This window comes from Variovorax sp. GW821-FHT09B01, assembly GCF_059418345.1.
In genome coordinates this window covers 1-110,628 of sequence record NZ_JBWKPQ010000003.1, presented here as the reverse complement: position 1 = coordinate 110,628, position 110,628 = coordinate 1, and the positions used below count along the sequence as shown (strand labels likewise).

Sequence of the window (110,628 nt, the reverse complement as noted above, 5' to 3'; positions counted from 1 at the left end):
CATAGCTGCTTACGCAATAAGGACGCCCGATGCGCCCAGTTCCATTCATTAAAAGCAAAAAGGCCGCCCCTTGCGGGGACGGCCTTCGGCGGAAGCTGGCTCTGGGGTCGTCCTGGGCGCTGATCGCTCAGGCGACGCCGTTGGCTTTGAACCAGGCGGTGGCTCGCTGCCATCCGTCGTCGGCCGCGCTCTTGACGTAGCTGGGACGGTAGTCGGCATGGAACGCATGGCCTGCTTCGGGATACACGACGAAGCTCGATGCCTTGGCAGCCGGAGAGCCATTTGCCAGGGCCGATTTCATCTTATCAACGGTGTCAAGGGGGATGCCCTGGTCTTTTCCGCCGTACAGGCCGAGCACCGGCGCCTGCAGGTTGGCGGCGATGTCGACCGGGTGCTTCGGGTTCAGGTCGCTGGCCTGGCCGACCAGCCGGCCGTACCAGGCGACGCCGGCCTTGACCTTGCCGGTGGCGGCGTAGAGCCAGGTGATGCGGCCGCCCCAGCAGAAGCCGGTGATGCCGGCCTTGGAGGTGTCGCCGCCGTTGGCCGCGGCGTACTGCAGCGCGCCGTCGAGGTCGGCCAGCACCTGCGCGTCGGGCACCTTGCTCACGATGTCGGCCTGCAGCTTGGGAATGTCGGTGTAGCCGCGCGGATCGCCCTGGCGCGCATAGAGCTCGGGCGCGATGGCGAGGTAGCCGAGCTTGGCGAAGCGGCGGCAGGTGTCGGCGATGTATTCGTGCACGCCGAAGATCTCCTGCACCACCAGGATCACCGGCAGGCCGGTCTTGTTGGCCGGCGCGGCGGCGTAGGCCGGCACCTCGAAGCCGTTGACCGTGTACTTGATCGGGCCGGCCTTGAGGCCGTCGGCCGGGGTGCTGATGGCAGTCTGCGCCATCACCGGCATCACGGCGGCGGCATAGCCCACGCCGATGGCGGCCTTGAGCGCGGTGCGCCGCGTCGCGCCCTGTTCGGTGCTGTCGCCGGGGCGCAGCGAATCGAAGTCGGATTGCAGGTCGGAACGGCGGTCGTCGAGTTGGGGCATGAGGAGGGCTCCAGGTGAGGGATCGTCGGACAAGGGGCAGATGCGGAAAAACGCACGCCGCAATGTAGGCGATAACGGCCCGTCCTCCCTGTTCGCGGGGTTGATGACCCCGCGCGGACGCCCTTTTGCCGCTCAGCGCGGTTCGTAGGCCCGGCGCGCCAGCGCCGCCGCCAGCACCTGCGCCGGATCGACCAGCCGCAGCCCCGCCACCGCGCTCGAGCCCGCGAGCCCCAGCGGCACCTCGGTGCAGCCCATGATGATCGTGACCGGCCCGTGGCGCTCGGCCAGCCGCAGCGCGACCTCGGAGAAGCAGCGCTCGGCCAGCGCCATGTCGCCGGCCTTCACGCCCTCGAAGATGCCGCGCGCGATGGTGCGGCGCTCGACCTCGCTCGGCACGTGGCAGCCCAGGCCGGCCTCGGCCAGCGCCTGCTCGTAGAGGCCGATGCGATAGGTGCCCTCGGTGGCCATCAGCGCCACCTCGCCCGCGCCCTGCGCCGCCAGGTGCTGCGCGGTCTCGCGCGCCATGTGCAGCAGCTCGACCTGCGGGAAGCGTTCCTGCAGCCGCGCATGCCAGGCATGGGCGGTGTTGCAGGCGATCGCCACCGTGCGGCTGCCGAGCGCCGCCAGCCGGCCCAGCGCCTGCAGCATCGGCTCGAGCGGCTGGTGCGCGCCGTTCTCGGCGCTCGACAGCAGCGCGCCGGTGCGGTCGGGCACCGGCACCTGCGCGAGCCAGTGCTCGGGAAAGGACTGGTCGCGCACCGGCTCGCCGCGCGCGCGCATCTGCTGCGCGCAGGCCTGCACGAACAGCCGCACGAAGTCGGCGCCCGCGGCCGGGCCCATGCCGCCCAGGATGCCTACGACCTGCGTGGAGACCATGTCCTCGTTTCCGCTCGAAGTCCGGCTCAGGTCGCCGGCTTGTCGCTGAATTCCTTGAGGTTGTCCTTGAGCTGCGGGCTCATCGGCAGGTTCAGCGGCAGGTTCTTCGGCGGGATCGGCGACATGAACCACTTGGTGTAGAGCTTCTCGAACTCGCCGCTCTTCATCATGCCGATGAAGGTGTCGTCGACCAGCTTCTTGAAGGCCGGATCGTCCTTGGGCAGCATGCAGGCATAGGGCTCGACCTGCAGCGACTCGCCCACCACCTCGTAGTCGGCCGGGCTCTTCGAGTTGGCGATCAGGCCGAACAGCAGGATGTCGTCCATCGCGAAGGCGACGGCACGGTCGCTCTCCACCAGCAGGAAGGCGTCGGCGTGGTCCTTGCCGAGCACGATGTTCATGTCGAGGTTCTTCTCGGTGTTGTACTTGCGCATGACCAGCGCGTTGGTGGTGCCGGTGGTGCTGGCCACGGTCTTCTTCGCGAGGTCGGCGTAGTCCTTGATCTTCGAGGACTTCTTCACCAGCAGGCGCGTGCCCGTGTAGAAGTGGTTGACCGCGAAGGACACGTCCTTGCCGCGCGCGGTGTTGTTGGTGGTGGAGCCGCACTCGAGGTCGATGGTGCCGTTGGTGATCAGCGGGATGCGGTTCTGCGAGGTCACGGCCATCAGCTGCACCTGCAGGTTCGGCTTGTTGAGCTTCTTCTTCACCGCCTCGACCACCGCGTTCGACATCTCGACCGCGAAGCCGATCGGCTTGTTGGGGCCGTCGAGGTAGCTGAACGGCACCGACGACTCGCGGTAGGCCAGCGTGATCTTGCCGGACTCGGCGATCTTGGCCAGCGTGTCGGCGGCCTGGGCGCCGGTGGCAGCGAGCAGGACCGTGGCGGCGGCGGCCATCAATGCGGAGAGTTTCATGCGAGCCTTCTTCGAGGGAGGTTGAACAGGAGGACCAGTGTAAGAAAGAGTGACTCAGGACGGCAATTCCAATAGCGGGCTGGGCCATACCCAAAGGTTATGGGCAGGGAAAACCCGGGCGCCCCCCGATTTCGAAGCGCCGCGGCGGGGCATGCCCTTTGGCTATGGGCCACGCCTCTTTTTGCATTTCCGCGCCGGCGGCGGCACGCCTACAGTCGAGGCTCACCCCTTCTCTCTTCGTTCCCGAAAGTTGCCTCTCATGCATGTGTGCGTGCTCGGCGCCGGCATCGTGGGCCTGGCCACCGCCTGGCAACTCGAACGCCAGGGCCACCAGGTCAGCGTCGTCGATCGCGCGGCGCCCGGCGCGGGCGCGAGCGGCGGCAATGGCGCGCAGCTCAGCTACTCGTACGTGCAGCCGCTGGCCGATCCCGCGATCTGGCGGCAGCTGCCGAAGCTGCTGCTCTCGCCCAACTCGCCGCTCAAGCTGCGCCCGCAGCTCGATCCACTGCAATGGCGCTGGGGCCTGGCCTTCCTCGCGGCCTGCAATGCGCGCACCTCGCGCGACACCACCGAAAAACTGCTGGCGCTCGCGGCCGAGAGCCGCGCCGGCTTCGAGGCCATGCAGGCCGATGCCGCGCCCGACTGCGACTTCTCGGCCACCGGCAAGCTGGTGCTGTATGCGAGCGAGGCCGCGCTGGCCGGCGCGCGCGCCCAGCTCGAGCTGCAGCGCACCATGGGCAGCGAACAGCGCATCGTGCGCCCCGACGAATGCGTGGCGATCGAGCCCGCGCTCGCCGACTACGCGCGCGGCATCGCGGGCGCGGTCTACACGCCCAGCGAATGCGCGGCCGACTGCCTCAAGGTCTGCGCCGAGCTGATGCGGGTGCTGCGCGCGCGCGGCGTGCGCTTCGAACTCGGCACCGAGGCGCGCGGCTTCGCGCAGGCCGGAGGTCGCATCGCCGCGGTACGTACGGCCGCGGGCGACATCGAGGCCGATGCCTTCGTGATGGCACTCGGCACCGCTTCGCACAAGCTCGGTCGCGCGCTCGGCGCCTACCTGCCGGTCTATCCGCTCAAGGGCTACAGCATCACGCTCGACGTCGATCCGGCGCCCGGTGCGGCGCCCACAGTGAACGTGACCGACAGCGCGCGCAAGGTGGTGTTCGCGCGCATCGGCTCGCGCCTGCGCGTGGCAGGCATGGCCGAGCTCGTGGGGCACGACGCGAGCATTCCCGCGACCCGCATCCAGACCCTGGCCGAGGCCACGCGCGCCGTGTTCCCGCACGCGAGCCGGCTGGCCGAGCTGCATCCCTGGACCGGCATGCGCCCGGCCACGCCCACGGGCCTGCCGATCGTCGGTCGGCTCGAGGGCGCGCCTTCGAACATGCTGTTCAACACCGGCCACGGTGCGCTGGGCTTCACGCTGGCCTTCGGGTCGGCGCGGCGCGTCGCGGCCGCGCTGGCTGCCTGAGAGCTAAACCCCCGCCTCCACGATCGCCTGCTGCATGCAGCGCGTGATGCCGCGCACCGCGACCGAATCGGGCCGGCCCGTGAAGCGCAGCGCGCGGATCGGCACCGGGATGTGCGGCTCGAGCGTGAGCACGTCGACCTTGGAGGTGTCGGCCGAGCGCGCGGTGCAGCCGTCGACCAGCGCCACGCCCAGGCCGTGGTGCGCCATCGCCAGCGCCGCGTGGTAGGTCTGCACCGTGACCACCGCCTGGTGGAAGCCCACGCCGGCCTGGCGGCAGGCCTGGCTCAGGCTGGTGCCCACCGGGTCGCGGCTGTCGAGGCCGATCACCGGCCGCTCGGCCAGGTCGTGCAGCGCCACCGAGCCGTTGCGCACCAGCAGGCGCGGCAGCATGCCCTTGGGCGCGATGCAGACCATGCGGCTGTCGGCCACCGTTTCCTGCGTGAGCGAGGGATGCACGGCCGGGCTGAACGCGAAGCCGACGTCGGCCTCCTGCAGCAGCAGCGCCGACATGATCTGCGGCGAATGCAGCGACTCCACGCTGATCGCGTAGCCCGGGTGCTTCTCGCGGAAGGCCTTGAGCGCGCGCGGCAGGATCTCGTAGCTCAGCGCCAGCACGCTGAGGATGCGCAGCTCGCCGGTGTCGGCGCCCGCGCGCAGGTTGGCCGCGAGCCGCTGCACCTCGTCGAGTTGCGCGAACAGCCGCTCGATGTGCGGGTACAGCGTGAGCGCCTCGGTAGTGGGCGCGAGCCGCCCCTTGGCGCGCTGGAACAGCGGGAAGCCCAGCTGCAGCTCGGCATGCTGCAGCGTGCGGCTGACGGCCGGCTGCGTGATGTTGATGAGCCGCGCCGCCGCGCTCACGCTGCCCGTGAGCATGATGGCGTTGAAGACCTCGATGTGGCGCAGCCGCATGGCAGCGTCAGCGCACGTTGGTCTTGCCGCGCGCGATGTCCATCACCATGCGCGTGGCCAGGTACAGCCGCGGCTCGATGGAATCGATCAGCACGTACTCGGCATCGGCCGAGTGCGCGCCGAAGCCCTGCAGGCCGAAGCGCTCGATCACCGGCGCCTTGGTCTTGAGCGAGGCGAAGGCCGCGTCGGTGCCGCCGCCGGCGGCCTTGTCGTCGGCGCCCAGCGGGCGGCCCAGTTCGTCCTTGTAGATTGCCTGCGCATGCTGGGCGAGCGCGCGCGAGGCATCGGTGGCCTCGAGCGGCGGACGGCGGCGCTCGAACTTGAGCTCGACCTTGGCCTCCGGGATCAGTTGCTTCTTCACGCGCTCGTTGACCTGCTGCTCGATGCGGTCGTAGTCGGCGACCTTGAGCACGCGCACGTCGGCGCCCGCGGTGGCCGAGGCCGGGATCACGTTGCGGTTGCTGCCCGACTTCGAGATGGTCCAGTTCATCTTGAGGCCGGTGGCCGGATCGGACAGGTCGCGCATCTGCAGGATCTGGTGCGACAGCTCGTAGAGCGCGTTCACGCCGAGTTCGGGCGCCGAACCGGCGTGCGAGGCCTTCCCGCTCACGTTGAGCGTGACCGAGGCGATGCCGGCGGTGGCCAGCGAGAGCTTGTCGTCCTTGACCGAGGCGCCCTCGAAGGACAGCACCGCGTCGTGCTCGCCGCCCAGGCGCGTGAGCAGCGCGCGCGAGCCGGGCGAGCTGATCTCCTCGTCGCCGTTGATCAGCACCGTGAGCGTGCCGTACTCCTTGAACTTGAGCGCCTGCAGCATCGCCACCGCATGGAGGATGACGGCCACGCCCTGCTTGTCGTCGGCGATGCCCAGGCCGTAGGCCTTGTCGCCCTCGACGCGGAACGGCTGCCTGTTGAGCATGCCGATGGTGTAGACCGTGTCCATGTGGGCGATCAGCATGATCTTCTTCGTGCCCGTGCCCTTGAAGGTGGCGCGCACCACGCGGCCGATCTTCTCGGGCGTGTCCTCCATGCGGTAGGCCTCGGCGCTCGGGTCGATCAGCTCGACCTCGCCGCCGAGCGCCTTGAGCTTCGACGCGATCAGGTCGGAGATCTTTTCCAGGCCCTCGAGGTCGCGGCTGCCGGACTCGATGGCCACCAGTTGCGAGAGCGAATCGAGCAGCGGCTGCTTCTGCGCGGCGGCCAGTTCGGCGATGCGCGCGTCGGGCGCTGCGGCGGCCGTGGCGGCGGCACCGGCCAACAGCATCGGCAGCAGTGCGCGCGCGAAGAAGCGGGAGGGGTGGAAGTGCATGTTCTGGTCTCCTGACGATGATGGCGTTCGAATGGCGGATTCAAGCACGGGCGCCGTCGCGATGCGACCCTCTCATTCGCGCACGAGCCGGACGCCGAGATGCATGATGCGTGCCTCGCAGTAGATGGCGCCCTCGCGGCTCAGCACCCAGGCACTGATCGATGCGCGGGCCGTCGATGTCTCCGGGCTGGAGTTGCAGACGGTGGAAGACCACTGGCCCGCGCGCGACGCCTCCTTGCCCTGCGCTGGAAAGTCCGACGGCGGCATCTCGAAGCGATCGGTCTCTCGCCGCGCGAGGCTGTTGACTTCCTTGATGGTGGGCAGGCGCCAGCCGGCCTGCTCGCTGGCGCGCTGCAGGGCCTGCACGTAGTCGTAGCGCTTCGCGCTCCAGGTGCAGCGCTTGCCGTTCCAGGTCTGCGGCTCCTCGCAGCGGCGCCACACCAGGCCGGTGTGGCGATCCTCGACCGCACCGCCGGGCACACCGCGCTCGTCGGGCAGTTCGCGCCAGCGCCCGGCCTTCGGCGCCTCGGGGCCGCGCACCAGGCGCACGAAGAGCGGCGGCTCGCGCGACATGTCGGGATCGCAGTCGTAGACGAAGCCGTTCGCGAAGTTCACGCACCACGGGCTCGTGGGATCGCGCATGTCGGACGTCAGGTAGAGGGCCGGCACGGTGTTCGGAAACCAGCGCGCATCGATGACCGACTGCTCGGCCAGCGGCCGGTCGGGGCGCACTTCGGGCACGCGTTCCTTGCCCAGGTCGACCAGGCCATGCAGCTCGGCCACGGTGGGCAGGCGCCAGTCGGCGTAGCCGCACAGCCGGCTCGCATTGACCTGCGCCACGTAGGCCACGGCATCGGCGGGCCGGCCGTTGTCGCGCTTGCCCTCCCAGACCAGGCCCGACACGCGGTCGCGCACGCAGGCTGTTCTCGGCTGGCCCGGCACGGCCTCGTAGGCCAGCGGACCCGCGCCCTGCCGGCCGTCCTGCTTGGGAACCAGGGCCAGCGGCCCCGCATCGGTGCAGGCCTGGGGCGTGGGCCAGCCCTCCTTCGTCAAGCCCAGGCAGATGCGCACGCCGGTGGGCGGCACCTTGGACGGCACGGGCTGCGCGGCCGCGGGCGACGCGATGCACCCGATGAGAACGGCCGCCGCGACGAGGGCCCGCGCCAGGCTCAATGCGCCTTGTCCCAGTTCGGTCCCACGCCGATCTCGGCCAGCAGCGGCACCTTGAGATCGGCCACGCTGGCCATGATGCGCGGAATCTCGGTGCGCACCCATTCGACCTCGGCCTCGGGCACCTCGAACACCAGTTCGTCGTGCACCTGCATGATCATCTTCGTGCCGCGCTTCTCGGCATCGAGCACGTCCTGCACCTTGACCATGCTGAGCTTGATCAGGTCGGCCGCCGTGCCCTGCATCGGCGCGTTGATGGCCGCGCGCTCGGCGCCGCCGCGGCGCGGGCCGTTGGGCGAGTTGATCTCGGGCAGGTACAGGCGCCGGCCGAACACGGTCTCGACGTAGCCCTGCTCCTTGGCCGAGGCCTTGGTCTCGTCCATGTAGGCCTTCACGCCCGGATAGCGCGCGAAGTAGCGCTCGATGTAGGAGGCCGCGGCCTTGGTCTCGATGCCGAGGTTCTTCGCCAGGCCGAAGCTGCTCATGCCGTAGATCAGGCCGAAGTTGATGACCTTGGCATAGCGGCGCTGCTCGCTCGACACCTGGTCGGGCGTGGAGCCGAAGACCTCGGCCGCGGTGGCGCGGTGCACGTCGATGCCTTCGGTGAAGGCGCGCAGTAGCGATGCGTCGCCGCTGATGTGGGCCATGATGCGCAGCTCGATCTGCGAGTAGTCGGCGCTCGCGATCACTCTACCCGCGGGCGCCACGAAGGCCTCGCGCACGCGCCGGCCTTCGGGCGTGCGGATCGGGATGTTCTGCAGATTGGGGTCGTTGCTCGACAGGCGCCCGGTGACGGCCACGGCCTGCGCGTAGTGCGTGTGCACGCGGCCGGTGCGCGGATTGGCGAGCTGGCCGAGCTTGTCGGTGTAGGTGCCCTTGAGCTTCGACAGGCCGCGGTGCTCGAGGATCTTGGCGGGCAGCGGATAGTCCTCGGCCAGCTTCTCGAGCACTTCCTCGTCGGTGCTCGGCGCGCCGCTCGGCGTCTTCTTGACCACCGGCAGGCCGAGCTTGGTGAAGAAGATCTCGCCGATCTGCTTGGGCGAACCGAGGTTGAAGGGCTGGCCCGCGATGTCGTAGGCCTCCTGCTCGAGCGCCATGATGCGCGTGCCGAGTTCGTGGCTCTGCGCGGCCAGCGTGGCGCTGTCGATCAGCACGCCGTTGCGCTCGATGCGGTAGAGCGCCTCGCTCGAATCCATCTCGAGCTGGTAGATGAAGCGCAGCTTCTCGTTCGTTTCGAGCTGCGGCCACAGCGTGGCGTGCACGTCGAGCGTCTGGTCGCTGTCCTCGCACGAATACTCTGCCGCCTTGGCGATGTCGACCTGGCTGAACGAAATCTGGTGCACGCCCTTGCCGCAGAGGTCCTCGTACGAAATGCCGCTGCGGCCCAGGTGGCGCTCGGCCAGGCTGGCCAGGCCGTGCGGCCGGTGCACCTCGAGCACGTAGCTCTGCAGCATGGTGTCGTGCGCGTAGCCCTGCACCTCGATGCCGTGGTTGGCGAAGACGTGGCGGTCGTACTTGATGTGCTGGCCGAGCTTCTTCTTCGCGCCGTTCTCGAGCCAGGGCTTGAGCTTCGCGAGCACCTCGTCGATCGGCAATTGCGCGGGTGCGTCGGGGTAGTTGTGCGTGAGCGGGATGTAGGCCGCCTCGCCGGGCTTCACGCTGAAGCTGATGCCGACGATCTGCGCCACCATCTCGTCGAGCGAGGTGGTCTCGGTATCGATGGCCGCGAGCTCGGCGGCCTCGAGGCGCGCGAGCCAGCTGTCGAACTGCTCCCAGGTGAAGATGGTGTCGTATTGCAGGTTGCTCGCGGGCGCGGCGGCCTCCATGGCGGCGCCCTCCTCCGACGGCTCGTCGAACAGGCCGCTCTGGTCGTCGTTGGCCTTGGCCGCCTTCGAGGCCTTCTTCTTGATGTTCTCCTCGATCAGCTCGGGCGGCACTTCCTGCGCCTCGAGCGACTTCACCAGGCTCTTGAAGCCGAACTTCTCGTAGAAGGGCTTGAGCTCGCCGGTCTGCGGCGCGCCCACGGGCAGGCCTTCGAGCGAGGGCAGGCCATCGACGTGGCCGGCCAGGTCGCAGTCGGTGCGGATCGTCACGAGCCTGCGGCTCAGCGGCAGCTTGTCGAGCGCCTTGCGCAGGTTCTCGCCGGCCGCGCCCTTGACCTCGGCCGCGCGCTCGACCAGGGCGTCGAGCGAGCCGTATTCGAGCAGCCACTTGGCAGCAGTCTTCGGGCCGACCTTCTCGACGCCGGGCACGTTATCGACCGAGTCGCCCACCAGCGTCTGGTAGTCCACCATGAGGTTCGGCGGCACGCCGAATTCGGCCGTGACGCCGGCCACGTCGCGCTTCTTGCCGTTCATCGTGTCGATGATGGTGATGTGCTCGTCGACCAGCTGGCTCAGGTCCTTGTCGCCGCTGGAGACGATCACCTCGATGCCCTGCGCGGCCGCCACCTTGGCGAGGGTGCCGATCACGTCGTCGGCCTCCACGTCGGGCACGCTGAGCACCGGCCAGCCCAGCAGCTTGACCACCTCGTGGATGGGGTCGATCTGGCTGCGCAGGTCGTCGGGCATCGGCGAGCGGTTGGCCTTGTACTCGGGATACCAGTCGTCGCGGAAGGTCTTGCCGGGGGCATCGAAGATGCAGGCCGCGTAGTCGGCGCGCACCTCGCGCCGCAGCGCCGTCATCATGTTGATCATTCCCCGGATCGCGCCCGTGGCCGGGCTCTTCGGATCGCCGGGCACGGCCCGCAGGTCGGGCATGGCGTGGAAGGCGCGATAGAGGTAGCTCGATCCATCGACGAGCAGCAGCGTTTTCTTGTCGGTCATCGGGGCATTTTGCCTGCCTCCACGACCGCCCGAATGTCCTTGCGGACCACGCCGCCACGGGCCCTGCGACGACAACCCCGATACGGCGCGCCGCCTACAATCCGTGCATGCCCGACTCCACACTCCTGGTTGCCCGCCGCCTCCTGCTGGCGCTGGCCCTCGCCACCCCCTTTGCCGCCGTGCAAGCGCAGAACGCGCCTGCGGCGGCACCGGCTGCAGCGGATCCCTCGCTACAGAATCAGGAGCAGCAGGCCGACGGTCGGCGCAACCAGAAGATCGAGCACCTGCACACCGAGGACAGCGGCGCCTCGGTCGACGAGGTCCGCTACGGCGGCCGCACCCAGAGCATCAACGTGACGCCCAAGGCCAACATGCCCGGCTACCAGGTGCTGCCGAACGATCCGTCCGGCGCGCGTCCCAACGCGGCCGACGGCCCCGCGGGCACCTCGCCCCGGGTCTGGAACGTCATGAAGTTCTGACCGTGCGACGCATCGCAGCGGCAGCCGCATCCCAACCGCGCTGAGGGCGCTTTCCATGGCAGTCTTTACCGAAGTCGAATTCGGCGAGGCCGACGCGCTCGTGCAGCGCCTCGGCCTGGGCCCCCTGCGCGAGCTGCGCGGCATCGAGGGCGGCATCGAGAACACCAACTACTTCGCCACCACCGAGTCGGGCGAGTACGTTCTCACGCTGTTCGAGCGCCTGAGCGCCGAGCAGCTCCCCTACTACCTTTGCCTGATGAAGCACCTGGCCGCGCGCGGCCTGCCGGTGCCCGAGCCGGTGGCCGACCCGGCCGTGCAGGCGATCGACGCCCAGAACACGCATCCGCTGTCGGTGCCGGCCAACGCGCCCTGCGAGCTGCTGCTCAAGGTGGCGGGCAAGCCGGCCGCGGTGGTGCGCAAGCTGGCGGGCCGCAGCGAGCTCGCGCCGGGTGCCGCGCACTGCGCCGAACTCGGCGCGCTGCTGGCGCGTATGCACCTGGCGGGTCGCGACTTTCCGCGCATCCAGCCCAACCTGCGCGGCCTGCCGTGGTGGAACGACACCGTGCCGGTGGTGCTGCCCCACATCGACGAGGCCCAGTCGGCGCTGCTGCGCGGCGAGCTCGCCTACCAGAACCACGTGGCCGAGTCCTCGGCCTATGCCGCCCTGCCGCGCGGGCCGGTGCATGCCGACCTGTTCCGCGACAATGCGATGTTCGAGACCGGCCACGAAGAAGGCGCCGCGCCGCGCCTGACCGGCGTGTTCGACTTCTACTTCGCCGGCACCGACACCTGGCTGTTCGACCTGGCCGTGTGCCTGAACGACTGGGCCATCGACCTGCCGACCGGCCGCCACGACGAGGAGCGCGCCGACGCGCTGCTCGCCGCCTACGAGAGCGTGCGCGCGCTCAACGCCTCGGAGCGCGCCCTGCTGCCCGCCATGCTGCGCGCCGCGGCGCTGCGCTTCTGGATCTCCCGCCTCTGGGACTTCCACCTGCCGCGCGAGGCCAGCATGCTCAAGCCCCACGATCCGACGCACTTCGAGCGCGTGCTGCGCGAGCGCGTGCGGCACCCGCACGTCATGGCCCGCGCCCTCGAGCCCGTGGCCGCCTGACCCGTACCCCATGAAACTCCACCTCGTGCCGGCCAAGACCGGCGCCCAATGGGTCCGCCTCGGACTCAAGACCTTCTGGCGACAGCCGCTGGCCTTCGTGTCGCTGTTCTTCCTGCTGATGGCGCTGATCTCGACCTTGTCGGTGGTGCCGCTGCTGGGCAGCGTGCTGGCGCCGGTGCTGCTGCCGTTCATGACGCTGGGGCTGATGGTCGCCACCTCGGTGGCCTACGCCGACGAGCAGGCCGGCGGCAACGGGCAGGCCGGCGCGCGCCGGCCCACGGGCTCGGCGATGTTCGTCGAGGTCTTCGCCGCGCTGCGCGCCGAATGGCGTCCGCTGGTGGTGCTGGGCCTGATCTCGGCCGTGTACTTCGTGCTCGCGGTGCTGGCCACCGCGCTGGTCGACGGCGGCCAGCTCGCGCGCGCCTACCTGCTCGACGAGGCGCTGTCGCCCGAGGTGCTGGCCAGCAGCGAGTTCCAGGTCGCGCGCATGGTCCACCTGTGCCTGAACCTGCCGCTGTCGCTCGCGATGTGGCATGCGCCCGCGCTGGTGCACTGGCACCGCGTGGAGCCCGTGAAGAGCATCTTCTTCAGCATCGTGGCGCTGTTCCGCAACTTCGGCGCCTATGCGCTGTTCGGGATCGCCTGGTTCGGCGTGTTCCTGCTGGCCGGCATCGCGGTCGGCCTGATCGCCACCGTGCTGGTGGGCGTCGGCGCCGTGGGCGCGGGCTCGGGCGCCACCGCGATCGGCACCGTGCTGATCGTGGGCACGGCGCTGGTTCTGGCGGCGATGTCGCTGGCCTCGACCTGGTTCACCTTCCGCGACAGCTTCGACCCGAACTGAGCCGGGCGGCCCCGCGGGCCGCGCCCCGGCTCAGACCGGCGTGAGCTTGGCGACCGACAGCGCCAGCCACTTCACGCCGTGGCGCGTGAACTTGACCTGCGCGCGCGCATCGTCGCCGGTGCCCTCGAGCGCGGTCACCGTGCCTTCGCCGAACTTGTTGTGGAACACCTGCATGCCCGAGCGCAGGCCATGCGAGGGCGCGCTCTTTTGCGGCGGCACCGGCGGGCTCGCGAAGGTTTCCTTGGCGGCACCGCCGCCATAGGCCTTGCCGCCGCCATAGCCACCACCGCCACCCGCACCGCGCGTGCTGCCGTAGCCGTTGCCATAGCCGAAGGCGGAGTTGCCGAAGGCCTGGTTCTTGGGCGTGAGCCACTTGAGCGCGCCTTCGGGCAGCTCGTCGAAGAAGCGGCTCTTGACGTTGTAGCGGGTCTGGCCGTGCAGCATGCGGGTCTGCGAGTGGCTCAGGTACAACCGCTTGCGCGCGCGCGTGATCGCGACATACATCAGGCGGCGCTCTTCCTCGAGGCTCTCGTAGTCGCTCATCGAGTTCTCGTGCGGGAACAGGCCCTCCTCCATGCCGGTGATGAACACGCAGTCGAACTCGAGGCCCTTGGCAGCGTGGACAGTCATCAGTTGCACCGCGTCCTGGCCGGCCTGGGCCTGGTTGTCGCCCGACTCGAGCGCCGCGTGCGTGAGGAAGGCCGCGAGCGGGCTCAGCGTTTCGCCGGTCTCGGCGTCGGGTGCCAGTGGCTCGTCGAGCAGCGGGCGGCCCGGGTCGATGCCCTGGCTCGCGGGCGACTGGCGCAGCTCGTCGACCGGCAGTGCCACCGCGTCGCGGCCGAAGCCTTCCTGCGTGACGAAGCTCTCGGCCGCATTCACCAGTTCCTCCAGATTCTCGATGCGGTCGGCGCCTTCGCGGTCGGCACGGTAGTGCTCGACCAGGCCGCTGTGGTCGAGCACCAGCTCGATGATCTCGCGCAGGCTCGCGCCTTGCGTCTGTTCGCGCAGCACGTCGATCTTGGCGACGAAGGCCGTGAGGTTGGAGCCGGCCTTGCCGCCGACCGCGTGCACCGCGTCGTGCAGCGAACGGCCCGCGGCGCGCGCGGCGTCCTGCAGCTGCTCGAGCGTGCGCGCGCCGATGCCGCGCGGCGGAAAGTTGACGACGCGCAGGAAGCTGGTGTCGTCGTCCTTGTTCTCGAGCAGGCGCAGGTAGGCCAGCGCATGCTTGATTTCGGCGCGCTCGAAGAAGCGCAGGCCGCCGTACACGCGGTACGGCACCGAGGCATTGAACAGCGCGGTTTCGATCACCCGGCTCTGCGCGTTGCTGCGGTAGAGCACGGCCATCTCCTTGCGGTCGATGCCGTCGCGCACCAGCTGGCGCATCTCCTCGACCATCCACTGCGCCTCGGCGAGGTCGCTCGAGGACTCGTAGACGCGCACCGGCTCGCCGGGACCCTGGTCGGTGCGCAGGTTCTTGCCCAGGCGCTTCTTGTTGTGGCTGATGAGCTCGTTGGCCGAGTCGAGGATGTTGCTGTAGCTGCGGTAGTTCTGCTCGAGCTTGATCTGGTGCGTGACGTCGAACTCGCGCACGAAGTCGGCCATGTTGCCCACGCGCGCGCCGCGGAAGGCATAGATGCTCTGGTCGTCGTCGCCCACGGCCACGACGCTGTTCTCGCCCGGCACGAACTGGCCCGCGACGGTGTTGCCCGAGAGCATCTTGATCCAGGCGTACTGCAGCCGATTGGTGTCCTGGAACTCGTCGATCAGGATGTGGCGGAAGCGTCGCTGATAGTGCTCGCGCACCGGTTCGTTGTCGCGCAGCAGTTCGTAGCTGCGCAGCATCAGCTCGCCGAAGTCGACCACGCCCTCGCGCTGGCACTGCTCCTCGTAGAGACGGTAGAGCTCGACCTTCTTGCGGTCGTCCTCGCTGCGGATCTCGACCGCGTCGGGGCGCAGGCCATCTTCCTTGGCGCCGGCGATGAACCACTGCGTCTGCTTGGCCGGAAAGCGCTCGTCGTCGACGTTGAACTGCTTCATCAGCCGCTTGATGGCCGAGAGCTGGTCCTGCGTGTCGAGGATCTGGAAGGTCGACGGCAGGTTGGCCAGCTTCCAGTGCGCGCGCAGGAAGCGGTTGCACAGGCCGTGGAAGGTGCCGATCCACATGCCGCGCACGTTGACCGGCAGCATCGCCGTGAGCCGCGTCATCATCTCCTTGGCGGCCTTGTTGGTGAAGGTCACGGCGAGGATGCCGCCGGCGGACACCTGGCGCGTCTGCAGCAGCCAGGCGATGCGGGTGGTGAGCACGCGGGTCTTGCCCGAGCCGGCGCCCGCGAGGATCAGCGCGTTGCCGGCCGGCAGCGTGACCGCTGCGAGCTGCTCGGCGTTGAGGTTGTGCAGCAGCGGCAGGTCGACCGGCGGCGGGGTGCGGTCATCGGCCGCGAATTCTTCAAACATCCGTCGATTGTAGAAACCACGGCGTATGCGGGTTATATGAAGTTCCGGAAGACCTCCCCACGGGAGGCTGCGTAGAATCAATCACCGGGCCCAAGTTTTTGTGCCCGGTTTTTTGTGCGCGTCGCCCGCCCCCGCAGGGGCTTTCGCAGCGACGCCGCCGAAGCCGGCCAGACCAAGCGCTCACTCGTTTTCAACGACTTCCTCCAGGAGCTTGGTTTCATGCAAATCTTCGATTACGACAACATCCTGCTGCTGCCGCGCAAGTGCCGCGTGGAGAGCCGCTCCGAGTGCGACACCAGCGTCACGCTCGGCGGCCGCAGCTTCCGCCTGCCGGTGGTACCCGCCAACATGAAGACGGTGGTGGACGAGTCCATCTGCCTGTGGCTGGCGCAGAACGGCTACTTCTACGTCATGCACCGCTTCGACCTCGACAACGTCGCGCTCGTCAAGCGCATGCAGGGCCATGGCGTGTTCGCCTCGATCTCGCTGGGCGTGAAGAAGGCCGACTACGACACGGTCGACCAGCTCGTCGCGCAGGGCCTGGTGCCAGAGTACGTGACGATCGACATCGCGCACGGCCACGCCGACAGCGTGAAGAACATGATCGGCTACCTCAAGCAGAAGCTGCCCGCGACCTTCGTGATCGCCGGCAACGTCGGCACGCCCGAGGCGGTGATCGATCTCGAGAACTGGGGCGCGGACGCGACCAAGGTCGGCATCGGCCCGGGCAAGGTCTGCATCACCAAGCTCAAGACCGGCTTCGGCACCGGCGGCTGGCAGCTCAGCGCGCTCAAGTGGTGCTCGCGCGTGGCGACCAAGCCGATCATTGCCGACGGCGGCATCCGCGACCACGGCGACATCGCCAAGAGCGTGCGCTTCGGCGCCTCGATGGTGATGATCGGCTCGCTGTTCGCGGGCCACGAGGAATCGCCGGGCCAGACGGTCGAGGTCGACGGCGCGCTGTTCAAGGAGTACTACGGCTCGGCCAGCGACTTCAACAAGGGCGAGTACAAGCACGTCGAAGGCAAGCGCATCCTCGAGCCCATCAAGGGCAAGCTGGCCGACACGCTGGTCGAGATGGAGCAGGACGTGCAGAGCTCGATCAGCTACGCGGGCGGCCGCACGCTGATGGACATTCGCAAGGTCAACTACGTCACGCTGGGCGGCGACAACGCAGGCGAACACCTGCTGATGTAGGTCTTCAAGCCTCGAGCAGTTGCACCGCGAGCCGGTGCAATCGGTGCGAGGAATCGGCCAGGGCATCGACCACGCCGAAGTGATCGAGGCCCGCGAGCACCTCGCAGACCGGCACGGTGTGCGGGCCCCAGGCCTCGCGGATCATCGCGTTGTGGCGGATGAATTCCTCGCTCTCGTTGCCGCCCGCCACCGCATAGAGCTGCCCACGCCTCGGCGCCGGCCAGTGCGCGGGGCTCGCGCGGCGCACGTCGTCGTCGCTCAGCCGCAGCACCTGCTCGAGGAAGGGCGTGCGCTGCAGCGGTGCGAGGTCGTACAGGCCCGAGATCGACAGCGCATTGCGCACGAGGTGGTCGGGCAGGTCCGGCGCCACGGCCTTCCAGTCGCAGGCCAGCAGCGCCGCCGCCATGTGGCCGCCGGCCGAATGCCCCGCCACCGTGATCCGCGCGGGATCGCCGCCATGCGCCGCCACGTTGCGCCAGGTCCAGGCGAGCGCACGAACCATCTGCAGCAGGATGCCCGGCACCGTCACGGGTTGCTCGGGCGTGCCCGGGCACAGCGCGTAGTTCGGCTGCACCACGCAGATGCCGCGGTCGTTGAAGGCGGGCGCGATGAAGGAATGGTCCTTCTTGTCCATCGCGCGCCAGTAGCCGCCGTGGATGAAGACCAGCACGGGCGCGTCGGGCACCGGCGCCGGGAACACGTCGAGCGTCTCGTTGACGCCCTCGCCGTAGCGCAGGTCGATCCGGCTCGGCAGCGTGTCGCGCGCCGCGGCGGATTCGCGCGCCCAGCGCGCGAAGTACGCCGGGTGTTCCTTCACCCGCGCGAGGTTGTTGTACATGCCTTCGAGCCAGGCGGGATCGCGTGTGGGGGCCATGGTGGTGCCGGGAGCCGGTGCTGTTCCTGAAAGGCGCGCATCTTGGCATGCGGCGAGCACGCCATCACGGGTTCCGGCTAAAATTCGCGTCGCGTTGGGGGGGTAGCTCAGCTGGGAGAGCGCCGCGTTCGCAATGCGGAGGTCGTGAGTTCGATCCTCATCCTCTCCACCAACCGACAAAAAAGGGCCTTGGCATCCGCCAAGGCCCTTTTGCTTGGGGCGCTGTGCCTCGCTGTGCGTCAGTCGAGCGCCAGGTGCTGGCCGTGCAGCGCCGCCGCGCCGGGCGACGCGAGAAAGCCGATGGTCTGCGCGGCGACCGCGGTCGACACCCATTCGGCCGGGTTCGCATCGGGCATCGCCTGCCGGTTGGCCGGCGTGTCGAGCACGCTGGGCGCCACGCTGTTGATGTTGACGCCATGCGGCGCCGCCTCGGCCGCCATCGCCTCCACCAGCCGCTGCAGAGCGCTCTTCGACGCGATGTACGACGCCATGGCGGGCAGGCCGCGCGCCGCGACCTTCGCGGTCACCGCGACGATGCGGCCGGCGCGGCGTTCGATCATCGAGGGCAGCAATGCCTGCGTCACGGCCACGAAGGACCATGCGTTGAGGTTCATCATCCGGTCCCAGCTCTCGCGCGTGAGCGCGTGCGTCGCCTCGCCCATCTCGAAGCCGCCGGCGATGTGCACCAGCGCGTCGACGCGACCGAAGGCCTTGAGGATCTGCTCGGACAGGCCGGCCATGGACGAGGCCGAGGTCACGTCGCCGGCCAGCAGCAGGTGCTGCGAGTTGTCGAGGCCCGGGAACACCTCGGCCAGGCGCCCGGCGTGGTGGTCGATCAGCGCGGCGCGCGCGCCCTGCGCGAGGAAGTGTTGTGCAACGGCGCGTCCGAGTGCGCCCGCGGCGCCCGTGATCACGACATGCGGCGCGGTGTTTGCATCGCTCATGGAAGTTCTCCTGAATGGGAAAGAGAGGGGGCGAACCCCTTCGTCGGTGCCGAATGCTAATCCGCCACACACGTTCCACTCAAAAATTTTGAGAAACCTGAATTTCTACGCTATACTCGCAGACTTGCCTGAAAACGAATATGTTTTCAACGCAAGGGCTCTTAGCTCAGTTGGTAGAGCAGCGGACTCTTAATCCGTAGGTCGAGTGTTCGAGTCACTCAGGGCCCACCACCAACACTGAAAACGGTCGAAATCCTTCTGGGTTTCGGCCGTTTTTCTTTGTGCGTCCGTACTGCTTGCCTTGGCGCGGGTGGCAGGCCCGCCGGACCTGCCACGATCGATGCTCAATCCACCGGCGTTACTTGGGCGAGTACGTCATCTTGGTCGCGACCATCGGCGACTTCGGATCGACACCCTTGAGCAACTGGCCGCGATAAGGTCCTTCGGCGGCCAGCCAGAACTCCTTGGTGGCCGATGGGCCGACCAGCGAACCCAGCGTCAGCTTCAGCGTGAACTTGCAGGTGCTGAACGTGCCCAGCGGCGTCTCCAGCTTTTCTCGGCCGCTGTAGCTGAGCTCGCCCTTCGCGGGCAGCGTACGCGTCGAGACCACGCTGCCATTGGAAGTCTCGGTCTTGGTCACGGAAGACTCCTTGCTCACGACCTGCCCGGGCTTCATGTCGATCGGGAACGAGAACGGGGGCTCGAACACCTGCGACGCGTAGCCTGTGTACTCCCGGGGCACGATGGCGGGAAGCTTCATGTCGTCGGCGAACTTGTCATCGATCTTGCTGTGGTACGAAGTCGACTTTCCATAGAGGAAGAGATTGCCGCCGACCAGGTCCTTGTATTCCTTCTTGACGATGCGCTGCTCGAAGGCTGGAGAGGCACTGACCTCCGTGCCGACGTTGAAGGCCACAGGCGTGGCACCGGCAAAGGCCTCGCGCCCTTCGGTCACGCTCTTCCGGCGGAAGGAATCGGCCGCGGGGTCCTTGCCGGGCGCGACCGCCTCGAACTCGAGCAGCGTGCCTTCGCGGAAATCGGCTTCGTTGAAGCAAGGCGCGGAACTCTCGGCCTGCGGGTCCGGTGCGGGCGCTGGTGCCGGCGCGGGTGCCGACGCGATGGGCAGCAACGGAAAGCCTCCGCCCCCTCCCCCGCCGCCCCCACAGGCCGACATTGCCGCAGCCGCGGCTGCGATGGAAAGCAGGCGCGCACCCGACATCCTGCTGAAATCTGCGCTTCTCATGACTTCTCCCTTGTGTGACAACAACCGACAAAGAAACTTGCAGTTGTCACGGAAGAATACGTTTGACTCTCGCGGGCGCACACCTCCTTACGGAGGAATAAGTCACGTGGCCCAAATCAAGGTGCTGAACGATCGTGAACCACGTCGCAGCGATTCGGCGTCGTCACACAGCACGCGCATTCGCGCGAAGGCCTCAACCCGCAGACCGCCGCGCCAGCCAGTCGGAGGCATAGGCCGCCAGCAACGCCTGCCTGTCGACCACCTCCGCCTCGAGGTACTGCCGCGCATGCGCCTGCGCGACCTCGCTCGCGAGGAACCAGCGCTCGCGCTCGCCGCTGCCCAGCGGCGGCGGCGTGCCCCACGTGGCGCCGTCCTCGCCGCGGAAGGCTTCGGTGATGGGCAGCCGGCCGCCCGTCATGCCGATCTCCGACAACATGCTGCGCGGGCCATCGAGCTCGATGCGCACCCGCAGGTCGTCGCCGTCGACCTCGATGACCGCTCCGAGTCCACCCACCTGATGCACCCGCCACAGCTGCGCCGGCGAGGCACTGCGGATCCAGTTCTGCAGCGCGGCCTTCAGCGCCTTCAGGATGATTTCCTTGTTCATTTCCGCACTATTTCACATTTTTGGATGACAGCTGCATTGCCGATCCTGCCCCTGCAGTGGCGGCTCCCGTGCCGCATGGCATCTTGCTGTTGCTGTCACACAGCGCCCTACAACAATGACCACAGGGACCAGAAACCGAAGCCAGAAAGCTCGTTGCCACACCCGCCTCGGCGGGTATTTTTTTTGTCCGCGCACGAGCCGGCGGACCCCCCTCCGATGAGCCGCCACCCGGGTGGCTTTTCGGGCCTACGCTATATTTCCGCCCCATGGAAAAGGCTCCCGACATCGGCAAACCCACCGTGCCCATCGACCTGATCGGGCCGGAGCACTGGCAGCGCTCCAGGCGCAGCAACGGGCGCACCGCCAAGGTCCTCTTCGCGATCGTCGGCGGCCTCGCGGCAGCCGGTGCGATCGCCTACCGTTATTTCGGACTCGGCCGCTGAACGGCGCGCATGAAAAAGGCCCGCTGTCCGCGAGGACAGCGGGCCTTTGCATTGGCGCCGGTTCATTGCAGCCGCGACCCCTTCGGCAACCGCCTGGCCAGCCATTCGTGCACGTCGGCGCGGATGTTGCGGCCCTCGAGCAGGAAGTTCTCGAAACGGCTCGGCACGTACGGCAGGTACACGAGCGGCATGCCGGCCTCCTCGGGCGTGCGCGCGGCCTTGCGGCCGTTGCACACGGCACAGGCTGTCACGAGATTGGTCCAGCTCCAGGCACCGCCGCGCGATGCCGGCAGCACGTGCTCGCACTGCAGCACCTGTTCCGGGAACACGCCCGCGCAGTAGGCGCAGGTATGGCGATCGCGGCGCAGCAGCTTGCGCTTGGTGAGGCCGGGAATGACGTCGAAGAGGTTGATCTTCGAGGCACCGCGCAGCGCGATGATCGGCGCCACCTCGATGCGCGACTGCACGCCGCGCGCCACGTTGAAGCCGCCGCGCATGGTGGCCAGCGGCGCGTCGCCGTCTTCCCAGGCCACGTCGTCGCAGGCGTAGTGCAGCACCGCCTGCTCCAGCGAGACCCAGGCTTGCGGCGTGCCCTGGATGTCGAGTTGCAGGACGTGTGAATGCATGGCTCGCCTCCTTTCGCGGCGATGTCGAACGATGGTCGAAAAGTCTGGGGTACACGAACGGAATCGAACCGTCGTCAGCGGGATCACAACCCGCGGCTCTGCCATTGAGCTACGCGCACCATGGAAAAACGAAAGAAAGATCCGCTACCACTCACCGACTTCGCGCACGCGCTGGTCGAGGTCGAGCTGATCGAGCCGCAGCTCGCGCAGCGAACCCGACTCGCGCAGGACATCGGTCTTGCGACCGAAGCCCAGGCGCCGCGCCAGCGCGGACACGAAGGGCTTGCGCGCCGGCGCGGGATGCACGGCGATCATGCGGATGGGGCTGTTGCGCTTGCGCATGCGATGACTCCTTGTTGTATGGGTTGAGCGATGTGGTGACAGCATTGGCGTTCCGCAGGGGAGTCGAACCCCTGACTTCCTCCTAGACAGGGAGGCACTCTGGCCGCTGAGTTAGCGGAACGTGATCGAGGAAAAGGCGCTTTCCATTTCGGTTGTGTCCTCACGCGACAGGCCTCGCGCTCTCGCTCGAGGCCCCGTGCGACATCGCTGCACAGGAGTGGTCCACGCTCCTGCACATCCCGCCAGACCGTCCACGCGGCTGATCCTGGCGGTGTGGTGAAGGCACACCCGAAATGGCGAAGCTGCGCGCCGATCCAGTGACGGCTGCGCCTCGCGGCAAGTTGTGGAAGAACATCGACGGCATCCGGAGACACCACCGCCACGGCACGATCGCCGCGAACGCGAACCGCATCGGGATGCGGCGACGAAAAACAAAAAGGCCCGGAACCTTTCGGTGTCCGGGCCTCTGGTGAGAGAGCTGAGGAGGGCAAGCGCCTAAGCGCAACCTCCACCCGGTGGCAGTCGATCCTCGAATGCATCAACGCGCGCTTTCGCGTGGTTCGGCGAATGCATGGCGTACGAGCGACCCAGGTTCGTGGCGGGCGACGGCAGGTCGAATCCTTTGCTGAAACCCGCGCGCACGAGCGCCCGGCCCGAGACGGGTCGAATGCTGGAGAGTTGGCGTGCGGTGTTCACGATGGGACCTTGGTTGAAGCTGTCGCGCTTTGAAAAAGGGTGGAGGGATCGGGCCTCTCGCGGCCTGGGCCTGCGATTGCCTTGCACTGTAAATAGTCTTTACGAGGGCGTCAACAACCGGGACAATCTTTTTTTGTCTTGTTGTTGTTTTTGAACAGTGCCCAATCTCACCGTCGCACGCCGCCGCAATGTGCTCGCGCTGCATCGCCGCTTTCTCGAAGCGTCCGTGGCCGCCGGCCTGCCCGCCAAGGGGCTCGACCAGGCCTTCGCCCGGAAGATCGAGGTGTCGCCGAGCATGTGGAGCCAGATCAAGAGCGCGCGGCCGATCGGCGACAACCTCGCGCGGCAGATCGAGCGGCACTGCGAGGTCGAGGCCGGCTGGCTCGACCGGGAAGACCGCCCTTCGGAAGTGCCCGACGAGGCCGAGGAGCGCTTCGTCGCGCTGGCGCGCGAGGCCTGGCGCGCCGCCAATGCCAAGGGCAAGCGCGAACTCGCGGGCTGGCTCAAGAAGAAGATCGCCGAAGCTGCTGCACCCGTCGCTGCGGACAAGAAGTAACCCCGGAAGCTCAGGCCGCAAGCGCCGTCTCCATCGACTCCGCGTCGCCGTACTCCGCGGGGTACATCCCCCGCAACCACCACTCGACCCCGCTCAGCTGAGCCTCGAGCGACAGGCCATCGAGCGCCAGGGCCCGCAGCGCCCGCATCGAGCGGAAGCCGATCAGGCCATCGATGCCGCCGATGTCGTGCCCCAGGCGGATCAGGCCGCTCTGCAGGCGCGCCTCGTCGGCGTTGTGGATGAACAGGTCGTGCGGCAGGCCGGCCGCGAGGGTCGCGCTGGCGGCCATCGCGAGGTACGGCGTCCTGAACAGGCCCGCGGGCTTCGACGCATGCTGGTCGTACACGCGCTGATGGCTGCCGCGGCATTCGAAATGCCAGGCCTCGCTGAGCGCCGGGTCGGGCGTGCGATGGATCGGCACCACGCCGAAGCCGCGCGCCAGCGCCCAGAACTCGGCCAGCGGCAGGCGCAGCGCGCCGAGGTCCACGTCGAACGCGCGACCGGCCTCGTGCATGCCGTCGCCCGTGCAGGCACCGAAGGACGATGGCCGGCCGGACTCGGCGGTCCGGTCATGGAACAGGTCGGACAGCAGCAGGCGGCCGCCGCGGCGCTCGACCTCCTTGCGGATGCCGGCGAGCGCACGCCGCGTGTCGGGCGTGCACCAGGCCATGGGCCGCGGCAGCGCGAGCCACTGGCCTGCCACCTTGTAGATCGAGGGCACATCGATCGAAACCAACCGTCCCGGCATGAGCGCTTTCTTTTTGGAAGACTGCAACGCGCCGTACGCGGGCCCCACGAGTCCTGCTGAACGGCATGCGGGGATTGGAGTTCATCGCCGCGCCGCGCGCATGCCCCAATTGGGGGAGAACGCCGCGCGGCGCTACCGGAGGTCGACGCTCGGCCAGTCGAAGCGCTGCCGGGTCGTGCCCTCCTCGAGCACCAGCAGGTCGGTCGACAGCGCGGTCGTCCATCCCCCGGCGTGCCGCTCGAAGCGCAGCAGGCCGTAGCCCGATCCGCGCTGCGGCAGTTCGCCATCGATCGCCTCGAGGCGCAACGTGCGGCCGCCCGGCAATGGCAGGGCCTCGTCGAGCCAGAGATCGCCGGGCGAGCAGTTGGCATAGGGCAAGGGCGCGTAGAAGGCCGGCGCGAGCATCACCGCGCCGACGCGCTTGCCATCCACCGTGACCGCGCCCGAGAAGCTCAGGTGGTAGTCGCCCGAGATGCAGGCGAAGCGCCCCGGCACCGCATCGGCCAGTTGGCCCAGCAGGTCGGCGCGTTCGGCCGGCGCGGCCTGCATCGAGTCGGGCGGGCCGGGGTTCGCGGGATCGCAGCCCGGCACCAGCCCGGGCAGCAACACGCTGCCCGTGAGCAGGCAATGGAAGGCGTCGCTGTGACGGCCCTCCTCCACCCAGGCATGGAAGGCCGCGCGCGCTTCGTCCGACACCGTGCGCGCCGCGACCGGCTTGCCCGGCTCGCTGTGCTCCGCCGCCTTGCGCCAGCGCCGCGTGTCGGCCACGAAGAAGCGCACGCCGCCGCGCTCGTAGCGCGCGAAACCGAAGCGACGCATGCTCTCGGTGCCGTGCATCAGCTGGTAGGCGGTCAGCGCGCTCTTCGCGGCCCGCAGTGCATGTTCCTCGCGCAACTGGCTGTAGCCGCAACGCGAGAGATGCGGCTTGAACAGCGAGCGGGCCAGCGGGTAGTTGTCGGTGAACTCGTGGTCGTCCACCGTGCACACCGACGGCACCCGCGCCAGCAGCTTCTGCAGCGCGGGCCGCGCGAAGGCCCGCTGGTGGCGGTCGGTGTAGCGCTCGACCGGGTTGGTCGAATCGATGATGCCGCCGGTCGCATCGGCATAGATCTGGTCGCCCAGCATGAACAGCATCTCGGGGCCGCCCGGTCCCAGCCTGCGCACCGTCTTCAACAGCCGCTCGAACGAGGCCGAGGCCGGCTCGCTGTCGAAGGAGAAGCCCGGGTAGCTGCAGCTCCCGATGGCGATGCAGAGCGCGCCGTCGCGCTCGGCCAGCATGCGTTGCCTGAGGCGGATCCAGCGATGCTCCGCCAGCGGCGCATTGCGGCGCTGGTGCGACAGCGAGACGGGAAAGGGCCCGCGACCCACCTCGCGTTCGCGCAGCGCCGCTTCGGCCGCGAAGCGGATCGAGCCCTGCAGCGCCATCAGCTCCGCCGCCTCCGCGGCGGCCGAGAACGCCACCGGCGGCCCCTCCGCGACCTCGTCGGGCAATCGCTGCAGCGGCCGGCTGGCGGTCCGTGCATCGAGCGCGGGTGCGTGCGAGACGCACTCGATGCGCGCCCGCTCCCACGCCCCGCCCTCGGGTAGCGGAATGCTGCCGCAGGCCACGCGGATCGCGCTGCTGCCGTCGGTGCGGCCCTGGGCGCTGCCGAGCACCCAGGGGCGCCGCGACGGCGGCAGCAGGAAGCCGTCGCGCGCCACCATCGGCGCGGGAAAGTCGACGATCTCCAGCGGCACCCGGTAGACGCGCTGCGCCAGGTGCACGATGGCGCTGGCCGCCAGCCCGCGGCTCAGCAGCGCATCGGCGGCGGTGTCGTCGACCACGAAGGCCACGCGCACGCTGCGCGCCGGGCCCGGCGGCATGGCGCAATACAGGGCCAGTTGCGGATCGACCTCCATCGGCTCGATCGGCCCGACCCAGGGGCCGGCGCGCGGAAAGCGCACCTCGTGGTTCGGATGTGGGCTCGCCGGCGGGAGCGCCTCATCGCTCTCCGACGGAGAGAGGGCCGGGCCGTGCGCCTGCGCCTCCCAGGCCTGGTTCAGCAAGGCGGCCAGCCGCTCGTAGGGACTGGCCTCGCCGCCGACGCGATCCATCGCCGCCTGGCCGATCAGCGGATCGAGGTGGCCATAGCCCACGAGCAGGTCGCACATGTGCGGCGGCTGCCCGTCGGCCGCCTTGCCGAACAGCGGCACCCATTCGGGATGGATCTGCGCGAACTGCAGCGACGAGCGCAGCGCCCCTTCCTTGTCGAACAGCTCGTTCTCGCAGCCGTGCACGAAGCGCACCGGCAGCGCCATGTGGCGCGCGATCGCGCTGTCGTTGGCGTAGACGTTGAAACCGTCCTCGCTGACCAGCCGCTCGTACTCCACGAAGCGCGCCGCATGGGCGAACACGCGCACCGAGGCATTGCCGAACAGCTTGGGCAGTTCGCGGTGGGTCTTGGCGTTGAGGTTGCGGTGCTTGAACAGCTCGGCGTCGAGGAAGCGCACGCGCCTGCAGGTCGCGCAGTCGTCGTCGTGCGGCCGGCCCAGCGTGCCTTCGCCCGGGCAGTGCTCGCCGGGCGGCACCGGCAACGCCGCGAACAGGCGATCGACCAGCGATTCGACCAGCGACTCGACCGGCCCGCGCACCGCCAGCGGCACCGTGGTGCGGCCCGCCAGGTTGCGGATGAAGGCCGGCAGCCAGGTCTTGCCCTGCGAGGAGCGCGAGCCCACCGTGAACAGGTGCGTCTGCGCGCTCACCAGGCCCGCGAGTTTCGGCAGCAGCGGGCGCACGCCCGTGGCCGACACGTAGCCGGCGCTCTCGATGGGATAGGACAGCCGCCCCGCCAGCAGCGCCATCTGGAAGGCCGCCGCGCCGAGGCACTGGCCGAAGGCATGGATCTGCAGCGGCAGCCCGGCCTCGGGTCCGACGACCCGGTCGCGCTCGCTGCGCAGCAGGTCGAGCACGAAATCGACCGCCTGCGGAATGTCGATCATCGCGACCTGGTCCGCGGTGCCCGGCTCCTGCGAGGCCCGCGAGCGCGGGCTCAGCCGGGTGTCGAGCACCCAGACCTCCCAGCCGAGGCTGTAGAGATACTCGGCGAAGTTCTGCGTCGTGCCCTTGAAGGTGAAGGTGTGGCCCGACATGCCGAAGGCATGGGTCAGCAGCACCGAACGCGCGCGCCGCACGGGCACGCCGCACCACGTTCCGCCCACGAATTCCGGCAGCCCGTCGGCGGCCGGCCGCCGGTAGCGCCACAGCCGGAGCTGCACGTTCTCCACTGCCTCGGTGCCGTCGTCGCTCGACGAGCGGCCGCGCCGCACCCACAGCGAATGCGCCTGCGGATGGACGTCGCCCTGCGTGCTGCCGCAGGCCTCGCCGCGCAGCTTCAGGTCCTCGGGGCTGGCGATGTCGACCAGCGGGCTGTCGCTGTAGTCGGGCAGCCGGAAGTCGAGCATGCGCGTCTGCAGCGCGAAGCGCGCGAGCAGCGCTGGATAGGCCACCAGCGTGCCCATCGCCGAGCTGGCGTCGGCGCCGCCGAGCAGCTCGATCGGCGTGTCGCGCACCGCGCGCGCCACGTCGAAGGCGAAGTGCGCTTTCGCAGCGCGGTTGCGCCGCGGCGACCACCAAGGCGCGGGTCGGTCGTCGGCATCGAGCGTGATGACCGGGCAGGTGAGCTGGGTGAACAGGTCGGGCCGCAGGTCGGCCGGCGTGACCTTGCCCGGCCGGTCGGCCGCCCACCCCCACTGCCACAGCCGCTGCGCGCCATGCACCACGAGCTGCCCCCAGCTCGCGGCATAGACAACCTCCTTGGTGCCGCGCAGCCGCAGGCGCCGGACCGGATCGGGCCGGGGCATGCCGCCCGGGCGCAGCGTCAGCTTGAGGTCGTATTCCACGTGCCGGATCTCGGTGGCGGCCCACCAGGCCCAGAACATGTTGCGGCTGCGCTCGAGCGTGATCTCGGTGTCGCCGCGCCGCCAGTCGAGGTAGCCGCGCAAGGTGAACCAGGTCAGCACCGTGCGCGGCAGGCTGGCGATGCGCCGCAGGGTCGCGAGCGGACCGCCAGGCTCCACCGCGAGGATGGAGACCGCGCCGCCGCGGATCTTGTAGTTGACGAAGCGCTCGCTGGCGGGCCTGGCATCGAGGGCCGCGCCCTCGACCAGGGGTTCGAAGCGCAGCAGCCCGCGCACGCCCGTGAAGCGGTGCCGCGCGTCGTTCCACAGCTGCTGCCAGTCGAAGGTGTGCATGCTGACCACCATGTCGCAGTCGGCCGTCGGCGTGCCCAGCATGCGGCGCAGCGGCCCCTGCAGCGGCAGCGCGCGGCACTCCAGCCGCTCGCGCGCGCGGGCCTCGACGCGCATCGGCCCGGGCCGCGACCAGCCCGCGGTGGAGCGCGGCAGGCCGCGCTGCGGCACGGGCGTCGGCGTGGCGGTCGGGCCCGCGACCCGCAGTCCGGGTGCCAGGTGCGCCATCGCGCGTTCCGCCAGCGCGGTGATGGTCCACAGCGGATTGCAGCCCAGCGAGGTCGGAACGATCGAGCCGTCGAGCACGTGGAGGCCGTGCCAAAGCTCGTTGTCGCCGCGCCAGACCCGCCCCAGGTGGTCGACCACGCCCGAGTCGTGGTTGTCGCCCATCGGGCAGCCGCCGAGCGGATGCACCGTCATCGCGAACGGGTCGGGCTTCGGCCCCGACAGCAAGGTGGCGGCACCCGGCGGCAGCGCCTGCCAGGTCGGCAGGTGCATGTGCACGCCATCGCGCTTCGTGCCCGCGTCGAAGAAGCGCTGTTGCGCGGCGTAGGTGCGCGCCTCCTGCGGCCGCGGCCAGTAGGGCGCGATGCCGTCCATCTCGGGCACCCAGACCGCCCGCCCCTGTGAGCTGTCGTGGCCCATCGCCAGCAGCAGCTGGCTGTGGGCGGCGAGCTCGGGCGAGGCGGCCAGCGGATCGATGCCGTTGCCATGCGCGCGCGGCGCCGGTGCCCGCGCGCCGATGTGGCGCAGGGTCCAGGCGATGGCCAGCATCTCCTCGTACAGGCGCGACAGCGGGCCGGGCACCGCGCCGTCCTGCAGCATCACGCGGTCCTGCAGCGGCGGCCGGTCGTCGCCGCTGCCGCGCAGGTCGAGCAGCGTGGTGATCGTCGGCCCCACGGGCGGGCCGGCCTTGGCCTCGGGGATCGCGCCGCGGCCCACGTTGTTCACCGGCGTCTCGAGGTCGGCGATCACGCTCACGCTGTCGCCGTTCGCGCTCACCCGCGTGCCCAGCGTGGGCGACAGCGTGAAGTGCTCGTGCACCTTCTGCGAACGCATCAGCAGCTCGGTGCTGCCGAAGGTGCCGGCCGCGACCACCACCAGCGCGGCCTCGAAGGTACGGCCGTGCTGCTCCACCAGGTCGCCCATGTTGCGCAGGTCGCGGCTGCGTTCGGTCTCCACCGCGGTGAAGCGCCAGCGGCCGGTGTTGCGCTGCGGCTCGAGCGCGTAGACCGTGCAGCGGCTGACGAACTGCACGCCCCGCTCGCCCGCCTGCTTCAGGTAGGTGGTGGGCAGGGTGTGCTTGGCGCCGGGCGTGTTGCAGCCGGTGAAGCAGTCGCCGCAGTGGCTGCAATGTGCCGGATCGATGGTCAGTTCCGCCGTGTGCACCCGTGGCGCGTGCTTGCGCAGCGTCTTGTCGCGCTGCAGCGTCTCGCAGAGCTTCACCAGGGCCTGCGACTTGGGCAGCGGCTCGGCCTCGGCGCCGCTCGCGCTGCGGATCGAGAAGCGCGTGCCCTGCAGCTGCTCCTTGGCGCGCGCGAAGGCCGACGGCAGGCGCAGGCCGGGCTTGTCGTCGTCGAGCGCATGGCGGATCTGAGCCGGCCAGGCGGGCTGGGCGAAGACGTCGTCGTCGGGCTGCACCAGCACGCCGGCATTGATCAGGCTGCCGCCGCCGAAGCCGTTGGCCACCAGCGAGACCATGCCCGGTCCGGCGCGCCATTCGAACAGGCCGCAGGGGCTGCCCATCGGCCCTTGCGGGCCCTGGAAGCGCAGGTACTTGGGCAGCTGGCCCACGTCGTTGGCGAATTCGCCCGGCAGGAACTCCGAGCCGCGCTCGAGCAGCACCACGCGCCGCCCGGCCTGCGCGAGCCGCAGCGCGGCCACGCTGCCGCCATAGCCCGAGCCGATCACGACGGCATCGAGCTGCAGCGGCTCGGGAGGCTTCCATTCGTCGAAGGGAATGGACAGCGGCTGCGCGGTGGGCGAGAACATGGGACGGCGGGAGCGAGAGAAAGGAAATCGTGGCCCGCCGACGGTGAGCCTGGGCGGTCGGGCTCAGAGCAAGGCGCGCACCTGTCTTGCCAGCTGGAGTTCGTCCACCGGTTTGTGCATCAGCGGCCGGCCGGTGCGGGTCGCCTGCTCGATGCGCCCGGGGGCCGTGTCGCCCGTGATGAAGACGATCGGCAGGTCGGGGGCATCGCGGCTGAGCCGCGCCGCCGTGGAGATGCCGTCCTCGCCGCCGCGCAGGCGCAGGTCGCACAGGCACAGCTGCCAGTTGCCGGGCGGCCCAAGGGCGAGCGCGGCATGCAGGCCGTCGGCGGTGTCGACGTCGGCACCCCAGGTCTGGAGCAGCGCGCTCAGGCTGTTGCTCACCATCTGTTCGTCGTCGATCACCAGCACGCGCCGGCCGCGCAGGTCGGGCATCGGCACCGAGGGGCGCGGCCGCAGGTCGGACTCGTCGGGCGCGCGCGTGAACAGCGCGGGAATGGTCAGCGTGAACTTCGAGCCCTTGCCGGCCGCCGACTCCACCTTCACCTCGCCGCCGAGCATGTGGATCAGCCGGCGCACGATCGACAGCCCGAGCCCGAGGCCGCGGGCCCGGTCGCGCTCCTTGTTGTCGACCTGGAAGAACTCCTCGAAGATCAGCGTCTGGTGCTCGCTCGCGATGCCCTGGCCCGTGTCTTCGACCTCGAAGCGGATCACCGGGCCGACGATGTGGGCACGGATGGCGATCAGTCCCGAGGCGGTGAACTTCACCGCGTTGCCGACGATGTTGCGCAGCGCGCGCTCGAGCAGCACCGGGTCGGTCTGGGCCACGAAGGCACCGCCCTCGACCTCCACCCGCACGTTGCGCCCGGCCAGCATGGCGCGTGCCTCGGTGCCCTGGCGCGCCAGCATCTGGCCGATGTCAACCGCCTGCGCGCGCGGCTGCACCGCGCCGGCGTCGAGGCGCGACATGTCGAGCAGGTTGTCGAGCAGGTCGCCCAGCACGCGGCTGGCCTCGGCGATGCTGCGCGCGATCTGGCGCTGCTCGTCGGTCTCGGCGTTGTGCGTCAGCACCGCCGTGTAGAGCGCGAGCGCCTGCGCCGGCTGGCGCAGGTCGTGGCTGGCATTGGCCAGGAAACGCGACTTCGACAGGCTCGCCTCCTCGGCCGCGTGGCGCGCCTCCACCGCCTTGCCGCGCTCCTCCTCGGCGATCACGCGCATCCGCTCGGCCTGCTCGCGCTGCGCGTCGGCCTCGAAGCGGATCAGCACCGAGCGCTCGAACACGCTCGCGAGGTAGGTCGAGAAGCGCGCCATCACCACCGCGTACATCAGCAGCGACAGCACCACCGCCCAGGCGCGCGGGCCGCCGTGCAGCCCCCAGCCCAGCGCCACCAGCGGCACCCCGACCAGCAGGAAGCACAGGTAGCCGCGCGCGAACGAGGCATAGGTGGCGGCGCCGCCGGCCGCCGCGAGCAGCACGATCACGGTCAGCGCGAGCCGCGACTCGTCGGGCAGCACGCCGAAGAACATCACGGGCAGCAGGCCGATCCAGATGCCATTGATCAGCGCGATGTAGAAGAACTTGCTCAGCGCCGCGGCATCGCGCGGCTCGCGGTCGCTCAGCAGGCGCGCGCCCAGCCGCATGCGGTAGGCATTGGCGCCGATGAACAGCGCCAGCCAGGCGCCGATCAGCACCCACGAGACGTGCCGCGCCAGGATCGCGGAAACGAAGGAGCAGCCGACCAGCAAGCCGAGGACGGCGTTGCGCGACTGGGTCGCGAGCAACCCGACCTGCTCGGCGACCAGCGCCGCGGCCCGGTTCCTCATCCGGCTTCCATCGCGCGCCAGCCGAGGCGGGAGAGCTCGTACATGGCCTGGGTACGGCTGTGGACGTCGAGGATCTCGAACACCACCTTCAGGTGCGACTTCACGGTGGTGTCGGAGATGTTGAGCTCGCGCGCGATCGCCTTGTTCGACTTGCCGTGGGCCAGGCGCAGCAGCACTTCCTCCTGGCGCGGCGACAGCCGCAGGCTCGCGAGCCGGTCGGCCGGCGAGGGCTCGTCGGTGCGCGGCGGCTCGAGGCAGACCGGCGGCACGTAGATGCCGTCGTCGAGCACCACGCGCAGCGCCTGCATCATGGTCGCCGGGTCGAGCGACTTCTTGACGTAGCCCATGGCGCCGTCGTCGATCGCGCGGCGCACCGTGTTGGGGTCTTCGTTGGCCGACAGCACGACCACCGCCTGCTCGGGGAACTGGCCGCGGAACAGGTGCAGCGAGTCGAGCTCGCGCATGCCGGGCATCTCGAGGTCGAGCAGCACGATGTCGAACGGGCCGTGCGTGCGCATGGCCGCGATCGCATCGTGGATGTCGGCGGTCTGGTGCACGCCGATCTTGGGATCGAGCGAGCGCAAAAGAAGTGCCACGCCCTCGCGCACGAGGCCGTGATCGTCAACCAGCAGAATTCTCATCAACCGTTCCCATTCATCTCCGCCTTATTTTCCCAGGCCCGGAATTGTGGGAGCAGTACGCTGGTAGTACAAGCAGGGGGAACTCCTCCTTTAGAGGGATCGACATTCCCCGGGGCTTAAGAAGGCAGCGCGCCCTTCAGGATCGCAGCGCGCAGGTCGGGCGGAATCTCGATCGCCTTGTGGGTTTCCAGCGAAGTGGTCACCAGCACCTGGCTGACCTGCATACGCACTTCGCCCGACACCGGCTCGAAGCAGCGCAACCGCAGCGTCAGGGAGCGCGAACCGAGCCGCTCGACCGAAAGCCCCAGCGCCACCCGGTCGCCCATGCGGCTCACGGCGCGGAAATCGGCCTCCAGCTTGACGGTCGGCAGCCCGACGCGGCGGCCGGTGACCAGCGCGTCGTAGCCGATGCCCAGTTCCTCGTTGACCCAGTCCTCGACCAGCCCGTTGAGCATCACGAAGTACTGCGGGTAGAAGACGATGCCGGCCGGATCGCAGTCCGAGAAGCGGATCAGCCGCGGCCGGCTGAATTCGGCGAAGCCCGCGGGCGTCTCGGCCATGGCTCAGCCCTCCTCGCCCGCGGGCTCGCTGCGCATCACGTGCACGCGCAGCTCGCCGAGCTGGGCATGCATCTGCTTGATGGTCTTCATATCCAGGCCCGAGAACATCTCGAGGATCCACTGCTCGTGCTCGCTGGCCATCGCCTCGAAGCTGGTCCGGCCCTTGGGCGTGAGGCTCACGATCCAGGCCCGGCGGTCCTCGGGGCTGGGCGCGCGTGCCACCACGCCCTCGCGCTCCAGCTCGTCGGTGAGGCCGGTGACGTTGCCGCCGGTCACCATCAGGTAGCGCGAGAGCACGCGCATCTTCAGCCCTTCCTTGTGGCGGTAGAGCTGCGCCATGTAGTCGAAGCGCGCCAGCGAGATGCCGAAGCGCTCGCGCAGCCGGCGCCGGATCTCGGCCTCGATCTGGGTGGTGCTGGCCAGCATGCGCAGCCACAGCTTGAGGGCCGCATGGTCCTCGGTGCGCGCGCGCGCCTCGTGGCCCAGTTCCTCGGCGTCGCTCAGCGCGGCATGCGAGGCATCGTTGTGCTTCATGTGACCTCCCCGCCCGAGACCGAGATCGACTGCCCGTTGACCGAGGCGGCGCCCTCGCCGCACAGCCAGCGCACCGCGTCGGCCACCTCCGAGGGCTGCACGATGCGGCGCTGCGGATTCACGCTCGAGAACTCCGCCAGCGCATCGGCCTCGCTGCGGCCGGTCTTGCCGACCACGTTGGCGACGCTGTTGCGCAGGATGTCGGTGTCGGTGTAGCCCGGGCAGACCGCGTTCACCGTCACGCCCTTGCGCGCCATCTCGAGCGCCAGCGAGCGCGTCAGCCCGATCACGCCGTGCTTGGCCGCGGTGTAGGCGGCGACGTAGGCATAGCCCTTCTGCCCCGCGGTGCTCGCGATGTTGACGATGCGGCCCCAGCCGGCCTCGAGCATGTCGGGCAGCGCCGCCTGGGTGCACAGGAAGCTGCCCGTGAGGTTGACCGACAGCATGCGCTGCCAGAGCTCGACCGAGGTCTTGAGGAAGGGCGCGCTCTCGGCCGCGCCGGCGTTGTTGACCAGGATCGCGAGCGGCCCGAGCGCGGCGCGCGCCTGCGCGAAGGCCTGCTGCACCGCCGCCGGGTCGGCCACGTCGGCCGCCACCACGCGGTGCGAGGCGGCGGCGGGCAGCGCGTCGGCCACGCGCTGCAGCGCCTCGCGGTCGCGCCCCAGCAGCGTGAGCACCGCGCCCTCGGCCGCGAGGGTGCGTGCGATCTCGGCGCCGATGCCGCGCGCGGCACCGGTGACCAGGGCGTGGCGGCCGGAAAGAGAATTTGCTTGCATGGCAATAATATTTAGTCCTAAACCATTCTAGCGTTTTGCGGCCCTGGAGCGCGCCCGCCGACTCAGGTGCGCCGCGCCGGCTGCCGATCCCAGGTGCCGGGCGTCACGCCGCGCTCGCGCAGCTTGTACTTCTGGACCTTGCCGTTCTCGGTGCGCGGCAGGTCCTCGAGGATGTCGATGTAGCGCGGCACCGCGAAGTACGGCAACCGCGCTTCGCAGAAGGCCGCGAGCTCAGCGGGTTCCACCGCCGTGCCGGGTCGCGCGATCAGCGCCGCCATCACCTCGTCCTCGGCCAGCTCCGAGCGCACCGGGTAGACCGCCACCGCCGCCACGCCCGGATGGCTCAGCAGCACCTGCTCGACCTCGAAGGAGGAGATGTTCTCGCCGCGCCGGCGGATCGCGTCCTTGAGCCGGTCGACGAAACGGAAGGCGCCGTCGGCATCGCGGACCACGCGGTCGCCGGTGTGGAACCACAGGTTGCGCCAGGCCTCGACGGTCTTGGCCGGCATGTTGAAGTAGCCGCTCGCGAAGGCATGGGGCTCGCTCGCGCGCAGCAGCAGCTCGCCGGCCTCGCCATCTGGCAGCTCGACGTCGTGCGCGTCGGCCACGCGCGCCTCGAAGCCCGGGCGCACCCAGCCCATCACGCCGCCGCGCGGCGAATCGGGCGCGGTGCTGATGACGAAGTTGGTCTCGGTCGAGCCGTAGCCCTCGAGCAGCCGCACGCCCGTGCGCTCCAGGAAGCTCTGCATCGCATGCGCCGGCACGCCCGGCCCCAGGCCCACGCGCACCCGGTGCGCGCGCTCGCCCGGCCCCTCGGGCTGGGCCAGCAAGATCGGCACCATCGCGCCCAGCAGGTAGACCACCGTGGCCTCGTGCGCGCGCATCGCCTCCCAGAAGCCCGAGGCCGAGAAGCGCGCCTCGAACACCACGCGGCAGCCGGTGATCGCGGCCTGCGCGAAGGTGTTGAGCGCATTGATGTGGAACAGCGGCAAGGTGGTGCACAGCACGTCGTCGGCGCCCACGCCGAGCACGGCCGCGCTGTTCACGCCCCACCAGTAGTACTGCGCATGCGGGCAGGTCACGCCCTTGGCCGGGCCGGTGGTGCCCGAGGTGTAGAGGATCGCGAGCGTGTCGCCCGGCTGCACCTCGGCCGCGGCGATCGCCTCGCCATCGGTCGGCCAGGCCTGCACCGCCACGCCCTCGAGCGCGATCTCGCCCTCGCCGATCACCCACACCATGCGCAGCGCGGTGCGCGCGAGGTCGACGCCGGCCAGCCGGTCGAGGAAGGCGCTCTCGATCACCAGCAGCCGCGCCGCGCTGTCGGCCAGGAAGTACTCGATCTGCGGCGCCATCGAGGCGGTGTTGATCGGCACCATCGCCGCGCCGAGCCAGCCGCAGCCGCCGAGCGTCTCGAGCACCTCGAGCCGGTTGCCGCTCATCAGCGCGACGCGGTCGCCACGTTCCACGCCCGCCGCGGCCAGCGCGCCGGCGCGCGATGCGGCGGCCGCGCGCGCATCGGCATGCGCCCATTGCCGTCCCGCGATCGCGAGCAGCGGCTTGTCGCCGAACAGCGCCGCCTGCCGCTCGAGCATCGCCGGCAGCGTGCGTCGCGCGGGCGGCAGCGCGTGCGGCTCAGTCTTCATCGTGCGTGCCCCCGCCGAGGTAGGTGGCCTGCACGCGCGGATCGCAGGCCAGGTCCTGCGAGGCGCCATCGAGCGCGATCTCGCCCGTTTCCAGCACGTAGCCGTGGTCGGAGGATTCGAGCGCGGCGCGCGCGTTCTGCTCCACCAGCAGGATCGACACGCCGTCCTCGCGCAGCTTGCGCACGATCGCGAGGATGTCGCGCACGATCAGCGGCGCCAGCCCGAGGCTGGGCTCGTCGAGCATCAGCAGGCGCGGCGAGGACATCAGCGCGCGCCCCACGGCCAGCATCTGGCGCTCGCCGCCCGACAGCGTGTCGGCGCGCTGCGCGCGGCGCTCGGCCAGCCGCGGGAAGCGGTCGTACACGCCCTGCAGCCGGCTCTTGAGCACGCTGCCGCGCAGCCGGCGCGAGAACGCGCCGAGCTGCAGGTTGTCGAGCACCGAGAGTTCGCCGAACAGCTCGCGCTTCTCGGGCACCAGGCACAGACCGCGCTCCACGCGCGCCTCCACGTCGAGGCCGTGCAGGTCCTCGCCCTCGAAGCGCAGCACGCCCTTCGACGGCAGCAGGCCCATCGCGGCCGCGAGCAGCGTGGTCTTGCCGGCGCCGTTGGGGCCGATCACAGAGACGATCTGCCCCGGCCGCATCGCGAGCGACACGCCGCGCACCGCGTCGACCTGCCCATAGGAAACGTGCAGGTCGCCGATCTCCAGCATCGGGGTCGTCGTACTCATGCCACGCTCCCCAGGTAGGCCGCCTGCACCCGCTCGTCGGCACGCACCGCGGCCGGCGCGCCCTCCACCAGCTTGGCGCCGAAGTTCATCACCACCAGACGGTCCACGAGTTTCATCACGAAGTCCATGTCGTGTTCGACGATCAGAATGGTCACGCCCTCGTCGCGCAGCTTGCGCAGCAACTCGCCCAGGGCCATCTTCTCCTTGCGGCGCAGGCCGGCCGCGGGCTCGTCGAGCACCAGCAGCACCGGGTCGGCCGCGAGCGCACGCGCGATCTCGAGGATGCGCTGCGTGCCCAGCGGCAGGCTGCCCGCGAGCTCGTGCGCGCGGTCGCCCAGGCCGATGCGCTCGAGCTGGCGCTGCGCCTCCTGCAGGATCTGCCGCTCCTCCGCGCGATCGAGCCGCAGCCCCGCGCGCAGCACGCCCGAGCGCGTGCGCGAATGCGCGCCCAGCGCCACGTTGTCGAGCAGGCTCATCTGCGGGCGCAGCTTCACGTGCTGGAAGGTGCGCGCCAGTCCGAGCCGCGCCACCTCGCGCTGCGGCATGCCGGCGATGTCTTGGCCCAGGAAGCGCACGCTGCCCGAGGTCATCGGCAGGGTGCAGGTCAGCAGGTTGAACATGGTCGACTTGCCGGCACCGTTGGGCCCGATCAGGCCCACGATCTCGCCGGCGGCCACGTCGAAGCTCACCTCGTTGACCGCCACCAGCCCGCCGAAGCGCTTGACCGCGCCCTGCACCGAGAGGATCGGCGTGCCGCGTGCCGGCAGCGCGCGATGCGGCAGCGGTTCGACCGCCGCCAGCGGCGCCGCGGGTGGGCGCGCCGCGCCCGAGCCCTTGCGCCCGCGCAGCCGCCGCACGAAGCCCATCAACCCGCCGCGCGCGAAGTGCAGCAGCGCGATGAACAAGACCGCGAAGGCCACCGCCTCGAGCTGGCCGGCGCGCTGGGTGATCAGCGGCAGCACGTCCTGCAGCCCGTTCTTGAGCACCAGCACCAGGCCCGCGCCCACCAGCGCGCCGACCAGGCTGCCGAGCCCGCCGGCCACCGCCATCAGCAGGTACTCGATGCTCGCGCGCACGTCGAAGGGCGAGGGGCTCACGAAGCGGTTCATGTGCGCATAGAGCCAGCCCGCGAGCCCGGCGAACAGCGCCGCCGTCACGAACAGCGACAGCCGCACGCGGTAGGCATCGGCACCCACGCTCGCCAGCAGGGTCGCGCCGCCGCGCAGGCTGCGGATCGCGCGGCCGGGGCGCGAGCGCAGCAGGTTGTGGCTGAACAGGAAGGCCAGCCCGACGATCGCCCAGATCAGGTAGTACATGGCGCGCGGATCGGCCAGCGACCAGCCGCCGATGAACAGCGGCGGGATGTTCGACAGCCCGGTGTGGCGGCCCAGCGCATCGACGTTGCCGAACAGCATAGCGATCGACAGGCCCCAGGCGATGGTCGACAGCGGCAGGAAGTGCCCGCCCAGGCGCAGCGTGAGCAGCCCGATGGCCAGCGCCGAGAGGCCGGTCAGCAGCAGCGCGAACAAGAGGCCGATCCAGGGCGAATAGCCCTGGGTGGTGCTGAGCCAGGCCGTGGCGTAGGCCGCGATGCCGACGAAGGCCGCCTGCCCGAAGGAGGTGGCGCCGCCCACGCCCGTGAGCAGCACCAGCCCCAGCGCGACCAGCGCGCCGATGCCGATGTCGTTGAGCAGCGAGACCGTGAAGCTGCCGAACAGCGCCGGCACCACGGCCAGCGCGGCGATCACCACCGCGCAGAGGATCAGGGGGCGGCGGTTCATTGGTCCACCTCCTCTTCTTCCTCTTCCACGTGCCGCGCCATGAACGAGCGCAGCATCAGCACCGGGATCAGCAGGCTGAACACGATCACGTCCTTGAGCGCGCCGCTCCAGAACGAGGCGAAGCTCTCGACCACGCCGACGGCCAGCGCGCCGATGGCGGTCATCGGGTAGCTCACGAGCCCGCCGATGATGGCCGCCACGAAGGCCTTGAGGCCGATGATGAAGCCCGAGTCGTAGTACATGGTGGTCACCGGCGCGATCAGCACGCCGATCAGCCCCGCCAGCAGCGAGGCGCAGCCGTAGGCCAAGAGCGCGGTGCGCGCGGGCCGGATGCCGACCAGCCGCGCGCCGACGCGATTGACCGCGGTGGCGCGCAGCGCCTTGCCCATCACGGTGCGTTCGAACACCAGGAAGAACAGGCCGCTGAGCACGATCGCCGAGCTCACCATCAGGATCACTTGGCCGCTGACGGTGAAGCCGTCGCCCAGCGTGAGCGTGCCCGAGGCCAGCGGGCTGGTGCGCGAGCCTTCCGGCCCGAAGAACAGCAGGCCCAGGCCCGACAGCAGGAAGTGCAGCGCCAGCGAGACGATCAGCAGCACCAGCACCGAGGCATCGGCGATCGGCTGGAACACCACGCGCGCCAGCAGCGGTGCCACCGGCACCACCAGCAGCACCGACACCGCGAGCTGCACCGGCGCCGGCACGCCCGCGCTCGCCGCGGCCCAGGCGATGGCGCAGGGCACCAGCGGCAGCACGCCCCAGGCCAGCACGGCCTTCGGAATGCGCCGCGCCTCGCCGCGCCGCACCAGGCTGCCGACCTCGGTCAGCACGGCCAGCGCCGCGAGCACGGCCACCAGGCCGATGGTCGGCGGCAGCTTGCCGGTCTCGAAGGCCGCCAGCGTCAGCGCGGCGAAGGCCGCGATGTCGCCGAAGGGCACGAAGACCACCCGGGTCACCGAGAAGATCAACACCAGGCCGAGCCCGGCCAGCAGGTAGATGGCCCCGTTGGCCAGCCCGTCGATGCCCAGGATGAGGGCCACGTCCCAGGTCATTGCACAGTCCTTCGCTTCGTCATCGCTCTCGCTTCTTGCTTGCTTTGGGTGGATGGAGGATGGAGGACGCCGCGCTCAAGGCGCCAGCTTCCATTGACCCTTGTCGAGCTTCACGATCACGCGCGCGCGCTGGTCCACGCCGTAGAGATCGCCGGGCTTGAAGTTGTAGACGCCGTGCGTACCCACGACCTCCCTGGTGCTGAAGATCGCGTCGCGCAGCGCGACCCGGAACTCGGGCGTGCCGGCCTCGGCCTTCGTGAGCGCGCGCGCCGCCGCATCGGCGAACACCAGGTAGCCGTCGAAGGAATAGGCCGAGAAGGCGTCGCTGGTGGGCGCGTTGTTGACCTTCTGGAAGATGCTGCGGAACTCGAGGCCGATCTTGCGCGTGGGATGGTCGGCCGGCAGCTGCTCGGCGACGATGATCGGGCCCGTGGGCATCAGCGCGTCCTGGCCGGCGGCCCCGACCACGCGCACGAAGTCGGGGTTGATCAGCCCGTGCTGGCCGTACACCTTGCCCTTGAAGCCGCGCTCCTGCAGCGCAAGGAAGGGCAGCGCGCCCGGCGTGCCGGCGCCGCCGGTCATCACGGCCTCGGGCTTCATCGCGAGCAGCTTCAGCACCTGGCCCGTGACCGAGGCGTCGGCGCGCGCATAGCGCTCGTTGCCCAGCACCTGGATGCCGGCGGCCGGCGCGGCCTTCATCAGCGCGGTGTAGACCAGGTCGCCCCAGGCGTCGGAGAAGCCGATGTAGCCGACCGACTTCACGCCGTCCTTCTTCATGCGCTCGACCACCGCGTCGATCATCAGCTGCGTGGGCTGCGCCACCGTCATCACCCAGCCGTTCTCGGCCGGGTCGAGCAGGATCGGCGTGAGCCCGATCATCGGCACCTTGGCATCGCGCCCGACCTGCGCCATCGCGATCGCGGCCGGCACGCCCGAGGTGCCCATCAGCACGTCGACCTTCTCCTCGTCCACCAGCTTGCGCGCATTGCGGCCCGCGGTGGTGGGGTCGGAGCCGTCGTCGAGCACGATCAGCTGCACCTTGCGGCCGCTGATCTCGCCCTTGTAGGCCAGCGCGGCCTGCATGCCCTTGGCATAGGGCACGCCCAGCGAGGAGTTCGGACCCGACAGCGACACGCTCAGGCCGACCTTGAGGTCGGCCGCGAAGGCGGCGGCGCCGAGGCCGGCGGCCAGCGCGAGCACGGCGGCGTGACGAAGGGACTGCATCAAGCGGGTCATGTCGAAGCTCCTGGAGGAAAGGGGGGGAGTGGAACGAGGGAGGGAACTAGATGAAAAGCTGGATGGCCGGCAGGGCCTGGCCCGGGTTGAGCAGGTCGACGCGCTTCTCGCGGATGCGCCAGCCGTCTTCGATGCGAACCAGTCGATGGCGGTAGCTGCCCGCGAGCAGCACCTGCGACTCGCCACGCGCCTCGATGTAGATGAACGGAGTTCGCAGCACGGCCTCGCCGCCTTCGTCGGCCTCCGGCACCGAGCGCTGCAGCACATGCTGGCAATGGCTCGCGGGATGCTGCGAATGCGCGCGCGGGTTCTTCAGCCGGTCGACGCGCAGCTGCAGCAGCAGCCGGTCCTCGCAGGCGATCGCGTTGTGGCTGCTCGCATCGGCCTGCGCCGCACCGAGCAGCGGCACCCAGTAGAGGCATTCGGCGTCGTACAGCGCGAGCCAGTCGTCGAAGCGGCGCGCGTCGAGCAGCGCGGCCTCCCGCACCACGAGGTCGATGGCATCGTTCATGCCCCCTCCCCCTGCTCGCCCATGAACTTCGCCCAGGCGCGGAACTGGTTGCGCATCAGCAGCTCGTTGGTGCCGTTGGTCTCGGCCGTTCCCTGCGCCAGTTCGGCCGGATCGAAGTCGCGGTGCAGGCTCACCCATTCGTTGCCCTCGCCGCGCAGGCCCTTCTGCATGCTCTCGAACAGGTGCACGTCGTCGTGCGCCACCACCGACATCGGCGAGAACACGAGCCGGTTGTAGTTCATCGAGCGCTCCAGCAGCAGCTCGGGCGCGCCCTCGGCGCGGAAGCTCCAGGCCTCGATCAGCGTGCGGTCGGCCGCGAGCGGGCGGATCACGCGGATCGCCTGCGGCGAGCCCTTGACCGAGAGGCTCGGGAACAGCACCGAGTTCTGCGGCGAGCGCTGCAGGATCTCGGTGGCGCGCTCCTCGCCGTGCGCGGCGCGCATCGCGGCCTCGTAGCCCGGCAGCTGCGCATAGTTCGAATGGATGCTGAAGTGGATGCCCAGCACGCTGTGGCCGTTGGGATAGACGCGCCCGCCCATGCGGTCGAAGAAGTCGTAACCCGCGCCGAAGGGCAGGATCTGCTCCATCGCCATCGGCTTGGCCGCCTCGGGCTCGGCCGCCGTGATGCCGGCCCACAGGCCCTCGGCCGCGGCGGTGGCCGACTCGTGCGTCGACATCGGATGCACCGTGTCGTTGATGTTCTCGAGGTACATCTTCCAGTTGCAGTGGACGATGTTGCACAACACGCCGCCGGCCACCGTGAGCCGGCCCTCGGGCGAGCGGTCGACCATGTTGTCGATGGCATGCAGCACGCCGCCGAAGTAGTCCTCGAAGCTCGGTCCCTGCGGCGACAGGCGCACGAACACGAAGTCGCGGTAGACCGCGAGGCCCGCCACGGGCGAGAGCCCGCGCCCCGACTCGCACTGCGCGAGCCCGGTGTTCTCGTAGCCCGACTTCAGCGGCAGTGCGAGCGGCGCGCCGTCGAGCTTGTAGGTCCAGGCGTGGTAGGGGCAGCGAAAGAACTTGCCCGCGTTGCCGCGCTCGTCGCTCACCAGCTGGCTGCCCTTGTGGGCGCAGCGGTTGTAGAACACCCGCAGCGCGCCGTCGGCCTGCCGCACCATCACCAGCGGCCGGCCCGCGAGCTCGAGCGTGCGGTAGTCGCCGGCCTTGGGCACCTCGCTCGCATGGCCCGCGAACAGCCAGGTGCGCGCGAAGAAGCGCTCCTGCTCGAGCGCGAACAGCTCCTCGCTCAGGTAGACGTCGCGGTGCACGCGCCGGTCCTCGACCAGCGCGCGGATCGCCTCGGGGTGTTCTCGGTAGCGGCTCATGGCGGTGCGGTGTGGCGGGTGCCGGCGCTCAGGGCACCAGCTTCCACTGGCCCTTTTCCATGCGCACGATCACCACCGCGCGCTCGTCCGAGCCGTAGCGGTTGTCGGGCTTGAAGTTGTAGATGCCGTGCGTGCCGACCAGCTCCTTGGTGCTGTTGATCGCATCGCGCAACGAGCTGCGATAGGCCGGCGTGCCCGGCTCGCCCTTGGCGCGCGCCGCGGCGTTGGCCAGCAGCAGGTAGGCGTCGTAGGTGTACGACGAGAAGGCATCGACCGGCGCCGCGCCGTGTGCCTTCTGGTAGGCCGCGCGGAAGTCCATCGACACCTTGCGGATCGGGTTCGCCGCATCGAGCTGCTCGGCCACCAGCACCGGGCCGCTGGGCACCTGCAGGCCTTCGATGGACTTGCCGCCCACGCGCACGAAGTCGGCATTGATCAGGCCGTGCGTGCCGTAGATCTGGCCCTTGTAGCCGCGCTCGGCCAGCGCCAGGTAGGGCAACGCGCCGGGCGTGCCCGAGTTGCCCGCGAACACCGCATCGGGCTTGGCCGCCACGATCTTCAGGACCTGCCCGGCCACCGAGGAGTCGCTGCGCGCATAGCGCTCGTTCGCCACCACCTTGATGCCGGCCGCGGCCGCGCTCTTCATCAGCGAGTCGTAGGCGAGGTCGCCGAGCGCGTCGGAGAAGCCGATGAAGGCCACCGACTTCACGCCGGCCTGCTGCATGCGCTTGACCACCGCCGCCACCATCAGCTCGAAGGGCTGCGAGACCGAGACGGTCCACACGTTCTCCGGCCCCGGCAGCGACACCGGCGTGGGCGAGATCAGCGGCGTGCCGAGCTCGCGCGCCACCGCCGCGATCGCCATCGCGCCAGGCACGCCCGAAGTGCCGATCAGCACGTCGACCTTGTCCTCGGTCACCAGCTTGCGCGCGTTGCGCCCGGCGGTGGTGGGATCGGATGCGTCGTCGAGCACGATCAGCTCGACCTTGTGGCCGGCGATGGTCGGCTGCTGCGCGAGCGCGGCACGGATGCCCTTCTCGTAGGGAATGCCGAGCGCCGAGACCGGGCCCGAGAGCGAGCTGATGACGCCGACCTTGAGGTCGGCGGCGAAAGCCTGGGCCGCGGCGAGCGAGACGGCCGCGAGCGCGGCGATGCGAGCGAATTTCATGGGTGGGTGGTGTCTTGGGAAGAAAGGAAGGAATGCGCCGCGCGAAGGTCCGTGCTCAGGGCACCAGCTTCCACTGGCCCTTGTCGAGCCGCACCACCACGCGCGAGCGGTCGTCGGAGCCGTAGCGGTTGTCGGGCTTGAAGTTGTAGACCGAGTGCGTGCCCACCAGCTCCTTGGTGCTCACGATGGCGTCGCGCAGCGCGAGGCGGAACTGCGGCGTGCCGGGCTCGGCCTTGGTGGCGAGCGCGCGCTGCGCGGCGTCGAGGTAGATCAGCCAGGCATCGAAGCTGTAGGCCGAGAAGGTGTCGGTGGGCGGCGCGCCGTTGGCCTTCTGGAAGGCGGCGCGGAAGTCGAGCGCGATCTTCTTCATCGGGTTGGTGTCGGGCAGCTGCTCGGCCACCACCACCGGGCCCGTGGGCGCGAGCAGGCCATCGACCGAGGGGCCGCCGACGCGGATGAAGTCGGGGTTGATCAGCGAGTGCATGCCGTAGATCTTTCCCTTGTAGCCGCGCTCGGTCAGCGCGAGATAGGGCAGCGCGCCGGGCGTGCCCGAGGCGCCGGTGATGACGGCGTCGGGGCGCAGCGCGACGATCTTCAGCACCTGGCCGGCGACCGAGGAGTCGCTGCGCGCATAGCGCTCGTTGCTCACCACCTTGATGCCGGCCGCGGGCGCGGCCTTGCTGAGCGCGTCGTAGACCAGGTCGCCCCAGGCGTCGGAATAGCCGATGTAGGCCACGCTCTTCACGCCCGCCTGCTTCATCTTCTCGACCATCGCGCCCATCATCAGCGGCGCGGGCTGCGGCAGCGTCACCATCCACGCGCCCTCCTCGCCCGGCAGGTCGGCATTGGCGATCGAGATCAGCGGGGTCCTGGTCTCGCGCGCCACGCCGGCGATGGCCAGCGAGCCCGGCGCGCCGGCGGTGCCGATGATGACGTCGACCTTGTCTTCCTCGATCAGCTTGCGCGCGTTGCGCGCGGCGGTCGAGGGATCGGAGGCATCGTCGAGCGCGATCAGCTGCACCTTGCGCCCGCCGACCTCGGACTTGTAGGCCTGCGCGGCCTTGATGCCCTTGTCGTAGGGAATGCCGAGCGAGGACACCGGTCCCGACAGCGAGGTGATGAAACCGACCTTGAGGTCTGCCGCCCAGGCGTTCGATACCGCGAGCGCACCCGCGGCCACGGCGAGGCCCGCGAGGGCACGGATTCGGGTCATGACTGTCATGCTTCTTCTCCTGGAGTGAGGGGGGTGGGTGACGGGAACTCGGTGGTGGGGATTCAGAGCGCCAGGCTGCCGACGCTGGTGCCGCCGCAGACGTAGAGCACCTGGCCGGTGACGAAGCTGTTGGCGGGGTCGGCGAAGAAGCGCACGGCGCGCGCCACGTCGGCCGATTCGCCGAGGCGGCGCACCGGCACGCTGGCGGCCAGCGCGCGTTCCTTCTCGCTGCCGGCCTCGACCACGTCGTAGAACATGTCGGTGCGGATCGGCCCGGGCGCGACCACGTTGACGGTGATGCCCTCGGGCGCGAGCTCGAGTGCCCAGGTGCGCGCCATGCCCAGCATGCCGGCCTTGGTGGCCGAATAGCTGGTGCGCGTGGCCAGGCCCAGCGCGGCGCGCGACGAGAGCAGCACCACGCGGCCGAAGCGGCGCGCGCGCATCGCGGGCAGCGCGGCCTGCACGAGCTGGATCGCGCAGCCCAGGTGCAGGTCGACCAGCACGTCGAGGTCGGACAGCTGGACCTCGGGCAGCAGCGCGGCGCGGATCACGCCGGCGTTGTGGACCACGGTGGTCACCTCGAAGCGCGACACCAGCTCCTTCGCGGCCTCGGCCGTGGCCGCGCGGTCGGCTAGGTCGACCTCGATGCTGTGCAGCTTCGGATGATCGATCTCGGCCTTGCGGCGCGCGAGCGAGACGACCTCGTAGCCCTGTTCGAGCAGATCGAGGCAGATGGCCTTGCCGATGCCGGCGCTGCCGCCGGTGACGACGGCGGTCTTCGGTGCGTCGCTCATGGGTTCGCTCCCACTAGCGCGAGCACCCGCAGCGGACTGCCGCTGCCCTTCTCGATCTTCAGCGGCGGGCAGATCAGCATCGCGCCCGCGGGCGGCAGCAGGTCGAGGTTGCTCAGGCACTGCAGGCCGTAGCGGCCCGCGCCGTGCATGTAGTAGTGGCAGGGGTACGGCGGGCGCAGGTGGTAGCCCTGGCCGGCATCGGTGCCGATGGCCTCGGAGCCGAAGCCCAGCACGTCGCGCTGCTCGACCAGGAAGCGCACGGCCTCGGTGCTCGGGCCCGGGGTGTGCTGGCCGGTCTCGTCGAAGTTCTGGTAGGCCTCGGGGTCGTGGCGCTTCGACCAGTCGGTGCGCATCAGCACCCAGGCGCCGGCCGGGATGCGGCCGTGCTTCGCCTCGTAGTCCTCGATGTCCGCGGGCGTGAGCAGGTAGTCGGGATCGTCCTTGACCTGCGGCGAACAGTCGATGACGCAGGCCGGCGCCACGAAGTGCTGCACGGGGATGGTGTCGACCGAGTTGTTCGGCAGGTCGCGGCCCGAGATCCAGTGGATCGGCGCATCGAAGTGAGTGCCGGTGTGTTCGCCGCAGGAGAAGTTGTTCCAGTACCAGCCGGGCCCGCGCTCGTCGTACTTCGAGACCTCCTCGATGCGGAACGGCCAGCACTGGCCCATCTCGGGCGGCAGCGCGATCTGCGGGAACTCGGGCGTCAGGGTCTGGGTGAGGTCGATCACGCGGATGCCGCCGCCGGCCAGGGCGCCGGCCAGGCCCGCGAGGATCTGCGCCGGGGTGAGCGTGGGGTTGCTGGTGGTCATCGAGGAGCGCTCCTGTCTCTGTCTGTCTGTCTTCAGCTGCCGCCGGCCGCGAGTTCGCGTTCCAGCACCTTGGGGTTGTCGCGCCAGCGCTCGAGCCATTCCTGCGCCACGTCGCCGGGGTAGACGTCTTCCACGCCGTCGCGCAGCGCCTTCACGATCGCGCTCGCGAGCGCCGGGGCGCCGAGCTTGGGCGGCGGCATGTGCTGGTTCCACTCGTCGTCGATCGGGCCCGGGAACACGTTGACGACCCGGATGCCGGCCGGCCGCATCTCGGCGCGCAGGCACTGGGCGAGCGAATAGGCCGCGGCCTTCGAGGCGCTGAAGGTGCCGTGCGCCGGGTAGTTGCTCAGCGCATAGATCGACAGCAGGTTGACCCAGGCGGTGGCACCGGTGGCGCCATCGGCCGAGCGGCCCTTGAGCGCGGGACCGAACTCCTGCGCCAGCCGCAGCGCGCCGAAGTAGTTGATGTCCATCTCGGCCTTGGCGACGTCGGTGCCGCGCCGCGAGGCGATGCCGAAGGTGCGGTGCACCTCGGCGTTGTTGATGACGATGTCGACCTTGCCGCCGATGGAGCCCGCGAGCTCGGTCACCTGCCGGCCGTTGGTGAGGTCGAGCGGCACCAGCGTGACCTGCGGCAGCGCGCCGATGTCGTCGAGGCCGTCGCCGAGCTTCTTCCAGGGTTCGGCATGGCCGACCCAGACGATGTCGGCACCGGCCTTCACCAGCGCGCGCACGATCGCCTGCCCGACCTCGGTCTTGCCGTCGGTCACCAGCACCTTGCGGAACTTGGGGTCGCTGGTCATTTCTCTGAGCATCCTGTCGTCGGCCATGTGTGCACTTCCTTCCTTCGGGAATCCGATCAGTACCGCCTGTCCCGCGCGGTCGAGCCGCGCGCCCACCTTGACGCGCGAGGGCGCCTCGCCGACCTCGCCGTGCAGGTGCACCATCAGCGTCGGGCCGGCATCGAGGTGCACCAGGCCCAGCCGCCAGGGCAGGCGTTCGCGGAAGAACAGGTCGTTGCTGTGATGCAGCGTGGTGCTGCTCAGCAGTTCGCCCTCGCCGTCCTGCTCGCGCCAGGCGAGGTGCGGCGACAGGCACTTGTGGCAGGCCGCGCGCGGCGGGTACTGCACAGTGCCGCAGTCCTCGCAGGTCTGCAGCTCGAAGCGGCCCTCGGCCGCGGCGGCGGTGATGCCCAGCGCGATGCGGCCGCGCTGCCAGGGCGGCAGGTTCATCTGCCGCGTGCGCAGCACGGGGTTCTTGCGCGGGGGACGCATGAGGGGCATGGTCATTGGCTTCTCCCCAGGAGGACGGCGCCGGTGCACAGGCAGCGGTCGTAGGTGACCATGCCGAAGCCGGCCACGAGGCCCAGCTTGGCGTCGGGCACGCGGCGCGCGCCCGCGGTGTCGGTGAGCTGGCGGATGGTCTCGGTCATGCCGAGGAAGCCGCCCGCGGCACCGGCCTGGCCCGCGGACAGCTGGCCACCGCTGGTGTTGTTGGGAAAGCTGCCTTCGCAGGTCATGGTGTGCGAGCGCACGAAGGCCGGGCCCTCGCCCTTCTCGCAGAAGCCCAGGTCCTCGAACTGCATCATGGCGATCACGGGGTAGTCGTCGTAGGTCTGGATGAAGTCGACCTGCGCGGGCGCGGCGCCGGCCTGGGCATAGAGGTCGTCGCGGTCGCGGCGCCAGCCGCCCTGCACCATCACCGGGTCTTCCGAATAGGCGTTGTGGCGCTCGATGGCGCCACGGATCGCGACGTGGGCCAGCCCGAGATCGCGCGCACGCTCCTCGCTCATCACGAGGAAGGCCTCGGCTCCCGCGCAGGGCATGACGCAGTCGAACAGGTGCAAGGGCTCGGCGATGGGCCGCGCGTCCATGTATTCGTCGAGCGTGAGCGGCTTCTTGAACATGGCGTTGGGATTGCGCAGCGCATTGGCGCGCTGGTCCACCGCGATGCGGCCGAAGTCCTCGCGCCTCGCACCGAAGCGGCGCATGTAGTGCGCGGTGATCATCGCGAAGATCGAATTGGGCCCGCCCGATCCATAGGGATAGGTGGCATCGCGCGCGAAGTTGCTGAAGCTGCCGAGGGTCTGGCGGAAGGAGTCGACATGGTTGGTGTCGGCCGCCACGCAGGCCACGACATCGGCATCGCCGCTCTGCACCGCGCGCGCGGCACGGCGCAGGCACATCACGCCCGAGGCGCCACCCGTCGGTACGTGGTCGAGCCAGCGTGGCGAGAGGCCTAGGTGCTGGGTGACGCCTACTGCGGTGTCTGGGGCGAGCGAGAAGCTGCTGATGCAGAGGCCGTCGATTGCTTCCTTATCTATCCCGCTGTCTTTCACCAACGCCTCGATCGCCTGGCCGAGGAACCAATGGGCGGTGAGCGTCGAGTAGCGTTGGTAGGGCACCGTGACGGGGACCGCTACGGCTACGCCTTCGTAGGATTGGCGGCGGGTCATTGGTTGGACTCCACTTTGTTCGGACTGGGGTGCGTGCGGAGGACACCGGGTACTCCCCTCCGCGAATGTCCCCCGCCTTCGGCTCCTCCTTTATTTCGCTGCGGGGAGCACCCGATGCCCTCCGCACGAGAAGCGCAGTCGTTGTGCGGCCGGTTCGACCGGCGCGTCCCAGGCTCACGCCGATGGGGTACTCCCCGCAGCGAAATAAAGGAGGAGGCCGCAGGCCGGGGGACATTCGCGGAGGGGAGTACCCCGTCGGCGTGAACCCGTCGCGAACGAACAACGCAAAGGATTTCCATAGTCACCCCTGCCTCTTCTTCAGCCCACGCGTATCGATGCAATGCACCTGCCCAGGCAACCCCTGGGCCAGCACACGCAACTCCCCGCGTTGAATTTTTTGAGAAGCCGTGAGCGGCAGTGCATCGACGAACGCCACATAGCCAGGCGCCTTGTAATAGGCGAGCTGGTCGAGCGCATGCGCCACGATGCTCAGCGCCATGGCGGAACGGGCATCCTCATTCACCGCCTCGTGCAGCACGATGCAGGCCAGCACCTCGTCGCCACGCACCGCATCGGGTGTCGCGGCCACGGCCGAGCTCTTCACCGCCGGGTGCTGGTTCAGCACGCTCTCGACCTCCACCGCCGAGATGTTCTCGCCGCTGCGGCGGATCACGTTCTTCTTGCGGTCGACGAAGCACAGGCTGCCGTCGGCTTCGCGGCGCACCATGTCGCCCGTGTGGAACCAGCCATCGGCCCAGGCCTCCTGGGTCGCAGCTTCGTCCTTGAGATAGCCCGAGAAGAAATAGCGGCGCGGATCGGGGCCCGCGCTGCGCACCAGCAGTTCGCCCGGCGTGCCCACCGGCACATCGGCACCGGCCTCGTCGACCAGCCGCAGCTCGACGAAATCCTCGGGCCGGCCGAAGCAGCTCGTGCCGATGTGGCGCGGCTCGTGGTTCGCCATCACGCAGGCGGCGGCACCGGTCTCGGTCATGGCCCAGGCCTCGACCAGCGGGAAGCCGAAGCGCTCCTCGAACACGCCATGGTTGCGCCGGTCCACGCCGGCACCAAAGGCCCAGCGCACCGCATGCTCGCGGTCGGAGGGCGACGCGGGCGCGGCCAGCAGCATCGCGGGCATCACGCCGAGGTAGTGGACGATGGTCGCGCCGGTCTCGCGCACGCTGTGCAGCCAGCTCTTCGGATGGAAGCGGTCGAGCTGGATCAGGCAGCCGCCGGCCACCAGGATCACCATGGTCGAGAAGGCCATCGCGTTCACGTGGTTGAGCGGCAGCGGCGTGATGATCCGATCGCGGTCGCGCCGCACCTCGCACACGCCGTCGAGCCCCGCATACCACTCGCCCGCGCGGATGAAGTACTCGTTGCCCAGCATGCAGCCCTTGGGACGCCCGGTGGTGCCCGAGGTGTAGAGCAGTGCGCATTCGGTTTGGGGGCCGACGGGTTCGTCCGCGCGCGGTGCGCGGCCGCGGGCCGGCGGCACTTCGGGGTCCGAGGCCTGCATCACGTCGAGCGTGGCACCTTCGCGCTGCGCCGCTGCGCGCAGGTCGTCGGCGCGCTGCGGCAGGCTCACCGCGAGCTCGATCCCGCTGTGGCCGATCAGGTAGGCCAGCTCGGCCGCGCGCATCTCGGCATTGATCGGCACCACGCTCACGCCGAGCGCATTGAGCGCGAACCAGTGGTACAGGAAGGCCGGCCGGTTCTCGAGCAGCAGCCCGACGCGGTGGCCATGGCCGTAGCCCGCGCGTGCATAGGCCTCGCGCAGCCGGTCGACCTCGGCCACGGCCTCGCGCCAGCGGATGCTGCCGGCCTCGATGCCATAGCTCGCGGCCGTGACCGGCTCGACGCACAGGAATTCGGCCTCGGGCGTGCGCGCCGCCGAGGCGGCGAAGGCGGCGTGGACGGTGGGATGCGTCATCGCGGTCGTCCGTTCAGATGAAGAGCTGCACCGCGGGCAGCGCCGCGTCGCAGTTCAGCAGGTTCACGCGCTTGAGCGTCATGCGCAGCGCGCCGTCCTGCCACAGCAGGTGGTGGAAGAAGGTACCGACGTAGAACTGCAGCTCGTCGCCCTGGCATTCGGTGTAGTGGAACTCCGTGCGCACCACGTAGCGGTTGGCGGCCTCGTCGAATTCCTCGACCGTGGGCGCCTGCAGCAGGTGGTGGCAGCGGCTCGGCGGCTGCTGCGAGAAGGCGCGCGGGCTCTTCAGGCGCTCGATGCGCAGCTCGCGCAGCAGCTTGTCCTCGTACATGTGCGAGGTGTGGTTGATGCCGTCCTCCTGGTCGGGAATCAGCGGCACCCAGTAGAAAGCCTCGTCGGTGAAGAGCGCATTCCACTCCTCGTAGCGCTTGGCGTCGAGCAGGCGGCACTCGCGCACCACGAAGTCGGCCAATTGCTGGTGCGTGACGGCGGCGCTCATCACATCGTCTCCGTCATGTAGCGTGCCCAGCTGCGGTACTGGTTGCGCATCGGCAGCTCGCTGGTGCCGACGGTGGTGGCCTCGCCGCTGCGACCTTCCTCGCCGTCCTCGAAGTTGCGGTGCAGGCTCACCCACTCGTTGCCGCTGGCATGCAACCCGGCCTGCATGCCGCGGTAGGCCTGCAGGTCGTCGTGCCCCACCACCGAGAACGGCGAGTTGATGAGCCGGCTGTACATGGTGGTGCGCTGCAGCAGCTCGGGCGGCGCGCCCTTGAGGCGGAAGGTCCAGCTCTCGACGATCGACATGCCGGCCGAGACCGGCTTGACCACGCGGATCGCCTGGATCGCGCCCTTGATCGTGAGGTTCGGGTAGTAGACCGTGTTGTGGCGCGCCATGCCGAGGATCTGCGCGGTGCGCTCCTCGCCGTAGCGGGCCTTCATCGCATCGTCGTACGCGGGGATCGCCTTGTACTTGCTGTGGATGCTGAAGTTGACGCCCGTGAAGCTGTGACCATTGTCGTAGGTGCGAACGCCCATGTCCTCGAAGAACTTGTAGTCCGACATGAAGGGCACGAACTGCTCGATCGCCATCGGCTTGGGCTCGTCGGCGGGCTTGCCGGCCCACATGGTCTTGGCGGTGCCGGCCGAGGACTCGTGCGCCACCATCGGATGCATGGTGTCGTTGAGGTTCTCGACGAACATCTTCCAGTTGCACTGGTGCGTGAAGCGCAGGCAGCCGCCGGCGATCTCGAGCTCGCCCTCGGGCGAGCGGTCGGCCATGTTGTCGATCGAGCTCAGCGAGTCGCCGAAGTACTCCTCGAACGAGGGGCCGACATCGTTGATCTTCACGAAGACGAAGCCGCGGTAGCTGCGCACGCCGGCCACCGGCACCAGCCCCTTCGAGGCCTCGCAGTCGTGCAGCTGCGTGCCCTCGTAGCCGTTCTTCAGCGGGATCGACAGCAGCGAGCCGTCGGTCTTGAAGGTCCAGGCGTGGTAGGGGCAGCGGAAGAACTTGCCGGTGTTGCCGCAGGGCGCGCTCACCAGCCGCGAACCCTTGTGGGCGCAGCGGTTCATCAGCACGCGCACGCTGCCGTCGGCATGGCGCACCACGATCAACGGCCGGCCCGCGATCTCGTTGGTGATGTAGTCGCCGGGCTTGGGCAACTGGCTCTCGTGGCCGACGTAGTTCCAGGTGTTGGCGAAGAAGTGCTCCTGCTCGAGCGCGAAGATCTCCTCGCTGATGTAGAGGTCGCGGTGCACGCGGTCGGGCCGCACCAGCGCGCGGACCGCGTCGGGATTGCCTCGGTAGCTGGTCATGCGTGGACTCCTTCAGAGGTCGAGCACCAGCCGCTGGCCCTTGGCGCGGGAGATGCAGATCTGGATCACGTTGCCCGCGGCCTTCTCGCGTGCCGTGAGCACGTAGTCGCGGTGGTCGATCTCGCCGTCGATCACGGGCACGGCGCACACGCCGCATTCGCCGCGCTTGCAGTCGAACATCGGGTCGCAGCCGTGCTCGATCAGGCAGTCGAGGATGCTCTGGTCGGCCGGCACTGTGAAGCGCTGGCCCGACATGGCGAGCTCGACCTCGAAGGCATGGTCGCCTTCCTCCACCACCGGCGCGGTGAAGAGCTCGAAGTGCACGCGGTCGCTGTTCCAGCCGCGCGCCTGGGTCTGGGCCAACACGGCGTCGAGCATGGGCTTGGGGCCGCAGACATAGAGCTGGTCGGCCGGGTCGCAACGCGCGAGCAGCGCGCCCACGTCGAAGGGTGCGCCCTTGGCTTCGTCGTCGTGCAGCAGCAGGTCGGTGCCCAGCAGCTCGCCGAGCTCGGGCAGGAAGGCCATCAGCGCGCGGCTGCGGCCCGCGTAGTGCAGCTCCACCGGCAGGCCCTGCGTGCGGCGGTGCGCGGCCATGCTCGCGAGCGGCGTGATGCCGATGCCGCCGGCCAGCAGCACCGCGCGGCCCGCGCCGACGTGCAGCAGAAAGTCGTTCTTCGGCGGCTCGGCCTCGATGGTGTCGCCCTCGCGCAGCCGTTCGTGCATGAAGCGCGAGCCGCCACGGCCCGCGGCCTCCTTGCGCACCGCGATCAAGTACTCGGCCGGTGCCGGCTGGCCGCCCGCGGCGAAGTCGATCAGCGAATAGTGGCGCCAGTCCGACTGGCCATTGCCCAGGTCGACGCGCACGCGGATGTGGGCGCCGGCCTCGAAGCCCGGCAGCGCGGCGCCATCGTCGGCGCGCAGGCGGAACAGCCGGACCAGCGGATTGAGTTCGCGCGCCTCGGCGACGCGCAGGCGAAGGGTCGTGGGATCGGAGGCCATGGTGTCGTCTCTTCTTCGTCGTTCAGGCCAGCGCGTGGCGCACCAGCGCCGCCTGCAGCTGGTGGCCGTGCTCGTCGGCCAGCGCGGCATTGCGCAGCTCGCGCAAGGTGGCCGGCGCGAGCGCATCGCCGGCGCGGTGCAGGGCCGCCATCACGGTGTCGTAGTTGCGCAGGCCGCGTTCGTGCGTGTCGCTGTAGCCCTTGACCAGCCGCTGGCACTGCGCCACTTCGATCGCGAGCTCGGTGTTGCGCGCGGCGGTGGCGGCGATCTCCGCCAGCCAGGCTTCGATGCGCCGGTTCTCGTCCGCATAGCGCAGCGTGGAACGGCGCCAGCGGCCCATGCCGGCCACGGTGGACAGCAGCAGGTAGCCATGCAGCGAACTGGTCTGCACCACGCGGCCCTTGCGCGTGAAGCGCTCGACCAGGCCGCGCGCCCAGCCGGTGCGCATCAACCAGCGGCCCAGGCCCGCGGGCAGGGTCTCGCAGATCTCCTGCAGCCGCGGATGCATGTACTCGTGGATCGCGAGCAGCTGGTCGGCCTGGACGCGCGACTCGTCGCGCACGCGGTCGAAGCGGGTCGCGCGGATCTTGAGCGAGGCCACGCGCGCCGTGTCTTCGTAGGACATCCACAGCGCCAGGTGGCGCGCCGCGACCTCGAGCAGCGCCGGGCTGCCGAGCGACCGCAGCGCGGCGGCGCGGTCGAGGTAGAGACCCGCATAGGCCGGGTCCTGGTAGTCGATGAGGCGGCGCACGCCCTCGAGCAGCAGCGCATGCTGCGCGGGCGCGAAATCCTTCTGCACCCGCTCGACCAGCGCGCACACCGCGGGATGGCGCGGCCGCGGCGGCGCGGCCGGCGGCAGGGCCGGCGCGGGCGCTTCGCCCTCCTCGGCCTGGGCGCGCGCAAAGGCGGCACCGAAGGCGCGCAGGCTGGGCTTCACGCCGACGCCGCCGCGCTCGATGGTGGCCTCGAACTGGGCGCGGCCGAAGGGCAGCACGCCCGAGCCCGCGAGTGCGCCGAACAGCACGGCGCTGATCACGCTGCCCGCGTCTTCCGCGGCCTGCGCCATGTCGAAGCGGATGAAGCGGTGCGCGGCGCGGCCCGCATGCGCGAGCAGTTCGCGGCTGTCGACACGGCCGTCGCCCATCGCGCTCTTCTCGGCGATCGAATAAACGCGGTGCGTCGAGGCGATCAGCGTGGTGCGGTCTGGCGTGACCAGCCCGCGCTGCACCGCGCGGCCGGCTTCCATCAGCTCGGAGGCCAGCACCAGGTCGACGTCGCCCGGCAGCGGCATCAGCGCCAGCACCGGCTGGCCGCCGTCGGCGCGCGCGGCGGCCTCGGGGAACAGCTCCACGTAGTAGATGGTGGCGCCGGTGCGCTGCGCCACGCCGGGCACGGAGGTGGTCTGGGCGACCCAGCCGTTGGCCTCGCCCATGTCGACGATCCAGTCGGCCAGCACGCCGCCGCCCTCGCCGCCCATGGCGAGGATCGCGATCTTGATCGGTTGTTGCGTGGTCATCGGCGCGCTCAGAACGAATAGGCCTCGCGCCGGCGCGCAGCGCCGCGCTGCAGCCAGCCGATGACGGCGCCGCGCACGCGCTCGCGCAGGCGGTCCCAGCCGGTGGGATTGCTGACGATGCGCGCCTTGTAGAACGAGGGGCAGAGCACGGCCGCGTGCGAAACGTCGCCGCAGTTGCCGCAGCCCACGCAGCTCTCGAGCACGGTGGCGACCGGGTCGGTGCGCAGCGGATCGGGATTGGTCTTGATCGACAGCGAAGGGCAGCCCGAGAGCCGGATGCAGGAGTGGTCGCCGGTGCAGGTGTCGGCATCGACGCCGAACTTCTCGCGCACCATGCGCTTGCCGTCGGCGATGGCCTTGCGCACCAGCGGCTTCTCGCGCCGCTGCTTGTTGAGCATGCACTCGGACTGCGCGATCAGGACCTTCGGGCCCTTCTCCTTGGTGGTCAGCGCCTCCTTGAGTGCATCGCGCATGCCGGCCACGTCGTAGGTGCGGCGGATGGTGCGCACCCAGTTCACGCCCACGCCGCGCACCGCGCGCTCGATCGCATGGCCGGTGCTGCGGGTGGCGTTGACAGCCTTCGACGACAGGATGTCCTGCCCGCCGGTGGCCGAGGTGTAGTTGTTGTCGACGACGATCGTGAGGTTGTCGCTCTGGTTGAACACCGCGTTGGCGACGCCGCTCGTGAGGCCGTTGTGCCAGAAGCCGCCGTCGCCCATCATCGCGATCGCGCGCTTGCCGCGCGGCGCGCCCATGGCGGCCGCGCCCGCGCCGCCGAGGCCATAGCCCATGGTGGTGTTGCCGATGTGGAACGGCGGCAGGATCGAGAACAGGTGGCAGCCGATGTCGGCGCTCACGTGGTGCGGACCGAGCTCGCGCTCGACCAGCTTCATCGCGCTGAAGATCGGGCGCTCGGGGCAGCCGGTGCAGAAGCCCGGCGGGCGCGCGTGCACGCTGTCGGCCAGCGGCGCGGCCGGCTCGCTCGGCAGTTCGATCAGCGGGATCACCTTGCGCACCGGGGCCGGTGCCGGCGCCGCGGCCTGCGGCGCGAGGCGGCCGTAGCGCTCGCAGAAGACGCGCGCGCCCTGCAGCAGCTCGGCGGCCGTGTACTCGCCGGCCACCGGCAGCATGTCCTTGCCGTGCAGCGCGGTGGTCACGCCGCGCTGGCGCAGGATGGTCGCGATGTTCTGCTCGATGAAGTTGGGCTGGCCCTCCTCCACCATCAGCACCGCGCGCTTGCCTTCGCAGAAGCGCACCACCTCGCTGTCGATCACCGGGTAGGCGACGTTCATCACGTACAGCGGGATGCGGCTGTTGCCGTAGACGTCGGCCAGGCCCAGGCGCTCGAGCGCGCGCACCAGCGTGTTGTAGCTGCCACCCTGCACCACGATGCCGATGTCGTCGGCGCCGTCGGCGAAGAACTCGTTGAGGCCGCGTTCCTCGATGAAGCGCACGGCCGCGGGCCAGCGCTCCTTCACCTTCTCCTGTTCGTGCACGAAGCTCGCGGGCGGCAGCACGATGCGGCTCACGTCGCGCTGCGGGTTCTCGGCCGCTTCCTGCACCGAGTAGGCGGCGCGGCGGTTGTCGGCGGCGACGAACTGGCCGTGCACGTGGCAGGCGCGGATGCGCAGCTGCAGCATCACGGGCGTGTGGCTGGCCTCGGAGAGCTCGAAGCCCTGCTTCACGGCCTCGACGATGCTCGGCAGGTTGGGCCGCGGATCGAGCAGCCAGATCTGCGACTTCATCGCGAAGGCGTGGCTGCGCTCCTGCATGATCGAGGAGCCTTCGCCGTAGTCCTCGCCCACGATCACCAGCGCGCCGCCGGTCACGCCGCCCGAGGCGAGGTTGGCCAGCGCATCGGATGCGACGTTGGTGCCGACCGTGGCCTTGAAGGTCACGGCGCCGCGCAGCGGATAGTTGACCGAGGCCGCGAGCGTGGCGGCAGCCGTGGCCTCGCTCGCGCTGTTCTCGAAACGGATGCCCTGGTCGGCGAGGATGTCCTGCGCATCGGCCAGCACGTCCATCAGGTGCGAGATCGGCGCGCCCTGGTAGCCCGCGACGTACGACACGCCCGATTCGAGCAGCGCCTTGGTGACGGCGAGGATGCCTTCGCCGCGGAACACTTCACCGGCGGACAGCCGCAGTTTCTTCACTTCTTCGACAAACGAACGCTCGGCCATGGCTTGCTCTTTTCCTGGATCGACGTCACCGTGTGGGCGGTGGCCCGTTCATGCATCACCTGCAGAAAAGCGATGAGTGCTTGTACGGGCCTTGGTACGTATACTGTTTAGAAATGAATCTATCCACAATCATGAATAACCCTAGACACGCAAGCCGCGTGCCACTTTCGGGTCGTTCGATGTGCATCGGGAGAACGCATGGGAAGCACTGAAAAGAAGCCGCAGCGCTTCGTCGACAACTACCTGCCCGCGCTGCTCGCGCAGGCCAGCCAGCTGATCTCCTCGGAGTTCCACGAGGTGGCGCGGCAGGAGGGTTTTTCGGTGTCGGAGTGGCGCGTGATGGCTTCGCTCGCGGGCGGCGATGCGGTGAGCATCGGCCGGCTCGCGCAGATCACCGTGACCAAGCAGCCGACCGTGACGCGGCTGCTCGACCGCATGGAGACGCAGGGCCAGGTCGAGCGCATTCCCCATGAGAGCGATCGCCGCATCACGCTGGTGCGCATCACCCGCAAGGGTGCGGCCAAGGTGGAGCATCTGATGCAGCTCGCGAGCGAACACGAGCGCCGCGTGCTCGAGCCCTTCGGTCTCACGCGCGCGGAGGAACTCAAGAACACGCTGCGGCTGATGATCCAGCTGCATGCGCATGCGCCGTCGGAAGCGGCGCAGGAAGAGGACGACGAGTAGCGCTGAAGCTCAGTCCGCGACGAGCACCGCGCGGCCTCGATGGCCGCGCTGCGCGATCCACGCCAGCGCCCGTGCCGCTTCGTCGAACGCGAAGCGTTGCACCGCGAGCCGCAGCCTTCCGTCGGCCAATCGCTCGAGCAATCGAGGCACGGCCGCGCGGCCTTGCGCCTCGCGCCGGAACATGTTGAGCGGCAGCAGGCTCACGTCGCGCTGCATGAAGGCCGGCAGCGAGAGCGACAGGGTCTCGCCCGCCGTGTAGCCGATCAGCACCGCGCGGCCGCCGGGGAGCACGCGGCCCAGCAGCGTGGCGAGCACATCGCCGCCGACGGTGTCGATCAGCACCTCGGCCTCTTGCGACGGCGCTTCGACGCCGGGCCGCCACTCGACGATGTCGACGCCCGAAGGCAAGCCATGGTCGACGGACGCATCGGCCACCACCGCGCAGACCTTCGCACCGATCTCGAGCGCGAGCTGCACCGCGAGCGAGCCGACCGCACCGCTCGCGCCCGTGACCATCACGCGCTCGCCTTCGCGCACGCGCGCCACCTCGTGCAACGCGACCCAGGCCGAGGTGCAGGGTGAGAAGAAGGCCGAGCCCAGTGCCATGTCGAGGCCCTCGGGCAGTTCGCCGAGCGCGGCATCGGGCGCGTCGGCGATCTCGCACCAGGTGCCGTCGAACTGCGTGCCGAGGCCGCTGCCGCGCAGCCACACGCGCTGGCCCGGCGCGAAGCGTTCGCTGTGGATCACGATGCCCGCGCCCTCGACACCGGGCGTGTACGGCAAGGGCGGCGGGCGCAGGAAACCGCCGCGCCACACGGTGCGATCGATGTGGCCGACGGTCGCGGCCTGCATGCGCACCAGGCTGCGGCCCGGCGCGGGCACGGGATCGGGCCGCTCCTCGATGCGCGGCGGCGCGCCCCATTGCGCGATGCGCACGGCCTTCATGCGAGGCCCGCGAGGTAGTCGTCCACGCAGCGCGCGAAGGCTTCGGGCAACTGGTCGGGCAGCGGCACCATGCCGCCTTCGATGTCGGCGATGCGCACGCTGGCCGCGTGGCGCAGATGCTGCGCGAGTTCCTGCGCATGCGGCGAAGCGAACGGATCCTCGGGCGCGCGCACGATCAGCACGGGCTGCGTGACGCGATCGATGCGCTCTTCCATGCGGTACGAGGCCACGGCGCGATGGCCTTCCTCGAGCCGCCGGCCGACCTTGAGCGCATCGAGCACGAAGGCCTCGAGCAGCTCGGGCCGGTGGGGTGGATAGAAACCCTGCCGCTTGCCCCACAGCGCCGCGAGGTGGCTGCCGTCTTCGCTGGGCTCGACCTCGTCGATCGGCGGACGCTCGGCGCGCGCGCGGCGAAAGGCCGCGTCGGTGTAGGGCGTCGAGGACAGCACCAGCGCGCGTACGCGCTCGCCGAGCGCGGCCGCGAGTTCGATCGCGATCACGCCGCCCGTGTGATGGCCGACCACGGCGACGCGTTCGATGCGCAGCGCATCGAGCAGCTCGGCCGCGACGCGGGCCCAGTGCGCGATCGAGGCGGGCTCGCTGCCCGCGGCCGAATCGCCGAAGCCCACGGTGTCCATCGCGATCGCGCGATGCCGCTCGCCGAGCAGCGGCAGCACCGCTTCGTACTCGCGCCAGCTGCGCGGCGACTGGTGCAGCAGCAGCACCGGCGGCGCATCGACGTCGCCGCAGCTCGCGTAGTGCACCTGCCCGACCGACAGATCGGCGAAGGCGCGGCGGATCGGCGGCGTCATGGCAGCGTGCGTTCGGCCGCGGGCCGCCAGAGGCCCGCATGGCGCAGCATGCCGAGCGTGCGCGAGAGCACGTCGCGGCGATAGGCGGCGGTGTCGGTGCCTTCGTAGGCATAGAAGCCGCTGCCGCTCTTGAGGCCGAGCCGCCCTTCCTCCACCATGCGGTCGACGATGGCCGGCGCGGTGTAGCGCCCCTTGTCGATCGAGGCCGACATCTCGCGGCTCGCGTGGTGCAGGATGTCGCAGCCACCGAAGTCGATGAACTCGACCACGCCGAGCGCCGCGAAGCGCAGGCCCAGGCCGTGGCGCGTGGCCTTGTCGATCTCCTCGGCGGTGGCGGCGCCCTCCTCGATCATGCGCGCGGCCTCGTTCATGATCAGCGCCTGCAGCCGCGGCACGATGTAGCCGGGCGTGGGCCCGCACACCACGGGCAGCTTGCCGATCGCTTCCATGATCTCGCGCGTGCGCGCCAGCACGGCGGGGTCGGTGCCCGGGTGGCAGCTCAGTTCGACCACCGGGATCACGTAGGCCGGATTGAGCCAGTGCATGTTGAGGAAACGCTCGGGCCTGCGCACCAGCGCCGCGAGCTGCGTGACCAGGATGCTGCTGGTGGTCGAGGTCAGGATCGCGTCGTCGCGGCAATGGGCGTTGATCTGTTCGAAGGCCTCGCGCTTGGCCTCGAGCGTTTCGGGCACGCCCTCGAACACCAGCTCGGCTTGCGCAAGCGCCGCCGGTGCCTGTGCCGCGCGCACGTACTGCACGCGCGCCGCGATGGCCTCGGCCTGCGCCGCATCGATCACGCCGAGTTGCGCCAGGCCCGCGAGGCTGGCCGCGATCTCCTGCCGTGCCTCGTCGTGCAACTTGTTCCAGGCCTCCTCGCTGCGCACGCGCAAATCGACCAGCGCGATGCGGTGGCCCGCGTAGGCGAAGGCGATCGCGATGCCGCGGCCCATGCGCCCCGCGCCGACCGCGGCGAAGCGGACCGGCTCATTCGCCATCGTGCAGCCTCTGGCGCAGCGCGTCGGCCGACAGCTCCGCGAGGCCCAGGGCCTCGAAGCTGCGCGGCCCCTGGCGCAGGTCGCGGCCGAGGAAGCCGCCGACGATCGCGAGCAGACCGTGGGCGATCGGCGCATCGACGCCCGCATGCCTTGCGGCCGAGGCGAGAAAGGCCAGGCCGAGCTCGGTGTCCTCGGTGATGTAGCGGTGGCCATGCAGGTCGATGTTCTCGCGCCAGTCGCCCGACTTCACGAGCTGCTTGTGGGCATCGCCGTACATCCAGCGGTCGTTGTCGTAGTGGTCGGCCAGCGGATAGTGCGGGCCGCCGTGGCCGAAGGCCTCGCGCACCGCGATGCGCTCGCGGTCGAGCCGGTCGGTCACGGCGCGCACCGCGGGCTGCGTGCCTTCGTTGTGGATGTCCCAGCGCTCGAAGTGCTGCAACGGCGCGGCATTCATCACCATCAGCGGCGGATGGATCACCGGGCCGGCATTCATCAGCGCGCCCGAGAGCGCGTCGCCGCAGCCGTGCACGCTCGGGTAGGCCACGCGGATGGTGTCGATCGCCTGCGCGGCCTTGCGCGCCGGGTAGACGCCGGTGGGCAGGCGGATCGCGCGGATGGTGACGTTGACCTCGCGCTCGCCATGCTTGCGCGCCAGGTAGGGCAAGGTGCCGGTCTCGGCCCAGGCCACGTCGGCGCGGTTGCCGGCCTCGCGCACGGTGCGCGCCATCACGTAGCTGCCGAAGGTGCCGGGCGGCAGGAACACCACCTGGCCGTCGACCAGGTGCGGCGCCATGGCGCGCGCGATGAAGTCCTGCGCGATGGCGGGGGTCGGCAGCACGATGAGTTCCGCATCGCGCAGCGCCGCGCCGATGTCGGCGGTGGGCAGCGCAATGGGCACCTCGCGCACGCCGCGCGCATCCTTGAGCACGATGCTGCCGCTGTCGATGACCGGCTGCAGCGCGGCCGCGTCGCGGCGCCACAGCCGCACTTCATGCCCGGCTTCGGACAGATCGGCGGCGGCCGCATAGGCCCCATGGCCGCCACCCAGGATCGCGATTTTCATGGTCGAAGGGTCGAAAAGCTGAGGTTGATGAACCGGCCACCGACGATGCGGAACCGGAATGCAGGACTGCGCGCGTCAAATACATTACTTTTCATCAATTCAGACGTCAACCAAAATCGGCGCCTTCGACTGCTCGCAAACCCCCAATGCAAAAAGCCCGCGTTCCGGAGAAACGCGGGCTTTGCGAAGGGAAGGAAGCGATCAGCGGCTGGGCTTGAACGCGCGCTTCTGTGCGTCGCGCGGCACGAACACCTTGCCGGGGCCGCCGGCGTGGCCCGGGCCCTTGCGGGGCGCGAAGCCGTCGTTGCGCGGCGCGAAGCCGCCTTCGTTGCGCGGGCCGCCGCTGCGGGCGCCGAAGCCTTCGTTGCGGCTGCCGCCGGCATTGCCGCGCGGTGCGCTGTCGCCCCAGCCCGGCTTGCGGCCGAAGCCGGCCGACTCGTCACGGTCGCGGCCGCCGCCGAAACCGGCGTTCTGGCCACCGCCATGGAAGCTGCCACCGCGCGGAGCGCCGGCACCCGGGCCGGGACCGCGTGCGCCGCGGTCGTTGAAGCCGCTGGCATTGGCGTAGCCGTTGCCACCGCCATTGCCGCCGCGGTAGCCACCGCCGCCGTTGCCCTGGCGACGATCGCCGCCACGGCCGCGGCCGCCGAAGTCGCCCTGCGGGCGCGATTGCGGCATGCGCTGCTGCGGTTCCATGCCGGGGATCACCTCGGCCTTGAACTGCTGGCGGCTGTACTGCTCGATGTCCATGATCCGGCGGCGGTCGCGGAACTCGGCGAAGGTGATCGCCAGGCCGTCGCGGCCGGCACGGCCGGTGCGGCCGATGCGGTGGGTGTAGTCCTCGGCCTTCATCGGCAGGCCGAAGTTGAAGACGTGGGTGATGGTCGGCACGTCGATGCCGCGCGCGGCCACGTCGGTCGCCACCAGGATCTGCACCTGGCCCTGGCGCAGCGCCATCAGGCGGCGGTTGCGCAGGCCCTGGCTCAGCGCGCCGTGCAGCGCCACGGCGCTGAAGCCGTCCTGCTGCAGGTCGTTGGCGAGGCCGTCGCACTCGACCTGGGTGCTGGCGAACACGATCGCCTGGTTGATGCTGGTGTCGCGCAGCCAGTGGTCGAGCAGCTTGCGCTTGTGGGCGGCGTTGTCGGCCCAGAACAGCGACTGCTTGATGTTGGCGTGCTTTTCCTGCGGGCTGTCGATCGTCACGCGCTGCGGCTCGCGCATCACGCGCTGGGCCAGCTGCTGGATGCGCGGCGCGAAGGTGGCGCTGAACATCATGGTCTGCTGGCGCTCGATGGTGAGCTGGTTGACTTCGGCCAGGTCGTCGGCGAAGCCCAGGTCGAGCATGCGGTCGGCCTCGTCGACCACCAGGAACTTGACCTTGTCGAGCTTGATCTGCATCGAGCGCTGCAGGTCGAGCAGGCGGCCCGGCGTGGCGACCACGAGGTCGGCGTTCTGCAGGCGCGCGATCTGCAGCTGGTAGGGCATGCCGCCCACCACGTTGGCGATGCGCAGGCCGCGGCAGTGGCGCACCAGCTCGATGGCGTCGTGCGCGACCTGCTGCGCGAGTTCGCGCGTCGGGCACAGCACCAGGGCGCCGGGGGTGGCGGCCTTGAAGTTGCGGTTGCTGGTCGGGTTGACGCGCTTGGGCCGCTTGGGCGGCGCTTCGCCGCGTTCGGCGGCTTCGGCCGCGAGGCGGTCGAATTCGGCGCGCTCGGCGGCGGCCGCCTCGGCCTGGCGGCGGATCAGCGTGTGCAGCACGGGCAGCAGGAAGGCCGCGGTCTTGCCGCTGCCGGTCTGGCTCGAGACCATCAGGTCGACGAAACGGGCCGATTCGTCGCCACGGGCCAGCGGGATCACCTTTTCCTGCACGGTCGTGGGCTGGTGGAAGCCCAGGTCTTCGACGGCGGCGATCAGTTCGGGTGCGAGGCCCAGCGGAATGAATCCGTTGGGGCCGCGCGGTGCCTCGGGTGCGTCGGACGTCTGCGCGTCCTGATCGGCAACCTCGAGGACTTCGTTGGCCTCGGTGCTGGCGGCGTCGAGCGCCTCGAGCACGGGCACTTCGGAGGTGACAGCGGAAAATTCGTTGTTGTGAATCGATTGCACAGGCGCGAGCTCGCCCTGCGCTTCAAAAGCGTCGGTCATGAATGTCAAATTTCAAACGCGAGCGCAGCCGTGGGCGGCGCCCCGTTGGTGGTTAAAAACATCAACCATCCAACGACATTCAGCTTCCGGTTCTGAAACCCGAGGCTGCGGCCCTTTTTGATCGATCCATGCGATCGGGCGCGGTGTGCAAGATAGGGAGATGCGGGATATGCCGGCGGGGAACCGATTCTGCTCATGCACGCGCCATCCTTTTTGAAGAATGGCCGGGCACCCCGGTCAGCGAAGCCCACGATTATGACATGCATCGGGGTTTTTACCTAATCCCCGCATGCAATGGGATTTTTGGCCGTTGTTCCGGCCCACCGGACCTCAGTCGGTCAGGCGCAGGAAGGTCTCGCGGTAGTGCGCCAGTTCCTCGATCGATTCGTGCACGTCGGCCAGCGCCGTGTGGGCCTGCTGCTTCTTGAAGGCGTTGTAGGCCGCGGGCTTCCAGCGCTTGGCAAGCTCCTTGAGCGTGCTGACGTCGAGGTTGCGGTAGTGGAAGTAGGCCTCGAGCTTGGGCATGTACTTGACCAGGAAGCGCCGGTCCTGGCCGATGGTGTTGCCGCACATCGGCGAGCCGCTCCTGGGCACGTAGCGCGCGATGAATTCGATCAGCTGCTGCTCGGCCGTGGCCTCGTCGACGGTGGAGGCCTTGACCTTGTCGATCAGGCCGCTGCGGCCGTGCGTGCCCTTGTTCCAGGCATCCATGCCGTCGAGCACGGCGTCGCTCTGGTGGATGACCAGCACCGGGCCGTCGATGCGCGGCGTGAGGTCGGGGCCGGTGATGACCACGGCGATCTCGAGCAGGCGTTCCTTCTCGGGGTCGAGCCCGCTCATCTCGCAATCGAGCCAGACCAGGTTCTGGTCGCTTTTCTTCAGGGTGGGGACCGCTGCGGCGGCCGTGGAGGCGGAGGATTCGGGCATCGCGGGATTGTCGCCGATGGCCCTGGGGCCTTGGATGCGAGGACTAAACTCCGCCCCCTATGTCCTATTCGCTTCTCTTCACCATCGCCTTTGCCGCCGCGCTGGTGGCCGGCATGATCGTGGAATTCTGGCTTGCCTCCAGGCAGATCCGGCATGTGGCGAGGCACCGAAACACCGTTCCCCCCGCGTACGCGGAAAGCATCACGCTGCAGGGGCACCAGCGGGCCGCGGACTACACCATCGCGAAGACCCGGTTCAGCATCCTCGAGACGGCCTGCAGCACCGCGTTCCTCCTGGGCTGGACCCTGCTCGGCGGCCTCGACCTCCTCAACAAGTTGCTGCTCGCCTGGCTCGGTGGCGGGATGTTGCAGCAGCTGACGCTCATCGCCGCCTTTGCCGCCATCGGCGGACTGCTCGGCTTGCCGTTTTCCATCTATCGGATCTTCGTGCTCGAGGAGCGTTTCGGCTTCAACAAGATGAAGTGGAAGCTGTGGGTCCTCGACAACGCCAAGTGGATGGTCGTCGGCGCGGGATTGGGCCTGCCGCTCGCGGCGTTGATCCTGTGGCTGATGGCCGCGGCTGGATCGCTGTGGTGGCTCTGGGCCTGGGCGGCTTTCTCGTTCTTCCTTCTGCTGCTGCAGGTGATCTTTCCACTGTTCATCGCGCCGTGGTTCAACAAGTTCACGCCACTCGCCGATGCAGCGCTGGAAACCCGCGTCACCGCCCTGCTGAAACGCTGCGGTTTCGCGGTCAGCGGCCTGTTCGTGATGGACGGCAGCACCCGCAGTGCGCACGCCAACGCCTACTTCACGGGCTTCGGCGTCAGCAAGCGGGTGGTCTTCTACGACACGCTGCTCGAGCAGCTGGATGCGAGCGAGATGGAAGCGGTGCTGGCGCACGAACTCGGCCATCTCAAGCACAAGCACCTGCGCAACCATCTCGTCATGACCTGCCTGCTGAACCTGCCCGCCTTCGCGTTGCTCGGCTGGGTCTCGACCCAGACCTGGTTCTACGCCGGACTCGGGGTGCAGCCCAACATGGCGGCGCCCAACAACGCACTGGCACTGCTGCTGTTCATGATCGCCGTGCCGGTCTTCACCTTCTTCGTCGCGCCACTGTTCTCGCAGCTGTCGCGCAAGAACGAGTTCGAGGCCGATGCCTATGCCATCTCCCAGACGAGCCGCGACGCCCTCTCGGCCGCGCTGCTCAAGCTCTACCGCGACAACGCCTCGACCCTCACCCCCGACCCGGTGTTCGTCAAGTTCTACTACTCCCACCCGCCCGCCTCCGAGCGCCTCGCGCGCATGCTGGCGACCGCCTGAGCTCTTTTCCGTCTCCCCGCACCCCTTTTCGAAAGCCGCGCCATGAGCACCGCCAGCATGTTGAAGATCAAGGACTGGAAGTCCATCCCCCGCAAGGCGCTGAGCGCGACCGAGATCGTCTCGGCGCTGGCGCGGCTCGAAGGCTGGAAGCTCAGCGGCGACGGCGCGAACGTCGCGATCGAGAAGACCTACAGCTTCACGAACTACTTCGAGACCATCGCCTTCGTGAATGCCCTGGCCATGGTGGCCCATACGCAGGACCACCACCCCGACCTGTCGGTGCACTACAACCGCTGCGTGGTGCGCTTCAACACGCACGATGTCGGTGGCATCTCGGTCACCGACTTCGATTGCGCACGCCAGGCCGATGCGCTGCTGGCGGCCGCCGCGCCCGCCGCATGACCGGAGCGATCGCCTTTGGCTAAGCCGGGCCGCGAGCGCCAGCAGGGCCGTGCCTCGGCCGACGCGCTGAACGACGGCCTCGTGGTGGCCAGCCACGGCCGCCACTGCCTGGTCGAGACGCCCGAAGGCGAACGGCGCATCTGCCATCCGCGCGGCAAGAAGAGCCAGGCCGTGGTCGGCGACCGCGTGCGCTGGCAGGCCAGCGAGGACGAAGGCACGATCGAGCAGGTGGTGCCGCGGCGCAACCTGTTCTACCGCCAGGACGACATCCGTACCAAGTCCTTCGCGGCCAATCTCGATCACGTGCTGATCCTGATCGCGGCCGAGCCCGAGTTCTCCGAACACCAGCTCGCCCGCGCCCTGATCGCGGCCGAAGCCGAGCGCATCACGCCGATCATCGCGCTCAACAAGAGCGACCTGGTCGAGCCCTTCGAGCGCGCCTGGCGCAAGCTCGCGCCCTACCGGCGCATGCACCACGGCGTGCTGCCGCTGTCGCTCAAGGCCTCGGGCGAAGTCGACCACGCCTCGCTCACGCAGCGCCTCGCGGGCAAGACCACGCTGGTGCTCGGCCCCTCGGGCGCGGGCAAGAGCACGCTGATCAACCTGCTGGTGCCGGGCGCCACCGCGCTCACCGGCGAGATCTCGCAGGCGCTCAATTCGGGCAAGCACACCACCACCAGCACCACCTGGTACTGGGTCGACGCGGCACGCAGCACCGCGCTGATCGACTCGCCGGGCTTCCAGGAATTCGGCCTGAACCACATCGCGCCGATGCAGCTCGCGGGCCTGATGCCCGACATCGCCGAGCATGCGGGCGAGTGCAAGTTCTACAACTGCACCCACCTGCACGAACCGGGCTGCGGCGTGATCGCGCACGTGGAGTCGGCCGCCAACGACGGGCCGATCAGCGCCTCGCGCTACAAGATCTACGGCGATCTGTTCGCGGAGCTCAGCGAGACGCGCTACTGAGCCTGCAGGATCTCGCGCAACCGCTCCACCAGCACGCTGCACTGCGCCCGCGTGCCGATGCTGATGCGCAGGTACTGCGCGATGCGCGGCTGGCGAAAGTGCCGCACCAGCACCGCGCGCTCGCGCAATGCGGCGGCCAGTTCGGCGGCGTCGCGCGACGGATGCCGCGCGAACACGAAATTGGTCTGCGAGGGCAGCACCTCGAAGCCCAGGTCCTCGAGTTGCAGCACCAGCCCCTCGCGGGTATCGACCACGTCGTCGCGCGTCCGGCGGAACCAGTCCTCGTCCTCGAGCGCCGCCACGGCGCCGGCGCTCGCGAGCCGGTCGAGCGGGTAGGAGTTGAAGCTGTCCTTCACGCGCACAAGCGCATCGATCAGGTGCGCCTGTCCGCAGGCGAAGCCGACGCGCAGGCCGGCCAGCGAACGCGACTTCGAGAGCGTCTGCACCACCAGCAGGTTGGGATGGTGCGCAATCAGCGAGAGCGCGCTCTCGGCGCCGAAATCGACATAGGCCTCGTCCACCAGCACCACGCGCTCGGGACAGGCGCGCAGCAGCTCCTCGATGCGCGCCAGCGGCAGGCCGATGCCGGTGGGGGCATTCGGGTTGGCGACCACGACGCCCGCGCAGCCTTCGCGCGCGCGATCGGCCATGGCATCGACGTCGATGCGCAGGTCCTCGTCGACCGGCAACTGCTCGCAGGCGATGCCGTAGAGCTGCGCATAGACGCGGTAGAAGCTGTAGCTGATGTCGGGCATCAGCAGCGGCTCGCGCTGCTGGAAGAAGGCGAAGAAGGCGTGGGCCAGCACCTCGTCGGAACCGTTGCCCGCGAAGACCTGCTCGACCGCGAGCCCGTGGCGGCGCGCGACGGCTTCACGCAATGCGAGCGAGGTGGGGTCGGGGTAGAGCTCGAGGCCGTTCTCGGCCGCCTCGCGGATCGCCTGGATGGCGCGCGGCGATGGCGGGTACGGGTTCTCGTTGGTGTTGAGCTTCACGAGGTCCCGGATACGCGGCTGCTCGCCGGGCACGTAGGGCTCGAGGTCCGCGATGCGCGGGCTCCAGAACGAAGGCGCGCGCCTGGCCGCCGGATCGATCGAGTCGGCCATGGGCTCAGCCCAGCAGCCGCGCGAGCGTCAGCAGCGCGAGCAGCACCATCCACATCACGACCGAGCGCCAGACCAGGCCCACCACGCTGCGCAGGTGGCCAGGCTCGGGCTCGCGGCCCGGCGTGCTGCCGCTGTCGGGACGCCGGGTGTCGGCGAAGGATTCACCGGCCTGCGCGCGCGGCAGCGGGTCGACGCTGGGAATCGGCCGCAGCCGGCCGCCACCCAGGCGCACGTTGACCGCGCCCGAGGTGGCCGCGAGGATCACGCCGTCGTTCTCGCTCGGAAAGCGGCGCGCGTCGTTGCGCCAGCAGTCGATGGCTTCCTCGAAGCTGCCCACCACCGCGAAGCCCAGCGCCGTGATGCGCGCGGGCAGCCAGTCGATCGCATGCCAGGCGCCGTCGGCGGCCTGCTGCACCGATTCGCTCGAGGGCTGCACGGCGGCGCCGTTCTTGTGCAGCCAGTAGCGCGCGACGAATTCGCTCATGCGGTAGAAGACCGCGCCGGCCGGCCCCAGGCCGACCGCGGCGAGCACCGAGAACCAGGCCAGCACGCCGAACACGTGGCGATGCGCGGCGATCACCGAATGCTCGATCACGTGGCGCACGATCTCGCTGCGTGGCAGCTCGGCGGCGTCCACGCCCTGCCAGTGCGCGAGCAGCGAGCGCGCCAGCGGCTCGTCGCCTTCGTCGAGCGCGTCGCGGATGTCAGTGAAGTGATGGCTGAACTGGCGAAAGCCCAGGGTGACATAGAGCACCGCGATGCTCCAGAGCACCGCGAACGGCAGCCCCAGCGTGAGCACCAGCAGCCAGTGGATGCCGAGCGCGAGCAGTGTCGGCACGAAGACAGCAAGGCCCCAGGCGATCCATCCATGGTGCGGCTTGCCCGCGTCGAAGTTGCGGCTGGTCCAGCGCGTCCATGCGAGCACGCCGCCATACACGGGGTTGTGCGGGGCCAGCGGCCGCACCTGCTCGATCAGCAACGCACACAGGATGGCGAAGAAGCTCATCCAGAGATGATAGCGAGACAGCCCCGTCGTTCGGGGCTTGCGGACCTATGAGGCCGACAGAACTCGCCGTTTCTTCAGGCGGCTCAGGCGCTCAGGAAGCGGTAGAGATTGCGCAGCATGCCGGCCGTGGCGCCCCAGACGAAGCGCTCCTCGCTGCCGTCCTGGTAGGGCATCGAGTACCAGTGACGCTGCGTGCCGTCGCCCGCGGGCACGGCATGGCGGCGATGGTTGGCCGGGTCCATGAGCCAGCCCAGCGGCACCTCGAAGGCCTGCGCGACCTCGTAGGGATTGATCGTGAGCTCGAAGCCGGGCTCGACCAGCGACACCACCGGCGTGACGATGAACGAGGTCACCGTGGTGTAGGTCGGCAGGCTGCCGAGCACTTCGATGTAGCTGGCCGACAGGCCGACCTCTTCCCAGGCCTCGCGCAGCGCGGCGGCCGCGATGTTGGCGTCTTCGGGATCGACGCGGCCGCCCGGGAACGCGACCTGGCCCGAATGGGTCGACAGGTTCGCGGTGCGCTCGGTGAGCAGCACGGTCGGGCCCTGCGGGCGCTGCACGATCGGCACCAGCACGGCAGCCTGCGCGGGCTCGCGGCCGGTCATGCGCGGCTCGCGGCGCAGTTCGGGCGCCCAGGCCGGCGGCGCAGCGAAGCGCGCGCGCAGCGCCTGCGCCGTCAGCTGCTCCAGCGCCACCGCGGGCAGCCCGTCGGCCGTGCCGCCGCCCACCACCGGGACCTTGCGCGGGTCGAATGGCGGCAGCATCGTGGGCACGACGGCATTGACGGGTTCGGTGGGAATGGAGGACATGGACGGGGCGGCGATGGTGGCGGTCAAGTGTGGATCGTGAAGAAGCGAAAGGAAGTCGTGATGAAAGCAGGACCCGGGCCCGGAAGAACGCGCGAAGGGCCTGCCGGATCGGCCGCTGCCAGAACGCAAAAAGCCGCCAGAGCGGCGGCTTTTTCGCAACAGGCAAGCCTGCAGGCAGCTTACGCGGCCGCGGCGCCCGACGACTTGCCCGGCAGCTTTTCCTTGATGCGAGCCGAACGGCCGCTGCGATCGCGCAGGTAGTACAGCTTGGCGCGGCGCACGTCGCCGCGGCGCTTGACTTCGATGTTGGCGATCAGCGGGCTGTAGGTCTGGAAGGTACGTTCCACGCCTTCGCCGCTGGAGATCTTGCGCACGGTGAAGCCGCTGTTGAGGCCACGGTTGCGCTTGGCGATCACGACGCCTTCGTAGGCCTGCACGCGCTTGCGGGTGCCTTCGACGACGTTCACGCTGACGATGACCGTGTCACCGGGCATGAAATCGGGGATGGTCTTGCCGAGACGGGAAATTTCTTCCTGCTCGAGGGTCTGGATGAGGTTCATGATTTCCTGAAATCGATCGTGTCCGCGCTGCACAAAAGGCGTCGTTGGCAGGGGTCTGGGGCTCTATGAAGAGTAGACGCCTGCACCGGACGCGGCCGGCCAGAGGATCGGGGAGCCCGCTATTATAGCTTTTTTTTGAGCACCGCCTCATCGGCGGCGTTCAGGCGGCCGGCAGAGCGGGCCGCGTCTATCAATTCGGGGCGTTCCCGGGCGGTGATCGCCAGCCGCTGGTCGCGGCGCCAGCGCTCGATCTGCGCATGGTGGCCCGACATCAGCGGCGCCGGCACGCCCTGCCCGTTCCACTGCTCGGGCCGCGTGTAGTGCGGGCAGTCGAGCAGGCCGTCGAGCGCGGGATTGAAGCTGTCCTGCACATGGCTGGCCTCGTCGCCGAGCACGCCGGGCTGCAGCCGCGCCACCGCGTCGAGCAGCGCCATCGCGGGGATCTCGCCGCCCGACAGCACGAAGTCGCCGAGGCTGATCTGGTGCGTGACATGGGCGTCGATGAAGCGCTGGTCGATGCCTTCGTAGCGACCGCAGACCAGCACCGCGCCCTCGCTGGCCGACCAGCGCTCGACCGCCTCGTGGCGCAGGGCCTCGCCGATCGGCGAGAACAGCACCACCGGGGCCGGCGTACCGCGCGCGGCCTGCGCCGCGGCCAGGCAGGCCGACAGCGGCTCGGCCATCATCACCATGCCGGGGCCGCCGCCGAACGGGCGGTCGTCCACGCGCTTGTAGTTGCCAGGCGCGTAGTCGCGCGGATTCCACAGCACCACCTCGACCTGCTTCGATTCGTAGGCACGGCGCGTCACGCCGCTGGCCATGAAGGGCGCGAACAGTTCGGGAAACAGCGTGAGGATGTCGAAGCGCATGCGCGCGGACCGCGGCGGCGGGGCCGGGGTCAGTAGTCGGGCTGCCAGTCGACCGTGATGCGCCGGCACGCGAGGTCGACGCCGTCGACGAAGGCGGAGACGAAGGGCACCATGCGCTCGATGGCCTTGCCGTCCTGCTCGGCCGCGATCACCAGCGTGGTCTGCGGGCCGGGGGCGAGCAGCTCGCGCACCGTGCCGAGCACGATGCCTTCGCGATTGACGACCTCGAGGCCGATCAGGTCGACCCAGTAGTACTCGTCGTCGCCGGTGCTCGGAAAGCTCGAGCGTGGCACGAACACCCGCGCGCCACGCAGCGCCTCGGCCGCATTGCGGTCGGGCACGTCACGCGACGAGGCGACGATGCAGTCGGAGTGTTCCTTGGCTTCGCTGATCGCGAGCCGGAAGGCGGTGGTCGCCGAAGCCCCGGGGGCCTGCAGGAACCAGCGCTTGGAAGAAAAAAGCGCCTCGGGCTGGGCGCTGTGGGGCAGGACCTTGAACCAGCCCTTGATGCCCCAGGCATCGGCGATGCGTCCTACTTCGATCGCATCCGCCGGCAATTCGGCGGCTTCGAGCGCGGGCAGCATCGCCGGTGGCCGCGCTGCTTAGGCAGCAGCCTTGGGAGCGGCAGCGGCGGCTTGACGGATCAGGCGCGCGACGGTGGGCGACGGCTGGGCGCCGACGCTCTTCCAGTAGGTCAGGCGGTCCTGAGCGATGCGGATGCTTTCTTCGTTTTCCTTGGCGGTCGGGTTGTAGAAACCCAGGCGCTCGATGAAGCGACCATCGCGGCGAACGCGCTTGTCCGACACGACGATGTTGAAGAACGGACGGCCTTTGGCACCGCCACGGGAGAGTCGAATGACGACCATGATTTATCCTTGGGTGGGTCGCAGGCCTTCGTGTTTGAAGATGAAAACCTGCTCACGATGTTCTTCCAGCGTCGAGACACGCGACATGGCCACCCGGCCAGCGACACGCTGAAAAGCCTGCGATTATAGCCCGCGCCGCGTTCCGGCCGAGAATTCCTGCCTGTACTGGCCAGTTTCGGCCCATTTCCGGCCATTCCGCCTCCCCAATTTCCCCTCATGACAACGATCCGCCCCAGCCGCGAAGACGACATTCCGGCGATCGCCGCCATCTACGCGCACCACGTGCTGCACGGCACCGGCACCTTCGAGACCGAGCCGCCCTCGCCCACCGAGATGGCCAGCCGGCGCGCCGACGTGCTGGGCAAGGGGCTGCCCTACCTGGTCGCCGAGCGCGACGGCGAGCTGCTCGGCTTCGCCTACTGCAACTGGTTCAAGCCGCGTCCGGCCTACCGCTACTCGGCCGAGGATTCGATCTACCTGGCCGAGGCCGCGCGCGGCCAGGGCCTGGGCGCTCGGCTGCTGGCCGCCCTGTCCGAGGCGGCCGAGGCCGCCGGCGTGCGCAAGCTGATCGCGGTGATCGGCGACTCGGCCAATGCCGGCTCGATCGGCGTGCACCGCGGCCAGGGCTTCACCCAGGTCGGCGTGCTCAAGGACTGCGGCTGGAAGTTCGGCCAGTGGCGCGACGTCGTGCTGATGGAAAAGACCATCGGCGAAGGCAGCAGCACCCATCCCGAATGAACGAAGCAACGAAACAACGAAACAAGGATCGAGCACCGCATGAAAAGCAAGACGACCACGGCCTGGCTGGCCTTCCTCGGCGGCCCGCTGGGCCTGCACCGCTTCTACCTGCGCGGACTCGGCGACTGGCTCGGCTGGCTGCTGCCGATCCCGACCGCGCTCGGCCTCTACGGCGTCGAGCGCGTGCGCATGTACGGCGTCGACGACGGCTGGAGCTGGGTGCTGATCCCCCTCCTCGGCTTCACCATCGCCGGCTGCGCGCTCACGGCCATCGTCTACGGCCTGATGACGCCCGAGAAGTGGAATGCGCGCTACAACGCCGGCGCCGCGCTCGACGCCGAACCCGGCCGCACGAGCTGGGCCACCATCGGCGCGGTGGTGCTCGCGCTGTTCTTCGGCAGCACCATCCTCATGGCCAGCATCGTGTTCAGCTTCCAGCGCTATTTCGAGCACCAGGTCGAAGAGGGCCGGAAGATCTCGCAGTAGCCCGCGCGCCGCGGCCGGTCGATGCGCCCCGCGGAGATCGGGCGCAACCACCGGTTTCCATGATTGACGGCCGCTCCCTCCCGGTTATGGTGTGCCCATAAATCACGACGGGCCGAGGGAGCATTGCCATGCTGGAGGACCCCGTGCTGCGTCGCGCGCTCGACGCGGTACATCATCTGACCGATCCCGAGCCACCCTGGCTCGGCGTGCTCGAAGGCGCGTGCGGCCTGATCGGCGGCGAGAGCGCGACCTTCATCATGGTCGATGCCGGCGGCCAGCTGCTGTCGGCCCAGCAATGGAACGTCGACCCCGAGGCGGAGCGCGCCTACCGCGAGCACTACGTCCAGCAGGACATCATCACGCCGAAGGCCCTCGGCGCGGCGCCCGGCACCTGGCTCGACACGGCGGAGTTCTTCAGCGCGGGCGATCTGTCGGGCAATGCCTACTACGCCGACTACATGCTGCGCTACGGCATGCGCCAGATGCTCAGCTACCAGATCGAGGACGGCCCGCATCGCCGCGGCGGCCTGACCCTGCAGCGCAGCCGGCCGCTGCAGCGCACGCGCAGCCATCTCGATTCCGAGCGGGTGCGCCGCTTCACTCACGCGCTGCAGTCGGCGCTCGCGCGTCGCCGCGAATACGCCGAAGGCTGGCTCGCCACGGCCGAAGCGGCCTTCGAGGCCTTCGGCGAGGCCATGCTGCTTGTCAATGCCACGGGCACGGTGCAGCACGTGTCGGCCCACGCGGCCGAGTTGCTGTCGCACCGCAGCGCGCTGCGCGTGCACCAGGGCCGGCTCTGGCATCCCGCCGCGCGGGCGCGCGATGCGCTGGCGGCGACCCTCGCGCGCGCCTCGGCGCCCGGCGGCGCGCCCACGCGGCTGCTGATGCCCGCCGACCGCGACAGCCTGGCCTGCGGCCTGCAGTTCACGAAGGCACAGGCGCATCTGCGCGTGGCGAACGAGCCGTTGCTGCTCGTGCGCCTGCATCTGCCCGATCGGGTGCAGCCGCTCGATGCCGAACTGCTGCGCGGCGCCTTCGGCCTCACGCCGGCCGAGGCGCGGGTGCTGGTCGCGCTGGTCGAGGGACAGACGCTCAAGCAGCATGCGGCGGCGCAGGCGGTCTCCATCAACACGGTGCGCACGCAACTCGCGGCGCTGATGGACAAGATGGGTTGCCAGCGGCAGATCGACCTGGTGCGCATGGCACTGTCGGTGGCGTAGCGTCCGGCGGCGAACGCCCATGCGGCGGCGCGGCGCGAGGCCGTCCACTGCGAAGAAAAAAAGGAAATCAGGCGGGAAGGACCCGGCGCCCCGAGGGCTCGCGCATCCGGTGGGCCTGCGCGGTCGGTCGTGCCGACACCGGGTACCAACCAAAAAAACCACCCGACCAGAGCCGGGTGGCAAACCTTGGAGACAAAAAAGACGCGGAAATCAGAAGCTGTGACGCAGACCGAAGTCGTAGCCCGTCGACGAGCGCGGTGCCCAGCCAGCGGTGGCCAGGTAGGCCGGGGCGCCACCGGTGGTCACGCGACCGAAGACGGTCGGGTTGTTCTGACCGTCCTTGATGCGCACGCGAGCGAGCGTGGCATACAGCGCGGTGCGCTTCGACAGGTTGTGCACGTAGCCGATCGCGAACTGGTTGGCCTTGGTCGACAGTTCGGGGTTGCCGAACAGCGCGAGGGCCGGGTTCACGACGGGGTTCTGACCAGCCTTGTACTTCAGGTAGCCGTACGAAGCCTTGATCTGGCCCGGGCCCACCGGCACGCTGACGCCGAGCAGGAAACCGTCGTACTTGTCGGTCACGCTGTTGACGTAGTTCAGAGCACCCAGGGTGGTGACGTTGTCGAACTTGTTGCGGGCCGACGAGTACTCGCCGAACAGCTTCGCAGCACCGAGGTCGTAGCTCGCACCGAGGTTGAAGGTGTTGATGCGGTTCTTGAACGCTTGCGAAGCCAGCGCCGGGGTCAGGACCGTGGTCGCGGTCAGCGGCGTGGAGTCCTTGTTGTCCTGGCCGTAGGAAACAGCCACGTCGAGCGGGCCGTTGGCATAGCCGACGCGACCGCCGAAGTACGAACCGCGCTTGGACGGCGACTCGATCACGTTCTCGTCGAACTTCACGTTCTCGTGCAGCGCGTACTGGAACTGGCCGTAGAAACCACCGAGGTTCGGCGGCAGGAAGTAGCCGATGCTGTTGCTGGCGCGCGCGTAGTTGTCGCTGGCCGAAGCGCCGTTGGGAGCGGTGCCGCCCTTGCGCGACAGCGAATCGCCGACGCGGCTGATCAGGCTCGTGCCCACGCCACGCAGACCGAAGGGATCGAACACGTTGTCGTTCCAGTAGGTGGGCGTGTAGTCGCGGCCGAGGCGGATTTCGCCGAAGCCACCCGACAGGCTCACGGTGGAGCGACGGTCGAACGCGGCCACGCCGGTCTTGCCGTCATCGTTGGTGATGCCCGATTCGAGCCAGAAGCTCGCTGCCAGGCCACCGCCCAGATCTTCCGTGCCGCGGAAGCCGAGGCGGCTGGAGCTGCTGCTGCCGTTCGCCAGGGCCGTTTGGCTCTGCTTGCGCGAAGCGCCGATCAGCAGCGGGTTCGTGCCACGGTACTCGCTCTTGGTCGAGTAGTTGCTCACGCTCGCATCGACCACGCCGAACAGCGTCACCGACGATTGAGCAGCCGCTCCGCCGGCCGCCAGCACGGCGGCCAATGCCACCAGGGATTTTTTCATTTCAGCTTCCTCTTTCTTAAGCACAACAAGCGTCCTGGGCGGTCCTTCGAGGAACCACCCCGGAACGGGGGGGACACCGGGGATTCCGCGGCGGCTCGCCGCGGTTTCTCGTGCGCATCGGATCGCGTTTCTTTCGGCACCGGCGTGGGACCGGCTCCGAGCGACGCTGCACACGATGCATCTGCAATCGGGTGCAGTGATGGTCTCGTGTGCGAGTGAAGAGTCCGTGACAACCCTTAGAGCCCATCGATGGAATCGGGACTCTTTGGCGCGATAACAACAGGCTCAGAAAGTTGTGCTGAAACGCACTGCGCTGCACGCATCGACGACGGGCTCGCGCTACAACGACGGCTTGTTCGTCCGATGTCGATCCAGGCCCCAAGGAGTTGCACATGATCGAATGGCCCGAGAGAAACCGCCCCGGCTTCGTCGCGTTCCACCATGACTACCGCGAAAACGGGTGGGGCCTCGGGAAGCCGGAGGACGAGTCCTACTTCGACTTCGAGCAGATCAGGGAGTACATGCGCGGCGTACTCGTCCACCCCGGGAATTTCTTCGGCCTCATCGACCAGTTCGGCGAGACGCTTCAGTTCTACGTGAACGACGACCGCACGGTCCAGATCGATTTCATCGTCGAGGCACGGCGAGGCTCGATGGTGAAGATGGCGCCCTTAGACGAGTGCATCGCGCTGGTCGAGAGCGCGGGACCGTCGCTGGCGGCGCTCGTCATTGCGGGCGCGGTGTTTCAGGCGTGGTAGCTACACAGAGACCGCATGGCAGGGATCCGCGGCCGCACGCTCGGGAGTTCTCGCAACTACGGCAGCAAACGCATCGAGCCAAACACCCTAGAACGGCCTCATATTGAGCTTGATCTCCATTGGATCCATTTGGCTGAGCACACCGGGTGACAAATCAAGCATCAAGGACAGCTCCTTGCGAATGAGCTCCTGCAACATCTTCTGGGCGATCTGCACCACCTGCAACTCATGGGGTGGCAATCGATGCCTTCGCGCGTGAACGAGATCCCCTCTCTTCGCGAACACGAGTCGAAACTGATCCCGTAGCGCGCTCCGATTTTCTGCACTGGTCCCCATCAGGTACGCGAATCGCTCCGAGAGACGTGCAGTGATTCCCAGCTCATACGCTCCTGGCGTGCTGTCACCAAGAATGGCTTCGATACCAATACAGCTTTGTACCAGCGAGAGTGTCTGATTCGTTGTTATCAGCGAGTCGATCAGCCATTCAATGCCGGCGGCGATCCGCTGAGCGTGCGGGTCGAAATGCAGGGTGGATAGAAAGTGAACAATTGGATGGAGGTCCGGCGCCATATTGCGACGCTGATAAGGCTCGACCTCCTTCTCATCCAAATGGTCAAAGGTCACGCCACGCACGAAGTTCTCAAGATCGCGCGGCATCTGTTCAGGTCGCTGCTCATCGCCCTGCACCGCATGAATGGCGATATGCGCAATGGTCCGCCGCCCGGAATCCAAGTGCCTACTCCGGAAAACCTCACGCCGAACAAACAAGCCGATCTCCAGCCCGTAGAACACAACGATCTTTACAACCGTGAGCGCTCGCGGGAGCAGCGCCGGCTCCTCTCCAAAGAGAAGGTCTGGCAACCCACCAGACTCTGTGATTCGCAAGTAGACGGAGTCTTGTTCCAGAAGGAAGCTGCTGATGGGACGAAGCGCTTCGCGCGCCTCGTCCGTCGAACTGACGTTTGCCAGTAGGTCGCTGGCACCCACAGGGTAGTTTGGGCGCACCAGTCTTTCGATTCTGTCGAAAGGTGCACTGGTTCTGACCAAGGCAATCTGATCAGAGAGGATGGCAAGTTCGTCCACAAGGCAACCAGGGCTCAAGCCTGGAAGCTCGACATAGACAAAGTAGTCCCTCGGATAGGACTCAAGCTCCGCTTGCAGGCTGCCCTCAAGCTCCTCGCACAACATGGCCGGGACCGCCAGGCCTTGCTCGCTCCCGGTGCGAAGCACCTTCTCCCGCACGCGCTCGATCAGGTCCCTGACATCGCCAACCGACCACATTTCGTTCCACGGCTGCCCTCGAAGAAGCAGTTCGCAGAACCGATCGGTTGCGCTATCGGGTATCTCGACGCATGCACCTGGCACTATTTTCCAAGTACGCAGATAGCTTGTCAGCGCCCCTCTCTGCTGAGCTGTCAGCGCAACCATAGGACGATCCTCGATCGATGTCGTGCGTGCAGCTCCCATCCGAGCAACTTCGAGGCGGTACCTCGAAGGACCACCCTTAGAAGATCTGCCAGCTCACCCAATAAGCAATCGCCGCCACGAACGCCGACGCCGGGATCGTGAAGATCCACGCCCACACGATGTTGCCCGCCACGCCCCAGCGCACCGCGCTCGCGCGTTGCGCCGAGCCCACGCCGACGATGGCGCCGGTGATGGTGTGGGTGGTCGACACGGGGATGCCCAGCGCAGTGGCCAGGAACAGGGTGAGCGCGCCGCCGGTCTCGGCGCAGAAGCCACCCACGGGCTTGAGCTTGGTGATCTTCTGGCCCATGGTCTTGACGATGCGCCAGCCACCGAACATGGTGCCCAGCGCGATCGCGGCATAGCAGCTCACGATGACCCAGGTCGGCGGTTCGGCCTCGCCGGCCGAGGCGTAGCCGGTGGCGATCAGCAGCATCCAGATGATGCCGATGGTCTTCTGCGCGTCGTTGCCGCCGTGGCCCAGGCTGTAGGCGCCGGCGGAGACCAGCTGCAGCCGCCGGAACCAGCGGTCGATGCGCGAAGGCGTGGCGCGGCGGAAGGTCCAGGCCACGATCACCATCATCAGCGAGCCGAGCAGGAAGCCCAGCACCGGCGAGACGAAGATGAAGGCCACGGTCTTCCAGATGCCCGAGGCGACGAGGCCGCTGGTGCCGGTCTTGGCGATCACGGCGCCGACGATGCCGCCGATCAGCGCATGCGAGGAACTGCTGGGGATGCCGTAGTACCAGGTGACGAGGTTCCAGCTGATGGCGCCGATCAGCGCGCCGAACACCACGTGCACGTCGACCACGCCGGGCTGGGCGATGCCCTTGCCCACGGTGGCCGCCACGCTCAGGTGGAAGACGAAGATCGCGATCAGGTTGAAGAAGGCGGCGAACACCACGGCCTGGCCGGGCCGCAGCACGCCCGTGGACACCACGGTCGCGATCGAGTTGGCGGCATCGTGGAAGCCGTTCATGAAGTCGAACAGGATCGCGAGCGCGACCAGCACCATCACCACCCAGAGGGCGACCTGCACCGTTGCCATCGGTCGTGCCCGCTCAGGAGTTCTCGAGGACGATGCCCTCGATCACGTTGGCCACGTCCTCGCACTTGTCGGTGATCGTCTCGAGCAGCTCGTAGATCGCCTTGAGCTTGATGACCTCGCGCACGTCGGGCTCCTCGCGGAACAGCTTGCTCATGGCGCTGCGCATCACGCGGTCGGCGTCGGACTCGAGGCGGTCGATCTCCTCGCAGGTCTTCAGGGTGGCCTCGGCCACGGCCGGGTCGGCGATCTTGCCGAGGTACTTCACGGCGTCCTTGAGGCGGTCGCAGCACTTCACGCTCAGCGTGGTGAGGCGCACGATCTCGTCGGTCATGTGGCGCACGTCGTACAGCGCCATGGTCTCGGCCGAATCCTGGATCAGGTCGGCCACGTCGTCCATGGTGTTGATGAGCTTGTGGATCTGCTCGCGGTCGATCGGCGTGATGAAGGTCTTGTGGATCAGCCGGTTGACGTCGTGCGTGACGCGGTCGGCCGCGCGCTCGGCGTTGTCGACGTCGCGGTTGTACTGCTCGCGCAGGTGCACGTCGTTGTAGTTGGTGACGAGTTGCTCGAAGGCCCGGGCCGCCTCGACGATGCGCTCGGCGTGCTGGTTGAACATCTCGAAGAAATTGCCCTCGCGGGGCAGCAGCTTGCCGAACATGGCGACTCCTGGAGGACGTCAATCACAACTTGATGACGCCTTGATGAAAAAACCCGCGAAGTTTAAACGGGCGGATCGTGCGATCCGGACCTTGGGGGGTTGATCTTTTCGTTGTATATGCGCGAGGCACGGCGGCCGCGGCCGCCTTCCGGCCCGAAAACGACTCAGGCCGCGAGCTTCAGCACGGGCAGCTGCCATCCGCCGTAGATGCCGCCGAGCCGCAGCGCCACGACCAGCGCGATGCCGGCATGGAAGGCCCAGCGCCGCGGCAGGCCCGCCGCCTGCAGCAGCAGGTAGGCGACGATGCCCGCGATGGCGGCCGAGCCGTAGAAGCCGCCGCTCAGCAGCAGCGGCACGTGGCCCGTGAGCACGTCGCGCAGCAGGCCGCCGGCGGCACCGGTCATGGTGCCGGTCAGCACCACGATCAGCGCGCCGCGGCGCTGCTCCTCGGCCACCTGCGCGCCCATGACGGCGAACAGCCCGAGGCCCAGCGCATCGGCCACCGCGAGCGCGTGCTGCGGCACCGGCAACGCGTGCAGCCAGGCGATGGCCAGCGCCGAGACGGCGAGGATCACCCAGGCATAGCGGGTGTCGCGGATCCAGAACACGGGATGGCGGTCGAGCAACAGGTCGCGCAGGGTGCCGCCGCCGACCGCGGTGACCGAGGCGATCACGACCACGCCGAGCCAGTCGAGCCCCGCATGGGCCGCGGCCAGCACGCCGCTGACGGCGAACACCGCGACGCCGGCGAGATCGAGGACGTACAGCAGCACGGCGCCCGCCCTCCCCCGAAACCTTCGCTCAGGCCTTGGCGTCGGTGTCGCGCAGCCGCTCGATGACCTGCTTCGACACGCGCGCCAGCGCGGCGCGCGGCACCTTGTCGGGCGCGATCTCGGCCAGCGGCTTGAGCACGAAGGCGCGCTCGCGCATGCGCGGATGCGGCAGCGTGAGCGCGGGCGTGTCCTTGACCGTGTTGCCGTGCGTCAGCAGGTCGAGGTCGAGGGTGCGCGGCGCGTTCGGGAACGGCCGCTCGCGCCCGGCTTCGAGCTCGAGCAGTTGCAGGTCGGCCAGCAGCGCCTCGGCCGTGAGGCCGGTGCGCACCGCGACCACGGCATTGATGAAGTCGGGGCCGGTGGCATCGACCGGCGCGCTGCGGTAGAGCGAGGAACTCGCCGTCACGGTGGTGCGCTCGATCGCGCCGATGGCGAGGATCGCGGCGCGCACCGCCGCGGCGGCATCGCCGAGATTGGCGCCGATCGCGATGAAGGCCTGGACCGTGGGGTACTCGTCGCGAGACCGGCTCGGGGGACGAGCCGGGCCGGAGCCGCCCGAGCGGCCGGCCGGCTTGCGCGCCGGCGCCGCGCCCTTGCGGGCCGGACCGGCGGAACTGACGCCGCGGCCGGGCGCGCGGCCGGGCTTGCCATCGCCATCGCGGGCATCGCGCGGTGCCTGGCGGCGGCCCTCGCCGCCCCCCGCGGGCTTGCGCCCCGGCGCAGCCTTGCCGCCCGGCGGGCGCTTGGCGGTACTCATTCGGATGCGGCTGGCGCGCCGCCCTCACCACCGGTGCGCGGCTTGCGGCGGCGCCGGCGCTTGCGCGGCGCGGCCGGCTCGCCATCGGGCGGCACGGCGCCGCCCTCGCCTTCGGTCGTCTCGTCGTCCTCGCGCTCGTCGTTGCGCGCAGCGGCGCTCCTGGGCGCTGCGCCCCCGGGCGCGGCCGCCACGGGCGCGGTGTTGCGCACCCGCACGCGCTGGCGCGTCTTCTGTTCGTCGCGCACCTGGTCCAGCAGGTCCTGGCGCCGCGTGTCGTCCGAGGTGCTGAACTCCTGCCACCACTCGGCGATGGCCTCGCTGACCTCGCCCACGTCGGCGCGCAGGCGCATGAAGTCGAAGGCGGCACGGAAGCGCGCCTGCTCGACCAGGCTGTAGGGCGTGGAGCCGGTGCGCTTGTCGAAGCGCGGCTGCATCATCCAGATCTCGCGCATGTCGGCGGCCAGCTTGCCGCGGCCCGAGACATCGCCGATGCGCGCGTTGAACACGTCGTCGATCGCGTCCTGCAGCGCCGGGAACGGCGGCTGCGCGCGCTGGCCGTTGCGGCCTTCCTGGCGCTGGGCCCAGCCGTCGCGCACGTCGGCCCACAGCACGCAGGCCAGCAGGAAGCTCGGCGCCACCGGCTTGCCCTCGCCGACGCGGCGGTCGGTGTCCTGCAGCGCGGCCTTCACGAACGGCAGGTCGGCACGCTCCACCACCACGTCGAGCAGCGGATAGATGCCCTTGGCGAGCCCCAGCTTGCGCAGCTGCTCGACGGTGGCGATCGCGTGGCCGGTCTGCAGCAGCTTGAGCATCTCGTCGAACAGGCGGCTCTGCGGCACGTCGGCCAGCAGCTTGCTCGACTCGACCAGCGGCGCGCCGGTCTTGGGCTCGAGCTTGAAGCCCAGGGCCGCGAGCTTGGCCGAGAAGCGGATGGCGCGGATGATGCGCACCGGGTCCTCGCGGTAGCGCACGGCCGGGTCGCCGATCATGCGCAGCACCAGCTTCTGGGCATCGCGGATGCCGTGGTGGTAGTCGATCACCACCTGCCGCGCCGGGTCGTAGTACATCGCGTTGACGGTGAAGTCACGGCGCGCGGCGTCTTCCTCCTGCGGGCCCCAGACGTTGTCGCGCAGCACGCGGCCGCTGGCGTCCACGGCATGGGTCATGCCCGCGAGCTCGCCCTTGCTGGTGCGCTCGTTGCCGCTGACCTGGCCGGCGGCGGCGGCATCCATGTAGGCGCGGAAGGTCGAGACCTCGATCACCTCGTGCTCGCGGCCGCGCCCGTACACCACGTGCACGATGCGGAAGCGCCGCCCGATGATGAAGGCGCGGCGGAACAGCCCCTTGACCTGCTCGGGCGTGGCGTTGGTCGCCACGTCGAAGTCCTTGGGCCGCAGGCCCAGCAGCAGGTCGCGCACCGCGCCGCCCACCACGTAGGCCTCGAAGCCGGCCTGCTGCAGGGTGGTGACCACGTTCTTCGCGCGTTCGTCGACCAGGGCCGGATCGATCCGGTGAACCTCCGCCGGCACTTCCTCGCGCTTGCCGAAGCGGCTCTTTCCCTGTGCGCCGCCGGCGGATTTGCCGAGCAGCTTGTCGATGAATTTCTTGATCATTGGTTGAGAAGGGTTCTTCTTATTCGTTTTCGAGCATGGAGCGGATCAACGGGATGGTGATCGCGCGTTGCGTCTGCAGCGCATAGCCGTCGAGCTGCGTGAGCAGCTCCATCAGGCTGCCGAGGTCGCGGCTGAAGCGGTGCAGCATGTAGTCGAGGACATCGTCGGACAGCATCACGCCGCGCGCATCGGCGGCCTGGCGCAGGACGGCGCGTCGTTCGCTCTCGCCGAGCACCTGCAGATGGAACACGTGGCCCCAGCCGAGGCGGGTGCGCAGGTCCTCGCGCAGCGGCAGGTCGGCCGGCGGCAGCGCGCCCGCGGCCACCACGCCACGCTGCAGGCTCTGCGCGTTGACGAACCAGTTGAAGGCCGCGTGCTGCTGCACGGCGGTGTAGAGGTGCACGTCGTCGAGCAGCACGGCGACCCAGCGCTCGTCGAACTCGGGCGGCTCCAGCAGGCCGGCGTGCAGCCAGCCCACGCTGGCGCCCTGCTCGCGCAGCGCCACGCGCACCGATTCGAGCAGGTGGGTCTTGCCGCTGCCGCTTTCGCCCCACAGGTAGGTGGGCACGGGCGAGTGGAGCGCCGGACTGCCGGCGCCGCCCACCCACAGTTGCAGGTGCCGCAGCGCCGCCTCGTTCGGGCCGGCAAAGAAGGCGTCGAAGCTGGGGCCCGTCGCGATGCCGATATCGAGCGCGAGCTGTTTCATCCCGGGAAGGTTCATGGAGGGGGCGGTCAACGCCCGTAAAATCGTCCGGAATTCTATCGGCCCGGCCGTTTCGCCCTTTGACCCTCCCCCCGGGGTGCCATCGCGGCCGGTGCGCTTTCCATTCCTCTCGCTCCCAACCAGCCATGACCTCCCCTCTGCCCACTCCGCTCAGCTACAAGGACGCCGGCGTCGACATCGATGCCGGCGACGCGCTGGTCGACCGCATCAAGCCGCTCGCGAAGAAAACCATGCGCGAAGGCGTGCTGGCCGGCATCGGCGGTTTCGGCGCGCTGTTCGAGGTGCCCAAGCGCTACAAGGAACCGGTGCTGGTGAGCGGCACCGACGGCGTGGGCACCAAGCTCAAGCTGGCCTTCGAGTGGAACATGCACGACACGGTCGGCATCGACCTGGTGGCCATGAGCGTCAACGACGTGCTGGTGCAGGGCGCCGAGCCGCTGTTCTTCCTCGACTACTTCGCCTGCGGCAAGCTCGACGTCGACACCGCCGCGGCGGTGGTGGGCGGCATCGCGCGCGGCTGCGAGCTCTCGGGCTGCGCGCTGATCGGCGGCGAAACCGCCGAAATGCCCGGCATGTACCCGGCCGGCGAGTACGACCTGGCGGGCTTCGCGGTCGGCGCGGTCGAGAAATCGAAGATCCTGACCGGCCAGGACGTCAAGCCCGGCGACGTGGTGCTGGGCCTGGCCTCGGCCGGCGTGCATTCCAACGGTTTCAGCCTGGTGCGCAAGGTGATCGAGCGCGCTGGCGCAGACCTGCCCGCCACCCTCGACGGCAAGCCCTTCCGCGAAGCTGTGATGGAGCCCACGCACCTCTACGTGAAGCCGGTGCTCGAGGCGCTCGGCAAGCACCCGATCAAGGCGCTGGCCCACATCACCGGCGGCGGCCTGCTCGAGAACATCCCGCGCGTGCTGCCCGAAGGCACGGCCGCCCACCTGAAGAAGGGCAGCTGGCCGCAGACCGAGCTGTTCGCCTGGCTGCAGAAGGTGGCCGGCATCGACGACATCGAGATGAACCGCACCTTCAACAACGGCATCGGCATGGTGGTGGTGATCGACGCGGCCGAGGCCGCCGCCTGCGCCGCCACGCTGCGCGCCGCCGGCGAGACGGTGCACGAGATCGGCGTCATCGCCGAGCGCGGCGAGGGCGCGGCCGTGGTCGTCGCCTGAACAAACCGGGTTTCGACGCGCGAGCGCCCTCCCGGATGACCAAGCCCCTGCCCACCGCCCCCATCGCTCCCGTGCCGCCACGCAGCGGCAGCGCGCCGCGCAACGTGGTGATCGCCAGCTACCTGCTGATGCTCGCGGGCCTGATGCTCGTGATGTGGCAGCACCTGCTGCCGGGCCTGCTGTGCGCCTGCATCGGCTTTCTGGCCACGCGCTTCTTCGCGCGGCTGATCGGGCGCGGCCTGGCGCGCGTCGCGCCGCTGCGCGCGCGCGGCGACGGCATCGCGCGCGTGGTCGCGGTCACGCTGGTGCTGCTGGCGCCGATCGCGCTGATCACGCTGGGGCTCTCGCAGGCGCGGGAATACATCATCGACGCGCCCGACCAGTACCGCGAGCTGCTCGACTACACGGCGCGTACGGTGCTCGAACTGCGGCTGAAGCTGCCGCCCGAGATCGCGGTCTACCTGCCCGAGGGCGCGGCCGAGATCCAGCGCATGGTGGCGAACTACATGCGCGCCCAGGCCGGCATGCTGGCGCTCACCGGCCGGGCCTGGCTCGGGGCGCTGCTGTTCGCCTACGTGGGGCTGATCATCGGCGGGCTGGCCGCGGTGGCGCATGCGCGCGGACCGCGCCGGCCGCTGTCGGAGGAACTGCACCAGCGCATCACGATGTTCGGTCGGGCCTTCGGCCAGATCGTCGCGGCGCAGTTCTGGATCGCCGCCTTCAACACGCTGCTGACCGCCATCTTCCTGCTGGTGCTGATGCCGCTGTGGGGCCCGCACCTGCCCTACACGCCCGCGCTGATCACGCTGACCTTCGTGGCCGGGCTGGTGCCGATCGTGGGCAACCTGGTGTGCAACGCGGTGATCACGCTGGTGGCGCTGTCGGTGTCGCCGGTGACCGCGGCGGCCTGCCTGGCCTTCCTGATCCTGATCCACAAGGCCGAGTACGTGATCAACGCCAAGGTGGTGGGCAGCCGCACGCAGATGAGCGTGTGGGAGCTGCTGGCGGTGATGTTCGTGGCCGAGGCGGTGTTCGGCCCGGCCGGGCTGGTGGCGGCGCCGCTGTTCTACGCCTACCTCAAGAAAGAGCTGCAGGCCGGCGGCCTGGTCTGAGGCGGCGGCGCCTTGCGCGCCGGGCGATGTCCTGATCTGATCGATTCTGGTCCGCTCCCGAGCGGCCGGTGCGGCTCGATCGCTGAAGAATCGGGGGCATCATCCACTTTGCCCTATCGGAATCCGCCATGAAGACCTGTCTGATTGTGATCGACGCCCAGGAATCGTTCCGCCAGCGCCCGTACTGGAACGAAGGCGTCGCGGCTCCCTACTTCGCGGCGCAGAACGCGCTGATCGCCGGCGCGGCCGAAGCCGGCCTGCCGATCGTGCGCATCTACCACGTCGACGGCCCGAGCACCGCCGCCAACCCCTTCGCGGTCGAATCGGGCTTCGTGCGGCCGATCGAGGGCGTGGCCGGCTTCGAGGCCGCCGCCACCTTCACCAAGCACCGCCACAGCGCGCTGGTCAACAGCGGGCTCGACATCTGGCTCACCCAGCAGGGCATCGGCCGGCTGATCGTGAGCGGCATCCGCACCGAGCAGTGCTGCGAGACCACCACCCGCCACGCCTCCGACCTGGGCTGGGAGGTCGACTACGTGACCAACGCCACGCTGACCTTCGACATGGTGCAGCCCGACGGCACGCCGCTCTCGGCCGCCGACATCAAGGCCCGCACCGCGACCGTGCTGGCGGGGCGCTTCGCGACCATCTGCGGCGTGGCGCAGGCGCTGGAACGCGCGGCATGAGTTCTTCACCGGGCGCCGCGCTGCGCGTGCTGATCCTGGCCTTCGACGGCATCGAGGCCCTGGACTTCGCGGGCCCGTTCGAGGTGTTCACCACCGCGAGCCGCGTGCACCGGCGGCTGCGGCCGGACGAACCGGCGCCCTTCGAGGTCGCGGCCGTGGCCGAGGGCGCGCCCGCGCGGCCGGTGCAGGCGCGCGCCGGGCTGCAGCTGCTGGCCGCGCACGACCTGGCCGACGCGCCGCAGGCCGACCTGCTGCTCGTGCCCGGCGGCGTGGTCGACGCGCCGCTCGCGAGCGCCGCCACGCTGCAGTGGATCGCGCGGCAGGCCGCGGGTGCGCGGCTGGTGGCCTCGGTCTGCACCGGCGTCTTCCTGCTCGCGGCCAGCGGCGTGGTCACCGACCAGGCCGTCACCACGCACTGGGAGGACCTGGCCGATCTGCGCGAACGCTTCCCCGCGCTCGAGGTGCGCGAAGGCGTGCGCTGGGTCGACGGCGGCCGGATCCTGAGCTCGGCCGGCATCAGTGCCGGCATCGACATGAGCCTGCATCTGGTCGAGCGCCTGGCCGGCCGCGAACTGGCCGAGCGCACCGCGCGCCAGATGGACTACGCATGGACGCACAACCCACCCTGATCCGCGTCGTCTTCGTGCTGCTGCCCGGCAGCCTGGTGCTCGACTGGGCCGGGCCGGCCGAGGCGCTGCGCATCGCCAACCAGCGGCTGCGCGCCACCGGGGCGGCGCCGCGCTTCGCGATCGAGTTCGCGAGCCCGCGGCCCGACACGGTCGGCTCGGTCGGCATCGCGCTGACCGGGCTGGCGCCGCTGCCGGACCTGCCCGCCGCCGATGGTGCCGATACCGCCGCCTGGGTGGTGCTGGTCGGCATGCCGGGCGACACGATCCCGATCGACACGCCCGAGACGCAGGACCTGCTGCACTGGCTGCGCGGCCTGCGGCTGGAGGCGGGCCGGCTCGAGCTGCTGACCATCTGCGCCGGCAGCCTGCTGGCCGCGCATGCCGGCGCGCTGGCCGGGCGGCGCGCCACCACGCACCACCATCACCTCGACGAGCTGCGCGCCGTGGAGCCGCGCTGCGAGGTGGTGGGCAACCGGGTGTTCGTGCTCGACCCGCCGGTCTACAGCAGCGCCGGCGTCACCACCGGCATCGACCTGCTGCTGCACCGCATCGCCGACACCTGCGGCGAAGCGCTGGCGGCGCAGGTCGCGCAGACCATGGTGGTGGCGCTGCGGCGCGGCCCGCACGACCCCGAGCTCTCGCCCTTCCTGGCCTACCGCAACCATCTGCATGCCGCGCTGCACCGCGTGCAGGACGCGGTCAGCGAACGGCCGCAGGCCGACTGGAACGTGCCGCGCATGGCCGAGGTGGCCCACACCTCGGCGCGCCACCTCACGCGGCTGTTCGTCGAGCATGCGGGCGTGGCGCCGCTGGCCTACCTGCGCCGACTGCGGCTGGCGGCCGCGCAACTGGCGCTGGCCTCGGGCGTCAGCGTGACGCGGGCGGCCGAGCTGTCGGGCTTCGGTTCCGACACCCAGTTGCGCCGCGCCTGGCACCAGTTCGGGCTGCCGGGCTCGCCGTCGGACGCGGCCGGGCTGGCGCGCGGCTGAGTCAGCCCAGGCAGGCGCGCGCCCGCGCCGCCAGCAGCGCCTTCTCGCGGCCGTTGCGCGTCAGGCCGGCCGCGCGCTCGAACTCGCGCCGCGCCTCGTCGAGCCGGCCCAGCTTGAACAGCAGGTCGCCGCGCACCGTCGGCAGCAGGTGGTAGCCCTGCAGCGCGGGCTCGGCCAGCAGCGCATCGGCCACCTCGAGCCCCGCGGCCGGGCCGAAGGCCATCGACAGCGCGACCGCGCGGTTGAGCTCGACGATCGGCGAAGGCGCGAGCTGGGCCAGCGCGTCGTAGAGCGCGGCGATGCGGCCCCAGTCGGTCTGCTCGGCCGTGCGTGCCCGCGCATGGCAGGCGGCGATGGCGGCCTGCAGCGCATAGGGGCCGAGCGCGCCGCCGAGCGCCTCGGCACGCGCCAGCGCGGCCAGGCCGCGGCGGATCAGCACGTGGTCCCAGCGCGCGCGGTTCTGTTCGAGCAGCAGCACCGGCTCGCCCGAGGGCCCGACGCGCGCGGCGGTGCGCGAGGCCTGGATCTCCATCAGCGCGACCAGCCCGTGCACCTCCGACGCCGTGGGCATCAGCTCGGCCACGATGCGGCCCAGGCGCAACGCCTCCTCGCACAGCGCGGGACGCATCCAGTCGTCGCCCGCGGTGGCCGCATAGCCCTCGTTGAAGATCAGGTAGAGCACCTCGAGCACCGAGGCCAGCCGCGGCTCGAACTCGGCGCGGCGCGGCACCTCGAAGGGCACGCGCGCCTCGGCCAGGGTGCGCTTGGCGCGCACGATGCGCTGCGCGACGGTGGGCTCGGTGACCAGGAAGGCGCGCGCGATCTCGTCGGTGGCGAGGCCGCCGAGCAGGCGCAGCGTGAGCGCCACGCGCGCCTCGGTCGACAGCACCGGGTGGCAGGCGGTGAAGACCAGCCGCAGCAGGTCGTCGCCGATGTCGTCGTCGAGCGCGGTGTCGACCGCCTCGGCGAAATCGGCCTGCGCGATCTCGTGCCGCGCATCGAGCTCGCGGCCGATCTCGCCGGCCTTGTGCTCGGCCAGCTGCAGGTGGCGCAGGCGGTCGAGCGCGCGGCGCTTGGCCACGGCGGTGAGCCAGGCCGCGGGGTTGTCGGGCACGCCCGATTCGCTCCACTGCTCGAGCGCCGAGACCAGCGCGTCCTGGGCCAGCTCCTCGGCCAGGCCCACGTCGCGCACCATGCGCGCGACGGTGGCGATGATCTTGGCCGACTCCATGCGCCACACCGCCTCGACGGTGCGATGGATCGCGGCGGTGCCCGGGTTCTGGCTCACCGGCTCAGTCGGCGGGCTTCTTGAGGGTCTGCATCGAGGGAAAGGCCTCGGCGGTCAGCGCCTGCACCTCGGCCGGATAGTCCTCGACCTCCTGGATCTGGCGCACCTCGATGACCTCGTTCTCGCCGCCGGGGCAGCGCGTGGCCCATTCGATGGCGGCGGCGCGCGAGGGCACGTCGATGATCCAGAAGCCGCCGAGCACCTCCTTGGCCTCGGCGAAGGGACCGTCGACCACCGTGGGCTTGCGGCCCGGGAAGCTCACGCGCGCGCCCATCGAGGGTGGATGCAGGCCGTCGCAACTGATCAGGATGCCGGCCTCCTGCATCGATGCGTTGTAGGCCATCATGGCCGACACCGCGTCGACGTCGTCGGGGATGGTGCCGGGCGCGGCGTTCTCGTAGCCGTGGGGGATCATCAGCAGCATGAATCGCATGGCGGTTCTCCTGGCGGTTTGCGCGCGGCGCTCAGCGGCCGCCCTGGGTGCGGGCCTCGGTCTCGGCGCGCAGGCGATCTTCCTGCGCGAGCAGCTCGGGCGTCATCGAATCGCCGAAGTCGGCAGCCTCGAAGACCTGGCGGATCTCGATCTCGCCCTCCTGGAACGGGCTGCGCTTGATCCACTCGATGGCCTCTTCCTTCGACTTCACCTGGAACAGCCAGAAGCCGGCCAGCAGCTCCTTGGTTTCGGCGAAGGGACCGTCGATGACGGTGCGCTTGGTCGGGCCCTCGCAGCGCACGCGCACGCCCTTCGAGCTGGGATGCAGGCCCTCGCCGGCCAGCAGCACGCCGGCCTTCACCAGTTCCTCGTTGTACTTGCCCATCGCGGTGAGGATCTCGGTGCTGGGCATCACGCCGGCTTCGGAATCCGCATTGGCCTTGACCAGAATCATGAATCGCATGTCGTTGCTCCTAGAGGGGGTTGGAAGTGGAAATCGGGAACGGCGTCGAAGTCTCGAATCTGCCTGCTCCTGTTGACACGTCGAGCGACGGCCGGCCGGATCGACAGGAATCGGCCGGCCCAGTTGTAAAAAATCGTTTCAATTCCGGCGAGCCGGCCGCTACGGGCGGCCGCAGAAGCGCAGCACATGCCCGTCGGGCTCGCGGATCGCGAACTCGCGCGTGCCCCAGGGCTGCGACACCGGCGCCTCGATGACCGTGACGCCGCGCTTGAGGTAGGCCGCATGCAGGCCGTCGATGTCGTGGCCGACCTGGATCACGAACTCGCCGCGCCAGGGACGGGGCTCGCGCGCGCCGGTCTGCCACAGGCGCAGGTAGATCGGCTGGCCGGCGCCGGCCGGCAACTGCCTGACGCGGCCGTAGCTCGGCGGCTCGCCCGCGATGAAGTCGAGCTCGAAGCCCAGCACCTCGCAGAACCAGCGCGCGGCGCGGCCGACGTCGGCCACCGGCAGCACCGGCTCCATGCCATGGAAGCCGTGCACGGCGCCGAGGGCGGGCGCGCCGGTGGGGCCCGCCCGGGTGGCCATCAGCTGGCCGCGCGCCGCAGCGCGGCCACGCGCTCCGCGATGGCGTCGATGTCGAGTGCGTCCTCGGCGTGGGCCAGGTAGGCCTCGAGGTCGCGCACCGCGGCGGCCGTGCTGCCCTGCTCGGCATGGGCGATGCCGCGGTCGCGGTACTCGCCCCAGGCCTCGGGCAGCAGCGCGATGATGCGGTCGAGCACGGCGATCAGCCGCTGCCAATCCTCCTGCGCGCGGTGCACTTCCTTGAGGTTGCGCAGCATGCGGCCGATGATCTCGCGCGAGCTCGCGGGCTGCAGGTACAGGCCCAGCGGCACGTCGAATTCGCCGACCAGGCCGTTGCCGCGCTTGTAGGGCTCGAGCCGCTCGCTGAGTTCCTCGCGCGAGAGCGACTTGCCGGTGAAGGGATCGATCACCACCTGCCCCTTGGGCAGCGTCACCTTGAGCATGAAGTGCCCCGGGAAACCGATGCCGCGCGCCTGCAGCCCCAGCCCCTGCGCCAGCTCCATCCACAGCACCGCGAGCGAGATCGGGATGCCGCGGCGCGTGCGCAGCACCGCGTTGAGGTAGCTGTTGTCGGGGTCGTAGTAGTCGTTGACGTTGCCGCCGAAGTTCAGGTCGTTGAAGAAGAACTGGTTGAGCGCGCGCAGCCGTGCGAGCGGCGCGGCGTCGGACGGCAGGCGGCGCTTGAGGCGGGCCAGCAGCTGGTCGACGTCGCCGAGCACCTGCTGGACGTCGAGGTCGGGGTATTCGTCCTGCGCGATGCTGGCGGCGGCTTCGAGCAGCGGGAACTGGTCGTCGCTCTGCACGAGCGACTCGAAATACTCGAGTGCGGTGGGGACCTGGAAGCTGAACGTCGTCATGTGGCTTTGTAGAGGAGCGGGGCCGGCAGCGTCAAGGCGGGGGACATGCGGATTGCCAAGGCGGCTCGTACTGCCGATCGTCAGGGGCTCAGCGGCGCATGAAGCTGCGCAGCCGCACGCCGGCGGCGGCCAGCACCGCGAAATAGAGCAGCGCGGCGCCGGTCACCAGCATCGCCAGCAGGCCGATGCGCCAGAAGCGCTGCTCGCGCAGGCCGATCCAGTCGAAATGCCCCGAGGCCCAGGCCAGCAGCGCGGCCAGCACCAGCGAGCCCGCGAGCACCTGCAGCGCGAAGCGGCCCCAGCCGGGCTCGGGCTTGTAGCTGCCGCGGCGGATCAGTCCCGCCAGCAGCCAGCTCGCGTTGACCAGTGCGCCGATGCCGATGGTCAGGGTCAGCGCCGCGTGCTGCAGCACCGGCACCAGGAACAGGTTGAGCACCTGGGTCAGGATCAGCACGCCGACCGCGATCAGCATCGGCGTGCGCGTGTCGTGCTTGGCGTAGTAGCCGGGAGCGAGCACCTTGATGGCCACGATGCCGACCAGGCCGACGCCGTAGCCCATCAGCGCGACGGTGGTGCGGCGCACGTCCTCGCCGCCATAGGCGCCGTTGTGGAACAGCACCGCCACCAGCGGCTGCGAGAACAACAGGAGCGCCACCGCGCACGGCGCCGCGAGCAGCAGCACCAGGCGCAGGCCCCAGTCGAGCAGCGACGAATAGCGCGCGTCGTCCTTGGCCGCGCGCGCGCCGGCCAGCTGCGGCATCAGCACCACGCCCAGCGCCACGCCGAGCATGGCGGTCGGGAACTCCATCAGCCGGTCGGCATTGGTGACCCAGGTCACGCTGCCGGTGGCAAGGTGCGAGGCGATCTGCGTGTTGATCAGCAGCGAGATCTGCGCCACGCTCACGCCGAGCAGCGCGGGCAGCATGAGGCGCGCGATCTTGCGCGTGTCGGGGTCGGCCCAGGCGGTGCGCAGCGCCTTGAAGCTCGCGCCGATGCGCGGCAGCAGCCCGAGCTTGCGCAGCGCGGGCAGTTGCAGCGCCAGCTGCAGCACCCCGCCCACCATCACGCCCACGCACTGGGCATAGATCGGCTCGATGCCCCAGCGCCGGAACAGCGGGGCGCCGAACAGGATCGACAGGATCAGCGCGATGTTGAGCAGCACCGGCGAGGCCGCCGGCACCGCGAACTTGCGCCACGTATTGAGAATGCCGCCGGCCAGCGCCACCAGCGACATGAAGCCGATGTAGGGGAACATCCAGCGCGTCATGACCACCGCGGCATCGAAGCCCGCGAGGCCGCTGGCCATGGCCCAGACCAGCCACGGCGCGCCGACCACGCCGGCCACGCACACCAGCACCAGCATCCAGGTCAACAGCGTGGCGACATGGTCGACCAGTTCCTTGGCGCCAGCATCGCCGCGCTCGGTGCGGGTGGCCGCCAGCACCGGCACGAAGGCCTGGCTGAACGCCCCCTCGCCGAAAACCCGACGGAACAGGTTCGGAATGCGGAAGGCGACGTTGAAGGCGTCGGTCAGCGCGCTGACGCCGAACACCGAGGCGAACAGCACGTCGCGCACGAGGCCGGTGATGCGCGAGGCGAGGGTCAGCAGGGAGACGGTGGAGGCGGATTTGAGCAGCGACACGGGGGGAGTGTAGGCCCCGCAAAGCCCGTGAAATGGCGGTTCTGGCCAGATTTCCGCACCCGGCCTATAATGGAGGGCTTTGCTGCATCATCCTCAGACACTGAGAGAACACTACCATGGCATCTACCAAGCCCAAGAAGAAGAACCCGCGCCTGGCGTCGGGCCGCAAGCGCGTCCGCCAGGACACCAAGCTGAACGCAGCGAACACCTCGCTGCGCTCGAAGTACCGCACCGCCGTCAAGAACGTCGAAAAGGCTGTTCTGGCCGGCGACAAGACCAAGGCGACCGAGCTGTTCGCCAAGGCCCAGAGCATCGTCGACACGGTCGCCGACAAGGGCATCTTCCACAAGAACAAGGCTGCTCGCGACAAGAGCCGCCTGTCGGCCAAGGTCAAGGCCCTGGCCCTCGCGCCTGAAAAGGCCGCCGCCTGACACCTGTCAGGCAAGCCCGGACCGGTTCGCACCGGTCCGCCGTTTGATCGGGGTGCGCTGCAGCAAAGTGAAAAACCGCCTTCGGGCGGTTTTTTCATTTCACCATGACTCCAGCACCGAACTTCGCTGGACTACGCCGAAGCCCGATACAGCAGGTTTATCAATAACTTAGGCGAGTTCAACATATGCCGGTGCTTTCCGAAACCTGACCCGGCTTCCCCTCTGCTGGCCCCTATGAGGCTCCTGGGAAACGGGTCTTTCCGAGGAGTCATCATGGCGAAAACCAAGCTCACCAAGACCGCTGTTGAGGCGGCGCAACCCCAGGCTCAGGCCGTCGAACTCCGGGACACGCTGGTGCCCGGCTTCCTGTGCAAGATTACACCAGCCGGCCGCAAGGTGTTCATGCTCCAGTACCGCACGAACGCCGGTGAGCGGCGCAAGCCCGCCCTGGGCCTGTTCGGGGAACTGACCGTCGAGCAAGCCCGCTCGCTGGCGCAGGAGTGGCTGGCGCAGGTGCGCCGGGGCAGCGACCCGGCCGCCGACAAGGCAGCGGCGCGCAAGGCCCCCACGGTCAAGGAGTTGTGCGAGAAGTTCATGGAGGATCACTCCAAGCAGCGCAACAAGCCCAGCACGCAGGACGGCTACCAAGGCGTCATCGACCGCAACATCATCCCGATGCTGGGTCGCATGAAGGTGCAGGACGTGAAGCGCCCGGATGTGGCCGGAACGATGAAGAAGATGGCGCACAAGCCGGCCGAGGCGAACCGCACATTCAGCGTGATGCGCAAGATGTTCAACTTGGCCGAGGTGTGGGGCTACCGGCCTGACGGCACCAATCCGTGCCGCCATGTCCCGACCTACCCCGATGGCAAGGCCACGCACCTCATCAGCGATGAGGAAATGGGCAAGCTGTTCCGGCATCTCGATTTTCTGGAAACCGACGGGCTGGGCCTAGACCATGCGGTTCTTCCGCTGGCGATCCGGCTGCAATTCGAGTTTGCGGCCCGCCGCTCGGAGATCGTCACGCTGCAGTGGGATTGGGTGGACTTGGAGAACAGGCGTGTGGTCTGGCCCGACAGCAAGACTGGCGGCATGTCCAAGCCCTTGAGCGATGAAGCCTGCCGGCTGCTGTCCACCGCACCGCGCCAGGATGGCTGCCCGCATGTGTTCCCGTCCCCCAACCATCCGGGACAGCATATGACCACGGGCGAGTATTACGGTGGCTGGACGCGCATCCTCAAGCGCGCTGGCGTGACCCATGTGGGTACGCACGGCGTTCGGCACCGCTCGGCCACCGACATTGCTAACTCGGGCATCCCGGTCAAGGTGGGAATGGCGCTGACGGCGCACAAGACCGTGGCCATGTTCATGCGCTACGTCCACACCGAGGATGCGCCGGTGCGCGCAGCGGCCGAGCTGGTGGCAAACCGGCGCCAGGCCATCGCAGGAACTCGACGCAGCGCGCCGGCCGAGGCAGCGACCGCCTGAACAGCTAGCCCGAATTGTTGTACCGCTGAAACGACAATTCGGGCTCTTGCGATCTATACCTGAACGGATATAATCATGGAGCAGAAACGAAAGCTGCTGTACTGGGAAGGCTCCTCGAAAAAGGACTTCAAGGACTTTCCCATCGACGTGCAGAAGGACATGGGCGTGGCGCTGTTCATCGTCCAGTTGGGCAGTACGCCGGATTCGGCCAAGCCTTGGAAGGGGCTGGGCTCTGGCGTGTACGAACTTGTGGAAGACCACCGGGGCGATACCTTCCGGGCGGTTTACACCGTGAAGGTGGGCGATGCGGTGCATGTGCTGCATGCGTTCCAGAAGAAGTCCAAGTCCGGCATCGCCACGCCGCAGCCGGACGTGGAGTTGATCGAGAAGCGGCTGAAAGCAGTGCTCGCCCGTCACGGGGCGAGCGGGAGAAAGTGATGATTCGCAATGAGCATCCCCAAGGCACCGACAACGTGCTGATGGATCTAGGCTTTGACGATGCCGAGGAACTGACGGCCAAGGCCGCGCTTGCGCTCAAGCTCAATACCTTGATCGACCAGCGCGGTCTGAGCCAGACCGAGGCGGCGGCGATCACGGGCATGACCCAGCCCAAGGTGTCGCAGGTGCGCCGCTACAAGCTCCAGAACATCTCGCTGGAGCGGCTGATGCAGGCGCTGGTGTCGCTGGATCAGCAGGTCAAGATCGTGGTGCAGCCTGCACGGCGGGCGCATGCGCCGGGGATTCTGGTGGCGGGCTGAGATTCATTTTTTGAGTTGGCCAACTTCCCCAACATTGAGTGGAGCCTGTGCGGCGATGCAGTCAAGCCGGGCCAATGGAGCGCAGATGAGAAGAAGCAGGCCCCATGGTGAAGCAATGGCCGAGCTGTACCGCAGCGATCCGGCTCTGGCGCTGGAGGTCATCCAAGGCATCGAAGCGGACAGCGATCACGCCGAACTGCCAAGCGTGCTGCAGCAGGTAGCGCAAGCTCTCGGTGGAATGGAGAGCAGCCCGATCATTGAATCCCTGCGGGGTGAACTGGTTGCGCTGTGCGCGGGAGGCGCTGTCAGCCGGGAGGTGGTGCAGGCATTTGATGCGCTGCTGGCGCAGGATGGAGTTGGAGATTGTCGTATCGCTGATACGACAATTGCTCACGCCCCTTGAGTCCATTCGCCAGACACTGTCTGGCGAATTTCCTTCCAGGTCTTCGGGGCTGGCAACCACATCCCCGGCGTTGGCAATTTCCCAGACAGTGTCTCGGAAATTCGATCTGTTCCTGCCAAGCGGAGTCAGAAAACAGTGATGACTGAATGAGCCTCAGGGCGTGCCGGCACGCAGTGCCGCCAGACGCTAATTGCCTTGAAGCCCATCCGCCTGGTCATGTTTTGACCAAACCCCGTCTCAGCGGTGAGCATGGTCAATGTAATATAGCCCCCTAGGCTATATTGACTGACCTCGCCATGTCCCACACTTCCCGAGAAAAAGCCAAGCTGATCGCGCGCGTGCGCCGCATCAAGGGTCAGCTTGAAGGCATCGAGCGCGCCCTGGAAGCAGATGCAGCCTGTGTCGAGGTGCTGCGCCAGATCGCGTCCGTGCGTGGCGCGGTCAACGGCCTGACTGCGGAGGTGATGGAAGACCATCTGCGCGAGCACGTCATCGCGCCATCGACCGACAAGGAACGCCACCAGGGCGGCGAGGAAATGATCGAAGTCATTCGGGCCTACATGAAATGACCTTGTTGCCCGCGCCTCTCATTGCAGAAATTCAGCCATGAATCTCCACGCCCCCACCACGCCCGCACACGACCATTTCTTCCTCGGCGCTAACCACCAGCGCAACGAGAGCAAGGTATGGCTGGTGATTGCGCTCACGGCCAGCATGATGCTGGTAGAAATCGTTGCGGGCACCGTCTATGGCTCGATGGCGTTGGTGGCGGACGGCTGGCACATGTCCACCCATGCGGGTGCGATGCTGATCACCGCGCTGGCCTACCGTTTCGCGCGCCGGCATGCCGGCAATCCGCGTTTCACCTTCGGCACGGGCAAGCTCGGAGACTTGGCGGGATTTGCCAGCGCGGTGGTGCTGGCCCTGATCGCCTTGCTGATTGGCTGGGAAAGCCTGGTGCGCCTGACCCAGCCAATCCAGATCGACTTCAACCAGGCGATCGCCGTGGCCGTCGTGGGGCTGCTCATCAACCTGGTCTGCGCCTGGCTGCTGAAGGATGACCACGCGCACCATGCCCATCACGGTCATGCGCATGGGCATGGGCATGGGCATGGGCATCACCACGATCACGACGACGATCACCATGCGCCGGGCAAGGGACGGGACAACAACCTGCGTGCGGCCTATGTGCATGTGCTGGCCGATGCCCTGACCTCCATCCTGGCCATCGTCGCGCTGCTGCTGGGCCGCAGCTATGGCTGGCTCTGGGCCGATCCGCTCATGGGCGTGATTGGCGCGCTGGTGATTGCCCGCTGGTCATGGGGGCTGATCCAGGACTCCGGCAGCGTGCTGCTGGACGCCGCCGCCGAGGGGCAGGAAGTGCGGCAGGAGATTCGGGAGGCGATGGAGCCCACCGGAAGCCATGTCACCGATCTGCATGTCTGGCAGGTGGGGCCGGGACATTTCGCGGCCATCGTTTCGTTGATGGCCAGGGAACCGAAGGAGCCCGTGCACTACAAGGCGCTGCTGGCGCATATCCACGAGCTGTCGCATGTCACGGTCGAGGTGCAGCGGGCCACCACATGACGATGCACCTCCCCCTCAATCATTCTGGCATTCATTGGCAAACTAGAATCGCATGATGCGCCGCAAGTTCGCCCTTGCCCTGATGTTGCTCTCCATGCTGTGGCAGTCTCTTGCCATAGGAGGGCAAGCTGCGGCATTCGCGGATGTTCACGAAGTGGCGCATATGGCGATGCACTCGCTGAGCGAGGCGCACCACCACCATGACGATGGCTCGGTCGTCCAGGACGACTCCGACGAGTCCCGGCAGCATGTCGTTGCCGATGGCGGCGTGAGCAGCCCCTTCCTATGGGCTGTCACATCCTTCTCGCTCATTCCCACCGGTTCCGCGCGTCCGCCCATGATGGACGAATGGCCACTGCCGCCGCCTGTGCTCGACGGCCTGCGAAGACCCCCCCGGCTGTCCTGACCTTCTGAAAACTCCTCCCCCCGCTGCGCTCCCCGCGCGGCCGGGCTGTTTTCAAGCCGGCGATTCCCTCATCTCTTTGCCCGCCCGCGCATGTCCATGTGGGCAGGCATCGCGTGCCTGTGGATCGCCATCGAATGAGTCAGGACTTTCGTGAAACCCGTTCCTTGGTTCGTGGCCTGCGCCATCGCAGGCTGTGCGGCTGTGGGGGGCGCCTTGCCCGCCGCCGCGCAAACCCCTTCGCCAACTCTCCCAGCCCCTCCGGCTGACAACCTCCGAGTCACCCTGGCCGAAGCCGTGGAGGCCGCATGGCAGCGCGCCGTGCAGGCACGCGAAGTTCAGGCCCAGGGCCGGCGCGCCCAGGCCGAGCAGACCGCCGCCTCCAGCCTCTGGGCCGCGCCACCGGCGCTCGAACTCAACCACCGCAATGACCGCTGGCAAACCAACGTCGGGCGGCGCGAGAACGAGATCGGCGTCGCATTGCCGCTGTGGTTGCCTGGTCAGCGCGACGCACGTTCCGCTGCGGCTGGCGCCGAACTCCAGCTTGCCGATGCGCAAACCCAGGCCGCGCGCCTGCGGGTGGCGGGCCTGGTGCGCGAGGCGGCCTGGCGCTGGTCGGCGGCCCAGGCCGAAGCCGATGCGGCCGAAGCCCAGGTGCAATACCTGCAGCGCCTGTCCGACGACGTGCAGCGCCGTGTCCGCGCCGGCGACCTGGCGCGCGCCGATGCCCTGGCGGCGCGGGCCGAGCTGCTGGATGCCCAATCCCTGGCGGGCGAGGTGCGCCAGAAGCGCCAGGGTGCGCAGGCGCAGTGGCGCAATCTGACCGGCCTGGAGGCCATGCCGGAGATGGCACCTCCATCCACGCCATCGGCGGGACTCGACGTTGCGACCAGTGACGTGCACCCCGAACTGCGACTGGCCGCGCAGGCCGTGGAACGGGCGCGCAAGCGGGTGGGCGTGGTCAACACATCCCGGCGTGATCCGCCCGAGCTGCTGCTGCGCTACCGTGAAGAATCGCCGGGCACCGGCCAGACGACTCAGCGCAGCATCGGCATTGGCGTGCGCATCCCCTTTGGCACCGATGGCCGCAATGCGCCGCTGCAAGCCGCTGCCCTGGGCGAACTGGATGTCGCTGAAACCACCGAACTGCGACTGCGCGAGCGCCAGGAAGCCGACCTCGGCCTGGCCCGCTCGGCCATGCGCAACGCTGCCCGCCAACTCGAAGACGCCCGCGACCGCGCCGCGCTGCTGCGCGAGCGCACCCAGCTCATCGACAAATCGTTCCAGGCTGGAGAAACACCGCTGCCCGAGCTGCTGCGCGCAGCCAATGCCGCCGCACAGGCGGATGCCGCCCTGGCCCGCCAACAAGCGGCGCTGGGCCTGAGCCAGGCCCAACTGCAACAAACCCTCGGACTCCTTCCATGAATTCCCTATCCCTTTCCCGACGTGGCTCGTGGTCCGGTGGCTGGCAGCAATGGCTGTCCGGCGCCGCGGTGGCCTTCCTGCTGATTCTTTCCAGCGCGGGTACCTGGGCTGCGCCCGGCGCCCATGGCCCCAATGGCGAACACCTGGACACTCCCACGGCGGCGGCAGGCAGCGCCAGCACCGCGCCGCGCATGGAGGCCCGCTCCGAGAGTTTCGAGCTGGTCGCCCACCTCCGGGGCGATGAGCTGTCGATGCTCATCAACCGCTTCGAGACCAACGAGCCGGTGCTCAAAGCCCAGGTCGAGGTTGAATCCGGCACGGCGAAGGCGACCGCCAAGTTCCACGAGGACATGGGCGACTACGCCGTCGATGACCCGGCTTTCCTCAAGGCGCTGAAGGCCCCGGGGCCGCATCCGCTGGTGGTCACGATCCTGGCCGGCGAGGAGTCGGACCTGCTGGAAGGGACGCTGCAAACAGGCCCGGCAACCACGGCCAGTGGCGATGACCACGGACATGCACACGATGGCGCTGGACACAGCGACGGGCACGGCATCTCCAACGTGGTTTGGGTCGTGCTCGTGATGCTGTTGTTGGCAGCGGCCAGCGCCTGGAGGACCCGCCGTTCCCGCAAAGCCCAAGGAGGCGCCCAATGAACACCCGTCTGATTTCTGTGTCGATTCTTGTGACGGCCATCCACATGCTGGCGGCTGGGAATGCCTGGTCGGCCCCTGGCGCGCATGGCCCCAACGGCGAACACCTCGATGCGCCGCAGGCTGTGAATGTCAACGGGCTGATGCGCCTGCCCGACGGCAGCGTCAACGTGCCGATGCTCGCGCAGCGGCGCATGGGCATCCGTACGCAGATCGTGGCCGCTTCGCAGGCACAGGCCACGGTGGAGCTGGCGGGCCGCGTGGTGATGGACCCGAATGCCGGTGGTCGCGTGCAGGCGGTGCATGGCGGCCGCGTCGAGGCCGGCCCACATGGCCTGCCCGTCGCCGGACAGGCAGTGCGAAAAGGCGAGGTGCTGGCCTATGTTCGCCACCATGCCGAACCCTATGCCCAGGCCAACCAGGAAGCGCAACTGGCCGAACTGCGCAGCAGCCGCCAGCTTGCCGCCCAGCGCGTTGAACGCCTGCAGTCGCTGGAAGGCACGGTGCCGCGCAAGGACATCGAGGCCGCGAAAGCCGAGTTGCAAAGCCTGTCCGCACGAGAAAAAAGCATTGGCGCCAGCCTGGGCGCACGCGAAGCACTGGTGGCCCCGGTCTCGGGCGTGATCGCCCGTGCGCAGGCGGTGGCCGGCCAGGTGGCCGATGACCGCGAACTGTTGTTCGAGATTGTCGATCCCTCCCGGCTGATGGTCGAGGCCTCGACCGCGGACGCGGCGCTGCCGGCCCGCATGGCCGGCGCTTCGCTGCGCGAGGCGCCCGGCGCACGCCTGCAACTGGTGGGTGCGGGTGGCGCGCTGCGCGACGGCGTGATGCCGGTCAACTTCCGCCTGCAAGCCGCTGGCGCAGGGCAAGCCCTGCCGCTCGCGGTGGGCCAGCCCGTGACGCTGATTGCCCAGCTTGCCGAGCGCATCGAAGGCTTCACGCTGCCCGCTCAGGCCGTGGTGCGCAATGCCGCCAACGAGCAGGTGGTGTGGATCAAGTCGGGCGCGGAGCGCTACATCCCGCAGCCGGTGCGCGTGCGCACGCTGGACGCGGCCACGGTGGTCGTGGTGCAAGGGCTGGGCGCGGACAACCGCGTCGTGGTCGAAGGCACCGCGCTGCTGGCGCAGATCCGCTGAGGAGCACGCCATGTTCAACTGGATCGTGCGCAGCAGCCTGCGCAATCGCCTGTTCGTGCTCGCCGTCGCGGCTTTTCTGCTGGTGTGGGGCGCCGTCAGCGCTTGGCGCACCCCCGTGGACGTGTTCCCCAACCTGGACAAGCCCCTGGTCACCGTGCTGACGGAGGCCGGCGGCATGGCGCCGCAGGAGGTGGAGCAGCTCGTCACCTTCCCGCTGGAGACCGCGCTCAACGGCATGCCGGGCGTCACCCGCGTGCGCTCGATGTCCGGCGTGGGCCTGTCCATCGTCTATGCCGAGTTCGACTGGGGCACCGACATCTACCGCAACCGTCAGCTCGTCGCCGAGCGCCTGGCGCTGGCGCGCGCGCAGTTGCCCGCCGGCATCGAGCCGTCGATGGGACCCGTGTCCTCGATCATGGGCGAGATCATGCTGATCGCGCTGCCGATCACCGCGCAGGCCCAGGACGGCGCTTCGCCCATGCAGGCGCGCGAGTACGCGGACTTCGTGCTGCGCCCGCGCCTGCTGTCCATTCCCGGTGTGTCGCAGGTGATTCCGATCGGCGGTGACGTGCGCACGCTGCGCGTCGCACCGGACACGGCGCGCATGGCGCAGTTCGGCGTCTCGCTCAACCAGGTGGAGCAGGCCATGAAGGGTTATGCCTCCAATGCGGGTGGCGGCTTCATCGACCTGAACGGGCGCGAGTACCTGATCCGCCACGTCGGCCGCACGGCCGACCGTGATGCGCTGGGCGGTGACCTGGCCGGCGTGGCCGTCGCCTGGAAGGACGGCCGCCCCGTGCTGCTGGAGCAGGTGGCGCAGGTCGGCTTCGCGCCGGGCCTCAAGCGCGGCGATGGCGGCTACAACGGCGGCCCCGCCGTGATCGCCAGCGTGCAGAAGCAGCCCGGCGCCGACACCGTGAAGCTCACCGCTGCCGTGGAGGCGGCGCTGCAGGAGCTGGTGCCCGGCCTGCCCAAAGGCCTGGCCCAGCCGCAGGTGCTATTCCGCCAAGCCGACTTCATCCGGGCCTCGGTGGGCAACGTGGGCGAGGCGCTGCGCGACGGCGCTGTGATGGTCGCGGTCATCCTGTTCGCTTTCCTGCTGTCGGCGCGCACCACGCTGATCTCGCTGCTGGCCATCCCGCTGTCGCTGGCGGTGGCGGCGCTGGCCTTCCGCGCCTTTGGCCTGTCGATCAACGTGATGACGCTGGGCGGGCTGGCCATCGCCATCGGCGAACTGGTGGACGACGCCGTGGTGGACGTGGAGAACATCCTGCGCCGCCTCAAGCAAAACCGCGCGGCGGACGATCCGCTGTCGGTGCTGGAGGTGGTGCGCCGCGCCAGCGTGGAGGTGCGCTCGGGCATCGTTTACGCCACGCTGGTCGTGGTGCTGGTGTTTGTGCCGCTGTTCGCGCTGCCGGGCATCGAGGGGCGCTTGTTCGCGCCGCTGGGCGTGGCCTACATCGTCTCCATCCTGGCCTCCATGCTGGTGTCGATGACGGTGACGCCGGTACTGGCCTACTACCTGCTGCCGCGCATGAAACGCATCGACCACGGCGACAGCCCGCTGGTCGCGTGGCTCAAGCGACTGGATACGAGGGTGCTGGCTTGGTCTTTCCCACGGGCGAGGGCGCTGGTGGCTTGCGCTGCCGTGGCGGTGCTGCTGGCTGGGGCCAGCGTGCCGTTCTTCCCGCGCGCTTTCCTGCCCGCGTTCAACGAGGGTTCGCTGGTTCTCGGGCTCGTGCTCTCTCCGGGCACCTCGCTGGAACAGGCCAACCGCATCGGCGCCGAGGCCGAGCGGCTGATCGCCGAGGTGCCCGAAGTGCGGCAGGTGGGCCGGCGCACCGGCCGCGCCGAGCTGGACGAGCATGCCGAGGGCGTGCATGCGGCCGAGATCGACGTGGACCTCAAGCCCTCGGCGCGCAGCCGCGAGGCCATCATGGCCCACATCCGCGAACGCCTGGCCCTGCTGCCCGCGCAGGCCACCATCGGCCAGCCGATCTCGCACCGCCTGGATCATATGCTCTCGGGCGTGCGGGCGCAGATCGCGCTCAAGGTCTTCGGCGATGACACGGATGCGCTGCGGGGGCTGGCCGAGCAGTTGCGCGGCCGCCTGGCCGGCATTCCGGGCCTGGTGGACCTCACGGTAGAAAAGCAGGTGCTGATCCCGCAGATCACCGTGCGCATCGACCCGCGCAAGCTGGCGCAGACGGGCCTGGCGCCTGGCGAGGCGGTGCGGCTGCTGAAAGCGCTGACCGACGGTGCGCACAGCGCCGAGATCGTGGACGGCCCGCGCCGCTACGACCTGGTGCTGCGGCTGCCCGACCAGCGGCGCAGCCCGCAGGACCTGGCCGCCACGCTGATCGACACGCCAGCCGGGCGTCTGCCGGTCTCTGCCTTCGCCACGGTGGCGGAAGAAGACGGCCCCAACCAGATCGGCCGCGAGAACGGACGCCGGCGCATCGTGGTCTATGCCAACACCGATGGCCGCGACATGAGCGCCATCGTCGCGCAGATCCGCCAGGCCATCGGCGAGACACCGTTGCCGCCGGGCTACTTCATCAGCCTGGAGGGCCAGTTCCAGGCCCAGGAGCAGGCGGCGCAGTTGATCGGCGCGTTGTCGCTGGTCTCGCTGGCGATGATCTTCCTGGTGCTGTACGCGCGCTACCGCTCGGCGGTGCTGGCCGGCATCGTGATGGCCAACATCCCGTTGGCGCTGATCGGCAGCGTGGTGGCGATGTGGATCGCGGGCGTGAGCCTGTCTGTGGCCTCGATGGTGGGCTTCATCACCCTGGCGGGCATCGCCACGCGCAACGGCATCCTGAAGATCAGCCACTACATCAATCTGTGCAAGTTCGAGGGGGAGACCTTTGGCATGCCGATGATCGTGCGCGGCTCGCTGGAGCGGCTGACGCCGGTGCTGATGACGGCCTTGGTGGCCGCCTTTGCGCTGACGCCGCTGCTGCTGGCCGCCGATGCGCCCGGCAAGGAAATCCTGCACCCGGTGGCGGTGGTGATCTTCGGTGGGCTGGTCAGCTCGACCGTGCTGGATACGTTGCTCACGCCCGTGCTGTATTGGCTGCTGGGTCGCAAGCCCACCGAGCGGCTGCTGCAGGCGGAGCCGGAGGCCGCAGGCCAGGTGCCAGTGCCGCAGGAGGCGTACTGATGCGGGGTGACGCACACCCCGCCTGAATGCTGTTTCGACAAGGCTTTGCGGCGCCGCCTTTTTTGCAAGCGCGCTGCACCCTGAAAGGATGATCCGATGAACTTCAAACCTGCCTCCCTGCGCCTGCTGGCGGCTTCTGCCTTGTGCGCGGCTTCTCTGCTGGCTGCTCCCACTGTCTTCGCGCATGGCGATGCCAAGCCACAGCATGGCGGCATCGTGCGAACCGCCAGCGACCTGTCGTTCGAGCTGGTGGCCGCCGCCGATGGCGCGACGCTGTATGTCATCGACCACGGCAAGGACTACGACACCGCCGGCGTGAGTGGCAAGCTGACCGTGCTCAATGGTGCGGACAAGTCCGAGGCCGACCTCAAACCCGCCGGTGGCAACAAGCTGGAGGCCAAGGGCGTGAAGCTGGGCAAGGGTGCCAAGGCTGTGGCTGCGTTGCAGACCGCCGACAAGAAGACCGTGACCGTTCGCTTTACGGTCAAGTAACGCACCAAGGGTACGCTGGCGCACCATGAAACACGCTTCCATGCCTTGGCCCGCCCTGCGGGGCGGCCTGTTGGCCTTGCTGGCCGCAGCCCTGTTTGGCATCAGTACGCCGCTGGTGCAGCGCATCGGCGCGGGCGTGGGTGCGTTCTCGACGGCGGCGCTGCTTTACGCAGGCGCAGCCATCGTTGGCCTGCTCTCGCGTCAGCGGGTGGACAAGGAAGCGCGGCTGGTGCGCGGCGACTTTCCGCGCCTGCTGGCCATGGCCGCCTTTGGGGCGGTCCTGGGGCCGGTCGCGCTGGCCTGGGGTTTGCAGCACACCAGCGGCACAGGCGCTTCGCTGATGCTGACCCTCGAAGCCCTGTTCACCGCGTTGCTGGCACGGCTGCTGTATGGCGAGACCATGGACCGGCGTGTCTGGGCCGCCATGCTCCTGCTGCTGGCCGGAGGCCTGGCCCTGGTGCTCGATCAGGGGCGCGAGGGCGGCAGCCAGCTTTGGGGGTTGCTCGCCGTGCTCGTCGCCACGATGGCCTGGGGCACGGACAACACCTTGTCGCGCGCGCTGGCCGAGCGTGATCCCGGCCAGGTGGTGCTGGGCAAGGCCGTCCTGGGGACTTCGGCCACGGCCCTACTGGCCGTTTTGGCGGGGGATCCGTTGCCGACGCTGGGCGCGGCCCTGGGCCTGATGGCCGTGGGTGCCACGGGCTACGGCCTGAGCCTGCGCTTTTACCTGCTGGCCCAGCGGGCCTTCGGCGCGGCGCGCACGGGGTCGGTGTTTGCGTTTGCACCCTTCATCGGCGCCGCGATCGCCATGGCCCTGGGAGACCGCAGCGGCACGTGGATCATGGCGGTGGGGGGCCTGCTGATGGTGCTGGGGGTAGTGCTGCACCTGGCGGAGTCGCACGGACACGAGCATGCACATGAGCGGCTGGAACACGAGCACGCACACAGCCACGGCGACGGCCACCATGACCACGCGCACGATCCCATGCCTGTAGGCACGCACAGCCATGCCCACGTACACGAGCCGATGGTGCATGTGCACCCGCATGTGCCGGATGCGCACCATCGACACGAGCACTGACATTTGCTCAGAATGACCTTGAACGGGCTGGATCGAAATGCGAAAGCATGTCTCGGTGCACGCTCAAGCGCCCGTTTGGCCGCCACATAGGGCTCAAGCTACCAGCGGACGCGCCAAGGTGGCCGCGAGGCCGATCACTGCGCACGCACCCAGCAGTGGCATCACGCCCAGCTTGAAACGGAACAGGGCCACCGCGGCGCCCAGTGCGATCAGGGCCGAAAGCCAGTCGAATGCGCCGCTGAAGCCCTGAGGCCACAACACGTGGTACGCGAAGAACAACGCCAGGTTGAGGATCACGCCCACGACGGCCGCCGTGATCGCCGACAGCGGTGCGGTGAAGCCGAGTTTGCCGTGCGTGGCCTCGATGGCCGGGCCGCCCGCCAGGATGAAGACGAAGGACGGCAGGAAGGTGAAGAAGGTCACCACGGCAGCGGCCAGTGCGCCGCCGAGAAACAGCGCATCGGGGCCAAGCACCTGCTTGAGCCAGCCGCCGACGAAGCCGACGAAGGCCACCACCATGATCAGCGGCCCCGGGGTGGTCTCGCCCAAGGCCAGACCGTCGATCATCTGCGCGCCCGAGAGCCACTGGTGATGCTCCACCGCGCCCTGGTACACGTAGGGCAGCACCGCGTAGGCGCCGCCGAAGGTCATCAGTGCGGCCTTGGTGAAGAACCAGCCCATCTGGGTCAGCGTGCCCTGCAGCCCCTGTACCGCGACGAGCGTACCCATCGCGAGCGCCCACAGCCCCAACCCGGCGGCGAGAACCTTGGCCAGGTGGCTGCGCGAGAAGCGCGCGTGCGCCGGCGTCGGCGTGTCGTCGTCGATCAGGGCCGGGCCATAGCCTTGCTGGGCACCGCCATGGCCGCCGCCGAGTGCGAACACGCCCGGCGCCCAACGGGCACCGAAGTAGCCGATCAACGCGGCGGCCAGGACGATTGCCGGGAAGGGTGTGCCGAAAGCGAAGATCGCAACGAAGGCCAGCGCCGCGATGCCCCACATCCAGCCGTTCTTGAGCGCCCGGCTGCCGATGCGGTGCGCGGCATGCAGCACCAGCGCCGTGACGGCCGGCTTGATGCCGTAGAAGATGCCCGCCACCACCGGCACGTCGCCAAAGCGCAGGTAGATCCACGACAGCGCGATCAGGATGAACAGCGAGGGCAGCACGAACAGTGCGCCGGCCACGATGCCGCCCCAGGTGCGGTGCATCAGCCAGCCGATGTAGGTGGCGAGCTGCTGCGCCTCCGGGCCGGGCAGCAGCATGCAGTAGTTCAGCGCATGCAGGAAGCGCTTCTCGCTGATCCAGCGCCGCTGCTCCACCAGTTCGGTGTGCATGATCGCGATCTGCCCGGCCGGCCCGCCGAAGCTGATGAAGCCGAGCTTGAGCCAGAACCAGAAGGCCTCCCGAAAACTCACGGGCGCGGGCGCTGCATCTTGCTGCTGCGGGCGTTGGAGAACGGCACTCATGAAGAGGCTCCCGGCGCCGCGTAGAGCGCATCGAAGACCGCGGATGCGGCGAGGACCAGTCGATCGTCGTCGGCATGCACTTCGCGCAGGCCGTCGAGCACGGCTTCCAGCCCAGCCGCTTCGGCCACGGGAATGCCGCCGACGTCGAGGTAATGCACGGCCCCGGCGATGCGCTGCAGCTTCGGATCAGCGTCCAGGCCGAAGCTCGCGGCCATCACCTCGAAGGTCACGCGTGCGCCGACGTGGGTGAAGCGGGCGCCGTCGTAGTCGAAGCCGATGACGCCGCGCGGCGCCTTCCTGGCATCGCTCAGCCAGGTGAACTTGGCCTTGGGATCGATGAAGCGCCGGACCAGCCAGGCGCAGGCCAGCCGGTCCACCCAGGGCCTTGCCCGGGTCGCCCAGGCCTTGCCTTTGAACTTGGCGGGGTCGAGCCGCTCGATGCCATCGTCGGCGCGCGGCTGTGGCTCGCCCTTGGAGAAATGGTTGTCGAAAGCGCGCCGCAGCGCCAGGAGGTCCGAGTCGGCCTGCTGCGCGGCGGGGCCGGGGTAGTAGTCGATGCGTCGCAGCGTCTGCAGGGCATCCGCCACGCCGCGCAGGCGGCGCCGTGTCTCGGTTTCGCCCAGCTTCTCGAGTTCGGCCTGGAGCGCTGTGGCAGTGTCGCGCCATTGCGCGTAGGCCTCGGTCCGGTCGAACTGGGCCAGCACCTCGGCGCGTTGCGCCTCGTCGCGCGGCGACAGGATCAGGACAGAGGCCGTGCCGCCGTGCTCCCGGACCTCGGTGGCCAGGGACTCCAGCGCCGCCGCGTGTTTATCGGGCAGCAGGTAGGCGCCATCGCGCAGGGCGGCGCAGCCCAGCGCCTTGAGGGCGCGCCAGATGCGCAGGCGCACGGCGTTGGGCTGGGTGGGGAGCGTGACGATCAGGATGGACCACATCCAATGAATCATACGCTACAGATATTGAAATATTTATCTCTAAATTTTTGGTGTAGCTGAGTGATGGCTGGGGCACGGCAAACCGTTGATGGCGTCTCGGCGTGCCGCCGTCGGGCTCGCGGGCTGCGCCCCGCGCCTCGTTCCGAGTCGCGGCCATTCGGCTTTGATCCCTGACGCCTCCGGCCCTCTCGGGCCTGCGCGCTTCGCTTGCCAAAGGCAGGCATGTGTAGGGGGCGGGGTGTGGGCGGTCTTGCTGTTCCCTTCACCGTATCACGGCGTTCTCGCCGTCAATGACTGCGCGTGCTTGCACGCTTGCGGCCTGGTGGCCGTCTTCGATCTTTGACCGCTTGCGCTGCGCCGTGCTGGCGACGGTTCCGGGCAATTCCGCCCGAGTAACCGGAGTTCATCATGAGCGACAAATCACACGTTTCCATCGAACAGCACATTTGCCTGGTCTGCGGCGCGGCCTTCGAGACGGGCAGCATCCTGTTGGACCGCCGCCTGCGCGCGAGCATGGAGCATCACACGAAGACGGGCTGGGGGCTGTGTCCCGAGCACCAGAAGCTGGCCGATGACGGCTTTGTCGCATTGGTCGAATGTGATCCGCAGCGCAGCGGCTCGCAGGCCGACGGGCGCATGAAGCCCGAGCAGGCGTACCGGACGGGGCGGCTGGCCCATCTGCGGCGCACAGGGTGGATTCAACCGGTCGTCGCAACACGGATTACGCGGCGGATTTTAGGTAGTCGTTAAGCGCCTCCGCGGGAGTC

106 protein-coding genes and 4 tRNA genes (1 of these 110 only partly in view) are annotated in these 110,628 nt (G+C 69.1%); 38 read left to right on the top strand and 72 right to left on the bottom strand.

Going from position 1 to position 110,628, the window contains the following annotated elements; translation table 11 throughout:
- The 4 genes from AC07RV_RS11950 to AC07RV_RS11935 all read right to left on the bottom strand — a co-directional run.
- Window positions 1–3: the 5' portion of a ZIP family metal transporter gene (locus AC07RV_RS11950; RefSeq protein ID WP_296781623.1), read on the bottom strand. It extends 969 nt beyond the left edge of the window; only the first 3 of its 972 coding nucleotides appear in the window; its start codon is at window positions 1–3; the stop codon falls past the left edge of the window.
- Between the two features lie 124 nt (window positions 4–127).
- Window positions 128–1,039 (bottom strand): dienelactone hydrolase family protein, encoded by a 912-nt coding sequence (locus tag AC07RV_RS11945; RefSeq protein WP_296781622.1) that lies wholly within the window; start codon window positions 1,037–1,039, stop codon window positions 128–130.
- 132 nt (window positions 1,040–1,171) lie between these two features.
- Window positions 1,172–1,915 carry an aspartate/glutamate racemase family protein gene (locus AC07RV_RS11940; protein WP_296781621.1) on the bottom strand — a complete coding sequence of 248 codons (744 nt, stop codon included), beginning with the start codon at window positions 1,913–1,915 and terminating at the stop codon, window positions 1,172–1,174.
- A 26-nt stretch (window positions 1,916–1,941) separates the two neighbouring features.
- On the bottom strand, window positions 1,942–2,829 hold the full coding sequence (locus AC07RV_RS11935) for a transporter substrate-binding domain-containing protein (protein ID WP_296781620.1): 888 nt from the start codon (window positions 2,827–2,829) through the stop codon (window positions 1,942–1,944).
- A 259-nt stretch (window positions 2,830–3,088) separates the two neighbouring features.
- Between AC07RV_RS11935 and AC07RV_RS11930 the strand changes: the two genes are divergently transcribed.
- Window positions 3,089–4,300, top strand: coding sequence for a D-amino acid dehydrogenase (locus AC07RV_RS11930; protein ID WP_296781619.1), 1,212 nt, complete (start codon window positions 3,089–3,091; stop codon window positions 4,298–4,300).
- Between the two features lie 3 nt (window positions 4,301–4,303).
- Here AC07RV_RS11930 and AC07RV_RS11925 read toward each other — a convergent pair whose 3' ends face one another.
- The 4 genes from AC07RV_RS11925 to polA form a co-directional block, all read right to left on the bottom strand.
- Entirely contained in the window at window positions 4,304–5,209 is a 906-nt protein-coding gene (locus tag AC07RV_RS11925; protein WP_296781618.1) for a LysR family transcriptional regulator, read from the bottom strand.
- A gap of 7 nt (window positions 5,210–5,216) precedes the next feature.
- The gene (locus AC07RV_RS11920; RefSeq protein ID WP_296781617.1) at window positions 5,217–6,515 is read right to left on the bottom strand and encodes a M20/M25/M40 family metallo-hydrolase; all 1,299 of its coding nucleotides are present in this window, start codon (window positions 6,513–6,515) and stop codon (window positions 5,217–5,219) included.
- A 72-nt stretch (window positions 6,516–6,587) separates the two neighbouring features.
- Complete coding sequence (locus AC07RV_RS11915) at window positions 6,588–7,688, bottom strand: Lcl C-terminal domain-containing protein (RefSeq protein WP_296781616.1); 1,101 nt, start codon at window positions 7,686–7,688, stop codon at window positions 6,588–6,590.
- The gene (gene polA, locus AC07RV_RS11910) at window positions 7,685–10,510 is read right to left on the bottom strand and encodes a DNA polymerase I (protein WP_296781615.1); all 2,826 of its coding nucleotides are present in this window, start codon (window positions 10,508–10,510) and stop codon (window positions 7,685–7,687) included. Before polA ends, AC07RV_RS11915 begins: the two co-directional genes overlap by 4 nt.
- A gap of 107 nt (window positions 10,511–10,617) precedes the next feature.
- Here polA and AC07RV_RS11905 point away from each other — a divergent pair, with 107 nt between their 5' ends.
- From AC07RV_RS11905 to AC07RV_RS11895, 3 genes are read left to right on the top strand one after another with little or no spacing between them, the layout of a single operon-like run.
- On the top strand, window positions 10,618–10,989 hold the full coding sequence (locus AC07RV_RS11905; RefSeq protein WP_093349026.1) for a hypothetical protein: 372 nt from the start codon (window positions 10,618–10,620) through the stop codon (window positions 10,987–10,989).
- 55 nt (window positions 10,990–11,044) lie between these two features.
- Complete coding sequence (locus AC07RV_RS11900; RefSeq protein WP_296781614.1) at window positions 11,045–12,100, top strand: homoserine kinase; 1,056 nt, start codon at window positions 11,045–11,047, stop codon at window positions 12,098–12,100.
- Window positions 12,101–12,110: 10 nt separating this feature from the next.
- Window positions 12,111–12,941: a BPSS1780 family membrane protein gene (locus tag AC07RV_RS11895; protein WP_093349021.1), complete on the top strand. Its 831-nt coding sequence runs from the start codon at window positions 12,111–12,113 to the stop codon at window positions 12,939–12,941.
- 30 nt (window positions 12,942–12,971) lie between these two features.
- Here the strand turns inward: AC07RV_RS11895 and AC07RV_RS11890 are convergent, their stop codons facing one another.
- A complete protein-coding gene (locus AC07RV_RS11890; RefSeq protein ID WP_296781613.1) occupies window positions 12,972–15,395 on the bottom strand; it encodes a UvrD-helicase domain-containing protein in 2,424 nt (807 codons plus the stop codon).
- A gap of 219 nt (window positions 15,396–15,614) precedes the next feature.
- Here AC07RV_RS11890 and AC07RV_RS11885 point away from each other — a divergent pair, with 219 nt between their 5' ends.
- Window positions 15,615–16,592 (top strand): GMP reductase, encoded by a 978-nt coding sequence (locus tag AC07RV_RS11885; protein ID WP_093349288.1) that lies wholly within the window; start codon window positions 15,615–15,617, stop codon window positions 16,590–16,592.
- 4 nt (window positions 16,593–16,596) lie between these two features.
- Here AC07RV_RS11885 and AC07RV_RS11880 read toward each other — a convergent pair whose 3' ends face one another.
- Window positions 16,597–17,466 (bottom strand): alpha/beta hydrolase, encoded by an 870-nt coding sequence (locus AC07RV_RS11880; RefSeq protein ID WP_296781612.1) that lies wholly within the window; start codon window positions 17,464–17,466, stop codon window positions 16,597–16,599.
- Window positions 17,467–17,562: 96 nt separating this feature from the next.
- Between AC07RV_RS11880 and AC07RV_RS11875 the strand changes: the two genes are divergently transcribed.
- Window positions 17,563–17,638 (top strand) — tRNA-Ala (locus AC07RV_RS11875).
- A 67-nt stretch (window positions 17,639–17,705) separates the two neighbouring features.
- On the opposite strand, the gene AC07RV_RS11870 is transcribed toward AC07RV_RS11875, so the two are convergent.
- A complete protein-coding gene (locus AC07RV_RS11870) occupies window positions 17,706–18,410 on the bottom strand; it encodes an SDR family oxidoreductase (RefSeq protein WP_208508841.1) in 705 nt (234 codons plus the stop codon).
- 155 nt (window positions 18,411–18,565) lie between these two features.
- Here AC07RV_RS11870 and AC07RV_RS11865 point away from each other — a divergent pair.
- Window positions 18,566–18,641: transfer RNA gene (locus tag AC07RV_RS11865), tRNA-Lys, on the top strand.
- A 127-nt stretch (window positions 18,642–18,768) separates the two neighbouring features.
- Here AC07RV_RS11865 and AC07RV_RS11860 read toward each other — a convergent pair.
- Window positions 18,769–19,629, bottom strand: coding sequence for a DUF3108 domain-containing protein (locus AC07RV_RS11860; protein WP_444814324.1), 861 nt, complete (start codon window positions 19,627–19,629; stop codon window positions 18,769–18,771).
- 217 nt (window positions 19,630–19,846) lie between these two features.
- Complete coding sequence (locus AC07RV_RS11855) at window positions 19,847–20,260, bottom strand: hypothetical protein (RefSeq protein ID WP_296781610.1); 414 nt, start codon at window positions 20,258–20,260, stop codon at window positions 19,847–19,849.
- A 266-nt stretch (window positions 20,261–20,526) separates the two neighbouring features.
- Between AC07RV_RS11855 and AC07RV_RS11850 the strand changes: the two genes are divergently transcribed.
- Window positions 20,527–20,703: a hypothetical protein gene (locus AC07RV_RS11850; RefSeq protein ID WP_296781609.1), complete on the top strand. Its 177-nt coding sequence runs from the start codon at window positions 20,527–20,529 to the stop codon at window positions 20,701–20,703.
- Window positions 20,704–20,765: 62 nt separating this feature from the next.
- Here the strand turns inward: AC07RV_RS11850 and AC07RV_RS11845 are convergent, their stop codons facing one another.
- From AC07RV_RS11845 to AC07RV_RS11830, 4 genes are all read right to left on the bottom strand, one after another.
- A complete protein-coding gene (locus tag AC07RV_RS11845) occupies window positions 20,766–21,329 on the bottom strand; it encodes an HNH endonuclease (protein ID WP_296781608.1) in 564 nt (187 codons plus the stop codon).
- 45 nt (window positions 21,330–21,374) lie between these two features.
- Window positions 21,375–21,448: transfer RNA gene (locus tag AC07RV_RS11840), tRNA-His, on the bottom strand.
- Between the two features lie 25 nt (window positions 21,449–21,473).
- A complete protein-coding gene (locus AC07RV_RS11835) occupies window positions 21,474–21,671 on the bottom strand; it encodes a hypothetical protein (RefSeq protein WP_057590604.1) in 198 nt (65 codons plus the stop codon).
- Between the two features lie 45 nt (window positions 21,672–21,716).
- Window positions 21,717–21,792, bottom strand: a tRNA-Asp gene (locus AC07RV_RS11830).
- A 172-nt stretch (window positions 21,793–21,964) separates the two neighbouring features.
- Here AC07RV_RS11830 and AC07RV_RS11825 point away from each other — a divergent pair.
- Window positions 21,965–22,144, top strand: a complete 180-nt coding sequence (locus AC07RV_RS11825) for a hypothetical protein (RefSeq protein WP_296781607.1) — start codon at window positions 21,965–21,967, stop codon at window positions 22,142–22,144.
- A gap of 380 nt (window positions 22,145–22,524) precedes the next feature.
- Entirely contained in the window at window positions 22,525–22,923 is a 399-nt protein-coding gene (locus tag AC07RV_RS11820; protein WP_093349002.1) for a hypothetical protein, read from the top strand.
- A 10-nt stretch (window positions 22,924–22,933) separates the two neighbouring features.
- On the opposite strand, the gene AC07RV_RS11815 is transcribed toward AC07RV_RS11820, so the two are convergent.
- From AC07RV_RS11815 to AC07RV_RS11690, 26 genes are all read right to left on the bottom strand, one after another.
- Window positions 22,934–23,671: a hypothetical protein gene (locus tag AC07RV_RS11815; protein WP_296781606.1), complete on the bottom strand. Its 738-nt coding sequence runs from the start codon at window positions 23,669–23,671 to the stop codon at window positions 22,934–22,936.
- A gap of 132 nt (window positions 23,672–23,803) precedes the next feature.
- Window positions 23,804–29,890, bottom strand: a complete 6,087-nt coding sequence (locus AC07RV_RS11810) for an alkaline phosphatase D family protein (protein ID WP_296781605.1) — start codon at window positions 29,888–29,890, stop codon at window positions 23,804–23,806.
- 63 nt (window positions 29,891–29,953) lie between these two features.
- Window positions 29,954–31,711, bottom strand: coding sequence for an ATP-binding response regulator (locus tag AC07RV_RS11805; protein WP_296781604.1), 1,758 nt, complete (start codon window positions 31,709–31,711; stop codon window positions 29,954–29,956).
- Window positions 31,708–32,352 (bottom strand): response regulator, encoded by a 645-nt coding sequence (locus tag AC07RV_RS11800; protein WP_064262281.1) that lies wholly within the window; start codon window positions 32,350–32,352, stop codon window positions 31,708–31,710. The genes AC07RV_RS11805 and AC07RV_RS11800 overlap by 4 nt, the downstream gene beginning before the upstream one ends.
- A 116-nt stretch (window positions 32,353–32,468) precedes the next feature.
- On the bottom strand, window positions 32,469–32,912 hold the full coding sequence (locus AC07RV_RS11795; RefSeq protein ID WP_296781603.1) for an acyl-CoA thioesterase: 444 nt from the start codon (window positions 32,910–32,912) through the stop codon (window positions 32,469–32,471).
- Between the two features lie 3 nt (window positions 32,913–32,915).
- On the bottom strand, window positions 32,916–33,446 hold the full coding sequence (locus tag AC07RV_RS11790; protein ID WP_093348989.1) for a MarR family winged helix-turn-helix transcriptional regulator: 531 nt from the start codon (window positions 33,444–33,446) through the stop codon (window positions 32,916–32,918).
- Window positions 33,443–34,222, bottom strand: a complete 780-nt coding sequence (locus AC07RV_RS11785; RefSeq protein WP_296781602.1) for an SDR family NAD(P)-dependent oxidoreductase — start codon at window positions 34,220–34,222, stop codon at window positions 33,443–33,445. The genes AC07RV_RS11790 and AC07RV_RS11785 overlap by 4 nt, the downstream gene beginning before the upstream one ends.
- Before the next feature lie 62 nt (window positions 34,223–34,284).
- Window positions 34,285–35,865, bottom strand: coding sequence for an ATP-dependent acyl-CoA ligase (locus AC07RV_RS11780; protein ID WP_296781601.1), 1,581 nt, complete (start codon window positions 35,863–35,865; stop codon window positions 34,285–34,287).
- Entirely contained in the window at window positions 35,855–36,595 is a 741-nt protein-coding gene (locus tag AC07RV_RS11775; protein ID WP_296781600.1) for an ABC transporter ATP-binding protein, read from the bottom strand. The genes AC07RV_RS11780 and AC07RV_RS11775 overlap by 11 nt, the downstream gene beginning before the upstream one ends.
- Window positions 36,592–38,376, bottom strand: a complete 1,785-nt coding sequence (locus tag AC07RV_RS11770) for a branched-chain amino acid ABC transporter ATP-binding protein/permease (protein ID WP_296781599.1) — start codon at window positions 38,374–38,376, stop codon at window positions 36,592–36,594. Before AC07RV_RS11770 ends, AC07RV_RS11775 begins: the two co-directional genes overlap by 4 nt.
- Window positions 38,373–39,428: a branched-chain amino acid ABC transporter permease gene (locus tag AC07RV_RS11765; protein ID WP_203204956.1), complete on the bottom strand. Its 1,056-nt coding sequence runs from the start codon at window positions 39,426–39,428 to the stop codon at window positions 38,373–38,375. The genes AC07RV_RS11770 and AC07RV_RS11765 overlap by 4 nt, the downstream gene beginning before the upstream one ends.
- Before the next feature lie 75 nt (window positions 39,429–39,503).
- On the bottom strand, window positions 39,504–40,664 hold the full coding sequence (locus tag AC07RV_RS11760) for an ABC transporter substrate-binding protein (protein ID WP_093348974.1): 1,161 nt from the start codon (window positions 40,662–40,664) through the stop codon (window positions 39,504–39,506).
- Window positions 40,665–40,710: 46 nt separating this feature from the next.
- Complete coding sequence (locus AC07RV_RS11755; RefSeq protein ID WP_296781598.1) at window positions 40,711–41,175, bottom strand: aromatic-ring-hydroxylating dioxygenase subunit beta; 465 nt, start codon at window positions 41,173–41,175, stop codon at window positions 40,711–40,713.
- The gene (locus AC07RV_RS11750; protein WP_296781597.1) at window positions 41,172–42,503 is read right to left on the bottom strand and encodes an aromatic ring-hydroxylating dioxygenase subunit alpha; all 1,332 of its coding nucleotides are present in this window, start codon (window positions 42,501–42,503) and stop codon (window positions 41,172–41,174) included. Before AC07RV_RS11750 ends, AC07RV_RS11755 begins: the two co-directional genes overlap by 4 nt.
- A 28-nt stretch (window positions 42,504–42,531) precedes the next feature.
- Entirely contained in the window at window positions 42,532–43,671 is a 1,140-nt protein-coding gene (locus AC07RV_RS11745; RefSeq protein ID WP_296781596.1) for an ABC transporter substrate-binding protein, read from the bottom strand.
- 55 nt (window positions 43,672–43,726) lie between these two features.
- On the bottom strand, window positions 43,727–44,893 hold the full coding sequence (locus AC07RV_RS11740; RefSeq protein WP_296781595.1) for an ABC transporter substrate-binding protein: 1,167 nt from the start codon (window positions 44,891–44,893) through the stop codon (window positions 43,727–43,729).
- 53 nt (window positions 44,894–44,946) lie between these two features.
- The gene (locus tag AC07RV_RS11735; protein ID WP_296781594.1) at window positions 44,947–45,678 is read right to left on the bottom strand and encodes an SDR family NAD(P)-dependent oxidoreductase; all 732 of its coding nucleotides are present in this window, start codon (window positions 45,676–45,678) and stop codon (window positions 44,947–44,949) included.
- Window positions 45,675–46,487, bottom strand: coding sequence for a cyclase family protein (locus AC07RV_RS11730; RefSeq protein ID WP_296781593.1), 813 nt, complete (start codon window positions 46,485–46,487; stop codon window positions 45,675–45,677). The genes AC07RV_RS11735 and AC07RV_RS11730 overlap by 4 nt, the downstream gene beginning before the upstream one ends.
- Before the next feature lie 32 nt (window positions 46,488–46,519).
- Complete coding sequence (locus tag AC07RV_RS11725) at window positions 46,520–47,776, bottom strand: SDR family NAD(P)-dependent oxidoreductase (RefSeq protein WP_093348955.1); 1,257 nt, start codon at window positions 47,774–47,776, stop codon at window positions 46,520–46,522.
- The gene (locus AC07RV_RS11720) at window positions 47,773–48,942 is read right to left on the bottom strand and encodes a thiolase family protein (protein ID WP_296781592.1); all 1,170 of its coding nucleotides are present in this window, start codon (window positions 48,940–48,942) and stop codon (window positions 47,773–47,775) included. Before AC07RV_RS11720 ends, AC07RV_RS11725 begins: the two co-directional genes overlap by 4 nt.
- Window positions 48,943–49,243: 301 nt before the next feature.
- Window positions 49,244–50,872 (bottom strand): AMP-binding protein, encoded by a 1,629-nt coding sequence (locus AC07RV_RS11715; RefSeq protein ID WP_296781591.1) that lies wholly within the window; start codon window positions 50,870–50,872, stop codon window positions 49,244–49,246.
- A gap of 13 nt (window positions 50,873–50,885) precedes the next feature.
- Window positions 50,886–51,371, bottom strand: coding sequence for an aromatic-ring-hydroxylating dioxygenase subunit beta (locus tag AC07RV_RS11710; protein WP_296781590.1), 486 nt, complete (start codon window positions 51,369–51,371; stop codon window positions 50,886–50,888).
- A complete protein-coding gene (locus tag AC07RV_RS11705; protein ID WP_296781589.1) occupies window positions 51,371–52,687 on the bottom strand; it encodes an aromatic ring-hydroxylating dioxygenase subunit alpha in 1,317 nt (438 codons plus the stop codon). Before AC07RV_RS11705 ends, AC07RV_RS11710 begins: the two co-directional genes overlap by 1 nt.
- 12 nt (window positions 52,688–52,699) lie before the next feature.
- The gene (locus AC07RV_RS11700) at window positions 52,700–53,686 is read right to left on the bottom strand and encodes a PDR/VanB family oxidoreductase (RefSeq protein ID WP_296781588.1); all 987 of its coding nucleotides are present in this window, start codon (window positions 53,684–53,686) and stop codon (window positions 52,700–52,702) included.
- A gap of 22 nt (window positions 53,687–53,708) precedes the next feature.
- Entirely contained in the window at window positions 53,709–55,202 is a 1,494-nt protein-coding gene (locus tag AC07RV_RS11695; RefSeq protein ID WP_296781587.1) for an indolepyruvate oxidoreductase subunit beta family protein, read from the bottom strand.
- An 8-nt stretch (window positions 55,203–55,210) separates the two neighbouring features.
- Window positions 55,211–57,382 (bottom strand): thiamine pyrophosphate-dependent enzyme, encoded by a 2,172-nt coding sequence (locus tag AC07RV_RS11690; RefSeq protein ID WP_296781586.1) that lies wholly within the window; start codon window positions 57,380–57,382, stop codon window positions 55,211–55,213.
- A gap of 198 nt (window positions 57,383–57,580) precedes the next feature.
- On the opposite strand from AC07RV_RS11690, the gene AC07RV_RS11685 reads away from it, so the two are divergent.
- Entirely contained in the window at window positions 57,581–58,066 is a 486-nt protein-coding gene (locus tag AC07RV_RS11685) for a MarR family winged helix-turn-helix transcriptional regulator (protein WP_296781585.1), read from the top strand.
- 9 nt (window positions 58,067–58,075) lie between these two features.
- On the opposite strand, the gene AC07RV_RS11680 is transcribed toward AC07RV_RS11685, so the two are convergent.
- The 6 genes from AC07RV_RS11680 to orn all read right to left on the bottom strand — a co-directional run bounded on the left by AC07RV_RS11680 (window position 58,076) and on the right by orn (window position 64,950).
- Window positions 58,076–59,011, bottom strand: a complete 936-nt coding sequence (locus AC07RV_RS11680) for a quinone oxidoreductase family protein (protein WP_296781584.1) — start codon at window positions 59,009–59,011, stop codon at window positions 58,076–58,078.
- The gene (locus AC07RV_RS11675; protein ID WP_296781583.1) at window positions 59,008–59,823 is read right to left on the bottom strand and encodes an alpha/beta fold hydrolase; all 816 of its coding nucleotides are present in this window, start codon (window positions 59,821–59,823) and stop codon (window positions 59,008–59,010) included. Before AC07RV_RS11675 ends, AC07RV_RS11680 begins: the two co-directional genes overlap by 4 nt.
- A complete protein-coding gene (locus AC07RV_RS11670; RefSeq protein WP_296781582.1) occupies window positions 59,820–60,818 on the bottom strand; it encodes a 3-hydroxybutyryl-CoA dehydrogenase in 999 nt (332 codons plus the stop codon). Before AC07RV_RS11670 ends, AC07RV_RS11675 begins: the two co-directional genes overlap by 4 nt.
- Window positions 60,808–61,881, bottom strand: coding sequence for an NAD/NADP-dependent octopine/nopaline dehydrogenase family protein (locus AC07RV_RS11665; RefSeq protein WP_296781581.1), 1,074 nt, complete (start codon window positions 61,879–61,881; stop codon window positions 60,808–60,810). Before AC07RV_RS11665 ends, AC07RV_RS11670 begins: the two co-directional genes overlap by 11 nt.
- A 201-nt stretch (window positions 61,882–62,082) precedes the next feature.
- Window positions 62,083–64,023, bottom strand: a complete 1,941-nt coding sequence (locus AC07RV_RS11660; protein WP_296781580.1) for a DEAD/DEAH box helicase — start codon at window positions 64,021–64,023, stop codon at window positions 62,083–62,085.
- Window positions 64,024–64,353: 330 nt separating this feature from the next.
- On the bottom strand, window positions 64,354–64,950 hold the full coding sequence (gene orn / locus AC07RV_RS11655; RefSeq protein ID WP_093348918.1) for an oligoribonuclease: 597 nt from the start codon (window positions 64,948–64,950) through the stop codon (window positions 64,354–64,356).
- A 59-nt stretch (window positions 64,951–65,009) separates the two neighbouring features.
- Here orn and AC07RV_RS11650 point away from each other — a divergent pair, with 59 nt between their 5' ends.
- The 3 genes from AC07RV_RS11650 to rsgA are packed head-to-tail and all read left to right on the top strand — an operon-like array spanning window position 65,010 to window position 67,643.
- Complete coding sequence (locus AC07RV_RS11650) at window positions 65,010–66,272, top strand: M48 family metallopeptidase (RefSeq protein WP_296781579.1); 1,263 nt, start codon at window positions 65,010–65,012, stop codon at window positions 66,270–66,272.
- 42 nt (window positions 66,273–66,314) lie between these two features.
- Window positions 66,315–66,674 (top strand): 4a-hydroxytetrahydrobiopterin dehydratase, encoded by a 360-nt coding sequence (locus tag AC07RV_RS11645; protein WP_296781578.1) that lies wholly within the window; start codon window positions 66,315–66,317, stop codon window positions 66,672–66,674.
- A 15-nt stretch (window positions 66,675–66,689) separates the two neighbouring features.
- The gene (gene rsgA, locus AC07RV_RS11640) at window positions 66,690–67,643 is read left to right on the top strand and encodes a ribosome small subunit-dependent GTPase A (protein WP_296781577.1); all 954 of its coding nucleotides are present in this window, start codon (window positions 66,690–66,692) and stop codon (window positions 67,641–67,643) included.
- Here rsgA and hisC read toward each other — a convergent pair.
- From hisC to rpsP, 7 genes are all read right to left on the bottom strand, one after another.
- A complete protein-coding gene (hisC, locus tag AC07RV_RS11635; protein ID WP_296781576.1) occupies window positions 67,637–68,746 on the bottom strand; it encodes a histidinol-phosphate transaminase in 1,110 nt (369 codons plus the stop codon). The genes rsgA and hisC overlap by 7 nt on opposite strands.
- Before the next feature lie 4 nt (window positions 68,747–68,750).
- Window positions 68,751–69,752 carry a CobD/CbiB family protein gene (locus AC07RV_RS11630; RefSeq protein WP_208513765.1) on the bottom strand — a complete coding sequence of 334 codons (1,002 nt, stop codon included), beginning with the start codon at window positions 69,750–69,752 and terminating at the stop codon, window positions 68,751–68,753.
- 83 nt (window positions 69,753–69,835) lie between these two features.
- Window positions 69,836–70,561: a CoA pyrophosphatase gene (locus AC07RV_RS11625; protein ID WP_296781575.1), complete on the bottom strand. Its 726-nt coding sequence runs from the start codon at window positions 70,559–70,561 to the stop codon at window positions 69,836–69,838.
- A 179-nt stretch (window positions 70,562–70,740) separates the two neighbouring features.
- Entirely contained in the window at window positions 70,741–71,121 is a 381-nt protein-coding gene (gene rplS / locus AC07RV_RS11620) for a 50S ribosomal protein L19 (protein ID WP_093348904.1), read from the bottom strand.
- Between the two features lie 122 nt (window positions 71,122–71,243).
- Window positions 71,244–71,990: a tRNA (guanosine(37)-N1)-methyltransferase TrmD gene (trmD, locus tag AC07RV_RS11615; RefSeq protein ID WP_296781574.1), complete on the bottom strand. Its 747-nt coding sequence runs from the start codon at window positions 71,988–71,990 to the stop codon at window positions 71,244–71,246.
- Between the two features lie 29 nt (window positions 71,991–72,019).
- Window positions 72,020–72,574 (bottom strand): ribosome maturation factor RimM, encoded by a 555-nt coding sequence (gene rimM / locus AC07RV_RS11610; RefSeq protein WP_296781573.1) that lies wholly within the window; start codon window positions 72,572–72,574, stop codon window positions 72,020–72,022.
- A gap of 18 nt (window positions 72,575–72,592) precedes the next feature.
- The gene (gene rpsP / locus AC07RV_RS11605) at window positions 72,593–72,856 is read right to left on the bottom strand and encodes a 30S ribosomal protein S16 (RefSeq protein ID WP_057590647.1); all 264 of its coding nucleotides are present in this window, start codon (window positions 72,854–72,856) and stop codon (window positions 72,593–72,595) included.
- Between the two features lie 216 nt (window positions 72,857–73,072).
- Here rpsP and AC07RV_RS11600 point away from each other — a divergent pair, with 216 nt between their 5' ends.
- From AC07RV_RS11600 to AC07RV_RS11590, 3 genes are all read left to right on the top strand, one after another.
- Window positions 73,073–73,594 (top strand): GNAT family N-acetyltransferase, encoded by a 522-nt coding sequence (locus tag AC07RV_RS11600; RefSeq protein WP_296781572.1) that lies wholly within the window; start codon window positions 73,073–73,075, stop codon window positions 73,592–73,594.
- Between the two features lie 39 nt (window positions 73,595–73,633).
- Window positions 73,634–74,080 (top strand): TM2 domain-containing protein, encoded by a 447-nt coding sequence (locus AC07RV_RS11595; RefSeq protein WP_296781571.1) that lies wholly within the window; start codon window positions 73,634–73,636, stop codon window positions 74,078–74,080.
- A 128-nt stretch (window positions 74,081–74,208) separates the two neighbouring features.
- Window positions 74,209–75,300, top strand: coding sequence for a helix-turn-helix transcriptional regulator (locus AC07RV_RS11590; protein WP_296781570.1), 1,092 nt, complete (start codon window positions 74,209–74,211; stop codon window positions 75,298–75,300).
- A 210-nt stretch (window positions 75,301–75,510) separates the two neighbouring features.
- On the opposite strand, the gene AC07RV_RS11585 is transcribed toward AC07RV_RS11590, so the two are convergent.
- Window positions 75,511–76,803 (bottom strand): porin, encoded by a 1,293-nt coding sequence (locus AC07RV_RS11585; protein ID WP_093348891.1) that lies wholly within the window; start codon window positions 76,801–76,803, stop codon window positions 75,511–75,513.
- 392 nt (window positions 76,804–77,195) lie between these two features.
- Here AC07RV_RS11585 and AC07RV_RS11580 point away from each other — a divergent pair, with 392 nt between their 5' ends.
- A complete protein-coding gene (locus AC07RV_RS11580; RefSeq protein ID WP_296781569.1) occupies window positions 77,196–77,561 on the top strand; it encodes a hypothetical protein in 366 nt (121 codons plus the stop codon).
- Between the two features lie 87 nt (window positions 77,562–77,648).
- On the opposite strand, the gene AC07RV_RS11575 is transcribed toward AC07RV_RS11580, so the two are convergent.
- The 7 genes from AC07RV_RS11575 to hda form a co-directional block, all read right to left on the bottom strand.
- Complete coding sequence (locus AC07RV_RS11575; RefSeq protein WP_296781568.1) at window positions 77,649–78,989, bottom strand: hypothetical protein; 1,341 nt, start codon at window positions 78,987–78,989, stop codon at window positions 77,649–77,651.
- Window positions 78,990–79,065: 76 nt separating this feature from the next.
- Window positions 79,066–80,076: an inorganic phosphate transporter gene (locus AC07RV_RS11570; protein WP_057590651.1), complete on the bottom strand. Its 1,011-nt coding sequence runs from the start codon at window positions 80,074–80,076 to the stop codon at window positions 79,066–79,068.
- A gap of 13 nt (window positions 80,077–80,089) precedes the next feature.
- Entirely contained in the window at window positions 80,090–80,734 is a 645-nt protein-coding gene (locus AC07RV_RS11565) for a DUF47 domain-containing protein (RefSeq protein WP_057590652.1), read from the bottom strand.
- 164 nt (window positions 80,735–80,898) lie between these two features.
- The gene (locus AC07RV_RS11560) at window positions 80,899–81,507 is read right to left on the bottom strand and encodes a trimeric intracellular cation channel family protein (protein WP_093348886.1); all 609 of its coding nucleotides are present in this window, start codon (window positions 81,505–81,507) and stop codon (window positions 80,899–80,901) included.
- Between the two features lie 28 nt (window positions 81,508–81,535).
- On the bottom strand, window positions 81,536–82,264 hold the full coding sequence (folK, locus tag AC07RV_RS11555) for a 2-amino-4-hydroxy-6-hydroxymethyldihydropteridine diphosphokinase (RefSeq protein WP_366929004.1): 729 nt from the start codon (window positions 82,262–82,264) through the stop codon (window positions 81,536–81,538).
- The gene (gene pcnB / locus AC07RV_RS11550) at window positions 82,261–83,877 is read right to left on the bottom strand and encodes a polynucleotide adenylyltransferase PcnB (protein WP_093348884.1); all 1,617 of its coding nucleotides are present in this window, start codon (window positions 83,875–83,877) and stop codon (window positions 82,261–82,263) included. The genes folK and pcnB overlap by 4 nt, the downstream gene beginning before the upstream one ends.
- Before the next feature lie 19 nt (window positions 83,878–83,896).
- Window positions 83,897–84,583 carry a DnaA regulatory inactivator Hda gene (gene hda, locus AC07RV_RS11545; protein WP_281077707.1) on the bottom strand — a complete coding sequence of 229 codons (687 nt, stop codon included), beginning with the start codon at window positions 84,581–84,583 and terminating at the stop codon, window positions 83,897–83,899.
- 143 nt (window positions 84,584–84,726) lie between these two features.
- Between hda and purM the strand changes: the two genes are divergently transcribed.
- From purM to AC07RV_RS11520, 5 genes are all read left to right on the top strand, one after another.
- Window positions 84,727–85,767 (top strand): phosphoribosylformylglycinamidine cyclo-ligase, encoded by a 1,041-nt coding sequence (purM, locus tag AC07RV_RS11540; RefSeq protein WP_296781567.1) that lies wholly within the window; start codon window positions 84,727–84,729, stop codon window positions 85,765–85,767.
- A 35-nt stretch (window positions 85,768–85,802) separates the two neighbouring features.
- Entirely contained in the window at window positions 85,803–86,879 is a 1,077-nt protein-coding gene (locus AC07RV_RS11535; RefSeq protein ID WP_296781566.1) for an AI-2E family transporter, read from the top strand.
- A gap of 128 nt (window positions 86,880–87,007) precedes the next feature.
- A complete protein-coding gene (locus AC07RV_RS11530; RefSeq protein ID WP_296781565.1) occupies window positions 87,008–87,565 on the top strand; it encodes an isochorismatase family protein in 558 nt (185 codons plus the stop codon).
- Window positions 87,562–88,194 carry a DJ-1/PfpI family protein gene (locus AC07RV_RS11525; protein ID WP_093348871.1) on the top strand — a complete coding sequence of 211 codons (633 nt, stop codon included), beginning with the start codon at window positions 87,562–87,564 and terminating at the stop codon, window positions 88,192–88,194. The genes AC07RV_RS11530 and AC07RV_RS11525 overlap by 4 nt, the downstream gene beginning before the upstream one ends.
- The gene (locus tag AC07RV_RS11520; protein WP_296781564.1) at window positions 88,173–89,183 is read left to right on the top strand and encodes a GlxA family transcriptional regulator; all 1,011 of its coding nucleotides are present in this window, start codon (window positions 88,173–88,175) and stop codon (window positions 89,181–89,183) included. Before AC07RV_RS11525 ends, AC07RV_RS11520 begins: the two co-directional genes overlap by 22 nt.
- A 1-nt stretch (window position 89,184) precedes the next feature.
- On the opposite strand, the gene AC07RV_RS11515 is transcribed toward AC07RV_RS11520, so the two are convergent.
- From AC07RV_RS11515 to murJ, 6 genes are all read right to left on the bottom strand, one after another.
- A complete protein-coding gene (locus tag AC07RV_RS11515; RefSeq protein ID WP_296781683.1) occupies window positions 89,185–90,414 on the bottom strand; it encodes an RNA polymerase sigma factor in 1,230 nt (409 codons plus the stop codon).
- Window positions 90,415–90,475: 61 nt separating this feature from the next.
- Complete coding sequence (locus tag AC07RV_RS11510) at window positions 90,476–90,904, bottom strand: YciI family protein (RefSeq protein ID WP_296781563.1); 429 nt, start codon at window positions 90,902–90,904, stop codon at window positions 90,476–90,478.
- A 31-nt stretch (window positions 90,905–90,935) separates the two neighbouring features.
- A complete protein-coding gene (locus AC07RV_RS11505; RefSeq protein ID WP_093348860.1) occupies window positions 90,936–91,367 on the bottom strand; it encodes a YciI family protein in 432 nt (143 codons plus the stop codon).
- Window positions 91,368–91,526: 159 nt separating this feature from the next.
- Window positions 91,527–91,952, bottom strand: a complete 426-nt coding sequence (locus tag AC07RV_RS11500) for a bleomycin resistance protein (RefSeq protein WP_057590663.1) — start codon at window positions 91,950–91,952, stop codon at window positions 91,527–91,529.
- Complete coding sequence (locus AC07RV_RS11495; protein WP_057590664.1) at window positions 91,952–92,806, bottom strand: SirB1 family protein; 855 nt, start codon at window positions 92,804–92,806, stop codon at window positions 91,952–91,954. The genes AC07RV_RS11500 and AC07RV_RS11495 overlap by 1 nt, the downstream gene beginning before the upstream one ends.
- 88 nt (window positions 92,807–92,894) lie before the next feature.
- The gene (gene murJ / locus AC07RV_RS11490) at window positions 92,895–94,448 is read right to left on the bottom strand and encodes a murein biosynthesis integral membrane protein MurJ (protein WP_093348857.1); all 1,554 of its coding nucleotides are present in this window, start codon (window positions 94,446–94,448) and stop codon (window positions 92,895–92,897) included.
- 116 nt (window positions 94,449–94,564) lie between these two features.
- Here murJ and rpsT point away from each other — a divergent pair, with 116 nt between their 5' ends.
- The 14 genes from rpsT (at window position 94,565) to AC07RV_RS11420 (ending at window position 107,465) form a co-directional block, all read left to right on the top strand.
- Complete coding sequence (gene rpsT / locus AC07RV_RS11485; RefSeq protein ID WP_057590666.1) at window positions 94,565–94,879, top strand: 30S ribosomal protein S20; 315 nt, start codon at window positions 94,565–94,567, stop codon at window positions 94,877–94,879.
- 273 nt (window positions 94,880–95,152) lie between these two features.
- Complete coding sequence (locus AC07RV_RS11480) at window positions 95,153–96,367, top strand: tyrosine-type recombinase/integrase (protein ID WP_043371948.1); 1,215 nt, start codon at window positions 95,153–95,155, stop codon at window positions 96,365–96,367.
- Between the two features lie 75 nt (window positions 96,368–96,442).
- Entirely contained in the window at window positions 96,443–96,805 is a 363-nt protein-coding gene (locus AC07RV_RS11475; RefSeq protein WP_043371950.1) for a type II toxin-antitoxin system RelE/ParE family toxin, read from the top strand.
- Complete coding sequence (locus AC07RV_RS11470; RefSeq protein ID WP_043371951.1) at window positions 96,805–97,125, top strand: helix-turn-helix domain-containing protein; 321 nt, start codon at window positions 96,805–96,807, stop codon at window positions 97,123–97,125. The genes AC07RV_RS11475 and AC07RV_RS11470 overlap by 1 nt, the downstream gene beginning before the upstream one ends.
- A gap of 115 nt (window positions 97,126–97,240) precedes the next feature.
- Complete coding sequence (locus tag AC07RV_RS11465; RefSeq protein WP_310936192.1) at window positions 97,241–97,528, top strand: hypothetical protein; 288 nt, start codon at window positions 97,241–97,243, stop codon at window positions 97,526–97,528.
- Between the two features lie 296 nt (window positions 97,529–97,824).
- A complete protein-coding gene (locus tag AC07RV_RS11460) occupies window positions 97,825–98,097 on the top strand; it encodes a metal/formaldehyde-sensitive transcriptional repressor (RefSeq protein ID WP_043371954.1) in 273 nt (90 codons plus the stop codon).
- Between the two features lie 37 nt (window positions 98,098–98,134).
- A complete protein-coding gene (dmeF, locus tag AC07RV_RS11455) occupies window positions 98,135–99,115 on the top strand; it encodes a CDF family Co(II)/Ni(II) efflux transporter DmeF (protein ID WP_043371956.1) in 981 nt (326 codons plus the stop codon).
- 55 nt (window positions 99,116–99,170) lie between these two features.
- Window positions 99,171–99,521 (top strand): hypothetical protein, encoded by a 351-nt coding sequence (locus AC07RV_RS11450; RefSeq protein WP_296781562.1) that lies wholly within the window; start codon window positions 99,171–99,173, stop codon window positions 99,519–99,521.
- Window positions 99,522–99,815: 294 nt separating this feature from the next.
- Entirely contained in the window at window positions 99,816–100,943 is a 1,128-nt protein-coding gene (locus AC07RV_RS11445; protein ID WP_296781561.1) for a TolC family protein, read from the top strand.
- The gene (locus tag AC07RV_RS11440) at window positions 100,940–101,596 is read left to right on the top strand and encodes a hypothetical protein (RefSeq protein ID WP_296781560.1); all 657 of its coding nucleotides are present in this window, start codon (window positions 100,940–100,942) and stop codon (window positions 101,594–101,596) included. The genes AC07RV_RS11445 and AC07RV_RS11440 overlap by 4 nt, the downstream gene beginning before the upstream one ends.
- Window positions 101,593–102,729, top strand: a complete 1,137-nt coding sequence (locus AC07RV_RS11435; protein ID WP_043371960.1) for an efflux RND transporter periplasmic adaptor subunit — start codon at window positions 101,593–101,595, stop codon at window positions 102,727–102,729. Before AC07RV_RS11440 ends, AC07RV_RS11435 begins: the two co-directional genes overlap by 4 nt.
- A 10-nt stretch (window positions 102,730–102,739) precedes the next feature.
- Entirely contained in the window at window positions 102,740–105,892 is a 3,153-nt protein-coding gene (locus tag AC07RV_RS11430) for an efflux RND transporter permease subunit (protein ID WP_296781559.1), read from the top strand.
- A 96-nt stretch (window positions 105,893–105,988) separates the two neighbouring features.
- Window positions 105,989–106,384 (top strand): hypothetical protein, encoded by a 396-nt coding sequence (locus tag AC07RV_RS11425; protein ID WP_179954928.1) that lies wholly within the window; start codon window positions 105,989–105,991, stop codon window positions 106,382–106,384.
- A 25-nt stretch (window positions 106,385–106,409) separates the two neighbouring features.
- A complete protein-coding gene (locus AC07RV_RS11420; RefSeq protein WP_154163137.1) occupies window positions 106,410–107,465 on the top strand; it encodes a DMT family transporter in 1,056 nt (351 codons plus the stop codon).
- Window positions 107,466–107,558: 93 nt separating this feature from the next.
- Here AC07RV_RS11420 and chrA read toward each other — a convergent pair whose 3' ends face one another.
- Together chrA and AC07RV_RS11410 are read right to left on the bottom strand one after the other, a co-directional pair.
- Complete coding sequence (gene chrA, locus AC07RV_RS11415; protein WP_043371967.1) at window positions 107,559–108,929, bottom strand: chromate efflux transporter; 1,371 nt, start codon at window positions 108,927–108,929, stop codon at window positions 107,559–107,561.
- Complete coding sequence (locus AC07RV_RS11410) at window positions 108,926–109,861, bottom strand: chromate resistance protein ChrB domain-containing protein (protein WP_043371969.1); 936 nt, start codon at window positions 109,859–109,861, stop codon at window positions 108,926–108,928. The genes chrA and AC07RV_RS11410 overlap by 4 nt, the downstream gene beginning before the upstream one ends.
- Window positions 109,862–110,269: 408 nt before the next feature.
- Here AC07RV_RS11410 and AC07RV_RS11405 point away from each other — a divergent pair, with 408 nt between their 5' ends.
- Window positions 110,270–110,611, top strand: a complete 342-nt coding sequence (locus tag AC07RV_RS11405; protein WP_296781558.1) for an ATPase — start codon at window positions 110,270–110,272, stop codon at window positions 110,609–110,611.
- Window positions 110,612–110,628 lie beyond the last annotated feature (17 nt).

Excerpts from the sequence above, each read along its gene's own strand:
- AC07RV_RS11500 (WP_057590663.1), bottom strand. The coding sequence starts at position 91,952 with ATGGCCACCCGGGCGGGCCCCACCGGCGCGCCCGCCCTCGGCGCCGTG.
- AC07RV_RS11465 (WP_310936192.1), top strand. The coding sequence starts at position 97,241 with ATGGCCGAGCTGTACCGCAGCGATCCGGCTCTGGCGCTGGAGGTCATC.
- AC07RV_RS11700 (WP_296781588.1), bottom strand. The coding sequence starts at position 53,686 with ATGGCCTCCGATCCCACGACCCTTCGCCTGCGCGTCGCCGAGGCGCGC.
- AC07RV_RS11880 (WP_296781612.1), bottom strand. The coding sequence starts at position 17,466 with ATGGCCCCCACACGCGATCCCGCCTGGCTCGAAGGCATGTACAACAAC.
- AC07RV_RS11440 (WP_296781560.1), top strand. The coding sequence starts at position 100,940 with ATGAATTCCCTATCCCTTTCCCGACGTGGCTCGTGGTCCGGTGGCTGG.
- AC07RV_RS11435 (WP_043371960.1), top strand. The coding sequence starts at position 101,593 with ATGAACACCCGTCTGATTTCTGTGTCGATTCTTGTGACGGCCATCCAC.
- AC07RV_RS11585 (WP_093348891.1), bottom strand. The coding sequence starts at position 76,803 with ATGAAAAAATCCCTGGTGGCATTGGCCGCCGTGCTGGCGGCCGGCGGA.
- AC07RV_RS11580 (WP_296781569.1), top strand. The coding sequence starts at position 77,196 with ATGATCGAATGGCCCGAGAGAAACCGCCCCGGCTTCGTCGCGTTCCAC.
- AC07RV_RS11780 (WP_296781601.1), bottom strand. The coding sequence starts at position 35,865 with ATGAAGACTGAGCCGCACGCGCTGCCGCCCGCGCGACGCACGCTGCCG.
- polA (WP_296781615.1), bottom strand. The coding sequence starts at position 10,510 with ATGACCGACAAGAAAACGCTGCTGCTCGTCGATGGATCGAGCTACCTC.
- AC07RV_RS11660 (WP_296781580.1), bottom strand. The coding sequence starts at position 64,023 with ATGACCGACGCTTTTGAAGCGCAGGGCGAGCTCGCGCCTGTGCAATCG.
- chrA (WP_043371967.1), bottom strand. The coding sequence starts at position 108,929 with ATGAGTGCCGTTCTCCAACGCCCGCAGCAGCAAGATGCAGCGCCCGCG.
- AC07RV_RS11775 (WP_296781600.1), bottom strand. The coding sequence starts at position 36,595 with ATGAGTACGACGACCCCGATGCTGGAGATCGGCGACCTGCACGTTTCC.
- AC07RV_RS11570 (WP_057590651.1), bottom strand. The coding sequence starts at position 80,076 with ATGGCAACGGTGCAGGTCGCCCTCTGGGTGGTGATGGTGCTGGTCGCG.
- AC07RV_RS11685 (WP_296781585.1), top strand. The coding sequence starts at position 57,581 with ATGGGAAGCACTGAAAAGAAGCCGCAGCGCTTCGTCGACAACTACCTG.
- AC07RV_RS11935 (WP_296781620.1), bottom strand. The coding sequence starts at position 2,829 with ATGAAACTCTCCGCATTGATGGCCGCCGCCGCCACGGTCCTGCTCGCT.
- AC07RV_RS11785 (WP_296781602.1), bottom strand. The coding sequence starts at position 34,222 with ATGCAAGCAAATTCTCTTTCCGGCCGCCACGCCCTGGTCACCGGTGCC.
- AC07RV_RS11670 (WP_296781582.1), bottom strand. The coding sequence starts at position 60,818 with ATGGCGAATGAGCCGGTCCGCTTCGCCGCGGTCGGCGCGGGGCGCATG.
- AC07RV_RS11920 (WP_296781617.1), bottom strand. The coding sequence starts at position 6,515 with ATGCACTTCCACCCCTCCCGCTTCTTCGCGCGCGCACTGCTGCCGATG.
- AC07RV_RS11835 (WP_057590604.1), bottom strand. The coding sequence starts at position 21,671 with ATGCGCAAGCGCAACAGCCCCATCCGCATGATCGCCGTGCATCCCGCG.
- trmD (WP_296781574.1), bottom strand. The coding sequence starts at position 71,990 with ATGCGCTTCGACATCCTCACGCTGTTTCCCGAACTGTTCGCGCCCTTC.
- hda (WP_281077707.1), bottom strand. The coding sequence starts at position 84,583 with ATGAAACAGCTCGCGCTCGATATCGGCATCGCGACGGGCCCCAGCTTC.
- AC07RV_RS11795 (WP_296781603.1), bottom strand. The coding sequence starts at position 32,912 with ATGGCCGAGACGCCCGCGGGCTTCGCCGAATTCAGCCGGCCGCGGCTG.
- purM (WP_296781567.1), top strand. The coding sequence starts at position 84,727 with ATGACCTCCCCTCTGCCCACTCCGCTCAGCTACAAGGACGCCGGCGTC.
- AC07RV_RS11675 (WP_296781583.1), bottom strand. The coding sequence starts at position 59,823 with ATGACGCCGCCGATCCGCCGCGCCTTCGCCGATCTGTCGGTCGGGCAG.
- rplS (WP_093348904.1), bottom strand. The coding sequence starts at position 71,121 with ATGAACCTCATCCAGACCCTCGAGCAGGAAGAAATTTCCCGTCTCGGC.
- hisC (WP_296781576.1), bottom strand. The coding sequence starts at position 68,746 with ATGGCCGACTCGATCGATCCGGCGGCCAGGCGCGCGCCTTCGTTCTGG.
- AC07RV_RS11890 (WP_296781613.1), bottom strand. The coding sequence starts at position 15,395 with ATGTTTGAAGAATTCGCGGCCGATGACCGCACCCCGCCGCCGGTCGAC.
- AC07RV_RS11765 (WP_203204956.1), bottom strand. The coding sequence starts at position 39,428 with ATGACCTGGGACGTGGCCCTCATCCTGGGCATCGACGGGCTGGCCAAC.
- rpsP (WP_057590647.1), bottom strand. The coding sequence starts at position 72,856 with ATGGTCGTCATTCGACTCTCCCGTGGCGGTGCCAAAGGCCGTCCGTTC.
- AC07RV_RS11460 (WP_043371954.1), top strand. The coding sequence starts at position 97,825 with ATGTCCCACACTTCCCGAGAAAAAGCCAAGCTGATCGCGCGCGTGCGC.
- AC07RV_RS11725 (WP_093348955.1), bottom strand. The coding sequence starts at position 47,776 with ATGACCATGCCCCTCATGCGTCCCCCGCGCAAGAACCCCGTGCTGCGC.
- AC07RV_RS11690 (WP_296781586.1), bottom strand. The coding sequence starts at position 57,382 with ATGGCCGAGCGTTCGTTTGTCGAAGAAGTGAAGAAACTGCGGCTGTCC.
- AC07RV_RS11845 (WP_296781608.1), bottom strand. The coding sequence starts at position 21,329 with ATGCATTCACACGTCCTGCAACTCGACATCCAGGGCACGCCGCAAGCC.
- AC07RV_RS11770 (WP_296781599.1), bottom strand. The coding sequence starts at position 38,376 with ATGAACCGCCGCCCCCTGATCCTCTGCGCGGTGGTGATCGCCGCGCTG.
- AC07RV_RS11525 (WP_093348871.1), top strand. The coding sequence starts at position 87,562 with ATGAGTTCTTCACCGGGCGCCGCGCTGCGCGTGCTGATCCTGGCCTTC.
- AC07RV_RS11885 (WP_093349288.1), top strand. The coding sequence starts at position 15,615 with ATGCAAATCTTCGATTACGACAACATCCTGCTGCTGCCGCGCAAGTGC.
- AC07RV_RS11575 (WP_296781568.1), bottom strand. The coding sequence starts at position 78,989 with ATGGTTGCGCTGACAGCTCAGCAGAGAGGGGCGCTGACAAGCTATCTG.
- AC07RV_RS11450 (WP_296781562.1), top strand. The coding sequence starts at position 99,171 with ATGCGCCGCAAGTTCGCCCTTGCCCTGATGTTGCTCTCCATGCTGTGG.
- AC07RV_RS11595 (WP_296781571.1), top strand. The coding sequence starts at position 73,634 with ATGAAAAGCAAGACGACCACGGCCTGGCTGGCCTTCCTCGGCGGCCCG.
- AC07RV_RS11695 (WP_296781587.1), bottom strand. The coding sequence starts at position 55,202 with ATGACCACGCAACAACCGATCAAGATCGCGATCCTCGCCATGGGCGGC.
- AC07RV_RS11600 (WP_296781572.1), top strand. The coding sequence starts at position 73,073 with ATGACAACGATCCGCCCCAGCCGCGAAGACGACATTCCGGCGATCGCC.
- AC07RV_RS11425 (WP_179954928.1), top strand. The coding sequence starts at position 105,989 with ATGAACTTCAAACCTGCCTCCCTGCGCCTGCTGGCGGCTTCTGCCTTG.
- AC07RV_RS11855 (WP_296781610.1), bottom strand. The coding sequence starts at position 20,260 with ATGAACAAGGAAATCATCCTGAAGGCGCTGAAGGCCGCGCTGCAGAAC.
- AC07RV_RS11625 (WP_296781575.1), bottom strand. The coding sequence starts at position 70,561 with ATGTCCTCCATTCCCACCGAACCCGTCAATGCCGTCGTGCCCACGATG.
- AC07RV_RS11750 (WP_296781597.1), bottom strand. The coding sequence starts at position 42,503 with ATGAGCCGCTACCGAGAACACCCCGAGGCGATCCGCGCGCTGGTCGAG.
- rpsT (WP_057590666.1), top strand. The coding sequence starts at position 94,565 with ATGGCATCTACCAAGCCCAAGAAGAAGAACCCGCGCCTGGCGTCGGGC.
- AC07RV_RS11735 (WP_296781594.1), bottom strand. The coding sequence starts at position 45,678 with ATGAGCGACGCACCGAAGACCGCCGTCGTCACCGGCGGCAGCGCCGGC.
- AC07RV_RS11405 (WP_296781558.1), top strand. The coding sequence starts at position 110,270 with ATGAGCGACAAATCACACGTTTCCATCGAACAGCACATTTGCCTGGTC.
- AC07RV_RS11495 (WP_057590664.1), bottom strand. The coding sequence starts at position 92,806 with ATGACGACGTTCAGCTTCCAGGTCCCCACCGCACTCGAGTATTTCGAG.
- AC07RV_RS11410 (WP_043371969.1), bottom strand. The coding sequence starts at position 109,861 with ATGTGGTCCATCCTGATCGTCACGCTCCCCACCCAGCCCAACGCCGTG.
- AC07RV_RS11850 (WP_296781609.1), top strand. The coding sequence starts at position 20,527 with ATGGAAAAGGCTCCCGACATCGGCAAACCCACCGTGCCCATCGACCTG.
- AC07RV_RS11805 (WP_296781604.1), bottom strand. The coding sequence starts at position 31,711 with ATGAGGAACCGGGCCGCGGCGCTGGTCGCCGAGCAGGTCGGGTTGCTC.
- AC07RV_RS11745 (WP_296781596.1), bottom strand. The coding sequence starts at position 43,671 with ATGAAATTCGCTCGCATCGCCGCGCTCGCGGCCGTCTCGCTCGCCGCG.
- AC07RV_RS11530 (WP_296781565.1), top strand. The coding sequence starts at position 87,008 with ATGAAGACCTGTCTGATTGTGATCGACGCCCAGGAATCGTTCCGCCAG.
- orn (WP_093348918.1), bottom strand. The coding sequence starts at position 64,950 with ATGCCCGAATCCTCCGCCTCCACGGCCGCCGCAGCGGTCCCCACCCTG.
- AC07RV_RS11730 (WP_296781593.1), bottom strand. The coding sequence starts at position 46,487 with ATGACCACCAGCAACCCCACGCTCACCCCGGCGCAGATCCTCGCGGGC.
- AC07RV_RS11905 (WP_093349026.1), top strand. The coding sequence starts at position 10,618 with ATGCCCGACTCCACACTCCTGGTTGCCCGCCGCCTCCTGCTGGCGCTG.
- AC07RV_RS11740 (WP_296781595.1), bottom strand. The coding sequence starts at position 44,893 with ATGACAGTCATGACCCGAATCCGTGCCCTCGCGGGCCTCGCCGTGGCC.
- AC07RV_RS11535 (WP_296781566.1), top strand. The coding sequence starts at position 85,803 with ATGACCAAGCCCCTGCCCACCGCCCCCATCGCTCCCGTGCCGCCACGC.
- AC07RV_RS11720 (WP_296781592.1), bottom strand. The coding sequence starts at position 48,942 with ATGACCCGCCGCCAATCCTACGAAGGCGTAGCCGTAGCGGTCCCCGTC.
- AC07RV_RS11945 (WP_296781622.1), bottom strand. The coding sequence starts at position 1,039 with ATGCCCCAACTCGACGACCGCCGTTCCGACCTGCAATCCGACTTCGAT.
- AC07RV_RS11710 (WP_296781590.1), bottom strand. The coding sequence starts at position 51,371 with ATGAGCGCCGCCGTCACGCACCAGCAATTGGCCGACTTCGTGGTGCGC.
- AC07RV_RS11925 (WP_296781618.1), bottom strand. The coding sequence starts at position 5,209 with ATGCGGCTGCGCCACATCGAGGTCTTCAACGCCATCATGCTCACGGGC.
- AC07RV_RS11590 (WP_296781570.1), top strand. The coding sequence starts at position 74,209 with ATGCTGGAGGACCCCGTGCTGCGTCGCGCGCTCGACGCGGTACATCAT.
- AC07RV_RS11665 (WP_296781581.1), bottom strand. The coding sequence starts at position 61,881 with ATGAAAATCGCGATCCTGGGTGGCGGCCATGGGGCCTATGCGGCCGCC.
- AC07RV_RS11760 (WP_093348974.1), bottom strand. The coding sequence starts at position 40,664 with ATGACCCGCTTGATGCAGTCCCTTCGTCACGCCGCCGTGCTCGCGCTG.
- AC07RV_RS11755 (WP_296781598.1), bottom strand. The coding sequence starts at position 41,175 with ATGAACGATGCCATCGACCTCGTGGTGCGGGAGGCCGCGCTGCTCGAC.
- AC07RV_RS11825 (WP_296781607.1), top strand. The coding sequence starts at position 21,965 with ATGGCGAAGCTGCGCGCCGATCCAGTGACGGCTGCGCCTCGCGGCAAG.
- AC07RV_RS11510 (WP_296781563.1), bottom strand. The coding sequence starts at position 90,904 with ATGCGATTCATGCTGCTGATGATCCCCCACGGCTACGAGAACGCCGCG.
- AC07RV_RS11790 (WP_093348989.1), bottom strand. The coding sequence starts at position 33,446 with ATGAAGCACAACGATGCCTCGCATGCCGCGCTGAGCGACGCCGAGGAA.
- AC07RV_RS11645 (WP_296781578.1), top strand. The coding sequence starts at position 66,315 with ATGAGCACCGCCAGCATGTTGAAGATCAAGGACTGGAAGTCCATCCCC.
- AC07RV_RS11470 (WP_043371951.1), top strand. The coding sequence starts at position 96,805 with ATGATTCGCAATGAGCATCCCCAAGGCACCGACAACGTGCTGATGGAT.
- AC07RV_RS11800 (WP_064262281.1), bottom strand. The coding sequence starts at position 32,352 with ATGAGAATTCTGCTGGTTGACGATCACGGCCTCGTGCGCGAGGGCGTG.
- AC07RV_RS11715 (WP_296781591.1), bottom strand. The coding sequence starts at position 50,872 with ATGACGCATCCCACCGTCCACGCCGCCTTCGCCGCCTCGGCGGCGCGC.
- AC07RV_RS11420 (WP_154163137.1), top strand. The coding sequence starts at position 106,410 with ATGAAACACGCTTCCATGCCTTGGCCCGCCCTGCGGGGCGGCCTGTTG.
- AC07RV_RS11900 (WP_296781614.1), top strand. The coding sequence starts at position 11,045 with ATGGCAGTCTTTACCGAAGTCGAATTCGGCGAGGCCGACGCGCTCGTG.
- AC07RV_RS11940 (WP_296781621.1), bottom strand. The coding sequence starts at position 1,915 with ATGGTCTCCACGCAGGTCGTAGGCATCCTGGGCGGCATGGGCCCGGCC.
- AC07RV_RS11565 (WP_057590652.1), bottom strand. The coding sequence starts at position 80,734 with ATGTTCGGCAAGCTGCTGCCCCGCGAGGGCAATTTCTTCGAGATGTTC.
- dmeF (WP_043371956.1), top strand. The coding sequence starts at position 98,135 with ATGAATCTCCACGCCCCCACCACGCCCGCACACGACCATTTCTTCCTC.
- AC07RV_RS11650 (WP_296781579.1), top strand. The coding sequence starts at position 65,010 with ATGTCCTATTCGCTTCTCTTCACCATCGCCTTTGCCGCCGCGCTGGTG.
- AC07RV_RS11680 (WP_296781584.1), bottom strand. The coding sequence starts at position 59,011 with ATGAAGGCCGTGCGCATCGCGCAATGGGGCGCGCCGCCGCGCATCGAG.
- AC07RV_RS11705 (WP_296781589.1), bottom strand. The coding sequence starts at position 52,687 with ATGACCAGCTACCGAGGCAATCCCGACGCGGTCCGCGCGCTGGTGCGG.
- AC07RV_RS11475 (WP_043371950.1), top strand. The coding sequence starts at position 96,443 with ATGGAGCAGAAACGAAAGCTGCTGTACTGGGAAGGCTCCTCGAAAAAG.
- AC07RV_RS11630 (WP_208513765.1), bottom strand. The coding sequence starts at position 69,752 with ATGAGCTTCTTCGCCATCCTGTGTGCGTTGCTGATCGAGCAGGTGCGG.
- AC07RV_RS11815 (WP_296781606.1), bottom strand. The coding sequence starts at position 23,671 with ATGCCGGGACGGTTGGTTTCGATCGATGTGCCCTCGATCTACAAGGTG.
- AC07RV_RS11930 (WP_296781619.1), top strand. The coding sequence starts at position 3,089 with ATGCATGTGTGCGTGCTCGGCGCCGGCATCGTGGGCCTGGCCACCGCC.
- AC07RV_RS11480 (WP_043371948.1), top strand. The coding sequence starts at position 95,153 with ATGGCGAAAACCAAGCTCACCAAGACCGCTGTTGAGGCGGCGCAACCC.
- AC07RV_RS11870 (WP_208508841.1), bottom strand. The coding sequence starts at position 18,410 with ATGAGCGATGCAAACACCGCGCCGCATGTCGTGATCACGGGCGCCGCG.
- AC07RV_RS11895 (WP_093349021.1), top strand. The coding sequence starts at position 12,111 with ATGAAACTCCACCTCGTGCCGGCCAAGACCGGCGCCCAATGGGTCCGC.
- AC07RV_RS11430 (WP_296781559.1), top strand. The coding sequence starts at position 102,740 with ATGTTCAACTGGATCGTGCGCAGCAGCCTGCGCAATCGCCTGTTCGTG.
- AC07RV_RS11520 (WP_296781564.1), top strand. The coding sequence starts at position 88,173 with ATGGACGCACAACCCACCCTGATCCGCGTCGTCTTCGTGCTGCTGCCC.
- folK (WP_366929004.1), bottom strand. The coding sequence starts at position 82,264 with ATGAGTACCGCCAAGCGCCCGCCGGGCGGCAAGGCTGCGCCGGGGCGC.
- AC07RV_RS11505 (WP_093348860.1), bottom strand. The coding sequence starts at position 91,367 with ATGCGATTCATGATTCTGGTCAAGGCCAATGCGGATTCCGAAGCCGGC.
- AC07RV_RS11860 (WP_444814324.1), bottom strand. The coding sequence starts at position 19,629 with ATGTCGGGTGCGCGCCTGCTTTCCATCGCAGCCGCGGCTGCGGCAATG.
- rimM (WP_296781573.1), bottom strand. The coding sequence starts at position 72,574 with ATGCTGCCCGCGCTCGAAGCCGCCGAATTGCCGGCGGATGCGATCGAA.
- AC07RV_RS11810 (WP_296781605.1), bottom strand. The coding sequence starts at position 29,890 with ATGTTCTCGCCCACCGCGCAGCCGCTGTCCATTCCCTTCGACGAATGG.
- AC07RV_RS11515 (WP_296781683.1), bottom strand. The coding sequence starts at position 90,414 with ATGGAGTCGGCCAAGATCATCGCCACCGTCGCGCGCATGGTGCGCGAC.
- pcnB (WP_093348884.1), bottom strand. The coding sequence starts at position 83,877 with ATGATCAAGAAATTCATCGACAAGCTGCTCGGCAAATCCGCCGGCGGC.